This is a genomic window from Faecalibacterium sp. AM43-5AT, assembly GCF_003603345.1.
GTDB lineage: Bacteria > Bacillota > Clostridia > Oscillospirales > Ruminococcaceae > Faecalibacterium > Faecalibacterium taiwanense.
Map to the genome: position 1 here is coordinate 543,698 of NZ_QVGZ01000001.1, position 115,343 is coordinate 659,040.

98 protein-coding genes and 1 other RNA gene (2 of these 99 running past the window's edge) are annotated in these 115,343 nt (G+C 56.5%); 11 read left to right on the forward strand and 88 right to left on the reverse strand.

Annotated features, from left to right (window positions below; all coding sequences use genetic code 11):
- The 8 genes from priA to DW937_RS02985 form a co-directional block, all read right to left on the reverse strand.
- On the reverse strand, nt 1-556 hold the 5' portion of the coding sequence (gene priA / locus DW937_RS02950; protein ID WP_120120083.1) for a primosomal protein N'. Its footprint begins 1,703 nt before the window's first position; only the first 556 of its 2,259 coding nucleotides appear in the window; its start codon is at nt 554-556; its stop codon lies beyond the left edge, outside the window.
- Between the two features lie 21 nt (nt 557-577).
- The gene (gmk, locus tag DW937_RS02955) at nt 578-1,150 is read right to left on the reverse strand and encodes a guanylate kinase (RefSeq protein WP_005940248.1); all 573 of its coding nucleotides are present in this window, start codon (nt 1,148-1,150) and stop codon (nt 578-580) included.
- A complete protein-coding gene (locus tag DW937_RS02960) occupies nt 1,137-1,418 on the reverse strand; it encodes a DUF370 domain-containing protein (protein WP_005940246.1) in 282 nt (93 codons plus the stop codon). Before DW937_RS02960 ends, gmk begins: the two co-directional genes overlap by 14 nt.
- A gap of 22 nt (nt 1,419-1,440) precedes the next feature.
- Nucleotides 1,441-2,319 (reverse strand): YicC/YloC family endoribonuclease, encoded by an 879-nt coding sequence (locus tag DW937_RS02965; protein ID WP_097774851.1) that lies wholly within the window; start codon nt 2,317-2,319, stop codon nt 1,441-1,443.
- A 231-nt stretch (nt 2,320-2,550) separates the two neighbouring features.
- Complete coding sequence (locus DW937_RS02970) at nt 2,551-2,892, reverse strand: transposase family protein (RefSeq protein ID WP_118528073.1); 342 nt, start codon at nt 2,890-2,892, stop codon at nt 2,551-2,553.
- A gap of 185 nt (nt 2,893-3,077) precedes the next feature.
- A complete protein-coding gene (locus DW937_RS02975; RefSeq protein ID WP_005940236.1) occupies nt 3,078-4,481 on the reverse strand; it encodes an oxaloacetate decarboxylase subunit alpha in 1,404 nt (467 codons plus the stop codon).
- A gap of 16 nt (nt 4,482-4,497) precedes the next feature.
- Entirely contained in the window at nt 4,498-4,878 is a 381-nt protein-coding gene (locus tag DW937_RS02980) for a biotin/lipoyl-containing protein (RefSeq protein WP_005940233.1), read from the reverse strand.
- A 49-nt stretch (nt 4,879-4,927) separates the two neighbouring features.
- On the reverse strand, nt 4,928-6,247 hold the full coding sequence (locus tag DW937_RS02985) for a carboxyl transferase domain-containing protein (RefSeq protein WP_097777948.1): 1,320 nt from the start codon (nt 6,245-6,247) through the stop codon (nt 4,928-4,930).
- 366 nt (nt 6,248-6,613) lie between these two features.
- Between DW937_RS02985 and DW937_RS02990 the strand changes: the two genes are divergently transcribed.
- A complete protein-coding gene (locus DW937_RS02990; protein WP_243111408.1) occupies nt 6,614-8,569 on the forward strand; it encodes a glycerophosphodiester phosphodiesterase family protein in 1,956 nt (651 codons plus the stop codon).
- Nucleotides 8,570-8,881: 312 nt separating this feature from the next.
- Here the strand turns inward: DW937_RS02990 and DW937_RS02995 are convergent, their stop codons facing one another.
- From DW937_RS02995 to DW937_RS03065, 14 genes are all read right to left on the reverse strand, one after another.
- On the reverse strand, nt 8,882-9,697 hold the full coding sequence (locus DW937_RS02995) for a hypothetical protein (protein WP_120120084.1): 816 nt from the start codon (nt 9,695-9,697) through the stop codon (nt 8,882-8,884).
- The gene (locus DW937_RS03000) at nt 9,684-12,815 is read right to left on the reverse strand and encodes a type I restriction endonuclease subunit R (RefSeq protein ID WP_120120085.1); all 3,132 of its coding nucleotides are present in this window, start codon (nt 12,813-12,815) and stop codon (nt 9,684-9,686) included. Before DW937_RS03000 ends, DW937_RS02995 begins: the two co-directional genes overlap by 14 nt.
- Complete coding sequence (locus DW937_RS03005) at nt 12,805-13,584, reverse strand: hypothetical protein (protein ID WP_120120086.1); 780 nt, start codon at nt 13,582-13,584, stop codon at nt 12,805-12,807. The genes DW937_RS03000 and DW937_RS03005 overlap by 11 nt, the downstream gene beginning before the upstream one ends.
- 8 nt (nt 13,585-13,592) lie before the next feature.
- Complete coding sequence (locus DW937_RS03010) at nt 13,593-14,177, reverse strand: restriction endonuclease subunit S (RefSeq protein WP_207666628.1); 585 nt, start codon at nt 14,175-14,177, stop codon at nt 13,593-13,595.
- A gap of 8 nt (nt 14,178-14,185) precedes the next feature.
- Nucleotides 14,186-16,060 carry a restriction endonuclease subunit S gene (locus DW937_RS03020; protein WP_243111409.1) on the reverse strand — a complete coding sequence of 625 codons (1,875 nt, stop codon included), beginning with the start codon at nt 16,058-16,060 and terminating at the stop codon, nt 14,186-14,188.
- Nucleotides 16,053-16,919, reverse strand: coding sequence for a hypothetical protein (locus DW937_RS03025; protein ID WP_120120088.1), 867 nt, complete (start codon nt 16,917-16,919; stop codon nt 16,053-16,055). Before DW937_RS03025 ends, DW937_RS03020 begins: the two co-directional genes overlap by 8 nt.
- Nucleotides 16,920-16,921: 2 nt before the next feature.
- Nucleotides 16,922-17,959 (reverse strand): virulence RhuM family protein, encoded by a 1,038-nt coding sequence (locus tag DW937_RS03030; protein ID WP_120120089.1) that lies wholly within the window; start codon nt 17,957-17,959, stop codon nt 16,922-16,924.
- 1 nt (nt 17,960) lies between these two features.
- Entirely contained in the window at nt 17,961-19,523 is a 1,563-nt protein-coding gene (locus DW937_RS03035; protein ID WP_120120090.1) for a type I restriction-modification system subunit M, read from the reverse strand.
- Between the two features lie 252 nt (nt 19,524-19,775).
- Entirely contained in the window at nt 19,776-21,023 is a 1,248-nt protein-coding gene (locus DW937_RS03040) for a plasmid recombination protein (RefSeq protein ID WP_120120091.1), read from the reverse strand.
- A 274-nt stretch (nt 21,024-21,297) separates the two neighbouring features.
- Nucleotides 21,298-21,531 (reverse strand): complexin-2, encoded by a 234-nt coding sequence (locus tag DW937_RS03045; RefSeq protein WP_097778380.1) that lies wholly within the window; start codon nt 21,529-21,531, stop codon nt 21,298-21,300.
- Nucleotides 21,532-21,616: 85 nt separating this feature from the next.
- Complete coding sequence (locus DW937_RS03050) at nt 21,617-22,741, reverse strand: helicase RepA family protein (RefSeq protein ID WP_120120092.1); 1,125 nt, start codon at nt 22,739-22,741, stop codon at nt 21,617-21,619.
- Nucleotides 22,738-23,067 carry a hypothetical protein gene (locus tag DW937_RS03055; RefSeq protein WP_120120093.1) on the reverse strand — a complete coding sequence of 110 codons (330 nt, stop codon included), beginning with the start codon at nt 23,065-23,067 and terminating at the stop codon, nt 22,738-22,740. Before DW937_RS03055 ends, DW937_RS03050 begins: the two co-directional genes overlap by 4 nt.
- Entirely contained in the window at nt 23,064-24,140 is a 1,077-nt protein-coding gene (locus DW937_RS03060; protein WP_120120094.1) for a site-specific integrase, read from the reverse strand. Before DW937_RS03060 ends, DW937_RS03055 begins: the two co-directional genes overlap by 4 nt.
- Before the next feature lie 4 nt (nt 24,141-24,144).
- Nucleotides 24,145-24,330 (reverse strand): DNA-binding protein, encoded by a 186-nt coding sequence (locus tag DW937_RS03065; protein WP_120120095.1) that lies wholly within the window; start codon nt 24,328-24,330, stop codon nt 24,145-24,147.
- Between the two features lie 425 nt (nt 24,331-24,755).
- Here DW937_RS03065 and DW937_RS03070 point away from each other — a divergent pair, with 425 nt between their 5' ends.
- Entirely contained in the window at nt 24,756-25,259 is a 504-nt protein-coding gene (locus DW937_RS03070) for a helix-turn-helix transcriptional regulator (protein WP_120120096.1), read from the forward strand.
- A 157-nt stretch (nt 25,260-25,416) separates the two neighbouring features.
- Here the strand turns inward: DW937_RS03070 and guaA are convergent, their stop codons facing one another.
- The 21 genes from guaA to coaD form a co-directional block, all read right to left on the reverse strand.
- Complete coding sequence (gene guaA / locus DW937_RS03075; protein ID WP_120120097.1) at nt 25,417-26,967, reverse strand: glutamine-hydrolyzing GMP synthase; 1,551 nt, start codon at nt 26,965-26,967, stop codon at nt 25,417-25,419.
- 102 nt (nt 26,968-27,069) lie between these two features.
- Complete coding sequence (locus DW937_RS03080; RefSeq protein ID WP_120120098.1) at nt 27,070-27,702, reverse strand: GyrI-like domain-containing protein; 633 nt, start codon at nt 27,700-27,702, stop codon at nt 27,070-27,072.
- Between the two features lie 266 nt (nt 27,703-27,968).
- Nucleotides 27,969-29,174 carry an elongation factor Tu gene (tuf, locus tag DW937_RS03090; protein WP_097778122.1) on the reverse strand — a complete coding sequence of 402 codons (1,206 nt, stop codon included), beginning with the start codon at nt 29,172-29,174 and terminating at the stop codon, nt 27,969-27,971.
- Between the two features lie 175 nt (nt 29,175-29,349).
- On the reverse strand, nt 29,350-31,476 hold the full coding sequence (fusA, locus tag DW937_RS03095) for an elongation factor G (RefSeq protein WP_120120099.1): 2,127 nt from the start codon (nt 31,474-31,476) through the stop codon (nt 29,350-29,352).
- Between the two features lie 24 nt (nt 31,477-31,500).
- The gene (gene rpsG / locus DW937_RS03100) at nt 31,501-31,971 is read right to left on the reverse strand and encodes a 30S ribosomal protein S7 (RefSeq protein WP_005930552.1); all 471 of its coding nucleotides are present in this window, start codon (nt 31,969-31,971) and stop codon (nt 31,501-31,503) included.
- Between the two features lie 161 nt (nt 31,972-32,132).
- Nucleotides 32,133-32,561 (reverse strand): 30S ribosomal protein S12, encoded by a 429-nt coding sequence (gene rpsL, locus DW937_RS03105; protein WP_005940205.1) that lies wholly within the window; start codon nt 32,559-32,561, stop codon nt 32,133-32,135.
- A 288-nt stretch (nt 32,562-32,849) separates the two neighbouring features.
- Nucleotides 32,850-36,422: a DNA-directed RNA polymerase subunit beta' gene (rpoC, locus tag DW937_RS03110; RefSeq protein WP_120120100.1), complete on the reverse strand. Its 3,573-nt coding sequence runs from the start codon at nt 36,420-36,422 to the stop codon at nt 32,850-32,852.
- Between the two features lie 128 nt (nt 36,423-36,550).
- Nucleotides 36,551-40,393 carry a DNA-directed RNA polymerase subunit beta gene (locus tag DW937_RS03115; RefSeq protein WP_118527945.1) on the reverse strand — a complete coding sequence of 1,281 codons (3,843 nt, stop codon included), beginning with the start codon at nt 40,391-40,393 and terminating at the stop codon, nt 36,551-36,553.
- Between the two features lie 51 nt (nt 40,394-40,444).
- The gene (locus DW937_RS14695; RefSeq protein ID WP_133300959.1) at nt 40,445-40,663 is read right to left on the reverse strand and encodes a hypothetical protein; all 219 of its coding nucleotides are present in this window, start codon (nt 40,661-40,663) and stop codon (nt 40,445-40,447) included.
- A 275-nt stretch (nt 40,664-40,938) separates the two neighbouring features.
- Nucleotides 40,939-42,018 (reverse strand): RNA polymerase sigma factor RpoD, encoded by a 1,080-nt coding sequence (rpoD, locus tag DW937_RS03120; RefSeq protein WP_120079519.1) that lies wholly within the window; start codon nt 42,016-42,018, stop codon nt 40,939-40,941.
- A gap of 49 nt (nt 42,019-42,067) precedes the next feature.
- Entirely contained in the window at nt 42,068-43,843 is a 1,776-nt protein-coding gene (dnaG, locus tag DW937_RS03125; RefSeq protein ID WP_120120101.1) for a DNA primase, read from the reverse strand.
- Between the two features lie 25 nt (nt 43,844-43,868).
- The gene (locus tag DW937_RS03130) at nt 43,869-44,867 is read right to left on the reverse strand and encodes a deoxyguanosinetriphosphate triphosphohydrolase (protein ID WP_097778128.1); all 999 of its coding nucleotides are present in this window, start codon (nt 44,865-44,867) and stop codon (nt 43,869-43,871) included.
- A gap of 167 nt (nt 44,868-45,034) precedes the next feature.
- On the reverse strand, nt 45,035-45,655 hold the full coding sequence (locus DW937_RS03135; protein WP_120120102.1) for a YigZ family protein: 621 nt from the start codon (nt 45,653-45,655) through the stop codon (nt 45,035-45,037).
- A 195-nt stretch (nt 45,656-45,850) separates the two neighbouring features.
- Nucleotides 45,851-46,789: a CAP domain-containing protein gene (locus tag DW937_RS03140; protein ID WP_120019710.1), complete on the reverse strand. Its 939-nt coding sequence runs from the start codon at nt 46,787-46,789 to the stop codon at nt 45,851-45,853.
- A 623-nt stretch (nt 46,790-47,412) separates the two neighbouring features.
- Nucleotides 47,413-48,507, reverse strand: coding sequence for an acryloyl-CoA reductase electron transfer subunit beta (acrA, locus tag DW937_RS03145; RefSeq protein WP_097778131.1), 1,095 nt, complete (start codon nt 48,505-48,507; stop codon nt 47,413-47,415).
- A 21-nt stretch (nt 48,508-48,528) separates the two neighbouring features.
- Nucleotides 48,529-49,323: an acryloyl-CoA reductase electron transfer subunit gamma gene (acrB, locus tag DW937_RS03150; protein ID WP_097778132.1), complete on the reverse strand. Its 795-nt coding sequence runs from the start codon at nt 49,321-49,323 to the stop codon at nt 48,529-48,531.
- A 17-nt stretch (nt 49,324-49,340) separates the two neighbouring features.
- Nucleotides 49,341-50,516, reverse strand: coding sequence for an acyl-CoA dehydrogenase family protein (locus DW937_RS03155; RefSeq protein ID WP_005940174.1), 1,176 nt, complete (start codon nt 50,514-50,516; stop codon nt 49,341-49,343).
- Between the two features lie 104 nt (nt 50,517-50,620).
- Nucleotides 50,621-51,493 carry a 3-hydroxyacyl-CoA dehydrogenase NAD-binding domain-containing protein gene (locus DW937_RS03160; RefSeq protein ID WP_005940172.1) on the reverse strand — a complete coding sequence of 291 codons (873 nt, stop codon included), beginning with the start codon at nt 51,491-51,493 and terminating at the stop codon, nt 50,621-50,623.
- A gap of 42 nt (nt 51,494-51,535) precedes the next feature.
- The gene (locus tag DW937_RS03165; RefSeq protein WP_005940170.1) at nt 51,536-52,321 is read right to left on the reverse strand and encodes an enoyl-CoA hydratase-related protein; all 786 of its coding nucleotides are present in this window, start codon (nt 52,319-52,321) and stop codon (nt 51,536-51,538) included.
- Nucleotides 52,322-52,443: 122 nt separating this feature from the next.
- Entirely contained in the window at nt 52,444-53,661 is a 1,218-nt protein-coding gene (locus DW937_RS03170; RefSeq protein ID WP_097774827.1) for an acetyl-CoA C-acetyltransferase, read from the reverse strand.
- A gap of 79 nt (nt 53,662-53,740) precedes the next feature.
- Nucleotides 53,741-54,247 (reverse strand): pantetheine-phosphate adenylyltransferase, encoded by a 507-nt coding sequence (gene coaD / locus DW937_RS03175; RefSeq protein ID WP_118527957.1) that lies wholly within the window; start codon nt 54,245-54,247, stop codon nt 53,741-53,743.
- 513 nt (nt 54,248-54,760) lie between these two features.
- Between coaD and DW937_RS03180 the strand changes: the two genes are divergently transcribed.
- Nucleotides 54,761-56,107: a butyryl-CoA:acetate CoA-transferase gene (locus DW937_RS03180; protein WP_118527959.1), complete on the forward strand. Its 1,347-nt coding sequence runs from the start codon at nt 54,761-54,763 to the stop codon at nt 56,105-56,107.
- Between the two features lie 48 nt (nt 56,108-56,155).
- On the forward strand, nt 56,156-57,421 hold the full coding sequence (locus DW937_RS03185) for an AI-2E family transporter (protein ID WP_165852868.1): 1,266 nt from the start codon (nt 56,156-56,158) through the stop codon (nt 57,419-57,421).
- Nucleotides 57,422-57,789: 368 nt separating this feature from the next.
- Here the strand turns inward: DW937_RS03185 and glmS are convergent, their stop codons facing one another.
- From glmS to DW937_RS03315, 26 genes are all read right to left on the reverse strand, one after another.
- Entirely contained in the window at nt 57,790-59,610 is a 1,821-nt protein-coding gene (glmS, locus tag DW937_RS03190; protein ID WP_120120104.1) for a glutamine--fructose-6-phosphate transaminase (isomerizing), read from the reverse strand.
- A gap of 301 nt (nt 59,611-59,911) precedes the next feature.
- Entirely contained in the window at nt 59,912-60,469 is a 558-nt protein-coding gene (locus tag DW937_RS03195; protein WP_120120105.1) for a hypothetical protein, read from the reverse strand.
- Entirely contained in the window at nt 60,466-61,335 is an 870-nt protein-coding gene (locus DW937_RS03200) for a DUF5685 family protein (RefSeq protein ID WP_120120106.1), read from the reverse strand. Before DW937_RS03200 ends, DW937_RS03195 begins: the two co-directional genes overlap by 4 nt.
- A gap of 68 nt (nt 61,336-61,403) precedes the next feature.
- Complete coding sequence (locus tag DW937_RS14830; protein ID WP_120120107.1) at nt 61,404-61,598, reverse strand: hypothetical protein; 195 nt, start codon at nt 61,596-61,598, stop codon at nt 61,404-61,406.
- A 7-nt stretch (nt 61,599-61,605) separates the two neighbouring features.
- Nucleotides 61,606-62,811, reverse strand: a complete 1,206-nt coding sequence (locus tag DW937_RS03210) for a class I SAM-dependent RNA methyltransferase (protein WP_120019704.1) — start codon at nt 62,809-62,811, stop codon at nt 61,606-61,608.
- Nucleotides 62,812-62,916: 105 nt separating this feature from the next.
- Nucleotides 62,917-63,486: a S1 RNA-binding domain-containing protein gene (locus tag DW937_RS03215; RefSeq protein ID WP_005940140.1), complete on the reverse strand. Its 570-nt coding sequence runs from the start codon at nt 63,484-63,486 to the stop codon at nt 62,917-62,919.
- Between the two features lie 39 nt (nt 63,487-63,525).
- Nucleotides 63,526-63,831, reverse strand: coding sequence for a septum formation initiator family protein (locus tag DW937_RS03220; protein ID WP_005940137.1), 306 nt, complete (start codon nt 63,829-63,831; stop codon nt 63,526-63,528).
- 30 nt (nt 63,832-63,861) lie between these two features.
- Nucleotides 63,862-64,302, reverse strand: a complete 441-nt coding sequence (locus DW937_RS03225; RefSeq protein ID WP_097774821.1) for a hypothetical protein — start codon at nt 64,300-64,302, stop codon at nt 63,862-63,864.
- A complete protein-coding gene (locus DW937_RS03230) occupies nt 64,299-64,583 on the reverse strand; it encodes a YabP/YqfC family sporulation protein (RefSeq protein WP_120120108.1) in 285 nt (94 codons plus the stop codon). Before DW937_RS03230 ends, DW937_RS03225 begins: the two co-directional genes overlap by 4 nt.
- Nucleotides 64,584-64,631: 48 nt before the next feature.
- Nucleotides 64,632-64,889 (reverse strand): RNA-binding S4 domain-containing protein, encoded by a 258-nt coding sequence (locus DW937_RS03235; protein WP_005940129.1) that lies wholly within the window; start codon nt 64,887-64,889, stop codon nt 64,632-64,634.
- Between the two features lie 70 nt (nt 64,890-64,959).
- Nucleotides 64,960-65,229 (reverse strand): HU family DNA-binding protein, encoded by a 270-nt coding sequence (locus DW937_RS03240; protein ID WP_097778145.1) that lies wholly within the window; start codon nt 65,227-65,229, stop codon nt 64,960-64,962.
- 55 nt (nt 65,230-65,284) lie between these two features.
- Complete coding sequence (locus tag DW937_RS03245) at nt 65,285-65,995, reverse strand: MazG family protein (protein WP_243089054.1); 711 nt, start codon at nt 65,993-65,995, stop codon at nt 65,285-65,287.
- A 161-nt stretch (nt 65,996-66,156) separates the two neighbouring features.
- Nucleotides 66,157-66,591, reverse strand: a complete 435-nt coding sequence (locus tag DW937_RS03250) for a zinc ribbon domain-containing protein (protein WP_118527977.1) — start codon at nt 66,589-66,591, stop codon at nt 66,157-66,159.
- A 169-nt stretch (nt 66,592-66,760) separates the two neighbouring features.
- Entirely contained in the window at nt 66,761-67,723 is a 963-nt protein-coding gene (locus DW937_RS03255; protein WP_097778148.1) for a nucleoside kinase, read from the reverse strand.
- Complete coding sequence (hemZ, locus tag DW937_RS03260; RefSeq protein ID WP_120120109.1) at nt 67,689-69,158, reverse strand: coproporphyrinogen dehydrogenase HemZ; 1,470 nt, start codon at nt 69,156-69,158, stop codon at nt 67,689-67,691. Before hemZ ends, DW937_RS03255 begins: the two co-directional genes overlap by 35 nt.
- A 12-nt stretch (nt 69,159-69,170) precedes the next feature.
- A complete protein-coding gene (locus DW937_RS03265; RefSeq protein ID WP_097774817.1) occupies nt 69,171-69,788 on the reverse strand; it encodes an MBL fold metallo-hydrolase in 618 nt (205 codons plus the stop codon).
- 5 nt (nt 69,789-69,793) lie between these two features.
- On the reverse strand, nt 69,794-70,255 hold the full coding sequence (dtd, locus tag DW937_RS03270) for a D-aminoacyl-tRNA deacylase (RefSeq protein ID WP_005940113.1): 462 nt from the start codon (nt 70,253-70,255) through the stop codon (nt 69,794-69,796).
- A gap of 3 nt (nt 70,256-70,258) precedes the next feature.
- Nucleotides 70,259-72,598 carry a bifunctional (p)ppGpp synthetase/guanosine-3',5'-bis(diphosphate) 3'-pyrophosphohydrolase gene (locus DW937_RS03275; RefSeq protein ID WP_097778151.1) on the reverse strand — a complete coding sequence of 780 codons (2,340 nt, stop codon included), beginning with the start codon at nt 72,596-72,598 and terminating at the stop codon, nt 70,259-70,261.
- A gap of 1 nt (nt 72,599) precedes the next feature.
- Entirely contained in the window at nt 72,600-74,732 is a 2,133-nt protein-coding gene (recJ, locus tag DW937_RS03280) for a single-stranded-DNA-specific exonuclease RecJ (protein WP_120120110.1), read from the reverse strand.
- The gene (locus DW937_RS03285; RefSeq protein WP_243111411.1) at nt 74,729-76,081 is read right to left on the reverse strand and encodes a 5-bromo-4-chloroindolyl phosphate hydrolysis family protein; all 1,353 of its coding nucleotides are present in this window, start codon (nt 76,079-76,081) and stop codon (nt 74,729-74,731) included. Before DW937_RS03285 ends, recJ begins: the two co-directional genes overlap by 4 nt.
- 10 nt (nt 76,082-76,091) lie before the next feature.
- Nucleotides 76,092-77,687 (reverse strand): FAD-dependent oxidoreductase, encoded by a 1,596-nt coding sequence (locus tag DW937_RS03290; RefSeq protein ID WP_120120112.1) that lies wholly within the window; start codon nt 77,685-77,687, stop codon nt 76,092-76,094.
- Nucleotides 77,688-77,710: 23 nt separating this feature from the next.
- Nucleotides 77,711-79,015: a CdaR family protein gene (locus DW937_RS03295; RefSeq protein WP_120120113.1), complete on the reverse strand. Its 1,305-nt coding sequence runs from the start codon at nt 79,013-79,015 to the stop codon at nt 77,711-77,713.
- Nucleotides 79,012-79,911: a diadenylate cyclase CdaA gene (gene cdaA / locus DW937_RS03300; RefSeq protein ID WP_005940107.1), complete on the reverse strand. Its 900-nt coding sequence runs from the start codon at nt 79,909-79,911 to the stop codon at nt 79,012-79,014. The genes DW937_RS03295 and cdaA overlap by 4 nt, the downstream gene beginning before the upstream one ends.
- A gap of 16 nt (nt 79,912-79,927) precedes the next feature.
- Nucleotides 79,928-81,094 carry a 2-C-methyl-D-erythritol 2,4-cyclodiphosphate synthase gene (gene ispF, locus DW937_RS03305; RefSeq protein ID WP_120120191.1) on the reverse strand — a complete coding sequence of 389 codons (1,167 nt, stop codon included), beginning with the start codon at nt 81,092-81,094 and terminating at the stop codon, nt 79,928-79,930.
- A gap of 136 nt (nt 81,095-81,230) precedes the next feature.
- Nucleotides 81,231-82,913, reverse strand: coding sequence for a phospho-sugar mutase (locus DW937_RS03310; RefSeq protein WP_120120114.1), 1,683 nt, complete (start codon nt 82,911-82,913; stop codon nt 81,231-81,233).
- A 121-nt stretch (nt 82,914-83,034) separates the two neighbouring features.
- On the reverse strand, nt 83,035-83,391 hold the full coding sequence (locus DW937_RS03315; RefSeq protein WP_180806617.1) for a hypothetical protein: 357 nt from the start codon (nt 83,389-83,391) through the stop codon (nt 83,035-83,037).
- A gap of 160 nt (nt 83,392-83,551) precedes the next feature.
- Here DW937_RS03315 and DW937_RS03320 point away from each other — a divergent pair, with 160 nt between their 5' ends.
- Nucleotides 83,552-85,090 (forward strand): YifB family Mg chelatase-like AAA ATPase, encoded by a 1,539-nt coding sequence (locus DW937_RS03320; protein ID WP_120120115.1) that lies wholly within the window; start codon nt 83,552-83,554, stop codon nt 85,088-85,090.
- Between the two features lie 149 nt (nt 85,091-85,239).
- Here DW937_RS03320 and DW937_RS03325 read toward each other — a convergent pair whose 3' ends face one another.
- The 11 genes from DW937_RS03325 to DW937_RS03380 all read right to left on the reverse strand — a co-directional run bounded on the left by DW937_RS03325 (nt 85,240) and on the right by DW937_RS03380 (nt 99,402).
- The gene (locus DW937_RS03325; RefSeq protein WP_120120116.1) at nt 85,240-86,679 is read right to left on the reverse strand and encodes a TrkH family potassium uptake protein; all 1,440 of its coding nucleotides are present in this window, start codon (nt 86,677-86,679) and stop codon (nt 85,240-85,242) included.
- A 12-nt stretch (nt 86,680-86,691) separates the two neighbouring features.
- On the reverse strand, nt 86,692-88,062 hold the full coding sequence (trkA, locus tag DW937_RS03330) for a Trk system potassium transporter TrkA (RefSeq protein ID WP_118527995.1): 1,371 nt from the start codon (nt 88,060-88,062) through the stop codon (nt 86,692-86,694).
- Nucleotides 88,063-88,230: 168 nt separating this feature from the next.
- Nucleotides 88,231-89,550 (reverse strand): thymidine phosphorylase, encoded by a 1,320-nt coding sequence (locus DW937_RS03335; RefSeq protein WP_120120117.1) that lies wholly within the window; start codon nt 89,548-89,550, stop codon nt 88,231-88,233.
- A 171-nt stretch (nt 89,551-89,721) separates the two neighbouring features.
- Nucleotides 89,722-90,639 carry an ABC transporter permease gene (locus tag DW937_RS03340; RefSeq protein ID WP_120120118.1) on the reverse strand — a complete coding sequence of 306 codons (918 nt, stop codon included), beginning with the start codon at nt 90,637-90,639 and terminating at the stop codon, nt 89,722-89,724.
- A 1-nt stretch (nt 90,640) separates the two neighbouring features.
- A complete protein-coding gene (locus DW937_RS03345; RefSeq protein ID WP_120120119.1) occupies nt 90,641-91,810 on the reverse strand; it encodes an ABC transporter permease in 1,170 nt (389 codons plus the stop codon).
- A 3-nt stretch (nt 91,811-91,813) separates the two neighbouring features.
- The gene (locus DW937_RS03350) at nt 91,814-93,328 is read right to left on the reverse strand and encodes an ABC transporter ATP-binding protein (RefSeq protein ID WP_165852878.1); all 1,515 of its coding nucleotides are present in this window, start codon (nt 93,326-93,328) and stop codon (nt 91,814-91,816) included.
- A 295-nt stretch (nt 93,329-93,623) separates the two neighbouring features.
- Entirely contained in the window at nt 93,624-94,799 is a 1,176-nt protein-coding gene (locus DW937_RS03355; RefSeq protein WP_120120121.1) for a BMP family ABC transporter substrate-binding protein, read from the reverse strand.
- Nucleotides 94,800-95,083: 284 nt separating this feature from the next.
- On the reverse strand, nt 95,084-95,530 hold the full coding sequence (locus tag DW937_RS03365) for a cytidine deaminase (protein ID WP_120120123.1): 447 nt from the start codon (nt 95,528-95,530) through the stop codon (nt 95,084-95,086).
- Between the two features lie 90 nt (nt 95,531-95,620).
- Complete coding sequence (deoD, locus tag DW937_RS03370) at nt 95,621-96,340, reverse strand: purine-nucleoside phosphorylase (RefSeq protein ID WP_120120124.1); 720 nt, start codon at nt 96,338-96,340, stop codon at nt 95,621-95,623.
- Between the two features lie 78 nt (nt 96,341-96,418).
- Nucleotides 96,419-98,302 (reverse strand): M23 family metallopeptidase, encoded by a 1,884-nt coding sequence (locus DW937_RS03375; protein WP_243111412.1) that lies wholly within the window; start codon nt 98,300-98,302, stop codon nt 96,419-96,421.
- A gap of 170 nt (nt 98,303-98,472) precedes the next feature.
- The gene (locus DW937_RS03380; protein ID WP_120120125.1) at nt 98,473-99,402 is read right to left on the reverse strand and encodes an RluA family pseudouridine synthase; all 930 of its coding nucleotides are present in this window, start codon (nt 99,400-99,402) and stop codon (nt 98,473-98,475) included.
- Between the two features lie 110 nt (nt 99,403-99,512).
- Here DW937_RS03380 and rnpB point away from each other — a divergent pair.
- The 4 genes from rnpB to DW937_RS03400 all read left to right on the forward strand — a co-directional run bounded on the left by rnpB (nt 99,513) and on the right by DW937_RS03400 (nt 104,081).
- Nucleotides 99,513-99,850, forward strand: an RNA gene (rnpB, locus tag DW937_RS03385) — RNase P RNA component class A.
- Between the two features lie 216 nt (nt 99,851-100,066).
- Entirely contained in the window at nt 100,067-101,992 is a 1,926-nt protein-coding gene (locus DW937_RS03390; protein ID WP_120120126.1) for an NAD(+) synthase, read from the forward strand.
- Between the two features lie 3 nt (nt 101,993-101,995).
- Complete coding sequence (locus DW937_RS03395) at nt 101,996-102,349, forward strand: NusG domain II-containing protein (RefSeq protein ID WP_005940047.1); 354 nt, start codon at nt 101,996-101,998, stop codon at nt 102,347-102,349.
- A gap of 19 nt (nt 102,350-102,368) precedes the next feature.
- The gene (locus tag DW937_RS03400) at nt 102,369-104,081 is read left to right on the forward strand and encodes an LCP family protein (RefSeq protein ID WP_120120127.1); all 1,713 of its coding nucleotides are present in this window, start codon (nt 102,369-102,371) and stop codon (nt 104,079-104,081) included.
- A 189-nt stretch (nt 104,082-104,270) separates the two neighbouring features.
- On the opposite strand, the gene DW937_RS03405 is transcribed toward DW937_RS03400, so the two are convergent.
- On the reverse strand, nt 104,271-105,449 hold the full coding sequence (locus tag DW937_RS03405; RefSeq protein WP_120120128.1) for a phosphopentomutase: 1,179 nt from the start codon (nt 105,447-105,449) through the stop codon (nt 104,271-104,273).
- 434 nt (nt 105,450-105,883) lie between these two features.
- Here DW937_RS03405 and pyk point away from each other — a divergent pair, with 434 nt between their 5' ends.
- Both pyk and DW937_RS03415 read left to right on the forward strand, forming a co-directional pair.
- Nucleotides 105,884-107,638, forward strand: a complete 1,755-nt coding sequence (gene pyk / locus DW937_RS03410) for a pyruvate kinase (RefSeq protein WP_120120129.1) — start codon at nt 105,884-105,886, stop codon at nt 107,636-107,638.
- Nucleotides 107,639-107,654: 16 nt separating this feature from the next.
- A complete protein-coding gene (locus tag DW937_RS03415) occupies nt 107,655-108,107 on the forward strand; it encodes an S-ribosylhomocysteine lyase (protein WP_005940027.1) in 453 nt (150 codons plus the stop codon).
- Nucleotides 108,108-108,195: 88 nt separating this feature from the next.
- Here DW937_RS03415 and DW937_RS03420 read toward each other — a convergent pair whose 3' ends face one another.
- The 7 genes from DW937_RS03420 to hpt all read right to left on the reverse strand — a co-directional run.
- On the reverse strand, nt 108,196-108,963 hold the full coding sequence (locus DW937_RS03420) for a copper homeostasis protein CutC (RefSeq protein WP_120120130.1): 768 nt from the start codon (nt 108,961-108,963) through the stop codon (nt 108,196-108,198).
- Nucleotides 108,964-109,101: 138 nt separating this feature from the next.
- The gene (locus tag DW937_RS03425; protein ID WP_097778173.1) at nt 109,102-109,950 is read right to left on the reverse strand and encodes an HAD family hydrolase; all 849 of its coding nucleotides are present in this window, start codon (nt 109,948-109,950) and stop codon (nt 109,102-109,104) included.
- A 23-nt stretch (nt 109,951-109,973) separates the two neighbouring features.
- Nucleotides 109,974-110,963 carry a LacI family DNA-binding transcriptional regulator gene (locus DW937_RS03430; protein ID WP_120120131.1) on the reverse strand — a complete coding sequence of 330 codons (990 nt, stop codon included), beginning with the start codon at nt 110,961-110,963 and terminating at the stop codon, nt 109,974-109,976.
- Between the two features lie 182 nt (nt 110,964-111,145).
- A complete protein-coding gene (locus DW937_RS03435; protein WP_165852869.1) occupies nt 111,146-111,946 on the reverse strand; it encodes a hypothetical protein in 801 nt (266 codons plus the stop codon).
- 70 nt (nt 111,947-112,016) lie between these two features.
- Entirely contained in the window at nt 112,017-113,051 is a 1,035-nt protein-coding gene (locus DW937_RS03440; RefSeq protein ID WP_120120132.1) for a hypothetical protein, read from the reverse strand.
- A 29-nt stretch (nt 113,052-113,080) separates the two neighbouring features.
- Nucleotides 113,081-115,252: an ATP-dependent zinc metalloprotease FtsH gene (gene ftsH / locus DW937_RS03445; RefSeq protein WP_120120133.1), complete on the reverse strand. Its 2,172-nt coding sequence runs from the start codon at nt 115,250-115,252 to the stop codon at nt 113,081-113,083.
- Between the two features lie 33 nt (nt 115,253-115,285).
- Nucleotides 115,286-115,343 carry the end of a hypoxanthine phosphoribosyltransferase gene (gene hpt, locus DW937_RS03450; RefSeq protein ID WP_118528027.1) on the reverse strand. 491 nt of this gene lie beyond the right edge of the window, so the window shows 58 of its 549 coding nt (coding positions 492-549); its start codon lies beyond the right edge, outside the window — the gene reads right to left on this strand; its stop codon occupies nt 115,286-115,288.

Genomic DNA, 115,343 nt, shown 5'->3' on the forward strand with positions numbered 1-115,343 from the left:
CTTTGGCGCACAGGTTATCCAGCACGGCACGGCTAATGCCCTTGTCTTCCAGTTCGTTCAGGGTGCGCGGCCCGCCGCCCAGCAGCGCCACTGCCGCCAATTGCTTGGCCGTCGGCTTCGGCTTTGGCGGCAGCCCGCCCACAAGGCGGTAGGAGTTCTCGGTGTGGCGGGTGAGCTGCTTTTGCAGCACCGGCGTTACACCGTCCGCCGCCACAGCGGGCTTGTACTGCGCACCATAGGGAATGACTGCCTTGACCGCTTCATAATAGGTGCAGAAGGTGCGCTCCTTCAAAAAGTGCACCAGCCGCAGCAGTTCCGGGGTCAGGCAGGCGGATGCCGGGGCCACGTCAAAAAGATATTTCAGCTTTGCACTTTCCGGTTCGGCATCGCAGGCCAGCACCACGCCCATGCGGGCGCGGCTGCCGCGGCCAAAGGGCACCAGCACCATGCTGCCAAGTTTTACCGCATTCTGCTGATCCGGCATGACGGCATAGGTATAAAGCTTATCAAAGTGGAAGGTCGCATTGCTGACGGCAACGCCTACCGTTTTGGGCATTCGTCCAGCTCCTTCAAAATGTTATTCTGCGGCACCAATGCGCTGGCAGATGGCCTGATACAGTGCATCGGCGCAGGTATCGACCTGGTCGTTGACCAGCTTCAGGGTGAATTTATCCTGCTGGGCCAGCTCCTGCCGGGCGGTGGCAAGACGTTCCTGAATGCTGTCCTCGGTCTCGGTGCCGCGGCCCCGCAGACGGCGCTCCAGCTCCTCCACCGACGGCGGCAGCAGGAACACGGTGGTCGCGCCCGGGAACATGCGGCGGATGTTCGCTGCGCCGTGCACATCGATGACCAGAACGACCACCTTCCGGGCTGCAAGGCGCTTGTCCACTTCCTCGCGCAGGGTACCGTAGTAGTTGCCATTGTAGAAGTTGTGCTCCACCACCTGATCGTTCTCGATCAGCTGCTGGAACTGCTCCCGGGTGCGGTAATAATAATCCACGCCCTCCTGCTCACCGGGACGCGGTGCGCGGGTGGTGGCGGAAACAGTCTTTTCGATCTCCGGGTGTGCTTCGCGCAGTGCCTTCACCACGCTGTCCTTGCCGGTACCGGCCGCGCCGGAGACCACAAACAAATATTTATCGTTCGCCATGGGTCTGTTCCTCCTCTGCTGGTGTTTTGCCCTCCTGCCCTGCCGCACGGTTGGCCACCGTTTCCGGCTGAAGCGCCGAGAGCACCACGTGATCGGAGTCCATGATAAGCACTGCACGGGTGCTGCGGCCATAGGATGCATCGATCAGCATTCCGCGCTCCCGCGCTTCCTTTACAAGGCGCTTGACCGGGGCGGAGTCCGGGCTGACCACTGCCACCACACGGCCTGCACTGACCATATTGCCAAACCCGATGTTGATGAGCTTCATAAACCCCTCCGAATTTTCTGTATCACTCCAGATTCTGGATCTGTTCGCGGATCTTTTCGATCTCCGCCTTCATATCCACCACGATGCGGGTGATATCCAGATCCTGACACTTGGAGCCGATGGTATTGGTCTCGCGGTTCAGCTCCTGCGTCAAAAAGTCCAACTTGCGGCCCACCGGCTCGTCCAGCTTGAGGATATCGCGGTACTGCGCAATGTGGCTGCGCAGGCGCACCGTTTCTTCATCCACAGCGGTCTTATCACCAAAAATAGCGGCCTCGGTCAGCACGCGGGCATCGTCGATATCGCGGTCCTCCAGAATGACCTTGAGTTTCTCGTACAGGCGGTTGGTGTAGGCTTCCACGCGGCCTGCGCTCAAAGTCTCCACCCTGCCCACGCACTCCTCGAGGAAGTTCAGGCGGTTTTCCACGTCTGCCTTCATCTTGGCACCCTCGGCGGCGCGCATCTCCACAAAGCGGTCCAGCGCCTGTGCGGTAACGGCAGAAACATCTTCCCACAGCTGTTCCTCGTCCACATCCGCGTGGCGGGTGGTGAGCACATCCGGGAAGCGGGTCAGCACGCCCGCAGAGATATCGTTCTTGACACCCAGCTGTTCCGAAATATCCCGCATGGCCTGCTGGTAGCTGCGTGCCAGCTCCATGTTGACGGCCACCACCGTATCGGCAGCGTCCACATTCTGCACGGTCATGCTCAGCTCCACCTTGCCGCGGGAAATGCGTTCGTTGAGCTGCTTTTTCAGGCGGCTGTCCAGATAACTGCAGGTGCGCGGGATGCGCGAAGAATACTCAAAGTAGCGGGAATTCACGCTGCGCAGCTCCACCGTGATCTCACGGCCATTGCGCACAGCAGTCCCCCGGCCAAAGCCGGTCATGCTTAAGATCATAACGCTCTCCTGTTCTTACATTTTCAGTGTTTCAGCTTACAAGTTTCAGTATACGTATCCGCCTTTGGGTACACAAACCCATGTTACGATACATATAGTTTCATTTTACTATTCTTCGGCCCAAAATTCAAGGTGCACTGTTGCGTGCCGCCGCCAAAACCGGCCGCAATACACGGTGCAAAGCAAAAAAGCTCTGATACAAAATCTTCCGATCCTGTATCAGAGCCTGTTTCAGTTGGTTTTATATACGCAGGTCACGCTGTTCTGCAGCAGATTTGCGTTCAGCAGCGCGCGCTCCACCCAGTGGATATTGTCCGCAATGGTATCGCGGGAGACACCGTATTCTGCCGCAATGTTCTCCATGCTGCGGTACTCGCGGCGGTAGAGCAAAGTCAGCACCAGCTTATCCTGCATTGTGATCTTGGTAAAATGCGGCCTGCGCCGGTGCTCCTTGCAATAAGCCGCATTCAGTGCTTCCAGCATCTGGGCAAATTCCTTCCGAGTGATGCCGAAGGTAAATTCATAATCTTGCTCTGTAAATTCCGCAAGGCGCTGTACCGTGATGCTTCTCATGCAGATCACCTCTTCTTTTTCCGGGGATGCCCGGGTGTCGGCTGCATCCATTTTGATTCATTATAAAATGGATGGATTTTCATGTCAATGAGCCGCCGCCCATTTTTGGGGCCAGATCCGGTGCAAAACACAAAAAGGAGCCTCCCGCCGCAAAAGCGGGAAGCTCCTGAATCCGTTATGAAAGATCAGACGGGATGAGACTGATTGGTGTAGTCCACATGGTCGCCGTCCACGCCCTGCTTCTTGGCATTGCGCTTTTCAAAGAACTTGGGTGCCACCTGCGGGAACATTGCGTAGGTCAGCACATCCTCTTCCTGCGTTGCCCACTTGGCAGCTTCTGCCTTCAGCTTGTCCATCTCAGGAGCCAGAGTATCAGCAAAGCGGCAGGTAATGGGCTGCTCGTCGCCCAGGATCTTCTTGGTGAACTCGGGCTTGATGGGAGCGGGAGTCTTGCCGTAATCACCGTGGACCAGACCCTTGAACTCCTTGGTGACCATCTTGTAGCGCTCGCCCAGGATCACGTTGAACACAGCCTGCGTACCAACGATCTGGCTGGTGGGGGTGACCAGCGGCGGATAGCCTGCATCCTCGCGGACGCGGGGGATCTCTGCCAGCACTTCGTCCAGCTTATCTTCCTTGCCGGCATCCTTCAGCTGTTTGAGCATGTTGGAGAACATGCCGCCCGGCACCTGATACAGCAGGGTGTTTGCATCCACGCCCAGGCTCTTCGGGCTGATCTGGCCGTTGGCAATGTACTTCTCGCGCAGCTTTGCAAAGTATGCGCGCACAACGTTCAGCTGCTTCAGATCCAGACCGGTGTCGTAATCGGTGCCCTGCAGGGCAGCGACCAGACTCTCGGTGGGCATGTGGCTGGTGCCCAGGCTCAGGGGGCTCATGGCGGTATCGATGATGTCGGCACCCGCCTCGATGCCCTTCAGGATGGACATGGAAGCCAGACCTGCGGTGTAGTGGCTGTGGATGTCAACAGGGATGCTGACGGTCTCCTTCAGCTTCTTCACCAGATCGTAGCAGGTATAGGGGGTCAGCAGACCGGCCATATCCTTGATGCAGATGGAGTTTGCGCCCATCTCCTCCAGGGTCTTAGCGTAGGCTGCAAAGTACTCGTTGTTGTGCACGGGGCTGAGGGTGTAGCTGATGCAGCCCTGCACATGAGCGCCTTCCTTGTTGGCTGCCTTGATGGCGGTCTGCAGGTTGCGCGGATCGTTCAGTGCATCGAAAATACGGATCACGTCGATGCCGTTTGCAACAGACTTCTGCACAAAGTACTCAACGGCATCGTCTGCGTAGGGGCGGTAGCCCAGCATGTTCTGGCCGCGGAACAGCATCTGCAGCTTCTGGTGGGGCAGCTCCTTGCGCAGGATGCGCAGGCGCTCCCACGGGTCTTCGTCCAGAAAGCGGATGCAGCTGTCGAACGTAGCGCCGCCCCAGCACTCCACGGAGAAGTAGTTGATCTTATCCATTTCCGGCAGGATGGGACGCATCTCATCCATGGTCATGCGGGTGGCCAGCAGAGACTGGTGGGCATCGCGCAGGACGACCTCAGTAACCTTGATCGGCTTTTTGGCCATGATTGTCACCTCTCCCTTAGTTCATGGAAACCAGAACGTCACCGGAGTTGACGGTGTCGCCCTTGTTGACGTTGATGGAAGCCACAGTGCCATCCTGCGGAGCAACGATCTCGTTCTCCATCTTCATGGCCTCCAGGATCACCAGCACGTCGCCAGCCTTCACGGATGCACCGGCCTTGACCTTGACATCCAGAATGTTGCCGGGCATGGGAGCCTTGACGGCAACGGCACCAGCAGCGCCTGCAGCAGCCTTGGGAGCAGCAGCGGGAGCCGGAGCAGCCTTAGGAGCAGCGGGTGCGGCAGGAGCTGCAGCAGCAACCGGAGCAGCACCAGCGGCAGTCTCCTCCACGGAGACGCTGTAAGCAACGCCATTGACGGTAATATTGTAGTACTTCATGGAAGGATCCTCCAAATCAAAATCGTATCAAAAAGATTTATACAGACGATTACAGAGCCATGTTGCCGTGCTTCTTGGGCAGGCGGGCAGCACGCTTGGTGCTCAGCAGTTCCAGTGCGGCAACAACGCTTGCACGCACATTGGCTGCATCGCAGGTCAGGTCAGCAGCGCCGCAGGCAACTGCATTTGCTGCGCTGCACACCTCGGCGGTGTAAGCAGCAGCCTTTGCGTTGGTGGCTGCAATGATGTTGTCGGAAGCATCGATCTCTTCCTTGTACAGGACGCTGACCGCTGCGCTGGGTTCCAGTGCGCTGACGGTGCAGCCAGCCACGGCAATGCGCAGATCGGCAGCAGCCAGAGCGGTGTAAACAGGGCCGACGGCCTTGCCAGCCAGCACAGCCACCTTTGCGGTGGTAGCGTCGGCATAGGTAGCAGCCAGACGGGCAGCCTCACGGATGCCGCCTGCAATGTCGTCGGTCGCGCTGGGCACAAAGCCCTCGGTATCCACAATGGTGATCACCGGCACGCTGAAGGCATCGCACAGACGCACAAAGCGGGAAGCCTTGGCCACGCAGTTGTGGCACAGGGTCTTGCCGGTGGCCACAACGCCCACGGCGTTGCCGCCCACGGTGGCAAATGCAGTGTAAACAGACTTGCCAAAGCCTGCATACAGCTCCACAGCGCTGTCCTTATCGACCACGGCAGCAGCAGCCTTTGCAGGCTCTGCACCGGCAGCCAGAGCAGCAGTGGGCTGCTCGAACTCAAAGATCGCAGGGCCGGTCAGGTTGTTGGCCGGCAGCAGGCCCACGATGTGAGCAGCTTTCTCGGCAGCTTCCTCAGCAGTGGGTGCCACAATGGCGGCCACGCCAGCCTTTGCAGCGGCGGCTGCGGTGCCGGCATCGGTCACCTTGTCGCCCTTGGCAGCAGAGGTGAACGGAGCGGTGAAGAACAGCTCTGCGCCCTCAGCCATGATGCAGACATCTGCATTGGCAGCGCTCAGTGCGCTGGTGCCGCCGCAGACACCCAGAACAACAGCCACCTGCGGGATCACGCCGGAAACCTTTGCGATCTGCGCATTCAGCTTTGCGCTGGCGGTCAGCACGTCCAGACCCTCAGCCAGCTTTGCGCCAACGGAGTTATAGAAGGTGACGACCGGGCAGCCAGTCTGTGCTGCCATCTCCAGAACCTTGATGTTCTTTTCAACATCCTTTACGGTAACAGCTTCGCCGTTCTGGTAAACAGCGTAAGCCTGCTGACCTGCCGCATAGCCGCAGGCAGCGCTCACTGCACCGTCAGCAAACAGTGCAGTGTATTCCCCGTCATCAAAAAACTTGGCGAGGATTTCTCCCTTATTGATCTTTGAAGCCATGGTAAGACCTCCTGGTTGTCTGTGTGAGCTTTCAAAATTAGTTTTATTATACTGAATTTTCCATAAAAATGCAAGAGATTCTATAAAAGTCCATGCGAATCAACATCTGTCGCGCAAAGTTCTACAATTTTTTAACGATTCATCGTTTCTCAACTTTCTCGCCTTTTTGCGGGCATTTTGCGCCGCATACTCGGCTGTCAAAAATTCTCTTTCAATTTTGTGGATTCTGTCTGTCCCTGCTGCATTTTATTTTATAAGAAGTTATGTTACACTATATTTAATATGTAAATTTTTTTCGCAGAACAGCCCGCCGGGAAGCTTCGGGGCGGGTCATTTTGCAGAATATAAAAAGAAGGCCATGTCAAATTGAAAGATCTGCTCACTTCACTCCGCGCCTCCAACGAAACCTACAACTCCATGAAGCGCTCTGCCCGGGCTGTCATCCGCCGCGCCGAGATCCCCCTGCTCGCGGTCATCGTCCTGTATAAGGCTGCGACGAACCTGCTGTTCGTCCCCCTGATGCAGCAGCTCTGGTCGCTCACGCTGCGGTTCGCACCCATGCACTACCTGAGCAACAACAACGCTTCCGATATCTTTTCCTCCCCCGCGATCATCCTGTGCATCACGCTCATTGCCATCCTGACCGCGTTCTGGGCGCTGTATGAGTTTTCCGTCCTGCTGCATGGGCTGGATCTTGCCCGCAAGGGCGAAACGATCCGCCTGCCTGCCCTGCTGCGCACCTCTCTTGCAGATATCCGCCACGCATTCCTGCCGCAGAACTGGCTCGTTCTGGTCTACAGTGCCGTGCTGATCCCGTTCACCAATTTTTTTCTCTCCTATAACTATATCACGCAGCTTGCCGTGCCGGAATACATCATGGGTGTCATCCGGGCAAACAGCCGGTATTACCTGCTCTATCTGGCTGCCGGTGCCGCCCTGCTGTTCCTCTGTGTCAGCTGGGTGCTGGTGCTGCCGCTGTTCGTGCTGGAGCGCAAAAGCCTGTGGCAGTCGGTAAAGGAAAGCTTTTGCTGCATCCGCAGGCGCGTCTTCCGTGCTTTTCTTTTGCTGCTGCGCTGGAACCTCTCGGTCGTCCTGCGTTCCCTGCTGCTGACGGCAGCGGTTGCCGTGCCGCTGTACGGCATCATCATCGCGGTCGGGCTGCAGAGCACACAGGCCATGTTTGCACTGTCCCGCGCGGCGCTGGCCATTGAGATGCCTTTCTTCCAGTTCCTGATCGACTGCGCCATCACCATGGCGCAGTGCACGATCCTCGTCATGCTGCACTGCCGCCTGCGGGAGCAGCTCCCCTCTGAGCCGGAGCCGGTCCAGAGCGGAAAGCATCACCGTTCCACCGGCAGGCTGCTTCTGGGTGCATCCGTTGCGGGTGCTACTCTGCTCACCTTTGCGCTGGCATTCTGTTACCTTGCCCTACCCAGAGACGACGAGCTGCTCTCCATGCTGGGCGGCGTTGCGCCGGTAGTCACCGCGCACCGCGGCTACTCCGCTGCCGCACCGGAAAATACCCTGCCTGCTTTCCAGCTGGCCATCGATCAGGGCTGCGAGTGGGCCGAGCTGGATGTGCAGATGACCAGGGACGGCGTGGTCATGGTGACCCACGATACCAGCCTGCGCCGCTGCACCGGCCGCAACGAGAACATCTACGACCTGACCTATAACGAGGTTCGCAAGCTGGATGCCGGGCGCTGGTTCGGCCAGAAGTACACTGGTGCCAAAGTTCCCACACTGGAAGAAGTGCTGGATCTGTGCAAAGGTAAGATCCAGCTGAACATTGAGATCAAGCCCAATGCCGCCACCCCGGAGCTGGAAGCGGAAACCATCCGCATCATCCGCGAAAAAGGCTTTGCGCAGGACTGCACCATCACCTCGCAGAGTTATGAGACCCTCTGCAAGGTCAAGGAGCTGGCACCGGAGATCCGGACCGGCTATATCCTTGCACTGGGCGTGGGCAGTTATTACGATCTGCCTGCCGCAGATTTCTTCAGCGTACAGTCCACCTTTATCACCTCCGGTATGGTGCAGCAGATCCATAAGCGCAGCAAGACGATCTCCGCATGGACCGTCAACCGCGAAGAGGATGCCAGCGAACTGCTGAGCATCGGCGTGGACGACCTGATCACCGATAAGCCGGATATGATCCAGCAGCTGCTGAGCGAGGATGCCGACCTTGACAACAGCCTCGTCCTCCTGCGCGACTCCATCCGTGACCTGTTCGCTCCGTCCGATGTCGATGAACCCACTCCTGAGGAAGAGACCATCGAAGAAGCCATCGAGGACCCGGACGAATTGCTGGATGCGTCGTAATCGCGGCAAAGATCAAGTATTCTGTTAAACTACCCGTACACACATAAAAAGCCCCCTGCCAGTTCATCACCGGCAGGGGGCTTACAAGTTTACCTGATCCAGTTTTATCAAGAAAGCTTACTCGAGCTCGGTAGGTTTATTTCTTTACTAATCAAATTTGTTTAGTAAATCTATCCTTGGATGTTCACTTTTCCATGAGATTGCTGTGCTAGATGTGGCTTGCTGATTTTTTAGTATCAGGATAGTATCACGCAACCAGCGGGATCTCTGTGAATATTATAGCAGTAGATTTTAAATTGTGCAATCCCCCTTTCATAACAATGCCGCCAACTTCTGTGTTTCCGACTTTCCCCCATAGGGGGATGTCTTTATTAAGCGAAGTTTATATTTTTCCATTGTCTCCAGTCTTCTTTGAATTCTTCGCAGATCGTCAAAAACAACTTTATAGATGAGTCGATAATCTTTTGCATATAAAGGCTCTTCACTCCATCTCGGAAATTTGTCATCCATATACTTTAAATGTCCCCTTACAACCTGATATGTCCGAACTATAAAATCCTTATATGCTATATCGCACTCATCAAAATATTTATGAGTCACAATTCTCTCAATATTTTCTGTTAGTGCTTCAATTGTCTCTTCATAAGTTGATTCAGTTATCGCTCCACTTATTTTATGGTTCAGCTCATAGCTGAATTCGCAGAAAAAGCATTTTCCTTCTTCTTCATCTATAAACTTCTCCCATGCCAAAAGATATTGATTTAGCAAAAATATTTCGTATCGATGTTCTTTTGAGAAGATTGATATATATTTTTTCATTTTATGTTTTTCAGGAATATACACTTGTACGACATAAAATATGTATGCTGCTATAATGCTTACGCAGATATTATAAAAAGTTTTATCTCCTGCTGACTCAGAACAAAACAGAAGTCGAAACATTTTGTTATCAATCAGTAATGGTGCTGTTGACTCTCTTATCACAACCAGAATTGCTCCAACCAATACTATCGTAAGCTTTAATAATGTTTTTTGATAGTCATATATAAGCGGATTGCCTAATCTATCAGCTATTGAAAGTTTCCATTTATTCAACGCATTAATAATTGTATACTCAATCTTTTTCATTGAAGTTATTTCCACCAATCCCAAAGAACTTATCGAAGAAGCCTTTCAACCTATCAATCACGCCCTGTTTTTTCTGCGCACGGCCACCGCCGCCGAAGCGGGAAACAGGAGGCATCAGTTTGTCAATATCAGTGCCCACAGTTTTGATCTCACCATCCCGGAACGCATTGGCCAGATACTTGCGCGTTTCCGGCTCCTTCAGCTTTTCCTCTTGGATGATCTTTGCAAGCTCTTTCTCCCGCTGTTCGGACACATAAGTGTTCCACTCTGCCATCACGTCATCCACATCGTTGACCCCTGCAATAAAGGTTTCAATCAGCTGCTTTTTGCTACGCAGTTCCGGGCTGGCATCAATCGCCTTGCGAATCGTGATGAGCACCTCTTTGTCATCGCAATAGGTGTCATGGTACTTTTTGACCAGCATCAGAATGTAGTCAATATTAATTTCGACCTGCCGAATCAGCTCCACCTCGAACACCACATCATCCGTGATATCCTCTTTGGTTTCATCGTGCTTCTTGTTACGCCATTCATCCTGCAAATCCTGATAGCGGCCCAAATAGTCCTGCAAATCCCGTTCCGAGATCAGCTCGTTGCCTTTGAAATCATCAAAGGAAGATAACAAGTTCCGCATCCGCAGCAGCGCACCAAACAGCACGATAAAGTTCTTCTGGTTCTGCTCTCCGACGATCTGCGGCTCTGTCAGCGGGAACTTCTGCGTCAGGTCATCGATCATGTCAGTATAACCCTGATGGTATTTTCCCTGCTCATCCGTATAACCGTGGTAATAGTCCGCGTATTTGCGCAGCAGAACGATGCCGCCCGCATTTTTATCTCCAAACAGCGAAATTGCCGCATCCACTCGCTTTTGCAGGTTGCGGAAGCAGACGATATTGCCAAAGGTCTTGATGCTGTTCAGGATACGGTTTGTCCGGCTGAACGCCTGAATCAGACCGTGCATCTTCAGGTTCTTGTCCACCCACAGGGTGTTCAGGGTCGTGGCATCAAAGCCTGTCAGGAACATATTGACCACGATCAGCAGGTCAAGCTCCTTGTTCTTCATGCGGAGCGATACATCTTTGTAGTAATTCTGGAACCGTTCGCCATCGGTAGAATAGTTCGTGTGGAACATCTCGTTGTAATCCTGAATGGCGGCATCCAGAAAATCCCGGCTGCTCTGGTCAAGGTTGGAGGTATCTTCCGGGTTTTCCTCGTCCAGAATGCCATCCGTTTCCGCTTCATTGGCTCCATAGCTGTAAATGGTGGCAATGCGCAGCCGCTTGGTCGGGTCTGCCGCCATCTGCTTTTTGAACTCCTGATAATACAGCTTTGCCATCGGCACAGATGCCACGCAGAAAATCGAATTAAAACCGCTGACGCGCTGTTTTTGCTTAATTTCCTCCACCGCACCACGCTGGGCAGAGGCCACCTCTGCCACATTCGTCAGCAGATTAAACTCATACGATTTGTCTCCCCGATAGGTTTTCTGGTCAAAGTGGTCAAGGATGTACTTTGTCACCAGAGAAATACGCTTGGGTGCCATGAACGCCTTTTCCCGGTCGATATCCCAAACCTGTTTATCGTCCATGTCTGGCTCTGCATCCATCGTTTTGATGTAATCCACACGGAACGGCAGCACATTCTTGTCGTTGATGGCATCAACGATGGTGTAGGTGTGCAGTTGGTCGCCGAACGTCTGCGCCGTGGTGAAATAGCGTGGATCAGTGGAGCTTCCTGCGTTGACTGCAAAAATCGGCGTTCCTGTAAAGCCGAACAGGTGGTACTTTTTGAAATTGTGGACAATGGCCTTGTGCATATCACCGAACTGGCTGCGGTGGCACTCATCAAAGATGATCACAACGTGCTTCTGGTAGACCTCATGTCCCGGATTCTTCTTGATGAAGGTCGCCAGCTTCTGGATGGTGGTAATGATGATATGGGCTTCCGGGTTTTCCAACTGGCGTTTCAGAATCGTGGTGCTGGTGTTGGAGTTTGCCGCTCCCTTCTCGAAGCGGTCATACTCTTTCATAGTCTGGTAGTCCAAGTCCTTGCGGTCTACCACAAACAGTACCTTGTCGATGTAGGGCAGCTGCGATGCCAGCCGTGCCGTTTTGAAGGAGGTCAGCGTCTTGCCGGAGCCAGTGGTGTGCCAGATGTAGCCGCCGCCCTCGATGCTGCCATACTTTTTGTAGTTGTTGGCGATCTCGATGCGGTTCAATATCCTCTCGGTTGCCGTGATCTGATATGGGCGCATCACCATCAGCATCTTTTCTGAGGTAAAGATGCAATACCGGGTCAGTACGCTCAGAATCGTGTGCTTTGCAAAGAATGTCCGGGTAAAGTCGATCAGATCCGTCAGCACACGGTTATTCGCATCGGCCCAGTAGGAGGTAAATTCAAAGCTATTGCTGGTCTTTTCCTTCTTGATCTTGCCGTGTTTGGCGTCCTTGATGGCATTGTAGCGGGTGCTGTTGGAGTAGTACTTGGTATTTGTGCCGTTGGAGATCACAAAAATCTGCACATACTCATATAAACCGCAGCCCGCCCAGAACGAATCCCGCTGATAGCGGTTGATTTGGTTGAACGCCTCCCGGATGGCCACCCCGCGCCGCTTCAGTTCCACATGAACCAGCGGAAAGCCATTGACCAAAATCGTCACATCGTAGCGGTTATCATGCCGTGCGCCGTCTGCTTGTTTTACCTCATACTGGTTGATGACCTGCAGGCGGTTGTTGTGGATGTTCTTCTTGTCGATCAGCGTGATGTTTTTAGAACTGCCATCATCCCGGTGCAATACCTGCACATTGTCTTCCTGAATCTTCCGGGTCTTTTCGGGAATATGCTCGTTGGGGTTGGCAATTACATCACTGAAAAACTGCCGCCACTCCGTATCGGAAAACTGGTAGTGGTTCAGCTCTTCCAGTTGACTGCGGAGGTTAGCAATCAGTTCATCCTCGGTATGCAGCGGCAGATAGGTATAGCCCTGCTCGCACAACAGCCGGATAAATTCTTTCTCCAGTTCTGCCTCACTCTGGTAGCTGTCAGAGCGCACCTTGGAGGGTTCATAGGTGGCAACAACGGTATCTTCATTGGTTGCCGCAACAACATTATAATTCATCTGTTTTTTCCTCTGTCCGTTCAGCCAAATTTGCCATAAAAATCAAAGCATCCAAACTCAAGAGCATTTTAATATAATCCATTTTTGTAAAATCCCGATGACTTCTGCCATGTAATGTCCAATGTCGATTCAAGTAACTCGGTTCCGGCTTATCAAAGTCTGAATTTCCAAAAGCGGTCTCCTGAAATGCACCAATTGAAATCATCACTGCAAAAACCTTCAAATCTGTTTGGGACGGAGGTATTTTGTTGTTGATCTTATCCTCAATTTCTCTCATTCGTTTTTTGAAGCTAGTATTTTTTGGCTGGTTCACAATGTCCGACAAAATACCATCCTCCAGCGAAAACAACCCTAGACATGCAAGCTGAAAGCATCCCATTTCCGCTGCAATCACAATTTGAGGGTACAGTTTCTTGTATGCTATAACGCATTCCGCTGCGCCACAGCGCTCAACAAGATTTCTCAAGCACTTTTCTTCATTTTCCGTATAGTATTCAAGTATAACCTCATCTACATTTGTTGACTTATTCACTTTTTCAATCATATCCCCGGACAACTGTTCCGTAAATACAATCTGATTTTCACTCAACCTGTTTACCGCATTTCTCCAAAGGATAAGATTACCAAACGTCTTAAGATATTCGTTTATGGTATCCTGGTTAATGTGATACCAATTCATCAATTCCGTTATTTTTTCGACAAACAGCTTTAATGCTTTCGACATTACTTCGACCGCATTCTTCACATCAAATAACGTTTGGTTATCCATTTTTCTCCTCACTTTCTAAAGTTTAACAGTTTATCCCTGTAATACTCGTACTGCTTTCGTCTCGCTTCAATCTCTGCGGGCAGACCGCCGGTCAAATCATTGCGGATAGCATCAAAACGGTCAAGAATAGAAACAACGCGCTTCTGTTCCTCAATAGACGGTACTGCAATCACAGCCTTTGCAATATTGTCATTGTACAATCTCGGAATTGTTCCACCCTCAGATGCTTTCCACGGTTTCAGTTCATAGCAGTAGCGAAGATAGCTATTCAAAACAATACTTTCATCGTTATCAATCCAAACGATGTTAGAATCTTGGAAGTATGCAGGCTTCCCATCATAAACAACTGTTCTGCCAATCGTTCCCGCTGCAGAAATCAGCACATCGCCTTTTTTCGGAAAATTATACTTTGATTGGTATTCGTCAAATGTTTCCTGCGAAATATAGGCATCAGCTTCTTTTCCAAAGGTTCCAATTTTATAGAACGGAACGCCTCTCACCGTATTTGTCTGACTCTTCAAAATACGCTTGCACATACAGATAGAACCCACATCACCTAAAGGAATCCTTACATAGCCAAATACATACTGCAAGAGCTTAATCAGCGTTCCGTTCCGTTCCGTTCCGTTCCGTTCCGTTCCGTTCCGTTCCGTTCCGTTCCGTTCCGTTCCGTTCCGTTCCGTTCCGTTCCGTTCCGTTCCGTTCCGTTCCGTTCCGTTCCGTTCCGTTCCGTTCCGTTCCGTTCCGTTCCGTTCCGTTCCGTTCCGTTCCGTTCCGTTCCGTTCCGTTCCGTTCCGTTCCGTTCCGTTCCGTTCCGTTCCGTTCCGTTCCGTTCCGTTCCGTTCCGTTCCGTTCCGTTCCGTTCCGTTCCGTTCCGTTCCGTTCCGTTCCGTTCCGTTCCGTTCCGTTCCGTTCCGTTCCGTTCCGTTCCGTTCCGTTCCGTTCCGTTCCGTTCCGTTCCGTTCCGTTCCGTTCCGTTCCGTTCCGTTCCGTTCCGTTCCGTTCCGTTCCGTTCCGTTCCGTTCCGTTCCGTTCCGTTCCGTTCCGTTCCGTTCCGTTCCGTTCCGTTCCGTTCCGTTCCGTTCCGTTCCGTTCCGTTCCGTTCCGTTCCGTTCCGTTCCGTTCCGTTCCGTTCCGTTCCGTTCCGTTCCGTTCCGTTCCGTTCCGTTCCGTTCCGTTCCGTTCCGTTCCGTTCCGTTCCGTTCCGTTCCGTTCCGTTCAAAATTGTGTCGCCGGTTTCTGCAAATGTCAAGAGCTTATCCCGGTAATATTCGTACTGCTTCTGCCGGGCTTCGATTTCAGCAGGCAAGCCAATGTTGAGGTCGGAGCAAATCTGCTCAAAGTTGTCCAGCACATTTACAATGCGGTTTTGGACATCAAGAGGAGGAACGGGAATTTTATAGGCCAAAACTTTCTGAAAATCAAGAGAATCAACTGTCCCGCCCTGTTTCTTGGTCGTTCTGCGAATGTTCTCTCCATAGGCTTGCAACGCATGAGAAACATACCGAGAAGATATCCCTTCTTTTGTCACCAGAATTTTAATATCCTGATTTACCGTCGTTTCAAACGGAATATAAGTAACCGGGAATGTGTGCCGCAAAATCCCTGACCGTGTAACGATTGCCACACTCCCAGCCGGATATACCGTCATAGATGCTTCATCAACTGCTACATTCGTGATATGGTCAGTTGTGTCTGACAAAATCGGTTGTTTAACATCTTTTGATGACACCCATGGAATTGTACCATTATCCCAGTATTTCTTTTCTGCCATGGAAGGAGTTTTGCCGCCCGACCATTTTCCGAGATTTCTGATTTCAACCGCCGATGCCTTTATTTTCGTTTTATCCAGCAGTCTTTCTCGGTAGAAGCTATACTGCGTTTTTCTAGCTGTAAGCTCCGCTGTAAGCTCCGCTGTAAGCTTTGTGAAACTGTCCAGAATCCGAACAATTTCACGCTGAATTTCAAGAGGTGGAAGTGGAATTTCTACTTTTGCCATTTTGTCCTTAGAAACATTGTACCGCGTCACTCCACTAGCTGTTTTTCCAATTTGGAACCTTAGTTCGCTCGACCTAAAAAGGTGTTTTGAAAAGTCAGGTAACAGCACTTTGGGATTATCTAAACGGAAGAAAAAGCAAAAGCTATTCAGATATAATTTTCTATCCGGCTTTCTTGTAACAACCGATGAAAAGCCGCACTCGTCCGGCGTCTCCGATGAACCTGTAAAAACTATATCTCCATATTCCAATGTTCTTTGTTTTTCGCCGACCGCTATTTTCACTTTATCATTTGGATAAATATCTATTGCGGGGTTCGAATAAACATTCTTATATGTTATAAATACTTCATTTCCGTTCTCAAAATCTTTCTTTGATTTTCCTGTTAGTCCTCCGTAAAATTTTCCTATCTCGCCTAATGTCTTATATTCTACCCCATCCGGGCAAAGCTCCCGAATCAGCTCATCCAGCTTACTCATCCGCGTCCTCTACTTTCTTTGCAATATATGTATTATACAACACCATCACCGCATAATAGTACATATCTTCCTGTGTTTTGATCAAATCTTCATCGAAAATAAAATCTTCTTCTGATTCAGCAAATACCCGGCAACAGTCAATAACGATTCGCATCATCCAGAATGTCATTATATCTTCTGGGCATCCAGCTAAATCGCATTGCGACAAAACCATATCAATTGGTGGCTGCAGTAGCCATTTAGATTTCCCCAAATCGGCTGAGTGAATATAATCGTGCATATATCCGTATAGCGTTCCGTTATAGCTCGTATCTTTTAATAATTTGAGCGAATCACCTTGATAAAAGTGTGTTCGCTTTATGTCCTCAAATATGTACGGATTTACAGTTTCAATTTCTTTATCCGAATAACGCTCCATCGCTCGATGAAAGTATTTAGCTCCATCATACAAAACATCTCGACCAAAACAGTATGTTTTAATATCGTCTCTTAATAGTTTCAGCACCGTACTTACCTGTTCTTTAGAAACCTCTATCGGCTGAAAATTGACTTGCTTCAGAATTTCCTTTTGGACTTCCTCACTACATCTTAAAAACTTGGTCGTTATCGCTCTATGATGCTTTCTTTTGAGATTCAGGCTCTTTGCAATCACTGACAACGGCAAGTATTCTATTTCATCTTCGTTATCAATCAGAAAAACTCTTGCCGCTTCAACAACAGCTTTTTTCCGCGCCTCCACTTCCATTTGTTCACGTTCTTTTTCATGTGAACGCTCTAACCTATAAATTTTAATAGTCAATACAGTTGTTACAATCAGTGAACTTACATCTACTAGGAAGCTCCAAATCTCAAGGCTCATCTTTACTCCAAGTTTTCCTCCAAATACCTGTCAAAATCGCTCTGGTACAGTCGATCCTGCACCACACGGTACTTTTCAAACTCCGTTTCGGCGTGCATCTTTGCCAGCTGCGCCGAGATTTTTCCTGCATCTTTCAGCACTTCCAGATCATCCGCCTGCAAATAGATGTCCAGCCGCTTGGCCCAGTCCTCCATGGTCATGGGGATATGACGGCGGGCGCGATTTTCGGCAAGGTCGAGGTAAGCCGACACGATCAGTTCCATAGATTTCATTTCATCTTCGGTCAAGTAGTTTTTCGCCACGGAAACATCGCTCTTTTTGATTTTGCCGTTGGGAGCATCCTTCCATGTGTGAAGCCCCATGTGCGGCTTTTCGGCATCGGCACGTTCATAGATCAGTTCTGCCGCCGTATGGCGATGCACGGCATAGTGCATCTTGTTCTGTACCTTCGCAAAGAACTCTTTTGTGGTCAGCGCATTGCGGTCATAATCCAGCGAAGTAGCGTAAATGTCAGTGAGTTTCTGATAGAAGTTGCGCTCCGAAATGCGAATCTCCCGGATGCGCTCCAACTGCTCTTCAAAGTATTTCTTGGTCAGGACTGTGCCGCCGTTTTTCAGGCGCTCCTCATCCATTGCCCACCCCTTGATGGTGTACTGCTCCACGATCTGATTTGCCCAGACACGGAACCGCACCGCCCGCTGGTTGTTCACCTTGAAGCCGACCGCAATAATCATTTGCAGATTATAGTGGTTCACGCTGCGAGTAACCTGTCGGCCACCCTCATTTTGAACTATTCGGAATTTCCGAATAGTTGCCGCTTCGTCCTGCTCATGGTCAGCATAAATCTTTTTGATATGCTCATTGATGGTCGGAAGCCCCACATGGTAAAGGGTCGCCATCATCTTTTGCGTCAGCCAGATGTTTTCATCCTCGTAGCGCATCTCAATGCTGTCCTTGTCCTCGCCCGTAGAGGCAACAAAGGTCAGGTATTCTGCCGCAGAAGAACGTACCAATGCAGAATCTTTCTTTTCGTTTTCCATCTCAGCCCTCGATTTCTGCCACGATCTGGTCAATGGCGGCCCGCAGTTCGTTTTCTCGTGCTACGATTTGTGCAATTTCAGCGTTCAGCTTCACAATGTCGATCTTCTCACGGGTGTCCTTAGCCTCCACATAAGTAGAAACCGACAGGTTATAGTCATTTTCCTGCACCTCGGAATACTCTGCCAGATGGGAGAAGTGTGCTTCTTCTGCCCGCTGTGCAAAGGTGTCCACTATTTTGTTAATGTTCTCCGGGGTGAGTTTGTTGTTGTTCGTCACCTTGACGCACTCGGAAGAAGCATCAATGAACAGCACCTTATTATCCGTTTTTCCCTTTTTCAGCACCATGATACAGGTGGCAATACTAGTCCCAAAGAACAGGTTGCTCGGCAACTGGATGATGCAGTCAATGAAGTTGTTGTCCACCAGATACTTGCGAATTTTCTGCTCTGCGCCACCACGGTACATGATGCCGGGGAAACAGACGATTGCCGCCGTACCATTGGAAGCCAGCCATGCCAGGGAGTGCATGATAAACGCCAAGTCTGCCTTGCTCTTCGGAGCCAGCACACCAGCCGGAGCAAAGCGCGGGTCATTGATGAGCAGCGGATTCTCGTCACCGGCCCACTTGATGGAGTACGGCGGATTCGATACGATGAGTTCAAACGGTTCATCGTCCCAGTGCTGCGGGTTGGTCAGGGTATCCTCACAGGCAATGTCGAATTTGTCAAATTCAATGTCGTGCAGGAACATATTGATGCGGCACAGGTTATACGTTGTGATGTTGATTTCCTGCCCAAAGAAGCCGTTACGCACGGCATCCCGTCCCAGCACTTTTTCTGCCTTCAGCAGCAGCGAGCCAGAGCCGCAAGCCGGGTCATACACCTTGTTGATTTCCTTTTTGCCTACGGTACCCAGCCGGGTCAGCAACTCCGAAACATCCGCAGGCGTAAAAAATTCGCCGCCGGACTTGCCCGCATTGCTGGCGTACATTGTCATCAGGTATTCGTAGGCATCGCCAAAGGCATCAATGTCATGCTCTTTCACATCGCCAAGGTTCATATCTGCCACGCCGTTCAGCAGCTTCACGAGCTTTTCATTGCGCTTGGCAACGGTCGCCCCCAACTTATTGCTGTTCACATCGTAATCATCGAACAACCCTGCAAACTGCCCCTCGGAGGAGCTGCCCTTTGCGGATTCCTCAATGTGCCGGAAGACTATTTCCAGCGTTTCGTTGAGGTTTTCATCGCTGGCCGCTTTTGCCCGTACATTGCAGAACAACTCACTGGGCAGGATGAAGAACCCTTTTTCCTGTACCAGCCCTTCCCGTGCCTGCTCTGCCTCTGCATCAGGCATATCCTCATAGCGGAAGTCCGGGTTGCCTGCATCAATTTCGCCCTGATTGATATAGCTGGCAATGTTCTCCGAAATATAACGGTAGAACATCGTACCGAGAACGTAGCTCTTGAAATCCCATCCGTCCACTGCGCCGCGCAGATCATCAGCAATCGCCCAGATTGCACGGTGCAGTTCTTCGCGTTCCTGCTCTTTTTTGGTGTCTACCATTTTTATTTCCTCCATCAAATGCGGATTTCCGCATTGTTTTCTTTCATTTTAACATAGTAAATATACCACTATTGGTACATCATGGTGTCTTTTTCTAAAAAGGATACACTTCTCCTTTATACTATCCTAGTAAAGCGTACCACAGCTTTTCCGTGATTGCAAGCCGATAAATATTGCTATTGCATTTTTTGTCGAATTATCACTTATATGTACAGAACCCCGCCAGCATTCGCTGACGGGGTTCTGCTATGCTTACAGTTCTACGCTGTTCTGCCTGTTCTTCTTCTGGCTTCTATCTGCGGTCTGCTCCTGCTCCCTCATAAGCCCAATGACCTGCTGCATCTTTTCGGCACCGAAATAGTTCCATACTCGTCTGAAATCACGTTTCATCGCATAGAGCTGAGAGTTTTCAGCCTCCACCTCTTTCAGCCGCTGGCTTAGATGATGGGTAGCTTTCTTCTCGTCCTGATAGAAGTGCAGATACTTATCCCGCTCATCCTTGACCTCCCAGTACTTCCGATGGAGGGCAAAGAGTACCTTCACCAACTTCTGGATCAGCGGCATGGCCTTCTTCTCCCGATAGCTCTTGGCCGTTTCAAAGGTGCCTGCCTCCGGCACCCATTCCTCCGGCCGCTGGGAATACTGTGCCGACAGACTTTCCAGCCCATCCATGATGGGAGCCAGCTTGTTCAGCTTCTGGCTCTGCTTCTGGTAGGTCAGCTCTGCTTTCTGTACCCGCTGTTCAGCGGCTTCTACGGCTGTCTGCGCTGTTTCCAGCTGTTCCTGCATCTCGGTCAGGTCGGTCTGGCACTCCTGCTTGGCAGCTTCCAGAGCCGCTACCTCTTTACTACGCTCCTGCTTTTTGAAGTCCAGCACAGACAGGTGCTCTTCGTGGGTGCCTTTCTGTTCCCACTCGATGCCATGCCTCTCCATCACGGCAGCAAGCTGCTCTTTCTCGGCGTTGATCCACTGGTTCAGCTCGGATTCCCGTTTAGAACCGCCTGCAAAGCCCAAGGCTTTCAGCGCCTGCTTCAGGGACACCTTGGTGTCCAGTCCTTTGCCCTTCCAGCCGGACACATACGGCACGAAGTCGATGTGCAGATGGGGCGTAGCTTCGTCCATGTGGAGGAAAGCCCCGAATACCCGCAGTGTCGGGTTCCGCTCTTGGAAGCCCTGCATATACTCGTCCAGCAGTTCCTTTGCCAGTGCGCCATTCTCGGTCAGGACACCCATATCATCTTTGTTGCCGATCTGGACGATCAGCTCATGGAAAAGCTTTTCCTGCTTGCCTGTCCGCAGGTGCTCATAGTAGTCGGTGATACAGCGGTCCTTGCGCTTCTGCTTGGCATTGTAACGCTTCACTGCCTCGTCAAACAGTTCGTGGTACACCTTCTGAATCGGCTCATCACGGTACACGACATTCAGACTGCTGCGCTTCGGGTCTACGTTTTCAGCGGTGAAACTTCTCCGGTTATGGTTGAGGGAGCCGGGCCCCCGCATTGCGGAAATGGTTCTTTTCAATCGCACGTCCTTTCTCTGTGGAAGTAACTGGTGCCGGACACGGCAAAGGCTTTGTTACTTTCGTCGAAAGTAACGCAAAAGCACTTTTGACAGACGTTCCGTCCATCAAAAGATGCCTTTGCGCCCTGCCGGGGGCTTCCGTCTGCGGACGGGGTTTCGCTGTACCTCGCCGCTGCCCGGTCCAACACCACCTTCCTGCGTGATTGCATTCACAGGAGCGTGACACGCTCCTGTACTTTGCCAATAGAGGGACTCACCAGCGGAAGCTTTCTGGCACGCCTCGTCTGTCCAGATACTCCTGCCGAGCCTGCTCTCGCTGTTCCTCGGTGGGTGCTGTCTTGTACTGGGCATACAGCTCATGCCGCAGCATCGCATCCAATTTTTGCTCCAGACCCTGCTCAATGACCTCTTCGTACTCATTTTCGCCGCTCAAATGATAATGCAGCAAGGCGACGAAAAGTTCCTGCGAAATCTGCACATTTTTCATCATTATCACCATCCCGTGTCGGTTGTGTCGATTGTGACGGTATTTTACATAGTAGCAAAAATACCGTCACAACCGTCACGAATCGTCACGCCCCAGAATTTTCCAGCGTTAATTTGACCACTCTGCCCTCATGGGTGCGCTTGCTTTCGTACCGAATTCCATAATCGTTGTAGAGCCTGTCGGCACTCACATTCAGCTTCCGGGTCAGGATGTTTGCCTGTATGCTCACACCCGGCAGACGTTCCAGCAGTTCCGTGGGCGCACCGCTCCACTCCGGCTGTTCCGGGGTGAGCATCTTTGCCACCGCTTCCAGAAGCGGATCGGGCGGCAGCTTCCAAAGTTCCGTTTCGGCTCCTTGGAACTCCCACACGCAGCGTTCCCGGTTGAACTCCAATGTCAGCTCCTGATCCGGCTGGTCACGCCCCACGATGTCCAGTAGTGCGGTGTTGTCCGTGCGCCGCTTCTTCTGCATGATGAACGCGCCATCCGCTGCACCCAACAGACCGTTGGTGCCGGAGATCATATCAAAGCTGTCCTCGGCTTCCATCTTCCGGGTGTGATGAACCACCAGCAGGCAGATGCCGTACCTGTCGCTGAAACTTTTCAGTTTGGTCACAATCTCGTAGTCGCTGGCGTAGCTGTATCGGTCACCGCCGATCTCCCGCACCTTCTGCAGGGTGTCGATGATGATGAGCCGTACATCCGGGTGCTCCCGGATGAATCCTTCCAACTGCTGGTCAAGTCCCTCGCTCACGGACTTAGCTTGCGTGGCGAAGTAGAGATTGCTGGTCTCCTCTACCCCGAACATCCGGGAGAGCCGCCGCTGCAGCCGGGCGTAATCGTCCTCCAATGCCAGGTAGAGGACGGTGCCCTGATGCACCTCGTACTCCCACAGCGGAAGCCCCATCGCCACATGGTAGGCGAGCTGTCCCATGAAGAAGGACTTACCCACCTTTGGCGCACCTACGAAGAGGTAGGTGCCGCTGTACAGTAGGTCGTTCACGATGGGTCTCCGGGGTGGATACACCGTGTCATACAGTTCGGTCATTGATACCGTGTTCAGCCCGAAATTGTTTGACTTTTTCGCGGCTTGCAGATTGATTTGCTTGTCCGAATTTGTTATAATATTGGTGCTAGTTTTGTGAGACGACTGTACCGCATCTGCGCCAACAGATGCACCTGGTACGGTCGTTTTTCTATTGTCCGTCATTCGCATTCCTCCTTAAGTCCGTTCAACGTCAGAGTTACCATTTGCAGGGTCTCCAGCAAGTCCGGCGGAACTTCTTCATCCACGGCCAGCCGCTGCAATTCCTGATAGATTAGCTTCATTTGGTCTCGCAAGGCTTTGTAGACCCTTGGGTTGCCTACCACGGTGATCTCCCGGTCGGTCAAGCGGCGGATGATATACTCCTGTTTGGTCAGCCCGGAGAGCTTTACCTTGGCTTCCAGAACCTCGTCCTCTTCCGGGGACATTCGGAAGGCTACCACCTTGTTCCGCCAGCGGCCTTGCTGGTCGAGCACTCGTTCCATTTTCATCCCTCCTTTCGCTCCATGTTCAGCTTCTGCGCCATCTCCTGCTGCTTTGAGGGGAAGAGATGGGCGTACTTATAGGTGATGTCCACGCTCTCATGCCCCACCCGGTCTGCGATTGCCAGCGCCGAGAAGCCCATCTCGATCAGCAGCGATACATGGGAGTGCCGCAGGTCGTGGATTCGGATGCGCTTCACCCCGGCTTCCTTGGCTCCCCTGTCCATCTCGTGGTGCAGGTAGCTCTTGGTCACCTCAAAGATCCGCTGGTCTGGCTGGACTTTGTAGAGGGATTTCAGGTAATCCCTGATCTCGTCAGTCAGAAACTGCGGCATCTGGATGACCCGGACGCTCTTGGGCGTTTTCGGGTCAGTGATTACATCCCGGCCTTTCAGCCTTTGATAGGATTTGGTGATGGAGAGCAGCCCCTTGTCCAAGTCGAAGTCTGCCGGGGTCAGAGCCAGCAGTTCGCCCTCCCGGATGCCACACCAGTAGAGGACTTCAAAAGCGTAGTAGGATTGCGGCTTGTCCATCATCGCTTCCGCAAACTTGAGGTACTCCTCCTTCGTCCAAAAGAGCATTTCCTTGTGCTTTTCCGACCCCATGCACCCAGCTGTGGCCGCTGCGTTTGATTTCAGCCCGTAGAACCGGACTGCATGGTTTAAGATGGCACTGAGTTGTCCATGCAGCGTCTTGAGGTAGGTCGGCGAGTAGGCCTTGCCGTTCTTGTCCCGGTAGTTCAGCATCTCATTCTGCCATGCGATCACATCCCGTGGCTTGATCTCACTAATCCGTTTTTCCTTGAAATAAGGTAAGATTTTCGTTCGGATGATATGCTCCTTGGTAGACCATGTGTTTTCCCGGAGCCGCTTTTTCTTATCCGTGATATAAATCTCCACGAAGGCTTCAAAGGTCATGGTCAGGTCTGCCGCCTGCTGAAGAAGGAACTCCCGCTCCCACGCCAGAGCGTCCTTCTTGGTGGCAAACCCCCGTTTCAGCTTCTTCTGCTTCACACCTTGCCAGTTCTCGAAGTAGAAGGAAGCGTACCATGTGCCCTGTTTGCTGTCCTTGTAGGCTGGCATCCTATCACTCCTCTCCTGCCCCGTAGATTTTCTCCTGATAATACCTCCTGCTCACCCGGCCTCCTACGGTCGTGTAGCCTTTGGCCTTCAGTTCCTCGTTCCACTTGGCGATCATCTTGTACGCCAGCCCCTGGGAGATGTCCAGTTCCTTTGCCAGCTCGTCTGCCTTGATAAAAATGCTGTTTGCCATTTTTTGTCCTTTCCTTGTCGGTTTCGTTTCGGTGCCGCTTCATCCTCGCTGACTTCCGGCAGGCATATCCCCTTTGCGGTGCTGTGCCGTCCCCTTACGGAGCGCTCGCTTCCTTTCGGAAGGTCTTGGCGGTTTGGGTCAGTTTGGCGGTCATTCAATTTTACTAAGCATTTTTGCTTATCTTTTTGCGCTCTCATTATACTAAACGCATTCCGTTAAGTCAAGAGGTTTTCGGGTAAAATCTTAAACTTTTTTGTTTATTTTCTATTGCGCCTCCTATTTTTCTGTGCTATACTATACTTAACAAAAATGTTTATCGCAAGGTTAAAGCACCTTACGACAAAACCAACCTATTTGCGATATGCAGTCCAACGATGTTGTCAACGAATCAAAAGTTGGACTGCAATAAGTCAGGAGGCAATCGCATGTCAGTCGGTGACCGTATCAAGCGCGCCCGCAACTTCCGTGGTATGACCCAAAAGGAATTGGGCATTGCCATCGGGTTTGAGGAGAAGAGCGCAGACATCCGCATCGCACAATACGAAAGCAACACCCGCACTCCTAAAGAAGAGTTGCTCCGCAAGATTGCGGAGGTGCTGGACGTGAACTACCGTTCCCTCTATGAGCCGACCCTGTACGCCGCAGAGGATGTGATGTACACTCTGTTCGAGCTGGACGAGCACTATCCCGGCACCCGGCTCTATGAGGTCACAGACACCACCGACCCGGATCTCCCGGAAAAGCACATGGCAGTCAGCTTCCGCTATCGCCTGCTGGATGATTTCCTGAAGGAGTGGCAGCTCCGTAAGAAGCAGCTCCGGGAGGGCGAGATCACCAAGGAAGAGTATCTGGAATGGAAGCTCAACTGGCCACAGACCGCCGACGGCTGCGGCCGGTACGAGCCGAAGAAAAAGTGGCGTAAAGAATAAAAGACACAAAAATGCCCTCTGAAAAACTTACCGTTTCTCAGAGGGCATTTTCATGTCTCTCTTTATGAATAATCGTCTGATAGTATCAAAGCAGTATCAGAGCACCTTTTGGTTCTCAAAATATCGCATTGTATCAATACTTTTCAGGTTTTGCAGATTACTCGAGCTCAATGGTTGCCGGCGGCTTACCGGTGCAATCATAGAACACGCGGTTCACATGCTTGACCTCATTGACGATGCGGCTGGTGACAGTGCCCAGAACATCCCAAGGCATATTATAGCTCTCTGCAGTCATGAAGTCGGTGGTGGTCACAGCACGCAGGGCCACAGCGTAATCATAGGTGCGCTCGTCGCCCATGACGCCCACACTGTGCATGTTGGTCAAGGCTGCATAGTACTGGCTGATCTCCTTATCCAGACCCGCCTTTGCGATCTCCTCACGCCAGATCGCGTCGGCATCCTGCACGATTGCCACCTTCTCCGGGGTCACCTCACCGATGATGCGGATGCCAAGACCCGGGCCGGGGAACGGCTGACGGCTGACCAGATATTCGGGCAGGCCCAGCTCACGGCCAGCCTGACGCACCTCGTCTTTGAACAGGTTGCGCAGCGGCTCCACCAACTCCTTGAAGTCCACGGTGTCGGGCAGACCGCCGACGTTGTGGTGGCTCTTGATAACAGTGGACTCACCGCCCAGACCGCTCTCAACGACATCCGGGTAAATGGTACCCTGTGCCAGGAAATCCACCTTGCCGATCTTCTTTGCCTGCTCTTCAAATACGCGGATGAACTCTTCACCAATGATCTTACGCTTGCGTTCCGGCTCAGTGACGCCAGCCAGCTTTGCAAAGTAGCGGTCGCGGGCATCCACACAGATAAAGTTGATATCAAAGCCATTGGCATTGCCCGGACCAAAGACTGCACAGACCTCTTCCTTCTCGTTCTTACGCAGCAGACCGTGATCCACGAACACGCAGGTCAGCTGCTTGCCGATGGCCTTAGCCAGCATAGCTGCCAGAACGGAGGAATCCACGCCGCCAGACAAGGCGCACAGCACCTTGCCATCGCCGATGCGCTCACGCAGGGCCTTGACGTTGTTTTCCACAAAGGAGTCCATCTTCCAGTCGCCGGTGCAGCCGCAGACGTTGTACACGAAGTTGCGCAGCATCTTCTTGCCTTCCGCAGTGTGCAGCACTTCCGGATGGAACTGGACCGCGTACAGGCCCTTCTCAGCGTTCTCTGCCGCAGCTACCGGGCAGTTGACCGTGTGAGCAGTGATCTTAAAGCCGGGCGCTGCCTGCTCAATGTAGTCGTTGTGGCTCATCCAGCAAATGGTGGAGGGCTGCACATCGGTGAACATCTTGCTGTTCGTGTCCATGAACACCTCAGTCTTGCCGTACTCGCGCTCCGGTGCGCGGCAGACATGGCCGCCCAGCAGATGCATCATCAGCTGGCTGCCGTAGCAGATGCCCAGCACCGGAACGCCCCAGTTGAAGATCTCAGGGTCGATCGTGGGGGAATCTTCCAGATAAACGCTGTTGGGGCCACCGGTAAAGATGATACCCTTGGGGTTCTTTGCCTTGATAACCGACAGATCGGTTTTATAGGAATAGATTTCACAGTAGACATTGTTCTCGCGGACGCGGCGCGCGATCAGCTGATTGTACTGGCCGCCAAAGTCCAGCACGATGACAGTTTCATGCTGCATGAAGTTCTCTCCTCCCTTATCCATTTAATGTGTTTCTACAGATAGAACCAGTATAGCACATCTGCCAAATAAAAGCGACATCATTTGTGAATTTTCCTGTTTTTATTTTTCACGTATGGGATGCCGCAGAACTGTTTTCAGTGTTCCCGGTGCAGCGCGGCGAGGATCACTCAGATAAATTTCGTGGTGGAAGCGTGTCTCTGAAAAATCAAGCCTATACCCCTGCTCTACGGCAAAGGCATCCATCTGCGCCAGCGTTTTCGGTTCTTCATCATAAGGGCCGATATGCAGGCACTGAACACAAAGTCCCTCGTCATAGGTCAGAAACTCTGCCTTGGAAAAATCCTTTTTCTTTTTTGCCGTTGCTTCCTGTACGGCCCAATCAAACGCTTCCGGCGTCACGAATTCTGGCAGTCGGATCATGGATGTCCACTCAAATGTTTCTTTATGTGCATAGTCAACGCCATCCACGCCCTTCTGATGCCACAAGCCCTCCAACGGTGGAACCACATATTCAAAATAGCCGTCCATCTTGTGGCTGCCCTTATAGCTCATTTTGATGGTAAAGGCAATGCCATACAGCACTCCCATTGCCGCCTGATACTCCCCGGCCGGGTCGTTCGGGTCGCCCTTGCCGCGCACTGCCACAAAATTCATACGCGGTATCGTAATCAGATGCGGTTTTTTCGGCGGGAGATAAAATTCCCTGTACTCTTTCTTATAATCAAACGGCATTACTCTTCACCCCATCCAGAAGTTCACGTTGCTTCTTTTTGCTAAATCCCCTCAGCACCAGCCGATAGGACTTTTCCAGCATTTCCTTTTTTAGTATACCAGAACAACCTTGTTTTGTAAACAAAGAGTTGTGACATGCCGCAAAAAAATCCCCTGCCCTTACAGACAGAGGATCTAAAACAAAAAGAGACCTTCCCACTCTCCGGAATGGGAAGGTCTCTCGTAAGTTTAACCTTTAGCCTTAGGAAAGGCGCGAAGGGTCAAAATCACTCAATGATCTTGCCAACAACGCCAGAACCAACGGTACGGCCACCCTCACGGATAGCGAAACGCAGGCCCTCTTCCATAGCAACAGGGGTCAGCAGCTCAACGTGCATCATGACGTTATCGCCGGGCATGCACATCTCAGTGCCTTCGGGCAGAGTGATGATACCGGTCACGTCGGTGGTGCGGAAGTAGAACTGAGGACGATAGTTGGAGAAGAACGGGGTGTGACGGCCGCCTTCGTCCTTGGTCAGAACGTACACCTGAGACTCGAAGGTCTTGTGGGGGTGCACGGAACCGGGCTTAGCCAGAACCTGACCACGCTCGATCTGGGTACGATCAACACCACGCAGCAGAGCGCCGATGTTATCGCCAGCCTCAGCGAAGTCCAGAGACTTACGGAACATCTCCAGACCGGTGATGGTGGTGCTCAGACGATCGGGCTTGATGCCGACGATCTCCATAGCATCGCCAACCTTAGCAATACCACGCTCAACACGACCGGTTGCAACGGTACCACGGCCAGAAATGGTCATGACATCCTCGATGGGCATCAGGAAGGGCTTGTCTTCCTCACGATCGGGGTTGGGGATATAGGTGTCAACAGCGTCCATCAGCTCCTTGATGCAAGCATACTCGGGAGCATTGGGATCGGTGGAGGTAGACTCCAGAGCCTTCAGAGCGGAACCACGAATGATCGGGGTATCGTCGCCCGGGAAGTCGTACTCGCTCAGCAGCTCACGGATCTCCATCTCGACCAGATCCAGCAGCTCTTCGTCGTCGACCATATCGCACTTGTTCATGAACACGACGATATAGGGCACGCCGACCTGACGAGCCAGCAGGATGTGCTCACGGGTCTGGGGCATGGGACCATCGGTAGCAGCAACGACCAGAATAGCGCCGTCCATCTGAGCAGCACCAGTGATCATGTTCTTAACGTAGTCAGCATGGCCCGGGCAGTCAACGTGAGCATAGTGACGAGCGTCGGTCTGATACTCAACGTGAGCGGAGTTGATCGTGATACCACGAGCACGCTCCTCAGGAGCCTTATCGATGTTGGCATAATCCATGAAGTCTGCGTCGCCCTTCAGAGCCAGGTACTTGGTGATAGCGGCGGTCAGAGTGGTCTTGCCGTGGTCAACGTGACCGATGGTGCCGATGTTCACATGCGGCTTAGAACGGTCGAACTTTGCCTTTTCAGCCATTGGAATATCCTCCCTTAATTTAGGTTTTGATATTTGGTTACAACAACCCTGCAAGATGCAGACATTGCATTGCAAGGCTATTCTACTAAATTTGCCCTGTAAAATCAAGTGCTTTTACAGGAAATTTTGCCGAGGTTACACTACCCCGGCAAAATCTTTATCCATTTTTCAGGAATCAGCCCTTGGTGCGGCCAGCGATGATCTGGTCAGCAATGTTCTTGGGCACCGGCTCGTAGTGAGACGGCTCCATGACATACTGGCCACGGCCCTGAGTCTTGGAACGCAGGTCGGTAGCGTAGCCAAACATCTGAGCCAGAGGCACAAATGCATTGACGCGCTGAGTACCAGCCATAGCTTCCATGCCCTGGATCTGACCACGGCGTGCATTCAGGTCGCCGATAACATCGCCCAGATACTCATCGGGAACGATAACTGCAACCTTCATGATAGGCTCAGTGATGATGGGATCAGCCTTGCGCATAGCATCCTTGAACGCCATAGAACCAGCAATGGAGAAGGCCATTTCAGAGGAGTCGACCTCATGATAAGAACCATCCCACAGGGTAACCTTGACATCAACGACAGGATAGCCAGCCAGAACACCGGACTTCATAGCACCCTGGATACCGTTGTCGATAGCCGGGATGTATTCCTTCGGGATGGCACCGCCAACGATGGCGTTGACGAACTCGTAACCCTTGCCGGGCTCGTTGGGCTCGATCTTGATCTTAACATGACCGTACTGGCCCTTACCACCGGACTGACGTGCGTACTTGGTCTCCTGGTTGGCCTCTTTGCGGATGGTCTCACGGTAAGCAACCTGAGGTGCACCCACGTTTGCTTCAACCTTGAACTCACGCAGCAGACGGTCAACGATGATCTCCAGGTGCAGCTCGCCCATACCGGCGATGATGGTCTGACCGGTCTCTTCGTCAGTGTAGGTCTTGAAGGTCGGATCCTCTTCGGCCAGCTTTGCCAGCGCGATGCCCATCTTCTCGTTGCCGGCCTTGGTCTTGGGCTCGATGGCAACGCGGATAACAGGCTCGGGGAACTTCATGGACTCCAGAATGATGGGATGATTCTCATCACACAGAGTGTCACCGGTAGTGGTGTTCTTCAGACCGACAACAGCAGCGATATCACCTGCGTAGCAGCAGTCGATATCCTTGCGGTGGTTAGAATGCATCTGCAGGATGCGGCCCATACGCTCCTTGTTGTCCTTCACGGAGTTGTAGACAGTGGTACCTGCCTCAACCTTACCGGAGTAAACACGGAAGTATGCCAGCTTACCAACGAACGGGTCGGTAGCGATCTTGAAGGCCAGAGCTGCAAAGGGAGCGTCGTCGGAAGACGGACGGGTCTCCTCTTCCTCAGTCTCGGGATTCACGCCCTTGATGTCAGGGACATCGGTAGGAGCGGGCATATAGTCAACGATAGCATCCAGCAGCTTCTGGACACCACGGTTCTTGTAGGAAGAACCGCAGACAACGGGAACCAGCGTGTTAGCGATGGTCTCCTTGCGGATCGCAGCCTTCAGCTCGGCACGGGTGATCTCCTCGCCCTCGAGGTACTTTTCCATGAGCTCTTCGTCGTTCTCAGCAACAGCCTCGATCAGGATGTTGTGATACTCCTCAGCCTGCTCACGCATATCCTCGGGGATCTCCTCGGTGCGCATGTCGTTGCCCATGTCGTCGTAGTAGACCTCAGCGTTCATATCGACCAGGTCAACGATACCGCGGAAGGTATCTTCCTGACCGATAGGCAGCTGGATAGCCACGCCGTTGGCATGCAGACGATCGTGCAGCATCTTGATGCAGCGGAAGAAGTCAGCACCCATGGTGTCCATCTTGTTAACGTACACCATACGGGGAACCTTGTACTCGTCAGCCTGACGCCAGACGGTCTCAGACTGCGGCTCAACACCGCCCTTTGCAGCCAGAACGGTCACAGAACCGTCCAGCACGCGCAGAGAACGCTGGACCTCAACAGTGAAGTCCACGTGGCCCGGGGTGTCGATGATGTTGATGCGGTGACGGTTCTTCTTGAATGCAACCGGATCCTTCTGGGTCTCAGAGTGGCTCCAGTAGCAGGTGGTAGCAGCGGAAGTGATGGTGATACCACGCTCCTGCTCCTGAACCATCCAGTCCATGGTAGCGCCGCCATCATGAACTTCGCCGATCTTGTGGTTGATACCGGTGTAGTACAGAATACGCTCGGTAGTAGTAGTCTTACCAGCATCAATGTGGGCCATAATGCCGATATTTCTCGTCATCTGAAGAGAAACTTCTCTGGGTGTAGCCATGAAATTAACCTCCTACAGAACAGATCAATAACGGAAATGAGCGAAAGCCTTGTTGGCCTCTGCCATCTTGTGAGTATCCTCACGCTTCTTCACGGCGTTACCAGTGTTGTTGGCAGCATCCATGATTTCAGCAGCCAGACGCTGAGCCATGGTCTTCTCACCACGGCTGCGGCTGTAGGCAGTCAGCCAGCGCAGACCCAGGGTCTCGCGGCGAGCCGGGCTGACTTCCAGAGGAACCTGGTAGTTAGCACCGCCAACGCGGCGGGTCTTGCACTCGAGGCTGGGCATGATGTTCTCCATCGCCTTCTCGAAAGTCTCCAGAGGATCGTTGCCGGTCTTCTCCTGAATCATGGAGAAAGCTTCGTAAACGATCTTCTGAGCGACGCCCTTCTTGCCATCCAGCATAACGCTGTTGACCAGACGAGTGACCATCTTGGAATTGTAAATAGGATCAGCTAAGACATCGCGCTTAGCAATGTTACCTCTTCTAGGCATCTTTCTTCCCTCCTTCACAGAATGATATCATCGGTACTCGAAAGTAATAAAACTCCCGTTGTGTCACAAAGAGCTGACCTTTACATAAACTGTTGCCCTCCGCTTTGCAAGCGGACTTGTTATTTATATAATGGAAAGCCGTTTATGGCGGTTGTCCTCAATTACTTCTTTGCAGCACCGGCCTTAGGACGCTTTGCGCCGTACTTGGAGCGGGCCTGATTACGGCCTGCCACACCCTGAGTATCCAGGGTACCACGGATGATGTGGTAACGCACACCGGGCAGGTCCTTAACACGACCGCCACGGATCAGCACGACGGAGTGCTCCTGCAGGTTATGGCCGATACCGGGAATGTAAGAGGTGACCTCGATACCATTCGTGAGGCGGACACGAGCAACCTTACGCAGAGCAGAGTTGGGCTTCTTGGGGGTCATGGTACGAACAGCAGTGCAGACACCACGCTTCTGGGGGCTGTTCAGATCAGAATACTGTTTCTTCTGAGAATTGTAGCTCTTCAGCAGTGCGGGAGCGGTGCTCTTGGTAGCCAGAACCTGACGGCCCTTGCGTACAAGCTGGTTAAAAGTAGGCATTTTGTTTCTCCTTTCTTAATAATGCACATCGGACTTTTTCCGACTTTTTTGCCGCACTATCCCCATGAGGGATGCGCAACAGTTATATAATACTCGCTTTACAGGCGGATGTCAACAGTTTTTGCAAAGTTTTTTGCATTTATTCCAGATTTTTTCTTTCAGCATTTTTTCGACGCAAAACGCACGGTTTTCTCTCCTGTTTCCGCTTTTCCGGGCATATAAAAACCGCCCTGCAGGCGGATGCCCACAGAGCGGTCCATTGTTTTATTTCAGAAGAAGGAGCTTTGCTTACTGTACAGCAGCTGCCAGTTCAGCAGCGACCTCAGCATCGCGCTCAGCCTCACGGTTCTTCAGATCCTCACGGACTTCCGGCAGACCGGTACCTGCGGGGATCAGCTTACCAATGATGACGTTCTCCTTCAGGCCGGCCAGCGGGTCGACCTTGCCCTTGATGGCAGCTTCGGTCAGCACGCGGGTGGTCTCCTGGAAGGATGCAGCGGACAGGAAAGAGTCGTTTGCCAGAGCAGCCTTGGTGATGCCCAGCAGCACCTGCTGGTACTCGACCAGCTTCAGGCCCTCTTCACCAGCGTCGATGCGCTGCTGCAGATCGGCGTTGATGTTCTCCACTTCCAGACGGCTTGCCAGTGCACCGCCGATCAGGTTGGAAGAACCGGAATCCGTCACGCGCACCTTGCGGCACATCTGACGGACGATGACTTCGATATGCTTATCGTTGATCTCAACGCCCTGCAGACGGTAGACCTTCTGAACTTCGTTGATCAGGTAGTTCTGGACATCCTCCAGACCCTTGATTGCCAGAATATCCTGCGGATACAGAACACCTTCACGGGTGATGATGTCGCCCTTCTCCACACGGTCACCCGGCATCACGCGGGAATGCTGGGTGAACGGGATGGAGTAGCTCTTTACGACCTCAGCACCGTTCTCGTCCTTGCCGGTCACCTTGATAACGACATTCTTCTTGGTATCGTCCTGAGAAACGACACCAGAGATCTCGCTCATGATGGCCATGCTCTTGGGACGACGGCTCTCGAACAGCTCTTCAACACGGGGAAGACCCTGCGTGATATCTTCAGCAGATGCGATACCGCCGGTATGGAAGGTACGCATGGTCAGCTGCGTACCAGGCTCGCCGATGGACTCTGCGGCGATAACGCCGACAGACTCGCCCAGACGGACCGGCTCGCCGTTTGCCATATCGGAACCGTAGCAGCGTGCGCAGACACCGGTCTTTGCACGGCAGGTCAGCAGGCTGCGGATCTTCAGCTTGGTGATGCCAGCAGCCTCGATCTCGTTTGCATCGTACAGGTCGATCATCTTGCCTTCCGGCACGATCACCTTGCCGGTGACGGGGTTGACCACATCGCCCACAGCAAAGCGGCCGATCAAACGCTCGCGGAAGCTCTCGATCTTCTCCTTGCCCTCGTGGATCTCAGAGACCCACAGGCCGTCGGTGGTGCCGCAGTCGATCTCGCGCACGATGACATCCTGAGAGACATCGACCATGCGGCGGGTCAGGTAACCGGAGTCAGCGGTACGCAGAGCGGTATCGGCCAGACCCTTACGGGCACCACGGGCAGAAACGAAATATTCCAGAATATTCAGACCTTCACGGTAGTTGGCACGAATGGGCATCTCGATGGTGTGGCCGGCGGTGTTTGCCAGCAGGCCGCGCATGCCGGCCAGCTGCTTGATCTGGTTCATAGAACCACGAGCACCGGAGTCAGCCATCATATAGATCTCATTATCCTTGGGCAGGTTGTCTGCCAGAGCCTTGGAGACCTTATCGGTGGTAGCCTGCCAGATGGCGATGGTCTGGTTGTAACGCTCGTTGTCGGAGATCAGGCCGCGGTTGAACAGCCTGCCGACCTTTGCGATCTGCTGGTCAGCCTCAGCGATCAGTTCCTGCTTCTGCGGCGGGATCACAGCGTCGCACACAGCGACGGAGATCGCAGACAGAGTGGAGTACTTGTAGCCCTGCGCCTTGATGGCATCCAGCATCTTTGCACACTTGCGGGTGCCGTTGCGGGTCATGCAGCGGGAAATGATATCGGGCAGAGTCTTCTTGGTCACGCGGAAGCTGACCTCGTACTCCAGCCAGTGCTCGGGATCAGTACGGTCGATATAACCCAGATTCTGAGGAACAGGGTTATTGAAGATGATGCGGCCGACGGTGGCTTCCACCAGACCGGTGCGCTCCACGCCGTCAATGGTCATGGTGCGGCGCACCTTGATGGGTGCGTGCAGGGTAACGATGTGCTCTGCATAAGCCATCAGGGCTTCATTCTCATCGCGGAACACCTTGCCTGCGCCCTCGTCATTTTCACGAACGGTGGTCAGGTAGTAGCTGCCCAGGATCATATCCTGCGTAGGCACGGTAACAGGTGCGCCGTCAGAGGGCTTCAGCAGGTTGCCGGAAGCCAGCATCAGCATCTTGGCCTCACGGCAGGCATCCTCGCCCAGAGGCAGATGCACTGCCATCTGGTCACCGTCGAAGTCGGCGTTGAATGCGGTACATGCCAGCGGGTGCAGCTTGATTGCACGGCCCTCCACCAGCACCGGGTTGAACGCCTGAATGCCCAGACGGTGCAGGGTAGGTGCACGGTTCAGCAGAACGGGGTGGCCCTTGATCACGGTCTCCAGGCTGTCCCACACTTCGGGCTTAGCGCGCTCCACCATCTTGCGGGCGGACTTGATGTTGTTGGCAATACCCTTCTCCACCAGATCCTTCATGACAAAGGGCTTGAACAGCTCCAGAGCCATTTCCTTGGGCAGACCGCACTGATCCATCTTCAGCTCAGGGCCGACGACGATAACGGAACGGCCGGAGTAGTCAACACGCTTGCCCAGCAGGTTCTGACGGAAGCGGCCCTGCTTGCCCTTCAGCATATCGGAAAGGCTCTTCAGTGCGCGGTTGTTGGGGCCGGTGACCGGACGGCCGCGGCGGCCGTTGTCGATCAGGCTGTCCACTGCTTCCTGCAGCATACGCTTCTCGTTGCGCACGATGATGTCGGGAGCGCCCAGCTCCAGCAGACGGCGCAGACGGTTGTTGCGGTTGATCACGCGGCGGTACAGGTCGTTCAGGTCGGAGGTGGCAAAACGGCCGCCGTCCAGCTGGACCATGGGGCGCAGGTCAGGCGGCAGAACAGGCAGCACATCCATGACCATCCATTCAGGACGGTTGCCGGAAATGCGGAATGCCTCAACTACTTCCAGACGCTTGAGGATGCGCACGCGCTTCTGGCCGGAGGACTTTTCCACCTCGGCAGTCAGCTCTTCACTCAGCTGATCCAGATCGATCTCCTTCAGCAGATCCTGAATGGCCTCAGCGCCCATAGCAGCCTCGAACTCATCACCGTAGTGGTCGCGCATCTCACGATACTCGCTCTCGGTGAGCAGCTGCTTCTTTTCCAGACGGGTAGCGCCCGGATCCGTGACGATATAGCTTGCAAAGTACAGCACCTTCTCCAGCAGGCGGGGGCTGATGTCCAGCATCAGGCCGATGCGGCTGGGGATGCCCTTGAAGTACCAGATGTGGCTGACGGGAGCGGCCAGCTCAATGTGGCCCATGCGCTCACGGCGGACCTTGGCCTTGGTCACTTCAACGCCGCAGCGGTCGCAGATCTTGCCCTTGTAGCGGATGCGCTTATACTTACCGCAGTGGCACTCCCAGTCCTTGGTAGGTCCAAAAATGCGCTCACAGTACAAGCCGTCGCGCTCCGGCTTCAGGGTGCGGTAGTTGATGGTCTCAGGCTTTTTGACCTCGCCGTAGCTCCAGTTGCGGATCTGCTCCGGGGAGGCAAGGCCGATCTTGATGGAATCGAAAACGTTGTTTTCCATGAAACGAACCCTTTCTTAATCTCTAGTTGTCTCGATGATACAGGCGGCTTTCTTGTTCAGACCACAGGCCCCTTTCCCCTGCCGCAGCACGCGGAACAGGGGGCTTGAGGCTTGTGTTCTTTGTCTGATCAGAAATCTACTTCGTCAGAAGAAGCGGGAGCTTCGGCACCGGAGTTATTGTCCTCCAGCACAGAAGGATCATCGAAACCGGCATCGGCATCCTTAATATTATAATCGTTGAGCAGTTCGCTCTCCTGCACGACGTTCTCAGTGCCGGCAACATCGCGCATATCAAAGCCGGTCTCTTCGTCGTCGAAATTCTGACGCATGTCGATCTCGTTGCCGTCCTTGTCCTGAACAACAACGTCCAGACCCAGAGACTGCAGTTCCTTCAGCATAACGCGGAAGGACTCGGGGATGCCGGGCTGCGGAATCGGCTCACCCTTAACGATGGCCTCGTAGGTCTTCACACGGCCCTCCACGTCGTCGGACTTGACGGTCAGGATCTCCTGCAGAGTGTAAGCAGCGCCGTAAGCTTCCAGTGCCCAGACTTCCATTTCGCCAAAGCGCTGGCCGCCGAACTGGGCCTTGCCGCCCAGAGGCTGCTGAGTGACCAGAGAGTAGGGACCGGTAGAACGTGCATGGATCTTATCATCGACCAGGTGATGCAGCTTCAGGTAGTACATATAACCGACGGTAACGCGGTTATCGAACTTTTCGCCGGTGCGGCCATCGTAAACGGTGGTCTTGCCATCGCGGTCCAGCTCGATCTTGGAGAAGTCGATGATGTGTCCCTTCTCGCCCATGATCTTGGGGAGCTTCGTGGGATATGCAGGAGCATTCTCACCATGCCACATCTCGCGGGCGGTATCAAAGGTATCGCCGATGTCGTTCTCACGAGCAGAGTCGAAGACGGGAGTCATGACCTTGATGCCGCATGCCTTGGCAGCGTAGCCCAGGTTGACTTCCAGCACCTGACCGATGTTCATACGGGAAGGCACGCCCAGAGGGTTCAGCACGATGTCCAGCGGGGTGCCGTCGGGCAGGTAGGGCATGTCCTCCTGCGGCAGAATGCGGGAAACGACACCCTTGTTGCCGTGACGGCCTGCCATCTTATCGCCAACGCTGATCTTGCGCTTCTGGGCAATATAGCAGCGGACGACCTCGCGCACGCCGGGCTGCAGTTCGTCGCTGTTCTCCGGGGTGAACACCTTGACGTCCACGATGATGCCGTATGCACCATGGGGCACGCGCAGAGAAGTATCACGCACTTCGCGTGCCTTCTCGCCGAAGATGGCGCGCAGCAGGCGCTCTTCAGCGGTCAGCTCGGTCTCGCCCTTCGGGGTGACCTTACCGACCAGAATGTCGCCGCTCTTGACCTCGGCACCGATGCGGATGATGCCGCGCTCGTCCAGATCCTTCAGTGCATCCTCAGAAACGTTGGGGATATCACGGGTGATCTCTTCGGGTCCCAGCTTGGTGTCGCGGCTCTCGGTCTCGTACTCTTCAATATGAATGGAGGTGTACACGTCCTCGCGCACGATCTTCTCGTTCAGCAGAACGGCATCCTCGTAGTTGTAGCCTTCCCAGGTCATGAAGCCGATCAGAGCGTTCTTACCCAGAGAAATTTCGCCGTTGCGCATTGCAGGGCCGTCGGCCAGCACCTGACCGGCCTTGACACTCTCGCCGACCTCCACGATGGGACGCTGGTTGATGCAGGTGCCTGCGTTGGAGCGTGCGAACTTGACCAGAGGATAATCCTCCAGCTCACCCTTGTTGTTGCGCACAACAACATGGTCGGCATCCATCTTCTCAACGATACCGTCATTCTTTGCCAGAACAGCGGTGCCGGAGTCGGTAGCAGCCTTGTACTCCATACCGGTAGCAACGATGGGCTGCTGGGTGACCATCAGAGGCACTGCCTGACGCTGCATATTGGAACCCATCAGAGCACGGTTACAGTCATCGTTCTCCAGGAAGGGGATGCAGGCAGTAGCAACAGAGACCATCATTCGCGGAGAAACGTCCATGTAATCGACTTTCTCTGCATCAATTTCAAGGATCTCGTCGCGGCGGCGGGCAGACACACGGGGACGGATGAAGTGCTTGCCCTCATCCAGCGGCTCGTTGGCCTGTGCCACAACGTACTCGTCCTCGACATCAGCGGTCATATACTCCACTTCGTCGGTAACGACCTGCTCGAGCAGGCGGCCGTTCTCGTCGTAGGTCTTCTTGACCTTGCGGTACGGAGCTTCCACGAAGCCGTACTCGTTGATCTTGGCGTAGGATGCCAGATAGGAGATCAGACCGATGTTGGGGCCTTCAGGAGTCTCGATGGGGCACATACGGCCGTAGTGGCTGTAGTGAACGTCGCGGACCTCGAAACCTGCGCGGTCACGGCTCAGACCGCCGGGGCCCAGAGCAGACAGGCGGCGCTTGTGGGTCAGCTCAGCCAGCGGGTTGTTCTGATCCATGAACTGGGACAGCGGAGAAGAACCGAAGAACTCCTTGATGGCTGCCACCACCGGACGGATGTTGATGAGGGCCTGCGGGGTGATGACGCTCTGATCCTGGCTCTGCAGGGTCATGCGCTCACGGATGACGCGCTCCATGCGGGAGAAGCCGATGCGGAACTGGTTCTGCAGCAGCTCGCCCACGCTGCGGATGCGGCGGTTGCCCAGATGGTCGATATCATCGGTGGTGCCAATATTGTGGCCCAGACCGTTCAGGTAGTTGATGGAAGCCAGAATATCGGCGACCGTAACGGTGCGGCCGATCAGCTGGTCGTGGTTGCGGCGCAGCATCTCCTTCTGCTCTTCCACATCAGAGGTGGTGTCGAGGATCTTCTTGATCTCATCGAAGGAGCAGCGCTCGTTGATGCCGCACTCCTTCACGTCGAAGGAGAAGAAGCCCTGTGCATCCACACAGCCGTTGGTGATGACCTTGACCTTCCGGCTCTCTTCCTTCATGGGATCGTCGAGCTTCAGCACGACCAGATTCACACCGGCATTGTCAGCCTTCTCAGCCAGCTCGCGGGTGATCTTGGCACCAGCCTCGATCAGGATCTCGCCGGTCAGCGGAGCGACCACATTCTCAGCAGCCACCTGACCGGTGATGCGGCGGGCCAGAGACAGCTTCTTGTTCATCTTATAACGGCCGAAACGAGACAGGTCATAACGGCGCGGGTCGAAGAACAGCATGTTGATCTGGCTGGTAGCAGACTCCACCGTGGGAGGCTCGCCGGGGCGCAGCTTGCGGTAAACTTCCAGCAGGCCCTCTTCCTGATTCTTGGTGGTATCCTTTTCCAGAGTAGCGAGGATGCGCTCATCGTCGCCAAAGAAGTTCAGGATGTCCTCGTTGGTGGACAGGCCCAGTGCACGGCACAGCACGGTGACAGGCAGCTTGCGGTTCTTATCGATACGGACATAGAACACATCGGAAGCATCGGTCTCGTACTCCAGCCATGCGCCGCGGTTGGGGTTCATGGTGGCGCTGTACAGGTCGTTGCCCACCTTATCCTTGGCATCGCCGTAGAACACGCCGGGAGAACGCACCAGCTGGCTGACGATAGCACGCTCTGCACCGTTGATCACAAAGGTGCCGGCATCGGTCATCAGCGGGAAATCGCCCATGAAGATCTCCTGATCCTTCACTTCGCCGGTCTCCTTGTTCAGCAGACGGGCGGTGACGCGCAGGGGTGCTGCATAGGTCACGTCGCGCTCCTTGCACTCCTTGATGCTGTACTTCGGCTCCTTATCCAGGCGGAAGTCCACAAAGCTCAGTGCCAGATTGCCGGTGTAGTCCTCAATGGTGCCGATATCGTGGAAGACCTCTTTCAGGCCCTCGTCCAGGAACCACTGATAAGAGTTCTTCTGGACCTCGATCAGGTTCGGCATACTGATGACTTCGTCGATGTGGGAGAAGCTCATGCGCTCGGTTTTGCCGAGCTTTACGGGCTTGACTTTCATCATAAAATCAACCACTCCTTACTTTTATACTCTACGGGATGTCGTATACACGGGTCAAATTTGAGCAGACACACATAATTCGACCCGCGTCGAAGGGAACGTTTCGGCGTTTTTCACAAACTTTTCGGTTTGACCCGTCCAGCCGCCGCCTGCGCATTCCTCTTTTTGGCGCACTAGTCCATTATGTGATACTAATGCAGTATACACCCTAAAAGCCTTGCTGTCAAGCCATTTTTCAGATTTTTGCCAAAACAAATTTATTTTTTCTTTCATTTTCGCACGCCCGGTTGCGTGTTGTGTTTTGCTGTTTTAGGGCTTGATTTTTTTATTTTGCACGTTCCTGTTCATAATCCCCTTGTGCAATTTGTCTATCTTTGCTCTTGTGTTTTGGCGTATTACTTTTACAGTCGGATATGCCCGTTTTCCCTTGCGGCCCTTTTTTGTGAAAAAGCAGCTCAGAAAAGCTCGCAGGCTTTTCTGAGCTGCAAATATAAAAATAATGTTTCCTCTAATATTGCCAGAGCGCAAGCGGCGGCAATTATAATCGTTCACTCATCCAGATAATCCCGCAGGCGTTTTGCACGGCTGGGATGCCGCAGCTTGCGCAGGGCCTTGGCTTCGATCTGCCTCACCCGCTCCCGGGTCACATTGAACTCCTTACCCAGCTCTTCCAGCGTGTGTGCCCGGCCATCCTCCAGCCCGAAGCGCAGTGCGATCACCCGCTCTTCCCTCGGTGTCAGGCTTTTGAGCACGCTGAACAGTTCCCGCCGCAGCAGCTGCCGCCCGGCTTCATCCACCGGGACGCCTGCATCCTCGTCCTGAATAAAATCTTCAAGGTGGGCATCCTCTTCCTCGCCCACCGGCGTTTCCAAGCTGATGGGGTCCTGCGCCAGCTGCAGCAATTCCCGCACACGGTCCGGCTCCATGTCCAGCTGAACAGCGATCTCTTCCGCGGTAGGCTCCCGGCCATTTTTCCGCAGCAGGTCACCCGTCGTCTTTTTGACCCGGTTGATGCTCTCCACAAGGTGCACCGGGATGCGGATGGTCCTCCCCTGATCCGCAATGGCGCGGGTGATGGACTGACGGATCCACCACGTGGCATAGGTGGAAAATTTGAAGCCGCGCTCCGGCTCAAACTTTTCCGCCGCCTTCATCAGGCCGAGATTGCCTTCCTGAATGAGATCCAGAAACGGCAGGCCTCGCCCTGCATAGCGCTTTGCCACCGACACCACCAGCCGCAGGTTCGCTTCGCTGAGCTTCCGCCGGGCATCCTCGTCTCCGGCCTGCGCGGCACGGGCAAGCTCCGTTTCCTGTTCTGCCGTCAGCAGCGGCACCCGGCCGATCTCCTTCAAATAGGCCTTTACCGGGTCGTCCAGCGCCACCCCCTCTGCCGAAAGCTCATGTTCCAGCCTGCCGATCTGCGTTTCATCCAACGCAGGCAGGTCCGCTTCCTCTTCGGTCAGGTGCACGCCGCGGTCCTCCAGTGCCGTATACAGCTCGTCCAGCTGCGCCACATCGTAATCCTGTTCGTCCATGGCACGGCTGATCTGCTCCGGTGTCAGAGCATGGTGGCGTGCCCGCGCGGCCAGTGTTCTGGCCAATTCCTCCGTTTGCGACAATTTCTGCATGATTCCTGCTCCTTTCCTCTCCTGCTCCAGCCGGAGGGGAAAGCGGGGATCATTCTTCTACAGGCACATTTCCCTGCTTCTTTTCGCGCATCGACTGGAGGTAATCACTCAGTTCCTCATTGGACATATGCGCCGCCTTGCCTGCCATGGGCATCCCCCGGGCAATGCGGTCCAGATACAGCCGGATATCATCCGGCGTACAATTCACATCGCTGTATTGTGCCGCAAGATGGCTCAGTTCATTCAGCGCTTCTTCGCTTACAAAAGCGCGCAGCGTGGTCAGGCTGATCTCAATGCCCTCCTGTCGGCAGCGCAACATGGCTTCAAACAGCTCCTTCTGCTGCGGCAGCACGAACTGCTCTGCGGTCAGCTGCCCCTGCACCAGATCGATATAGTGCGGCTCCCGCAGCATGGCCGCCAACAGTCGCTGCTGTGCGCTGGCAATGCCCAGCGCCTGACTGCCGCCCGCACTGTACGGCACGTTGATCTGATTCATCTCACCGGACTTGAGCGCCTGCTGCTTTTTCTCCCAGCGGTGCTTGCTGCCCGCCCTCTTCACGGCGGTCTCCAGCTGGGTCATGATGGCTGTTTTGGAGATGTTGGTCTCCTCAGCCAGACGCCCCGCATACACTTCCTGCTCGGTAGGGTTGGAGCGCTCTGCCAGCATATTCACAGCTTCCTTCACGTATTCCAGCCGCTGGGCATCCTGTGCCAGATCATACTGGCTGCGCAGACGGCCCAGCCGGAAGTCCAGTGCATTGCCCACACCATCCAGCAGAGCCTTGAACCGCTCTGCGCCATACTTTTTGATGTACTCGTCCGGGTCCTTTGCACCGGGGATCTGCAGCACACCCACCTTTACCGGGCTGTTGCGGAACAGTTCCAGCGAGCGCAGCGTGGCCTTCTGGCCTGCTTCGTCCGAATCGTAGCTCAGGATCACCTCGTCAGCATACTCGCTGATGAGCCGCACCTGCTCCGGGGTCAGGGCCGTGCCGCAGGCGCACACTGCTGTGTCGATGCCTGCCTGTTGCATACTGATCACGTCCATGTAGCCCTCGCACAGCACGAACCGGCGCACCGCGCTGCGCTTTGCGATCTGCAGCGCAAACACCGTCTCTGATTTGTGGTACACCAGCGTTTCCGGGCTGTTGACATATTTCGGTTTGGAATCGTCCAGCACGCGCCCACCAAACGCAATGATGTTGCCGCGCAGGTCAAAGATGGGGGTCATCACCCGCTTCCAGAACAGGCAGTAGATGCGGCCGGACGCACTGCGCTTGAACAGGCCGCTGGCATCCAGCTCCTGCTGATTGTAGCCCTTATCGCGCAGGAACTGATACAGCGCCTGTCCGTCGTTGGGCGCATAGCCCAGCCCGAACCGGACGATAGTCTTGTCGTCCAGACCGCGCCGCCGCCAGTAGGCACGGGCCTGACGGGCTTCCTCCACGGTGGAGTTCAGGCAGGCGTGGAAAAACCGTGCCGCCTCCTTGTTCATGGAGAGGATGCGGCTGCGCATCCGGCCTGTTTTGTCGTCCTCCTGCGGCTCCGGCATACCGGCCCGCGCTGCCAGCAGCTTAACGGCCTCCGGGTAATCGATGCTGTTGATCTTTTTCGTAAAGGTAATGGCATCGCCGCCTGCGCCGCAGCCAAAGCAGTAAAAGCTCTGGGTGTCCGGGTAGACGTAGAATGAGGGCGTTTTTTCGCTGTGGAAGGGGCACAGGCCGCCATACAAACGTCCCTTGCGCTTGAGCTGCACATAGCTGCCCACCAGCTCCACAATGTCTGTGCGGCGGGTCAGTTCTTCAATGTATTCGTGTGGGATCATGGATCTTTCAAACGACCTTTCGGATTTATAGGACATGCCACTTCCGGGGCACAAACAATTCCTCAAACGTGCGGATGGCAAATTCATCGCTCATGCCACTGATGTAATCAGTCACTGCGCGTTCTCTGCCCTCCTGATAAGCCAGCTGGATGTAAAAGTTGGACATCCGGTCCACATGGTTCAGGTAGTAATCGTACAGTTCCCCGATCACCTTGTCCACCTTCTGCTCTTCCCGCTTGGCGGTCTTGTCCACGTACACGGTGGCGTACATGAAATCCCGCAGCGCAAGGAAGGCTTCGTTTTCCTCTGCGCCCACCTTCACATCCCCATCGCTGTTGGCAAGGATACTGTTGATCATGGTGGTGATGCGGGCAGATTTTGTCTGGCCCAGCACGGCGGTGCATTCCTTCGGCAGGGTGGCTGGGTCCAGCACACCGGCGCGCACCGCGTCCTCAATGTCGTGGTTCACATAGGCGATCTGATCCGCCATGCGCACGATGCGCCCTTCCGGCGTTGCCGCCCAGGTGCCCTTTGTGTGGGTCACGATGCCGTTGCGCACCTCCCACGTCAGGTTCAGGCCCCGGCCGTCCTTTTCCAGCTTGTCCACCACACGCAGGCTCTGCATGTAGTGCTTGAAGCCGTCCGGGCACAGCTCATTCAGCGCGCGCTCCCCGGCATGGCCAAACGGCGTGTGGCCCAGATCATGGGCAAGGCTGATTGCTTCGGTCAGATCTTCGTTCAGCCGCAGAGCGCGGGCAATGGTCCGCGCGATCTGCGAGACCTCCAGCGTATGGGTCAGTCGGGTGCGGTACAGGTCTCCCTCCGGCGAGAGGAACACCTGCGTCTTTTGTTTGAGCCGTCGGAACGCCTTGCAGTGCAGCACCCGGTCACGGTCACGCTGGAACACCGGCCGGATCGGGTCCTGCTCTTCCGGCAGCATGCGGCCGCGGCTCTGGTCGCTGAAGGTAGCCCACGGCGCGAAGGTCATATGTTCGATCTCTTCTGTGCGCTGACGTACATCCATACAAAGTCGCCCTCCCTTTTTGTCGCCATTCCCCCTCTCTGTTTCGGCACAGCCGATCCCAATTGCTGCGTCTGCGGCAATTGTAGCACACCCGCTTTGTCGAAGGGGGAAAAAGCCTGTCGGTTCGCAAAATAATGCTTGCTTTTTTATTTTTGCCACTGCCGGGTTCAGAACGGTGCATAGAACGGGTCGGATACCGTCACCTGCGCGCCGCCGCGCGTCAGCTCCCGCAGCTGTTCCAGCAGCGGGCCTTCGGTGTGTTCCGGCATCTGCCAGCACAGGGTCACGCGGTCCGTGAATTGCGGCGCTGCCTGCTTGGCACCTGCCGCATCGATCAGCAGCGATGCCCGCTCATAAAGGGAGTAATCCACCGTCACGCTCAGCTCCACCACGCTGCGCACCGTGACCACCTCGGCATTTTCCAGTGCACGGGCCGTAGCCGTGGTGTATGCACGCACCAAGCCGCCGGTGCCCAGCAGCACGCCGCCAAAGTAACGGGTCACCACCACGATCAGATCCGTCAGGCCGCTGTGCTGCAGCACCTCCAGCGCTGGTGTGCCCGCCGTCTTGGCCGGTTCACCATCATCCGAATAGCGTTCCCGGTTGCCTTCCCGCAGGCGGTAGGCATACACATTGTGGCGGGCGGTGCGGTTGGCCGCACGCACCTGTTCCAGAAATGCAACGGCAGCTTCCTCGCTGTCCGCAAATGACAGCGCCGCAATGAAGCGGCTCTTCTTTTCCTCGTATTCTCCTGTGGCCGTGCCACGGATGGTGCGGTAATCCTCCACTGTGGTTCCTCCTGCATGTTATTCAAATCAAGTATAACATAAATCGTCCGTTGTGCAACCACTGCCGCATACGTTTTTGTGTCAAGGGCAGCTCCCTGTACTGCTGCCCGCATGTCCTCTGCCAGAAAAAAGCGCAACAAAAAATCGGCCAAGCCTTGCAGCTCAGCCGATCTTTTATTAGAAGAAAGCAGATGATTACTTCGTAAAGAGCTGGATCCACTGATGGCCCCAAGTGCTGGAACTGTTGTAGTAGTAGCCAACACCCATTGCACGAGCTTCGGGATCCAGAATGTTTGCGCGATGGCCTTCGGAGTTCATCCAGGCATTCACGACTTCTTCAGGAGAAACGCTGCCCCATGCGGCATTCTCGCCAGCAGCGGCATCCGTCACGCCGTACTCGCTGAGAACAGTGTACCACTTGGTACCATTGGGACGAACGTGAGAATTGACGGTTGCGATCTCTTCGGCGCGCTGCTGAGCAGCTGCGGTGAGCTTTGCATCGCCCATGACCAGGGGCTGCAGGCCGTACTTTGCACGCTCGGCATTGACCAGATCCAGAACTTCCTGACGGTAGTTGCTGGTGTAAGAGTTTTCGGGGTAAGAGAAGATCAGCACCCAGTAGTTGTTGTAAACGCCGCCTTCGTAGTGGCCCACACTCATGGTGGTCACATCCGCATTCAGCATGCGCTCACGTGCGAAATCAATGTTCATCCACTGATCCACCGCTGCATCGGGGGTAGAAACGCCAGCTATGTAGTTTTCGCCAACGGATACATCGTCAATACCATTCTCGGCGAAGATGGTGAAATCGCGCTGACCGTTGGGACGAACGTAAGAGTAAGAAACAGCCAGCTCTTCAGCGCGCTCCTGAGCGGCATTGTTGTGGCTGCTGTCGCCCAGCTGAACGGGCTTCAGGCCAGCCTTTGCGCGCTCGTTGTTTACGCGGCGCAGGAACTCGTTCTGATAAGCTTCGTCCTGAAAGCTGATGTAGGAATTTTCTTCTTCGATGGAGACAGAAACCGAAGCCTCAGCTGCGTTTGCAGTAACGGGCTTGAGAGATGCAGCACCAAAAACTACAGCCAGAGTCATAGCTGCTGCTGCGATATTCTTCAGGGTGCGCATCTCGAGTTTCATAAGACATCCTCCGTAAGCCTTTGTATATAAAAGCTTTTTTGCATTCCTGCGAATGCGTGCCGCAACATATTCGCAACGCTTTCGTTTCAAATATGTCACTCTTGTGCAACAAGAGTATCACAAGAACATCTCATCGTCAAGGGGTTTCTGTCGATTTTTTTGAGAAAAAATGCAAAAAAATCAAAATTTCCCGTTCCAAAAGCGTTTCACAAGCGCAACAGACTCATCCAGGATCCCGTAAATTTGTTACGTCTGTGTTGCACTTCACCGTTTTCGGGATTGTTTTGTCACACTTTACGTGTTGCATTTTATTTTTCTACACTTTTTCTGCAGTGTTTTTCATGCATTTTTCTGTATGTTTATTCGATTATATGCATATTTCAAAGTATAACAGACTTTTTGTGCGCTTTTTCCGTTCCACTCCCCTCCCGCAGCCCTTTTCCGGGCTGCAGCCGGCCTTTGGCTGTACTTTCTGCAACAAAAAACAGCACAGGCAGCCTTTTCAGGGCCATCTGTGCTGTGCCGTATTTCTTATTTAAAAATTATATAAAAAGAAGAGCGGCTCCGAAGAGCCGCCCTCCCACAATTCAGGCTATGCTATAAAAAGATCTCGCGTCAGTCGATCACTGAGCAGCCTTTGCTGCCTCGATCTGCTTAATCAGTTCGGGAACTACCTTGAACAGGTCGCCCACAATGCCGTAGTCGGCAACACCGAAGATGGGTGCGCCCTCATTCTTGTTGACTGCGATGATGCACTCGGAGTCCTGCATACCAGCGGTGTGCTGGATAGCGCCGGAGATGCCCAGAGCGACATAGATCTTGGGATGCACGGTCTTGCCGGTCTGGCCAACCTGATGGTCAGCAGTCATCCAGCCTGCATCGGTGACGGCACGGGAAGCGCCCACAACGCCGCCGCCCAAAGCGGCAGCCAGCTGCTCAGCCAGCTCAATGCCCTTGTTGACATCCTTGCTGATGCCGCGGCCAACAGAGACGATCACGTCTGCGCCGATCAGATCGACCAGCTTTTCAGCTGCCTTCTCAACGCTCAGCACTTCGGTCTTAACGTCGTCAGCGGTCAGGCTGAAGGCGGGCTTCACGATCTGGCAGGCATCAGCCTTGGCCTGATCGAAGGGAGCCTTCTTCATAACGCCCGGGCGGACGGTGGACATCTGCGGACGGAAGCGGGGGCAGATGATGGTAGCCATCAGATGGCCGCCGAATGCGGGACGGGTCATCTTCAGGTTGCGATCCTCGTAATCGAACTTCTGCTTGGACAGGTCGATGGTGGAGCTTTCCTTCAGGAATTCGACATACTTTGCAGTGTCGATATCCAGATGGGTAGCATCGGCGGTCAGGCCGGTGTGCAGGCGGGCTGCGCAGCGGGGGCCGAGATCGCGGCCGATGTTGGTTGCACCGATCAGCAGGACTTCGGGCTTATACTCGTTGACCATGTCGCACACGACCTTAGCGTATGCATCGGTAGTGTAGTCCTTCAGCAGGGGGCTGTCGCAGACCATGACCTTATCAGCGCCATAGCCGCCCAGTTCCTTGGCAATGCCTTCCACGTTGTCGCCCAGCAGCAGGCCGGTGACCTCGCAGCCCAGCTCATCAGCCAGCTTGCGAGCCTCGCTCACCAGCTCGAAGTCAGTGGACATCAGTGCGCCCTGGCGCTGCTCGCAGAAGACCCAGACGCCCTTGTATTCGTTAAAATCAGCCATTGTAATCCTATGCTCCTTTCATCAGATCAGGTGCTTCTTGGCCAGGATACCAGCCAGCTGGGCAGCAACATCGTCGCCCTTCAGCATGGTGCCTGCGCCCTTCTGCGGAGGAGTGAAGGACTTAAAGACGTTCGTCGGAGAACCCTTCAGACCGATGGTATCAACCTCGATCAGCGGATCGTCCTTCAGTGCGTTGTAATCAAACACTTCCATCGGCTTGTCGTAGCAGGTGAAGATGCCGTTCACGCTCATGTAACGGGGCTGGTTCAGCTCCTTGATGCAGGTCAGCAGGCAGGGAGTCTGCACCTTGACCATCATGTAGCCGTCTTCCAGCATACGCTTCACGGTCAGGGTGTTGCCATCCTTCTGGATGTCTGCCACGTAGGTGACCTGAGGCAGATGCAGCTTTTCAGCGATCTGCGGGCCGACCTGTGCGGTATCGCCATCGATTGCCTGACGGCCGCAGAACACAACGTCCTCGGGGCCAACGCCGATCTTGTTGACAGCAGCAGCCAGGATCTGGCTGGTTGCAAAGGTATCGGAGCCGCCGAACTCACGGCCGGAGACCAGAACCGCCTTATCAGCGCCGCGGGCCAGCAGCTCACGCAGCATGCCTTCTGCCGGCGGGGGACCCATAGTAACAACAACGACCTCGCAGCCGGTCTCGTCCTTCAGCTTCAGAGCAGCCTCCAGAGCGTTCAGGTCATCGGGGTTGGTGATGGTAGCCATCGAAGCACGATCCAGAGTGCCGTCAGCCTTAACGGCGACCTTGCCGGAGGTATCAGGAACCTGCTTTACACAAACAATTGCTTTCATTGTAACTCTTGCCTCCCTTACTTCAGCAGCGCGCCGGAAATGACCATCATCTGCACTTCGCTGGTGCCCTCGTAGATCTCAGTGATCTTGGCATCACGCATCATGCGCTCGATGGGATAGTCACGGGTGTAGCCGTAACCGCCGAACAGCTGCAGGCAGCGGCGGGTCACATCGCTTGCGGTGCGGGCTGCGATCAGCTTTGCCTGAGCAGCCTCGACGCTGTAACGAACCTTCTTGCCGTCCATTGCTTCCTGCTTCTTCAGAGCAGCAGCGTAGACCAGATACTTTGCAGCCTCAACGCGTGCCTTCATCTCAGCCAGCTCGAACTGGGTGTTCTGGAATGCGGAAATGCTGCGGCCGAACTGCTTGCGCTCCTTGACGTAAGCAACGGTCTCTTCCAGAGCGCCCTCGGCGATGCCCAGAGCCTGAGAAGCAATGCCGATACGGCCACCGTCCAGAGTAGCCATAGCCAGCTGGAAGCCGCGGCCACGCACACCCAGCATACGGTCAGCAGGGATGCGGCAGTCCTCAAAGATCAGCTCGCAGGTGGAAGAACCGCGGATGCCCATCTTGTCCTCAGCCTTACCGACAGAGAAGCCCGGGTCGGTGCGCTCCACGATAAAGGCGGAGCACTGCTTGGTGGGACGGCCCTTCTTGTCGGGCACGATATCGGTGACAGCAATAACGATAAAGACGTTTGCGTAGCCGGCGTTGGTGATGAAGATCTTGGAACCGTTCAGGATCCAATCACCGGTCTCGGGGTCCTGCTTTGCAAAGGTCTGCTGACCCTGTGCATCGGTGCCGGCACCCGGCTCAGTCAGGCCGAAAGCACCCAGCCACTCACCGCTGCACAGCTTGGGCAGATACTTTGCCTTCTGCTCGGGAGTACCATTTTCATAAATAGGAGCAGCACACAGGCTGGTGTGAGCAGAGACGATGACACCGGTGGTGCCGCAGACCTTGCTCAGCTCTTCCACTGCCATGACGTAGGACAGCACATCGCCGCCTGCACCGCCGACCTCAGTCGGGAAATAAATGCCCATCATGCCGAGCTTGCCCATCTTTTCGACGGTCTCTTTGGGGAAGTACTCTTCCGCATCAACCTTCTTTGCCAGGGGCTTGACTTCGTTCTCAGCAAACTCGCGGTACATTTTCTGTACCATCTGCTGCTGCTTGGACAGAGTAAAATCCATCGCTATATCCTCCTAACGGGTCTTTTTCATTTACCGGAATTGCCCGGTGCAAACAAATTCCTCCCGGCCGCTTTTCCACGGTCGGGAGAAACGTTTATCAGAATTTACAGCTGGTCAACAGGGGTCTTGGTGCGGTCTGCGTTGTAAACGTAGAAGCCCTTGCCGCTCTTGCAGCCCAGGTTGCCGCCACGGACCATCTTACGGATCAGCGGGCAGGCACGGTACTTGCTGTCGCCGGTCTCCTTGTACAGCACATCCATGATGGCCAGGCAGATATCCAGGCCGATGAAGTCGCCCAGCTCCAGGGGACCCATGGGGTGGTTGGCACCCAGCTTCATAGCGGTGTCGATGCCGGCGATATCGGAAACGCCTTCCATCTTGATGAAAGCAGCTTCGTTGATCATGGGGATCAGGATGCGGTTGACGACGAAGCCTGCAGCCTCATTGACCTGAACCGGCTGCTTGCCGATGGCAACAGAGATCTCCTTGATCTTCTCAACGGTCTCAGCGGGAGTGTTGCAGCCTGCGATGACCTCGATCAGCTTCATGCGGTCTGCGGGGTTAAAGAAGTGCATGCCGACCAGCGGACGGCTAACGCCCTTGCCGATCTCGGTGATGGACAGAGAAGAAGTGTTGGAAGCGAAGATGCACTCGGGCTTGCAGATCTTATCCAGTTCGCCGAAGGTGGTCTGCTTGACCTTCATATCCTCAAAAGCAGCCTCAACGACCAGATCGCAGTCAGCGCACAGGTCTTCCTTCAGGCCCGGGGTGATGGCAGCAACGATAGCGTCTGCCTTTTCCTGCGTCATCTTTCCCTTAGCAACCAGCTTCTCGTAGCCCTTCTTGATCTTTGCCAGACCATTCTCGGCCCACTCCTGCTTGATGTCGCACAGAGCAACGGTATTGCCCTCAACCTGTGCAAATGCCTTTGCGATGCCCTGGCCCATGGTGCCAGCGCCGATAACACCGATCTTCATAGGTAACCTCTCCTTTAATATCAAAAATTATGTAGTAATGGATTAGTTGTTGGTGAACACTGCCTTGGGCTTCGGCTTCTCACGGCTCAGGAAGCAGGCCATGCCTTCCTTCTGGTCGTGGGTCTCGAAGCAGCTGCCGAACAGCTTTTCCTCGACCTCAACAGCCTTCTCGATGGGCAGGCTGATGCCGCCGTTGATTGCCTTCTTGCAGTTGCGTACAGCGATGGGTGCATTCTTTGCGATCTTGCCGGCCAGCTTCAGCACGTTCTCCATCAGTTCAGCCTGAGGATACACAGCGTTCACCAGACCAATGCGCAGAGCCTCGTCCGCCTTGATGTTCAGTGCAGAGTAGACCAGCTGCTTTGCCATACCCATGCCGACCAGACGTGCCAGACGCTGGGTGCCGCCGAAGCCCGGGGTGATGCCCAGACCCACTTCCGGCTGGCCGAACACAGCGTTGTCAGAGCAGATGCGGATGTCGCAGCTCATAGCCAGCTCGTTGCCGCCGCCCAGTGCAAAGCCGTTCACGGCTGCAATAACGGGGATGGGGAAGCTCTCAATCATCAGGAACACATCATTGCCCAGCTTGCCGAAGGCCTCACCCTCTGCCTTGGTCATGGTGCTCATGGAACCGATATCTGCACCTGCCACGAAGCTCTTGTCGCCTTCGCCGGTCAGAACGATGCAGCGGACATTCTCCTGATCCACAGCCTCAAAAGCTGCCTTCAGGTCTGCCAGAACTTCGGGATTCAGGGCATTCAGTGCCTTGGGGCGGTCGATGGTAATGATCTCAACTGCACCCTGCACCTCGGTTTTTACAAATGCCATTGTGAAAACCTCCTATTCAAATCTTATCAATTATCACAAACAGCCCCCGGACGGAGGAAAGGCTCTCCGGTTTCCTTCCCCGTCCGGGTCTGTCATTCAGTCAGGATTCCAAGAGGTGGAGCTTAGTCCATCTCAACGATGGTAGCGCAGCCCATGCCGCCGCCGATGCACAGGGTAGCCAGGCCCTTGTGTGCACCGCGATGCTTCATAGCATACAGCAGGGTGACCAGGATACGAGCGCCGGAAGCGCCGACCGGGTGGCCCAGAGCAATTGCGCCGCCGTTGACGTTCACCTTGCTCATATCAAAGTTCAGAGCCTGGCTGACAGCCACAGACTGAGCAGCAAATGCCTCGTTGGCCTCGATCAGATCCATGTCAGCAACGCTCATGCCGGTCTTAGCCATGACCTTCTTGGTAGCAGCGATGGGGCCCAGACCCATGACTTCCGGCTCAACGCCAGCCAAAGCACCTGCGACCCAGGTAGCCAGAGGCTTCACGCCCAGCTCCTTAGCCTTCTCCTCGCTCATGATGACCAGAGCAGCAGCGCCGTCATTGATGGCGGAAGAGTTGCCGGCGGTCACGATGCCGTCCTTGGTGAAAGCGGGCTTCAGCTTTGCCAGCACTTCAGGAGCGCTCAGACGGGGGCCTTCATCAGTATCGAACACGGTGTCGCCCTTCTTGCCCTTGATCACAACGGGAACGATCTCGTCCTTGAAAGCGCCGTCCTTGATGGCCTTGTCAGCCTTCAGCTGGCTGTTGTATGAGAACTCGTCCAGCATCTCACGGGTGATGGGGCTGTAGCCGTACTTCTTCTGATAGGTCTCGTTGGTGCAGACGTTCTCAGCGGTCATGCCCATGTGCTTGTTGAAGCCGCAGGCATCCCACAGAGCATCGTTGACCATGGTATCCACGATCTCGCTCTTGCCCATAGGAGCGCCCATGCGGTAGCCGTAACGAGCCTTCTGCAGTGCGAAGGGAGCCATGTCCATGTTCTCCATGCCGCCTGCGACCACGATATCAGCATCGCCAGCCTCGATCATCTGAGCAGCCATATTGACGCAGTTCAGACCGGAGCCGCACACCACGTTGACAGTGACAGCCGGGGTCTCGATGGGCAGGCCAGCCTTCAGAGCAGCCTGACGAGCGACGTTCTGGCCCAGACCGGCCTGAATGACGCAGCCCATGTAGACATGATCGACCTGCTCGGGAGCGACGTTTGCACGGTTCAGAGCTTCCTTGATGACGATGGAGCCAAGCTCAACTGCGGGAACGTTTGCCAGAGTGCCGCCGAATTTGCCAATAGCGGTACGGCATGCAGATGCGATAACGATCTTTTTCATGTGAATAGCCTCCTGAATTGTGTATGTGTTACTTTTCGTAAGCCATTTTTATCAAAACGCCCGTAGGCGCTTTTACAAATTAGGTCTCAGGGTCTTTTTTCTGCCGGATCAGCGCATACTTTTCGTTGACCGCTTTTTCCACACTGGGTGTGACGAACTTGCTGATGTCGCTGCCGTAGTAAGCTGCCTCTTTTACAATGGTGGATGAAAGGTAGCTCCACTTGATGCTCGTTGCCAGAAACATGGTCTCGATGCCGGGCATCAGTGCGTGATTGGTCTGCGCAAGCTGGATCTCGTTTTCAAAATCCGTCACCGCCCGCAGGCCCCGCACCATCACCGAAGCGTGCCGTTTCTTGGCGAACTCCACGGTCAGGCCGTCGAAGCTCTCCACCGAAACATTCTGGATGCCCTTGCAGCATTCCTTTAGAAGCTCCACGCGTTCCTCCACGGTGAACAGCGGATTCTTTGCGCTGTTGTTGAGCACCGCCACGATCAGATGATCGTTGATCTTTGCCGCACGCTTGATGATATCGAGATGCCCTTTTGTGACCGGATCGAACGAACCGGGATAAACTGCTGTTGCCATCGTTTGGTGTCCTCCTTGGGCGCTGTGAAAAGCGCGTTTTGGTTCTGCCATGATAGCACTTTCCAGTCTTGGGTGCAAGATTTTGTGCAAGCTGTACGTTTTATCGTTAAATTTTAAACAATCAACGTTGTGCCACATCGCGGCAACTTGCTACGCTATAAGTAAACCACATCGTCAAAATTTTATCAAGTCCTTTTGTAAAGATTTTTGGTTTTTCAGCACCAAACAATTGTCCAAAAACTCTGCGAATTTTGTCCATATTGCCAGTCGGCCAAAATTTTCTCGATAAACTATTGATTCCGCACATTGTTAATGTTATAACTAAGTTGTGCAGATCTGCTGCCCTGTCCGGCAGCTGCCTTCTGCTGGTTGTCAGGATATCGTCCGCCTGTGTCAGAGCTGTGTTCAAATTGCCAACAGGTGGTAAACATCCTGCAAAGATTTGTTCGCGCAGGAAGAGTAAATGATAAATTTACAATTCCTTTATTTTATTATAGGAGAGGATGGTTTATAATGGATTTTACGGAACTGTATGCTCAGAAGAAAATGACCGCCGCTCAGGCTGCCGCACTGGTCAAAAGCGGTGACTGGGTGGATTACGGCTGGGCTGTGAACACCCCTGTGGCGGTGGATGCCGAGATCGCAAAGCGTCTGCCTGAGCTGGAAGGTGTCAACTTCCGCGGCGGCATCCTGATGTGGGTGCCCGCGATCTTCCAGATCGACGATCCCGCTGCACACATGACATGGAACAGCTGGCATATGGGCGGCATTGAGCGCAAGGCCATTGCACAGGGCTTCTCCTTCTACTCCCCCATCCGTTATTCCGAGCTGCCCCGCTACTACCGCGAAAGCCCGGATCCGCTGGATGTGGCGGTGTTCCAGGTGACCCCCATGGACGAGCATGGCTACTTCAACTTCGGCCCCAGTGCATCTCATCTGGGTGCTGTGTGCGAAAAAGCCAAGAAGATCATCGTTGAGGTCAACAAGAACATGCCCCGCTGCCTTGGCGGCATGGAGAACTGCATCCACATTTCTCAGGTCACCGGCATCGTGGAAGGCGAGAACCCGCCCATCGGCCAGATGGCCGCTCCCGGTGCTGCTACCGAAGTGGATCTGAAGGTTGCCAACCTGATCGTTCCGCAGATCCCCAACGGTGCCTGCCTGCAGCTGGGCATCGGCGGTATGCCCAATGCCATCGGCAGCCTGATCGCACAGAGCGATTTGAAGGATCTGGGCGTGCACACCGAAATGTATGTGGATGCCTTTGTGGATATCGCCAAGGCCGGCAAGATCACCGGTGCATGCAAGCAGCTGGACAAGGGCCGTCAGGTCTACGCCTTCGGTGCCGGCACCCAGAAAATGTACGATTACCTGAACGATAATCCGGAGTGCATGTCTGCACCCGTGGACTACACCAACGATATCCGCAGCATCTCCGCACTGGATAACTTTATTTCCATCAACAACGCTGTGGACATCGACCTGTTCGGTCAGGTGAACGCCGAGACTGCAGGCCTCAAGCACATCTCCGGTGCTGGCGGTCAGCTGGACTTCGTTCTGGGCGCATACCTTTCCAAGGGCGGCAAGAGCTTTATCTGCCTGTCCTCTACCTTCTTTAATAAGAAGACCGGCCAGCTGGAGAGCCGCATCCGTCCCACTCTGGAAAACGGCAGCATCATCACCGATACTCGTGCCAACATCCACTACCTGTGCACCGAGTACGGCTGCGTGAACCTGAAGGGCCTGACCACCTGGGAAAAGGCCGAAGCTCTGATCAGCGTAGCACATCCCGACTTCCGTGAAGACCTGATCAAGGAAGCCGAAAAGATGCACATCTGGCGCAGGAGCAACAAAATCTGATAAGTGCCGCGGAGATTCCTGCTGTCCGCGGCTGAAATGGAGTCTATCATGATGGACAAAAAGCCGCACATCAAGCCCTATCTCTACGGGATGTTGGCAGGATTTGGAGCGATCTCCCTGAGCATCATCTTCTTTTTCCTGATCTACCGCTTCGATGGTTTTGGCGATGCCATCTCCACGCTGACCGGCATTCTGATGCCGTTCATCTACGGTGCCGTCATCGCCTACCTGCTCAAGCCCGTGTGCAACACCATCGAGAGCTTTCTGCGCCGGTTCATCCCGGAAAAGATGCATGGTCTGGTCAATGTGCTGTCCGTTGCGCTGACCATCCTGTTCGGCCTGCTCCTCATCTACGCTTTGTGCATGATGATCATTCCGCAGCTCATTACCAGCGTGACCACCCTGTACTACACTGCGCAGCGCAACCTCGCAAAGTTCGTGCAGTGGGCGAATCATGTGGAGTTCATTGAGAACAACCAGCAGATCATGGACATGCTCAACTCTGCTTATGCCACCATCAGCACCAATATCGATGATCTGATCAAGACCCGGCTCCTGCCCTCCATGCAGAACATCGTCAGCGGCGCCGCAGTGGGTGTGCTGAACGTAGTGACCATGGCCAAGAACCTGATCATCGGCATCATCGTGGCCGTGTATATGCTGGCCAGCCGCAAGCGCTTTGTGCAGCAGGCCAAGCTGGTGCTCTACAGCATCTTCAAGCCCCGCTGGGCAGAGCTGATCAAGGAAGAAGTGAAGTACGCCGATAAGATGTTCGGCGGCTTCATCAACGGCAAGATCATGGATTCCGCCATCATCGGCGTGCTGTGCTATATCGGCTGCCTGATCTTCAAGTTCCCCAGTGCCCTTCTGGTTTCCGTGATCATCGGCGTGACCAATGTGATCCCCTTCTTCGGCCCGTTCATCGGTGCCGTGCCCGCCACCCTGCTGATCCTCATTCAGAACCCCATCAAGGCGCTGTGGTTCGTCCTGTTCGTTCTGGTGCTGCAGCAGCTGGACGGAAACGTGATCGGCCCCAAGATTCTGGGCAACACCACCGGTCTTTCCAGTTTCTGGGTACTGTTCGCCATCCTGCTGTTCGGCGGTCTGTGGGGTTTTGTGGGCATGATCGTAGGTGTGCCGCTGTTTGCAGTCATCTATGATGTGATCAAAAAGCTGGTCATCCACGGCCTGAAGCACAACAAGGAGATCGACCTGCTGCAGACTTACCACGACAACTTCGGCGACCCGGAGGACGATGTTCCGGTAGAAACGTCTGCATCGGAAGCACCTCCTGTCGAAACAAATAATCTATAAATCACAAAGCCCCGGCATTCCATGTGGTATGTTGCCCCTAGAGTAGACAGAGAAAAAAAACAAAAACTCTGAGTACTCTGGGGGTATTTTCATGTCAAGAAAGAACAATCACTATTGACTGCTGCAACAACCGCCGTTACCAGCACCGTCTGTTCATCCAGATGCCGATGCAGGCTCATGTCGGTGCCATGAACCGAGCTGCCTGATACCGATTTTGCACAAAAAATTCGCCGTCTCCTTGTGGAAACGGCGAACAAAAACCTTATATTATTTTTTTCTACTTGACAGAATGCACTTCAGTGATTCAGCGCGGGTCCTGTTTTGTTATTTCTGTTTCGTGCAGGGCTTTCTGGCTGCGTTTTATGCCGTCACTCCACGGTCACGCTCTTGGCCAGATTACGCGGCTTATCCACGTCACAGCCGCGCAGAACAGCCATATAATAGGCAAACAGCTGTAACGGCACAATGAGCTGCAGCGGCATCAGGATATCCTCATACTCATCCAGCCGGATCACGGCATCTGCCACGCCTTCCGGCACCACAGCATCCTTTGTGGTAAACAGCAGCACCCTTGCGCCGCGGCTGCGGGTCTCCTTGGCATTGGAAATGGTCTTTTCGTACACCTGTTTCTGGGTGGCCAGTGCGATCACCGGCACGCCATCGGTGATCAGGCTGATGGTACCATGTTTCAGTTCACCGGCTGCATAGGCATCCGAGTGCACATAGCTGATCTCCTTGAGTTTCAGGCTGCCCTCCAGCGAGAGCGCATAGTCGAACCCGCGCCCAATGAAGAAGCAGCTCTGGGTGTTCACATAGCGGCTGGCAAGGTACTTGATCTGCTCACAATCTGCAAGGCGCGGCTTGATGACCTCCGGTGCGCGCAGCAGCTGGGCCGTATAGCGGCGGGTCTCTGCCTCGCTCAGCCGTCCGCGCGCATAGGCCAGCCGCAGTGCAAACAGATACAACACGCACATCTGCACCATATACGCCTTGGTAGATGCTACCGCGATCTCCGGCCCGGCGTAGGTGTACATTACATAATCTGCGGCACGTGCAATGGAGCTGCCCACCACATTCACGATGGCCAGCACCGGCACGCCGCGGCTCTTGGCCAGCTTGAGCGCTGCCAACGTGTCGCTGGTCTCGCCGGACTGGCTGATGATGATGACCAGATCGTTCTTTTCCAGAATGGGGTCCCGGTAACGGAACTCGCTGGCAATATCCACCTCGGCGGGCACACGGGCCAACGTTTCGATGGCAGATTTGCCCACCATACCGGCATGCATAGCCGTACCGCAGCCCACCAGATGCACCCGGCCAATACCGCGCAGCACTTCATCGGTCATCTCCGGGATGCGCAGCACCGGCAGTCCGTCCTCTACACGGGGGCTGACCGTGGCCATAATGGCCGCAGGCTGCTCGTTGATTTCCTTGAGCATAAAGTGGGGATAGCCGCCCTTTTCGGCAGCTTCCATATCCCAGTCCGCCGTCAGCTGCTGGCGCTCCACTGGCTCACCAAATTCGTTGTAGAAGCGGATGCCCTCTGTGGTGCAGACGGCCATATCCCCTTCTTCCAGCACGCTGTATTTCCGGGTATACTTGAGCAGTGCCGGAATATCCGAAGCCACAAAGTTTTCGCCCTCGCCCCAGCCGACGATCAGCGGGCTTTCCCTCTTGACTGCAAAAATGGTGTCCGGGTAATCCCGGAACAGCACGGCCAGCGCATAGCTGCCGCGCACCTTGGCAAGCGCCTGCTGCAGTGCACGCAGCGGGTCACCCGTATAGCAGCTGTCGATCAACTTTACCAGCACTTCGGTGTCCGTCTCACTCTGGAAGGTATAGCCTTTTGCGGCCAAGCGCTCCTTGAGCAGGCCGTAATTTTCAATGATGCCATTGTGCACAATGCTCACACGCGGGGTCGAATGCGGGTGGCTGTTCACATCGCTGGGCTCGCCATGGGTAGCCCAGCGGGTGTGGCCGATGCCGCAGAAGCTTTGTGCCAGCTGCTGCGCCGCCAGCTTTTCCCGCAGGGCGGTGAGCCGTCCTTTGCTTTTTACCACGCGGATGCCGCCGTCCAGCGCAAGCGCCACACCGGCGGAGTCGTACCCGCGATACTCCAGCTTTTCCAGACCATCCAGCAGCACGTCCTGCGCACTGCGCTTACCGACATAACCAACAATGCCGCACATACAAAACACCTCCATACCGACCGTTCCCGCGCAAAAAGGCGCAGTGATATCCAGTCAGCTTCCTAGTACAGTTTATGTTCTTGTATGGCTTTCTTTGAAGGGATCTGTTGCGGTATTGCTGCCGTTTTTTGCCCTTCTCTGCGGCTGGTCTAGCCCTCAGCCGGAGAAACATCCGCCGAATCTTTCGATGATTCCTCTCCTCGTCACCCTCGCGGCTGTCACCCGCGTGGCCCGGCGCTTTGCGTTACCTGTGTGCTGCGCTCTCCCCTTTCTGATGCCCCATTATAGCACAAAGGCTGGCTCAGCGCCAGCCCAAAGTTTTATGAAGTTTCGGCCGCCAGACCAGCCGGTACATCATGAGCATGTTATGCAATGCCCGGTCGTACAGCACAAAGGCAACATTGCCCATGACCAGCGTTGCCAGCGAGACAGCCAGCGCGGTAGTGCGCAGCTCCTGCGAAATGCTGCCTGCCGGCACCAGCAGAAATACCAGCCCGTACATGGCCAGCACTGTGCCGTTGCACAGCAGCAGCTTGCAGACAATGCGCAGAACCGCAGGGCGGATGTGCTCGAATTTCGGCTTTGCCAGCGGGTAATACCCCAGCAGGAACACAAAGATCAGCGCTACTTCCTTATCCGGTACGAACAGCAGTGCCAGCAGGCTGACTGCCGCATAGGCTGTCAGAGCCAGCTGCATCCCGCACTCCACGCAGACTGTTGCAACAAGAAAGCCCGCCACTGCAGGCGCAATGAACATGGCAATGGGGATCACAGCTCCCAGCAGCATCAGTGCGACGCACAGCGCCGCCACAATGCCGCAGTAAGCCATGGCCCAGCTTTTTTGATGGTTTTGCTTCATGGGATCTCCCAGTTTTCGTGCTCAGCACCGGCTTCCAGCGGGTCCACCGCATGGTGCAGACCAAGCAGCATGATGTTATCCAGCAGGCCGCGGTTCAATTTGATGTCCAGCATACTGTACACGCGGATCAGATCGTTGGCGGCAGCCAGTGCCTGACGGCGGGCATTCTCCACCGCCGCAGCCTGTCCCCGCAGGTCGTTGACTACGAACACGTTGTAGCGGCCGCTGCTCTTGTCCATCTCAAAGCGCTCAGCCTTATCCAGCAGGTAAAAAATGCGGCCGATGCTGCTGCCGATGTAGCGCATGCTTTTGCGCTGGCTGGGGTCGTCGGTGGCAAGGGTGGAATACAGTGCACCGTAAATGTTGCTCATGGGTTCAGCGGCAAGAGAGTAGTTCTTGGCGCTCAGGTTCATCTGCACCACGGCCTGATCCCGCTCCTGCACGAACAGCCGTTCCAGCGCCGGGTTCTCCTGCACGGCACGCTCATAGGCGCGGCGCAGCAGCAGACGGTCCACCGCACGGCGCAGGCGCTTGAGCGGCCGCAGCTCGCTGTATTTGCGGTCCTGCAGGTTGTGCCAGCCCAGCAGCACCTCCACCTGTGCGGCCAGCCGGATGCCCTGGGTCTGGCACATGAGCCTGCGCCAGGCCAGTGTGCCCGGGACCCGCTTGCGCTGGCAAGTGGCCTGCCGCCCGGCCAGACTGTCCGAAAGGATGGCAAACAGCACGCCGTTGCTCCGCAGCAGATGGCAGGAATATAATCCGTACGCCTCGTACAGCTGACGCCGCACCCCGCGCAGATAGCGCAGGTAGATATTGTAATCCCGGATGGTGAGCTCCGGCAGATATGGCCGCATCCTACCCTTCATACGCACCTTTTCCTCCTCGGAAGAACCGCAGAATAATAAGGTAAGTATAATCCATTTTCAGCCCGGGTTCAACCATCCTTTGTAAAAAGAGCATGAATTTGTCTCATCTTTGCCGCACGTGGCGCGGAACACAGCGTAAAACTTCCTGTGTTTGCGTTCATTTCCATCTCCTGCCAATTCAGATCCCGCTTTGTTTTTTTTCGGTAATTACCGGCTGCAATGTAAAAAGCCGCACTGGACAGCTCCGGTGCGGCAGGTAACATTTTTCAATTACTTCTTGTTAAAGCGGTTCGGTGCAGTGCGCTTGCCGTCAAAGCCGGACTTCGGCATCGGCTTTGCAGTGTGCTCAAGCTTGAGCGCGCTGTAGTACATATACAACTGGCAGGGGATCATGCCGTTGTACATCTTGCGGCGCTTGTTGGCACGCTTGCCGTAGTGGGTCTCAAAATCCATATCGGCAGTGATCGCATACACGCCTGCACAGGGGTGTGCTTCCATCTGCCGGCCCAGCGTGCGGGCCAGCTTTGCAGCACCTTCAATGGTGCTCATGCGCTCGCCATACGGGGGATTCGTCAGCACGATGGCCTCCTGCTTCGCGGCAAAGTCGGCCACATCAGCCACTTCAAAGTGGCAGCGCTTTTCCACACCGGCCAGCTTTGCGTTGGCGTTGGCCAGAGCCACAGCGGCAGGGTCGATATCATAGCCAAAGGCTTCAAAGCCCACATCCAGCTTGGCCTCGGCCAGTGCCTTCTGACGCTGCTCGGCCCAGATGGCTGCCGGCACAAAGCCATAGCGCTCGGCGGCAAAGCGGCGCTTCAGGCCGGGGGCAATGTTCATAGCTTTCTGAGCAGCTTCGATCAGCAGCGTGCCGCTGCCGCAGAAGGGGTCCTCCACCAGACTGTCGCGGCGCACACGGCCAAGGTCTGCAATGGTAGCGGCCAAAGTCTCGCGAATGGGTGCCTCCATGGCGTTGCGGCGGTAGCCGCGCTTGTGCAGACCGTCGCCGGTGGTGTCCAGCATGATCTCACACTGATCCTTGCGCAACATGAAGCGGATCTTGTACTCCGCGCCGGTCTCCGGCAGCACAGAGGTGTGGTGCTTTGCCATCAGGCGCTTGACCACAGCTTTTTTGATGATGCTCTGGCAGGCAGGCACACTGGACAGCTGGCTGTTCAGTGAAGAGCCGGTGACCGGAAAGGCTGCGTCTGCGGGCAGCAGCTCCTCCCACGGAATATCGTACACGCCGTCGAACAGGTCATCAAAGGTGGCGGCCCTGTAGCGGGCCAGCAACAGCATCACGCGCTCCACCGTGCGCAGATTGAGGTTTGCAGCAGCGATCATCTCTGCGCCGCCGGCAAAGCTCAGACGGCCATCGTCCACGCGGATATTCTCTGCGCCGATGCGGGTCAGCTCAAATTTTGCAGTGGATTCACACCCAAAAAAGCAGGGCGCGATCAGTTCAAATTTTGCAGGCATTGTGTTTCCTTTCTTTTATTACGGAAAAAACAGACCTGCCCGATCAAATGAGACAGGTCTGTTTCCGTTATTTTGATCAGGCTTGAAAAGCGCAGGCCTTTCCGCTCAGCGGCGGCCACCGCGGCCGCGAGGCGCATAACCACCGCCGCGGCGGTTATTGGTCTCGTGATCAAGATCGGCCATCTTCTCTTCGCTCTGGCTCTTGAAGCGGCTCATCATGTCCTCAAAACTCATGTTATCGGAACGGACGGGAGCCTTGGGCTGCCATACACGGGGTGCGCTGTCGCGGGCAGGGCCTCTGCCGCCCTCACGCGGGGGGCGGCCAGCGCCGCCGCGGCCTGCACCAAAATGACCACCCTCGCGGGGGCCGCCCGGACGGGGACCACCAGAACGCGGACCGCCTGCAGGGCCTCTGCCCTCACGCGCCGGGCGCGGAGGCGGCGGCAGCAGGCGCTTGATGGACAGTGCGATCTTGCCGTCCGGTGCAATGTTGATCACCTGCACCTTGACGATATCACCATCGTGCAGAACAGCTGCAATGTCCTGCACGAACTCGTTGGACACCTCGGAAATATGGACCATGCCTACACGGCCCTCCGGCAGTGCGACAAAAGCGCCAAACGGCTTTACACCGGTGACGCGGCCCTCGAATACGTTCCCTACCTCAATTGCCAAAACTCAATACTCCTTGTTTTCCATAGAATGGGCAGCAATTCAGCTGCCGGTCACATCCACAAAGATGCGCTCGTTGGGTGCAGCGTAATTGTAAGAATCCCGCGCGACCCACTCGGTGATCTGGTCTGCATCGCCGCTGAGAATGCGCTGCATCTCCTCGTTTTCAGTCTTTTGCTGGGCGATCTGCTCGTTCAGCGTGTCCAGCTCCGCACGTTTGGAGCTGATGGTGACCTGATTGGAAATGTATGCTGCCAGCATACTCAGCAGCAGCAGGACAAAAAACACCCGTACAAGCGTTTTAACGACCACTTTCTTCTTGCGTTTTCTGCGGTCCGGTGCTGCCATGATCTCTTCTGCCCCCGTTGCATTTGACTCTTACTTTAACACATATGAATTATACATCATGCGGCGCTGGTTTGGCAAGTTCTTTTTGCGCTTTTTTGCAGTTCTTTTTGCGCTGCGGCGTAGTTTGCGCGCCTTTCTCCGCCGGGCGCGCCGCCGCTCTGCCGGCCGGAGCACCCGGCGCTGTAAAACGCCTCCCGCTGCACGCAGCGGTGCACCCAGCACAAAGGCTGCTGCACCGGCACCGGCAAAGGCTGCCGCAGCCATGTACCAGCGCAGAACACCGGCACTGCTCTGCCCTGCTGCGTAGCTCTGCACAGCGGCCAGCACAGCACCCATCCACACCAGATCCGGCACAAAAGCTGCACGCCCTCTGGCCGGGAATACAGCCCGCAGTGCGCCGATACTGGCTCCCAGCACCGTGCAGGCAGCGATCTCCTGCCCAAGGGCTGCAGGCGGCAGTACCGGGATCATCGCAGCAGGCGGCGCAGAAAACCGCCCGCCGGTACGCTAGCCGTATATTCCAGCGTGTCGATGCGGCCGGTGAACTTCGCCTCCCCGGTCTCCAGATCCAGCGCCGCCATGTTCAGCTGCGCCCCAGTCAGGTGCAGCGTGCCCTTGCCCGTTTCCATGGCAGCGCTGTCGGCATTGCAGTGCAGTACCTTCTGCACACCGGTCACCGTCAGGTGGGCGCGGCTTTCCAAGATCAGATCGTGCGGCGCGGGCTGCGGGTCTCTGGGTGTTTTTTCCGGCATGGTTCGTCTCCCCTTTTCTGGTGCATCCTATGCACCGGACCGGGGCTTTTATGCCTGCTCGCCCTCTGCAATGATCTCGTACATCTCGCGGGCCACATCCTTGGTGCGCGGCTCCACATCCGAGAGCACCTTTACCTTGATGGGCCGGTTGCCAAAGGTCACTTCGATGATGTCGCCCGCCTTGACGGCCTGACTGGCCTTGGCGATCTTGCCGTTGATGAGGATGCGGCCTGCATCGGCCACCTCGTTTGCCACGGTGCGGCGCTTGATCAGACGCGAAACTTTCAAATATTTATCCAGACGCATGGTTCTTCCTCCTGTCACAAAAAAAGCCGCCGCACCCTCTTGCAGGCAGCGGCGGCAAAGCAGATACAGCTTACAGGGTGTCCTTCAGGGACTTGCCGGGCTTGAACACGATGCTGCGGGAAGCGGCAATGGTGATCGGCTCACGGGTGCGGGGGTTGATGCCCTGACGCTCGGCGCGCTCACGCACCTCAAAGGTGCCAAAGCCGGAAATGGTGATCTTTTCGCCCTCAGACATGGCCTTGCTCAGTGCTTCAAACACAGCATTGACAGCCTGCTCAGCACTCTTCTTGCTCATCTCAGTGTTCGCAGCAACCTGTGCGATCAGATCGGTCTTCGTCATAAAAATACCCTCCAGATTTGTTACTTGGTGTTCTTTTTTTCTCTATCGGAGCAGGTCACTCGACCTGAGTACCGCTTTGTTCTTTCTGCGCCAGCAGTTCTGCACAATAGCGCTTGGATGCAAAGGTCAGCGCTTCCTCCGCGTCCACACCTGCCAGCCGCATGGCATTGGCCGCAGCAAACAGCAGTTCTCCCGCCGCCTGTGCGTCCTGTTCCCGGTTCCAGTCGTCCAGCGCTGCCTGCAAAGCCTGCCGTGCCGTTTCCGGCACAGACTGCTCTGTCCCGCAGCGGTCGGCACGCTTCTGCAGCTTCTGGGCACGCATCAAAGCAGGCAGCGTAACCGGCACTGTGCCCAGCTCATCAGCCAGAGTGGTGCGGCCCTTTTCCTTATTTTTGAGCGCATCCCAGCCGTTTATACCCGCATTTTGTGCCGCCGAGGACGCAAAGATGTTCGGATGCCGGAACACCAGCTTCTCGCACACCTCACGGCAGACATCCTCAAACGTAAAGCGCCCGCGCTCTTCTTCGATCACCGCATGGAACGCCACCTGCATCAGCACATCGCCCAGCTCTTCCTGCATCAACTGCGGATCGTCAGCATCAATGGCCTCCAGCGCTTCGCAGGTCTCTTCCAGAAAGTTCTTCCGGATGGAAGCATGGGTCTGTACCTTATCCCACGGACAGCCGTTCTCCGGGTCCCGCAGGATACGCAGAATTTCCAGCAGCTGCTCTGCCGTATAGGGTGCCTTTGGCTGCCAGTCCAGCACAGCGTTCACCTGCCTTGTAAAAGATACTGTATATTGTATCGCATCTCATGCAGTTTTGCAAGACAAAGTGCGCAAATTTCCCGCATTTCGTCTGCATTTTCCGCTCGCAAAAACAGGACGGTGTCCTGTGGGGAGCGCCGCCCTGTTGCTGAACCGTTTTATTACAGCTGTGCACCGCACTTGTTGCAGAACAGTGCATCGTCCGAGACGGGAGCACCGCACTGCGGGCAGGCTTTGTGCTCTTCCGGCACAGCTTCGGCAGCAGGGGCTTCCGGCTGGTCGGCAGGAACTTCCTCGTGCACCACATATTCCGCCTCGGCAGCTTCCGCCGGGGTCAGGGATGCTTTCAGGCGGGCGATCTCCTGCTCGATGTGATCGATCATCTCGATATACCTATCCACCAGCGGCTGGTTCTCTTCCTTGCCCTTGGCCAGACTGTACACCAGTGCGCCCAGCTGGCGCTGTGCCTTGAGCAGCTTGCCCTGCTCATTTACGATCAAAGCCTGAGTCTTGCCCTTTTCGGCCAGATCCAGCGCAGCGTTCTTGCCTTTTTCGGCATATTCCAGACCCATTTCCTTGATCTTGTTGAAATCCATAAAAGACACCTCTCTTACTATCGGCCTGTTTATCGTGGGCCATGTGCGGATGTTATCTCCATTATAGCGCACAAGCCGCTCATTTGCAACGAACGGGCCGCATTTTTTACAGTTCGGTGCCGGTTTGGAAACAATTTTTTCGCATTCGGCCTAAATTTACACGATAAGTTCACACATCGGCATTCTGTGCCCTGCGGTCGGCTGCGCCGCCGTAGAATTCCCGCAGCATGCTGTCCTCCGGCAGCAGCTCCAGCTCCAGCGGTGCCACATGCTCAAAGCGGCGGGCTGTCTCGTCCCACAGCTCTGCATTGTGGCCTTCCAGCGTGAACTGACGGCGCACCACGCCCAGCAGCTTGGAGATCAGGCCCAGCTCGTAGGTAAAGGAGGTATCCAGCAGAAAATCTGCCGTGGTCTTGAAGCCCTTGATATACCGCGTCTCACCGTCCAGCACGCGGTCCCACATGGCAAGGGTCTTTTCCGGGCTGCGGCCGCGCGCTGCAGCGTCCCGCAGGGTGCGGCGGCACAGGCGGATATCCTGCGTGTTGATGACGCGGCGGCCATCGATGCAGTATTCCTCCCGCAGGCCTGCATAGATGCGGTAGATGTCGTCGCCCTTTACAAGGCCGGTCAGCTCCGGGTTCAGCGCATGGATGCCCTCCACGATGCATACACCGCCCTGCAGGTCGATGGGCTCCACCTCTGCCGAGCGCTTTTCGGCAGAGAAATCGTAGATGGGCAGCACGGTCTTGCCCGTCTCGCTCAGCTCCCGCAGGCACTGCTTGATGAGAGGCAGATCCAGCGTATCGGGGTTCTCGTAGTCCAGCGTGCCGTCCGGCAGGCGCGGATAGAACTCTGCGCCTTTGAAGAAATTATCCAGACTGACCACTTGCGCCGGGGTCCCGCGCTTTTGCAGAGCCTTTGCAATGCAGTGGGCGCTGGTGGTCTTGCCGCTGGCCGACGGGCCGGTGAGCATGACGATCTTTGCGCCGGAAAGCTGCACTTTCTGGGCGGCGTAATCTACCCTTTGGGCATAGCTCTGCTCACTCAGGTCGGCAAGTGCCTGCGGGCTGCGGGCTGCCACATTGTACAGATCGATCTCAACCAGACGTTTGGGTACCCAAATCGTGATCATAAAAATCAGCCACTCCTTTTTTGCGTTCCAGCACCTCCGCAAAACGCTGGATATATTCGTTCGGATACTTAAAATTGAAAATGCGCTGCATCCGTTTTCCGCCGTCGGCCACCAGCTTGGTGCTGCCGCCTGCACCGGCGGAAAGGATGGTCTGGACTTCCTCCATGATATAGATGTTGTAATATCCCTCGTGGCCCGGCTTGCACCAGCCCACGTTTTCCAGGTTCTGCAAGGTATTCTTCTGGCGGTAGAGGTAGTAGGGCCGATAACCCGCCTCGGCCAGCAGATGGCACTTTTCCAGCATGGCGGCTACATCGGCGTAGTCGTTCTCCTTCTGGTCCTCAATGACGATGCGGGAAGCGCGCTTGAGGGTGAGGGTGTGCACGGTGATGTTCTCCGGGTCCAGCGCGATGGCCTGCCGCAGGCTGCGCTCAAAACTTTCCACCGTGTCGCCGGGCAGACCGGCGATCAGGTCCATGTTGATATCATCATGACCGGCCTTGCGCGCTTCGGCATAGCAGTCCAGAATGTCCTGCGCCGAGTGCTTGCGCCCAATGCCCGCCAGCACCTCGTCCGAGAAGGTCTGCGGGTTGATGGAGATGCGGGTAGCGCCGTATTCCTTGATGACCGCCAGCTTTTCGGCATCCGTGCAGTCCGGACGGCCTGCCTCCACCGTATATTCCACGACCTTCGAGAGGTCAAAATTCGCCCGGACCGTGCCCATCAGCTGCCGCAGCTGGTCGGCAGACAGGCTGGTGGGCGTGCCGCCGCCGATGTAGATGCTGCACAGTTTCAGGCCCGCCTTGTCAGCCTGAATGCGGATCTCTTCCACCTCTCGGCACAGACAGTCCACATAAGGCTGCACCATCTTGCGGTCGCGGTCCAGATTGCAGCTGACAAAGCTGCAGTAGCTGCACCGGGACGGGCAGAACGGGATGCCGATGTACAGGCTGTAGGTCCCGGGTTCATTGCCCACTTTCAAAATCGGCTCCTGCAGGTCGGCAATGGCCTTGGCCATTTGGTATTTCTGCTGGGAGCAGTCGAACCGGTCAAGGAAAAAGTGGTCGATCTCCGCTTCCGTCCAGCCTGCGGCGCGCTTGTCGTGGATGAGCCGCACCGGGCGCACACCGGTCATTTTGCCCCATGGCGGGCGGATGCCGGTCCAATCCCGCAGCAGATCATAGGTCAGGCTGGCAAGGCTGAATTCCGGGGTCTCGCCGCCCTGTTCCACAGGCGCGGGCAGCGGTGCGTGTCGTTCAGCACTTCTGCCGTCCTGACGCACCAGTGCATGCAGGCCGTCCGGCGTTTTTTCTGCCCAGACGCAGTCCTCGGCGTTCTCCGGCGGGGTGAGGGTGAGCGGTGCCATGGGGTAAAACAAACGCACCAGATGCTCCACTTCGTAGCCGGAAGGCAGGCCGGTAATATAAATCTTCATGTTGTTCACTCTTTAAAATAAATCATTGTTGCCGCGCACAGCGCTGCGGATGAAGTAATTGTTGTCCAGTTCATCGCCAAAGGTGGAGAACTCGCCATGGCCGGGCAGCACCTGCGTGCCGCGCGGGATGGGCAGCTTTGCCAGTTTACGCAGACTCTCGGCCATCTGTGCACTGCTGCCGCCCTCCAGATCGGTACGGCCGATGCTGCCTGCAAACAGGGTGTCGCCGCAGAAGAGATACTCGCCGCACAGCAGCACCACGCCGCCGGGCGTATGGCCGGGCGTGTGCCAGACCGTGAACTGCAGCTCGTCTACCGAGACAGTCTCCCCTTCTGCGTAGCCGCAGTCCGCTGCGCTCAGCGGATACATGCGGTCGCCTGCAAGGTCGGCAGCCTCACAGTAGAGCTTTGCGTTCCACTCGGTGCGCAAGGCTTCGGCGCTGCCCACATGGTCGTAGTGGCCGTGGGTGCACAGGATGGTGGTGAGCTGCGCATTGTTTTCCTTTAAAATTTTATCGTAGGTCTGCGCATCTGCCGCCGGATCAATGACCACGGCATGGCCTGCGTCGGAAATGAGCAGGAAGGTATTGGTATACAGCGGCGCAGCGCCCGGAATATGAAAAGCCTGCATGGCGGTCACTCCTTTTTCTTCCACTCGTCGGTATCGATGATAATGGTGCAGGGTCCTTCGTTCACAAGAGCCACCTGCATGTCCGCGCCAAACTCGCCGTGCTGAACATCCTTCAGGCCCTGTTTGTTCATCTCTGCAAGGAACAGCTCGTAAGCATCCACGGAGAGCGGCGGCTTTGCGGCCTTGATAAAGCTGGGCCGGTAGCCTTTTTTCGTGTCACCGTAAAGGGTGAACTGGCTCACCACCAGAGCCGAATAGCCAAGGTCCTTTGCGCTGAGATTCAGCTTGCCCTCTGCGTCCGGGAAGATGCGCAGGCCCGCGCATTTATCGGCAAGCTTGGGCACGATGTCCAGACTGTCGGTATCCCTGACACCCAGCAGGATCATAAGGCCCGGCCCGATGGCCCGCGGCTCACCGCCGTTTACCCGCACACTGGCGGAAGAGACCGCCTGAATGACTGCACGCATGTTTTAGCTCCTTGTCACCTTGAGCACGTCCTTTACCTTGGAAAGTCTTGCGACCACACGGTTGAGGTGCTCGGTATTGTTGATGCCGATGGTCAGGCTGACCATGGCGCAGTTGTTTTCCACCTGACGGGCGTTCACCGCATAGATGGGCACCCGGATATCCGCCAGCGCAGCCAGCACATCCTGCAGCAGCTCGTTGCGGTTCAGCGCGATGATCTCAATGCCGGCCTTATAGCTGTCCTTGACGCTGTCGGCCCAGTACGCCTTGACCCAGCGGGGGGCGTTGGTGGGATCTTTCATGCTGGAAATGGCGTTCACGCAGCTCTGCTTATGGATGGAAACGCCAAAGCCGCGGGTGATAAAGCCCACGATGGGGTCGCCCGGCAGCGGGCTGCAGCACTTGGCAAACTTGATGGGGGTGTTATCGAAGCCTTCTACCACCACGCCGTCGGTAGCGTGCACACGGCTCAGGTCCACCTTGGGCAGGTCTTCCCCGGCCTTTTCCTCCGAAGTTTTCAGCTTCTGCCACTCCTCCTTGAGCTTGGGCAGGCAGTTGGCAATGGTCATGCCGCCGTAGCCGATGGCGGCATAAAGCTCCTCGGCATTGTTCTGGCGCAGGCGGCGGGAACAGCTGTTGATAAAATCGTCCAGCTGGTCGTCCGGAATGATGATCATTTCCCTGCGCAGCTCACGGGCCAGCGCATCACGTCCCTGCGTGATATTTTCCTCGCGGCGCATCTTTTTGAACCAGTTTCGGATCTTACTCTTCGCTTCGCTGGTGCGCACGATCTTGAGCCAGTCGCGGCTGGGGCCTTTGTCCGCCGGGCCAAGGATCACTTCGATGATCTCGCCGGTGGAAACGATGTGGTCGATGGGCACCATGCGGTTGTTCACCTTGCAGCCCACCATGCGGTTGCCCACCGCCGAATGGATCGCATAGGCAAAATCGATGCAGGTAGCGCCGGTGGGCAGGTTGATGACATCGCCCTTGGGGGTAAAGGCAAACACTTCCTCCGGAAGCAGGTCGCTCTTGAGGTCGTGCAGCAGATTGCCGGAATCCTCGCTGACGCGCTGGTTTTCCAACAGCTGGCTCACCCATGCCAGACGTTCGTCCAGCTTGTCGTGGCCATCCAGACCTTCTTTATACTTCCAGTGGGCCGCAACGCCGTACTCGGCCTGCTCGTCCATCTTGCGGGTGCGGATCTGCACCTCAAAGGGGATGCCCTCGTGGCCGATGACGGTGGTGTGCAGGCTCTGGTAGCCATTGGGCTTGGGAGTGGAGATATAGTCCTTGAAGCGGTTGGGCAGCGGATGGTACATATCGTGGATGAGGCCCAGAGTGCTGTAGCACTCGGCCAGCGTATCCAGAATGACACGCACCGCATAGATATCGTAGATTTCATCAAAGGACTTGTTCTGCATGATGGTCTTGCGATAGATGCCGTAAATGCTCTTGACGCGGCGCTTGATGGTAGCGCCCTCAATGCCGCTTTCGGCCAGCCGCCGCTCGATCACACCGGACACCTTTGCAAGGAACTCCTCGCCTGCACGCTCACTGAGCATCCGGCTGATTTCCTCGTAGCCCACAGGGTCAAGGTAATGCAGGCTGCGGTCTTCCAGCTCTTCCTTCACGTTCAGGATGCCCAGACGGTTGGCGATGGGGGCATACACCTCCATGGTCTCGCGGGCTTTATCGCGGCGCTTCTGTTCCGGCCATGCATCACCGGTGCGCATGTTGTGCAGCCGGTCGCACAGCTTAATGATCATCACGCGCACATCGCGGCTCATGGCCAGCAGCATTTTGCGCAGGTTTTCGGCCTGCAGTTCTTCAATGTTGGAGAACTGGATCTTGGTCAGCTTGGTCACGCCGTCCACCAGCAGGGCAACTTCCTCGCCAAAGGCAGCTTTCAGGTCGTCCAGCGTAGTGGGAGTGTCCTCCACCACATCGTGCAGCAGGGCCGCAGCAATGCTCTCGGAGTCCATACCAAGATCCAGCACCAGCCGTGCCACGGCCAGCGGGTGGCAGATATACGGCTCGCCGCTGCGGCGGCACACCCCCTTGTGGGCAGTGTTGGCAAGGTCATATGCCTTTTCGATCATCTCCATATTGTAGGAGCGGCCGCTGGCCTTGATGGCCTCACACAGCTTTTCCCAGGTAACGATCTCCGGCCGCACCTCCGAAGGCAGAGTTCCTTCCGGTGCATCGGCCAGCTGTGCTGTTGCAGAAACGGTAGCCGTTTCCTGCACCGGTACCGGCTGATGCAGGTGGGTCTTTGCGGAGTAGAGATCCTCTTCCCGCACAGGCTTCGGTGCCGGGACAGCAGTTTTCTTTCCCTCTGGCATTTTACATTCCCTCCAAACATTTCAGGACCGGGGCATCGGCAAGGTTCTTTTTGCCCTGTGCAGGCACAAGATCCAGATACTTTGCTCCGCCCTTTTCCACCGTGGCGATCAGTCCCACCTGTTCCAGAGCCGTGACCGCCACCAGCGTTTTGCCTGTATTTTCCTCGCCCAGTTTTGCGCACAGCGGCTGCAGATCTTCTGCGTGCCAGCGGCGCGCCTGCAGCTCACGGTACACTGTGACGATATCACTGCGCTCAGGCGTAATAAGCTTTTTCTGTTCCTCGGTCAGGGGTGTGCCGCGGCGCAGCGCCGCCACAAAAGCAGCCTGCTCCGCAAGCTTTGTGCCCAGCCCTGCCGGGTGCAGGTCCAGAATGCGGCCCGAAAGCTGTGCGCCCCGGGGCGAATCGTAGACCGAAAGGTTCAGCGCAGCATCCACCACATCGCCCATGGCATAGGGCAGCTGTTCCGGCGGCATGCCGAACCACACGGCATACACGCTGGCATTGCCCTGCCGCAGGCGCAGGCGGCTGTGCCTGCCCTCCGATACCGGGTATACCCCATCCAGCACGGCGTTCTGCAAAAGGAACACCGGGGTCGGGTTCTCGGCCCCATAGGGAGCCAGCTGGTCGAGCTTCTGCACACTTTCCACGGTCACACGGTCCAGATGGATGGGCAGGTCGCACTCCAGCGGGGTGGTATGCAGCACCGGGCATTCCTGTGCTGCCCAGTCGTTCAGGCGGCGGCGCAGAGCGGGCAGATTTTCTTCCCGCACCGAAAGGCCCGCAGCCATGGCATGGCCGCCGTAGCGGATGAGCAGATCTGCGCAGGCACCAATGCAGGCATGCAAATTGAAGCCCTGCACGCTGCGTCCGCTGCCCTTGCATTCGCCGTGCTCGTCGATCGTCACCACGATCACAGGCCGGCCGGTGCGTTCCACCAGCCGGGATGCCACGATGCCAATGACACCGGGGTGCCAATCGCGGCCCCACAGCATCATCACGCGGTCTTCCAGCCGCTCCGGTTCCTGTTCCAGCAGTTCCTGCGCGGCCTTGAAGATCTGCAGCTCTGTCTCCTGACGCTTTGTATTGATCTCGTTCAGTTTATGGGCCAGCTCTGCGGCGCGGTCCGGGTCCTCACACATCACCAGCTGCAAAGCCGTAACAGCGTTGTCCATGCGGCCAGCCGCATTGATGCGGGGCGCAATGGCGTAGCTGACATTTTCTGCGGTGACCGGTTTGCCCGCAAGGCCCACCTCTTCCAGCAACGCTTCCAGACCCGGACGGTCCGTGTTCTGCAGCTGGCGCAGGCCCGCCTTGACAAGGGTGCGGTTTTCGCCGGTAAGCGGCATCACGTCCGCCACAGTACCCACAGCGGCAAGGTCGCCGCAGTAGTCCAGCATTTCTTCCGGCGGGCAGCCGTCCAGTGCGGCACACAGCTTGAACGCCACGCCCGCACCGCACAGGCCCTTGAAGGGACTGGTGTCGTCCTCACGACGGGGGTCTACCACGGCAATGGCCTTGGGCAGAGTTTCCGGCGGCAGATGATGGTCGGTAATGATCAGGTCAATGCCCAGTTCAGCGGCATAATCAGCTTCTTCCACAGCAGAAATGCCGTTATCCACCGTCACGATCAGCTTGCAGCCCTTATCGTGGATGGAACGGATGGCATTGCGCGAAAGGCCGTAGCCGTCGCCCTCGCGGCTGGGCAGCATACATTTTACGGTAGCCCCCATGCCCTTGAGATGCTGGTACAGCAGGGCCGTGGCCGTCACGCCGTCCACGTCATAATCGCCGAACACCACAATGGTCTCGTCCTCGTCAATGGCCCGCCAGATGCGCTCGCAGGCCTTGTCCATATCGGTGAGCAGCGAAGGGTCGCTCAATTCTTCCTCACCGGCAAGCAGGGTCAGTGCTTCGGTAGGGTCGGTAATGCCGCGGGCCGTCAGCACGCCCGCCAACAGGGCATTTTCCTTCTGCTGGGCGGCAAGGGCGGCCGCATATTTTTGCTCGCTCCACGGCTCGTCGTTCTGTGCGTTATATTCCAGTTCTTCGGTGGCCTGCTCCGCAATCGCCTGCGTCAGCTCCCGCAGCGCGGCACGGTCCAGCGGCTTCAGATTCCATGCACGGTAGGTCATTCAAAATTTCCTCCCGTCAGGCCGTCGTTGGCCAGCATTCCCTGCAGGGCGGCGATCTCAGAAGAGACATCCATCGCTACATCCGAGAGCAGCGTATCATACAGGGTGTCGTAGGCCTGATTCAGCGTGTGAAGGATGCCCGCGATATCGCGGCGGATGGTCTCGGCGTTTTCACCCTGCTGGCCCTGCACATCGTTGTAGGTGTGCAGCAGCTTGAGGGTGGTGGGGATATAGTATTCCGCAAAGCGGCGGGCCTTGGGCAGGCTTTCCGGGTGTGCTTCCAGCCAGTCACAGATGGCAGTGGCGGTGGTCTGCATATGGTCCAGCTCTTCGCGGCCCTGCGCATCCTGCATCAGCTGTTTTTCCTGCTGCAGCACGGCGGAAAAGCGGCGCGCCGTTTCCAGATTGAGCGGAACATCGTCCGTTTTTTCTGCCGCGGGTTCCGGCCGCGGCGGTGTCTTGGGGGCTGCGGCAGCTTCCTGCGCGGCACGGTAATCCTCAGCAGTCAGGTAAAGCTTTTCCGCTTTTTCGTCCACCCATGCACTCAGCCAGCCATTGCGGATGAATCTGCGCACCCACTTGAGGGCACGGGCCTTTTTCTCGTCCACGGCTTCCAGCGGCAGGCCCTTTTTGCAGTCAAAGCCTTCTGCTGCCTCGGCCAGACGGAGCAGCGTCTTGCTGGCCTTCAGGCGGGACGCACCGGCGGTGATCATCCACACGAACACGGCGGTGACAGCCGCAAAGCACCAGCCGGTGATCCGCACCGCCCCCAGCGCAAAGCTGCCCATGGCTGCAGCATTTTCAGCCATAAAGCTGTCCTGCAGAAGAGCCTGCAGAACCGCCGCATTGGGCGTAAACAGGCCCGCCGCACCCAGACAGGAAACCGCCGTGATGCCAAAGATCACCGTAAACGTGATGCCAACTGCCAGCAATGCGCAGCCTGCGCTGTAGCGCTTTTTGGCACTGGCGCGGATCTCGTCTGCCGGGGTCGTCTCTGCCTTGCCGAACATCTGCCGGAACCAGCCGGAAACACCTGCGGCCTGCGCGTTGATATCGTCCTCATTCAAGCCCTGTTTTTTCGTATTCTGCGCATTCTGGCGGCTGCGGTAGTATTCATCCCGGCTTCTGCGGAACGCCTTTGCCGCTTCGCCAAGGCCAAAGTTTGCAGCATTCACCGCCGCACGGCCCACACCATAGGCGCGGTCGCCAATGTCCTCCCCTTTGCCCTCAAAGCCATGGGCAAAGGCATCCGACACGGTATCGCCAAAGGCGCGCAGCTGGTCTTCCAGCTCCTGCTGCACCTGGCGGCCCTCATTTTCCCTCATTGTATCGTTTTCACGATCGTTCATCGAATTCTTCTCACCCTTCTGCCGGTGCATACCGGCTGATGATGGCGCGGGCCACCCGCAGGCCATCCACGGCGGCGCTCATGATGCCGCCCGCATATCCGGCACCCTCGCCGCAGGGATACAGACCTGCCAGCTGGGTGCATTCAAAATTTTCTTCCCGCTTCAGCCGCACCGGGCTGCTGGTGCGGGTCTCAAGACCCGTAAGGATCGCTTCCGGCGCGGTATAACCCGCAATTTTGCGCTCGTAGGCGCGCAGGCCCGCCCGCAGTGTTTCGGCCAGCTCCTGCGGCAGCAGTGCGCCGAGGTCTGCCGCAGCAACGCCGCGGTCATAGGTAGGCTGCACGCGTCCAATGTTCAGCTGGCCGCGCCCTTCCAGAAAGCTCTGGATGTTCTCTGCCGGAGCGGCATACTCCCCTGCACTGCGCCCAGCGGCGTAGGCTCTGGCTTCCAGCTCCCGCTGGAACGCGATCGCCCGGCGCGGATCGTCTGCAAAGTCCTTGCCGCCCACGCTCACCACCACGGCCGCGTTGGCATTTTTGCCATTACGGGCGTGGAAGCTCATGCCGTTGGTCACTACACGGCCTTCCTCGCTGGCCGATGCCACCACCTGCCCGCCGGGGCACATGCAGAAGGTGTAAACGCACCGCTCCCCCACATGCTGGGAGAGCTGATACTCGCCCCGCGGCAGAGCCGGATGCCCGGCAGCCTCGTGATATAAGCTCTTTTCGATCTCACTCTGCAGATGCTCGGCGCGGAAGCCCACGCTGAACGGCTTGCATTCCAGCTGCAGGCCGCCGTCCATCAGCATCCCGAAGGTATCGCGGGCCGAGTGGCCCACCGCGAACACCAAAGCTTCGCAGGCAAAGGTACCATTTGTGGTAAAAATGCCGGTGAGACGACCATTTTTCTGTTCAAAGCCGGTCAGGGCCGTGTTGAAATGCACCTCACCGCCCAGAGCTTCGATCTCCTTGCGGATAGAGGTGATCACACCGCGCAGCAGGTCGGTGCCCACATGGGGCTTCTGCTTCCAGGCGATCTCCTCCGGCGCACCGTGCTGCAGGAACACCTCGGTGACAAAACCGCACAGCTCATCGCCGATGCGGGTGGTCAGCTTGCCGTCCGAGAAAGTACCGGCACCGCCCTCGCCAAATTGAATGTTCGCATTCACATCCAGTTCGCCGGTAGCAGAAAAATGTTCCACTGCCTTTACGCGCTCGTCCAGCGCCGGGCCGCGCTCCAGCACAATGGGCTGATAGCCCTGCCGGGCCAGCAGCAGCGCTGCAAACAGGCCCGCCGGGCCAAGGCCGCACACCACAGGCCGATGTGCCAGTGGCTGGATGCCATTCTGCACCGAAAAATCCACCTTCTGCTGCAGAGAAGCATCACCACAGCGGGCTGCAAAAGCCGCTTCCTCGGCAGGTTCTTTCAGGGTGACAGCCACGGTATACACCAGCTTGGGCTGGCCGTGGCGGGCATCCACCGAGAGCTTTGCCACGCCCAGATGCTGCACCTTTCCGCGCGGGATGCGGGCAGCGTGCAGGGCTTTTTCAAATGCCTGCGGCTCTCCGGCAGAGAGCGGCAGACGGATGTTGCGAACCAGAATCATGTTATTGTGTGTTCCTTTTTGTTTCAGTTGCTTTCGATGCGGCACTGCAGCACATAGCTGCCCAGTGCAAAGATCTTGCCGTTGGAGGGCACATACAGGCGGCAGGCGATGTTCTGCTCGCCGGTCGCCACCGAGAAATCCTCGGCATCGATCTCAATGACCACCTGCTCCGGGGTCAGCGTTTCGATCGCGCCCTTTGGGCCGCAGAGCGTTACATTCATCAGGCGTTCTGTCTGCACCGTCAGCTGGTAGGTAGAGGGCAGATTGACCACCTGCACGCAGGTATTGGGCAGGTTCATGGTCTTGGTTCCCAGATTGGAGCAGTCAAAGCTGACCGTTATGGTGGAAATGTTATCCAGCAGATAGATGTCTGCGGGCAGGTCGATGGGCAGCTCATAGCTCTTGTTCAGTGTAAAGGTGGAAAGGTCGATATTGCCGATGGGCAGCGTGGACAGCATATCGATCTTGGCTGCCGGACCTGCCACCTTGAGCTGCTTGCGGCTGAGTGCATATACCAGCACCGAATCATCAAAATCACGCGGTGCATTGATGAAATTCACGTCCACCGGCAGCGTTGCCATCTTGTACACCTGCAAGGTCACATCCACGCTGTTCTCTTCCAGCTCCGTGTACTCAAACTTGACTTCCTTGCCGCCGGAGGTATAGAAGCGCAGCGGCGTGTTCAGCGTGATGGACTCGGTCAGTTCGCCGCTGTAGGTCACCTCTGCTGTGCAGGTAGCAACTTTATCCAGCTCACTGCTGGGGCCGGAAAGAGTGATATTCTCCTTGGAAACATCCGTACTATAGAGGATATAGCCGTCCGCGATGGTCAGGTAGTTGGTGGTAATGGTAACGGGCAGGGTCTTTTCCTCCACCACGTCAAACACCACATCCACCGTGTTGTCATTGCCTTCCATGGTCACGGTCACACCGTTCAGCAGGCCGTTGGCACCGCGTACCAGCAGGCGCAGGGTCTTTTCGCCGCTGTCGCGTACGCTGGAAAAATCCGGGTAGACCACAAAGTCGGAAGCCGTCAGCCCGCCGATGGTGTAGCCGTCGCCGGAGATCTTCAGGTTCACGGTCTTGTCCTGTGCGCTGACGATGCTCAGGCCCCTGGAGGTGTAAGCAGCAGAATCGTAGGTATAATCCACCGGCACATTGTAGATGGTGTTGCTGGTGCCAGGCTGCACGATGATGGTGACCACCATCCATGCAACGATGGCACCCAGCACCGAAAGTGCCAGCCGGATGCGGCGGTCGTCCAGAATGTTTTTCTTATGGGCGACCGCAGGCTTTGCGCCATTTTTCTTGTTGGGTTCGTTGTTCATTGCGCATCGTCCTCCTTCTGGCTGACCCATTTCCACAGACGGTCCAGCTGACCGCGCCAGCCGCTGACCGTCGTCTTTTCGGTAGTGGTCTCCTTAGGGATCATCTCATCCACCAGACGGGTATACAGGGTCTGGCGGTCAAAATGGCGGATCAGCACGCCGTTCTTTGCCATGGAGATGATGCCGGTCTCCTCGCTGACCACGATGGCAATTGCATCGGAATTTTCGGCAATGCCAAGGCAGGCGCGGTGACGGGTGCCCATATCCTTGCCAAGATCCAGATTGTTGGAAAGCGGCAGCACACAGCCCGCGGCTTTGATGCGGCCATTCTCAATGATGGCAGCACCATCGTGCAGGGGCGTGCCCTCGTAGAAAATGGTGCCCAGCACTTCCAGATTGACCGCACTGTTCACCGGCGTGCCGGTGCGCACGATCTCCGAAAGGTTCGTATGGCGTTCCAGCACGATCAGTGCACCGGTCTTAGTCTCAGAAAAGCGCTCTGCCGCATCGCAGATGGCAATGATGGCGCTGCGCCATGCACCCTTCAGGCTGGGATCGTTGTAGCGGCCTTTGACATTGAACAGCTTGGCGGCCCACTGGTCGGTCTGGCCCATGCGCTCCAGCGCACGGCGGATCTCCGGCTGGAACAGCACCACCAGCGTCAGCAGGCCCACCTGCAGCAGTGAGTTCAGCAGCCATGTGACGGTACGCATGTTCAGCGTTTCTGCCACCAGATAGACGGCCATCACCAGCAGCGCACCCTTGAACAGCTGGCCGGCGCGGGTGCGGTTGACAATGCCCAGCAGCTGGTAAATCAGGAAGGAAATGATGATGATATCCAGCAAATCGACCAGTTTGAAGGTCTGGAAATTTGCAATGATCGCGTTCAGAGTCATTGGTACACGCTCCCGTTTACAGTGTTTCGATCAGGGCAACAGCGTGGGCGGCAATGCCCAGCCCCTCACCGGTAAAGCCCAGATGTTCCTCGGTGGTGGCCTTTACACTCACGGCATCCACCGGCAGGCCGAAGGCATCGGCCAGATTCTGGCGCATGGCCGGAATGTACGGCGCAAGCTTGGGCCGCTGACACAACAGCGTCGCGTCGATATTTTCAATGCGGAAGCCGTGCTCCTTTAAAATTTCGGCCACACGGCGGGCCAGCTTCAGGCTGTCGGCACCGGAGTAAGCCGGGTCATTGTCCGGGAAATGCTGGCCGATATCCCCCAGCGCAGCGGCACCCAGCACAGCATCCATCACCGCATGGGCCAGCACATCTGCATCCGAGTGGCCCAGCAGGCCTTTTTCAAAAGGCACTTCCACGCCGCCCAGGATCAGCTTGCGGCCTTCCACCAGACGGTGCACGTCATAACCATGTCCAATGCGCATTTTGTGTTCCTCTTTCTGATCCGGGCGGGGCAAGTCCTCGCGGGTCGTGATCTTATAATTGGCGTAATCGCCCTGCGTCAGCTGCACGGCGCGGCCGGTCAGCTCGAACAGGCTGCAGTCGTCGGTGACAAGGCGGGCTTTTTCGGCATCCAGCTCTTCCAGCGCAGCAAGGTACTCTGCGCGGTCAAAGCACTGAGGGGTCTGCACCGCATACAGGGTGCTGCGGTCGGGCGTTGTGTACACAAGGCAGGCATCCGGCACGGTCTTTCCGTTGCCGCGCGCTGCAGCCTTGATGGTATCCTTTACCGGTACGGCAGGTGCAGCTGCGCCGCACCTGGCCGCTGCTTCCAGCGCTGCTGTGATGACGGCCTGACTGACGAAGGGTCTTGCCGCGTCGTGCACTGCCACAAGCTCCCCTGCTGCCGCCAGCACGCCGTTTTTTGCGCTCTCGGCGCGGGTGGTGCCGCCCGTTACGATCTGCACAGGCTTTGTGCAGTCTGCTGCCTGCTGCTCCACAAAGGCGCGGTTCTTACCGGCCACCAGCACGATCTCCGTGACAAGCGGGTCCTGTTCAAACGCGCGGATGCTGCGGTGCAGCACGGTCTCGCCGCCCAGATCAAAGCTGAGCTTGTCAAAGCCTATGCGTGTGGAAGACCCCGCCGCCACCAGCACTGCGGATACTCTCTTTTCCAATTTCTTCACCTGCCCAATTCCTATAGTAAGCCATATTTTATTATAGCGTATAACTTCCCAAACTGCAACCAATATTCTACAGCAAAAATGCCCCTCTGCACACAGCAGAGGGGCACAAACTTGTTCTTGATGGAGTTTACTTCAGGATCGGCTCAATGGCAGCAGCCAGAGCATCCTTCTGTGCCTGTGCTTCAGCCAGATCCTTGCCCAGAGTGGTGAAGTAGGTCTTGATCTTCGGCTCCGTGCCGGAGGGACGCACCACAACGGTAGCGCCGTTTTCCAGTGTGTAGATCAGCACGTTTGCAGCGGGCAGGCCGGTCTCCTCGGGCTTCTTGTAGTCGGTCACCTTGACCACCTTGTGGCCAGCCAGCTCGGCGGGCGGGTCATCACGCAGCTTCTGCATGATGGAAGCCATCTTCTCCATGCCGGTCAGGCCGGGGAACTCGAAGCTGTCCACCTTGTTCAGGTAGCGGCCATACTGTTTATAGATCTCTTCCAGACGCTGCTTGATGGAGGAACCGATGCTGCGGTAGTAAGCGGCCATTTCGCAAATCAGCATGGAACCGATGACGGCATCCTTATCGCGTACATAGGGGCCGGCCAGATAGCCGTAGCTCTCCTCGAAGCCAAAGATGAAGCGGTCCACCTCACCGGCAGCTTCCAGATTTGCGATCTGGTCGCCGATCCACTTGAAGCCGGTCAGCACGCTGCGCATTTCCACGCCGTAGTGTGCGGCAATGGCATCGGCCAGAGGAGTGGATACGATGGACTTGACGGCCACCGGGTTTTTGGGCATGGTGCCCTTCTCGATGCGGCCTGCGCAGATGTAATCCAGCAGTAGAGCGCCCATCTCGTTGCCGGATACCAGCTCATAGCTGCCATCCGGGCACTTCATGGCAATGCCCACGCGGTCGGCATCGGGGTCGGTGGCCAGCATCAGGTCGGCACCAGTCTTGGTTGCCAGCTCCAGACCCAGCTTCAGAGCCTCGAAAATTTCGGGGTTCGGGTAGGAGCAGGTGGTAAAGTAGCCGTTGGGGTACTCCTGCTCGGGCACGATGGTGATATCGGTGATGCCCATATCGTTCAGCACATGAGTGACAGGCACCAGACCGGAACCATTCAGCGGGCTGTACACCAGCTTCAGGCCGGCAGTCCTGCACAGGCCCGGGCGCACCTGACGGGCCTCGATGGCATCATACAGTGCCTTCTTGCAGTCGTCGCCCACAAAGCGGATCAGGCCCTGCTCCACGCCCTCGGCAAAAGAGATGTACTTTGCACCGGTCAGCACATCCGTCTTCTGGATCTCATCGTACACGATGGCAGCAGCATCATCGGTCATCTGGCAGCCATCCGGGCCGTAAGCCTTGTAGCCGTTGTACTTGGCCGGGTTGTGAGAAGCCGTGACCATGATACCAGCATTGCACTGGTAGTAACGGGTAGCAAAGCTCAGTGCAGGCACAGGCATCAGAGCATCGTAAATGCGCACCTTGATACCGTTTGCCGCCAGTACGCCTGCGGCGGTCTTGGCAAAGATATCGCTCTTCAGGCGGCTGTCGTAGCTGATAGCCACAGTCTGGCTGCCGCCCTGAGTCTTGACCCAGTTTGCCAGACCCTGCGTGGCCTGACGCACAACATAGATATTCATACGGTTGGTGCCAGCGCCCAGAACGCCGCGCAGACCAGCGGTGCCAAACTTCAAAGCCACAGCAAAGCGGTCCTTGATCTCGTCATCATTTCCCTCGATCTTGGCCAGCTCCGGCTTCAGATCAGCGTCTTCCAGCTCTGCAGCCATCCAGCGCTTATATTCATCCAAATACATCTTGCACACCTTACCTTTTGTAAATTTTTCCGCAAAAAGAACAGGTTTGGTTAAACCTACTTATAATATAAACTCTCCGCGTCCATGTGTCAATTGCGTAATCTGCAACAAGATTTGCAATTCAAAACCGGCATATGGCACAAAATTCCAAGTTTTTCCCGGTAAAGTCGGGAACTGTCCCGGCCTCGCCTGCATTTTCCAGCAGTTCATAACTCTGGCCTGCATCGTCCAGAACGTCCAGCCACTGCTCCAAACCGACGCTGTTTTCACACAGGTAGCGCAGCAGCTGCATTGCCCGGGCAAAACTGTCCTGCAGCAGCACCGCGCTGCGGCGCACCCGTCCATCCTGCTCCTGCCGCAGCTCCATTACAACGCCCTGCGCAGCGGCGGCGCCGCAATATACAAGGGTGTGGGCATGCTGCAGTCCTTCCAGTTCTGAATATGTACGGATATAGCGGCAGTATTCTTTGCTCATCATGGAAAACTCTCTCCTCTCTATCGCATTGACATCTTTCCTGCCCTTTACTATAATAAATTTAGAAGTATTTTTGTGTCGAAGTATGGCATAATCATCCATTATTTTCCACTTTTGCCAATTCTTTTCCGTCATATCATCCGCTGGGATAAGGGAGAACAACATGTATTCTGTTACCAGAAGCTTTGGTCTGAACGGCCTGAGCGGCTTTGCCGTGGCAGTGGAGGCCGACATTTCCGGCGGTCTGCCCGCCTTTTCCATCGTGGGCCTGCCGGATTCCGCTGTGCGTGAAAGCGCCGACCGTGTGCGCGCCGCCATCAAAAATCTGGGCTTCAAGTTCCCAGACCGGCGCATTACCATCAATCTTGCCCCGGCGGATGTGCGCAAGACCGGCCCGGTGTACGACCTGCCGCTTCTGCTGGCAGTGCTCACTGCCAGCGGCCAGCTGGAGGATGTGCCTGCCGACGCGGCATTTCTGGGCGAACTGGCACTGGACGGCACCCTGCGGCCGGTTTCCGGCGTGCTGCCCATGGCGCTGGCTGCAGCAGAAAATGGCATCCACGCCCTGTATGTACCTGCCGAGAATGCCGCCGAAGCAGCCGAGGCCTGTGCCGACAGCATGGCCGTCTACCCCGCCCACACGGCACGCGAAGTTGTAGATGCCCTGCGCGGCATCTCCCCGCTTGCCCCGGCGGCTGTTGTTCCCTTTGACCCTGCAGACGCATGGGCACAGGTGCCGGATTTTGCGGACGTGATGGGCCAGTCGCTGGCGCGGCGGGCTATGGTCATTGCTGCCGCAGGCGGACACAATGTTTTGCTCATTGGCGCACCCGGCACCGGCAAATCCATGCTGGCAAAGCGTCTGCCCGGCATCCTGCCGCCGCTCACCCGTGAGGAAGCCGTGGAGACCACTAAAATTTATTCCATTGCAGGGCAGCTGCCGCAGGGCCGGGGCCTGATCTCTGCACGGCCTTTCCGCAGCCCGCACCACTCGGCCAGTGCCGCAGCTCTGGCTGGCGGCGGCGCACAGTTCCGGCCCGGCGAGTGCAGCCTTGCCAACTGCGGTGTGCTGTTTTTAGACGAATTGCCGGAGTTCTCCCGCGAGAGTCTGGAAGTGCTGCGCCAGCCGCTGGAGGACGGCCAGATCACCGTGAGCCGAGCGGCAGGCAGTGCCACCTATCCCAGCCGCTTCCAGCTGGTAGCCGCCATGAACCCCTGTAAGTGCGGCTACTACGGTCATCCCACCCGGCAGTGCACCTGTTCGCCCAGTGCTGTACGGCAGTACCGCAGCCGTGTGTCCGGCCCGCTGCTGGACCGCATCGACCTGTGCGTGGAGATGGACCCCATCGCCTTTGACGAGCTGCACGCCGTCGCCCCTTCCGAGAGCAGCGCCGATCTGCGCAAACAGGTGCTTACCGCCCGGGCCATTCAGGCAAAGCGCTATGCCGCCCCGGGTTTTGAGGGTGTGCTCTGCAACGCCCAGCTCACCGCCGGGCAGGTGCGGCGCGTCTGCCGCATGACCCCTGCCGCCGAGCGGCTGCTGCGCGCCTCCTACGACGCTTTGGGCCTTTCCGCCCGCGCCCATGACCGTATCCTGCGGGTGGCCCGCACGGTGGCCGATCTGGCAGGCAAACAGCTGCTGGACGAGGACTGTGTGCTGGAAGCCTTGCAGTACCGGGCACAGGAAAAAGTGGAAGTATAAAAGCCTTTCCGTCTTTGCTTCGCAGCTCTGCCTTCCCCGAAAAGGGAAGGTCTTGTGTGGTTTACCGTTACGCGCAAAAAAAGCCATCTGTATCTTTCCAAATGCTCAATACGAGCAGGAGATCACAGATGGCTTTTTATAATTGCTTTTTAGAATCTGCGCCATGTATCCGGCAGGAACAGCACCAGCATCGGGAAGATCTCCAGACGGCCGGCCAGCATATCAAAGATCATCACCAGCTTTGCGGGGTTCGTAAAGCTGCCAAAGTTCATCATGGGGCCTACCTGCGCAAGGCCCGGGCCGATGTTGTTCAAAGTAGCTGCAATGGCTGTGAAGTTCGTCACCATATCAAAGCCATCCAGACTGATGAGCAGGAAGGAGACCACGAAGATGAAGAAATATGCGCCCATAAACACATTGGTGGTGCGGATGGTCTCGTGGTTGAGCAGCTTGCCGTCCATGCGGACGGGGGCCACCACCTGTGGGTGCAGCGCCTGCTTGAGCTCCTTGCCAAGGGTCTTGCCCAGAATGAGCAAGCGGCTCACCTTGATGCCGCCGCCGGTGCTGCCTGCGCAGGCACCAATGAACATGAGAACCACCAGAATTTCTTTGGAGAGGGTGGGCCACAAGTCAAAATCGCAGCTGGAAAAGCCAGTGGTCGTAATGATGGAGCCCACCTGAAAGGCTGCCTGACGCAGCGCTTCGCCAAAGCTGTTATAAAGGCTGTAGATATTGGCCGTGATAATGCCAATTGCCACCAGAATAATGGCGAAGTAGCCGCGCACTTCCTCGCTGATGGCGCGGTTGAATTTGCGCAGCAGCAGCAGGAAGTAGGCATTGAAGTTGACGCCGAACAGGATCATGAAGATGGTCACGACCCACTGGATGTAGGGAGAAAAGCTGGTAAAGCTGTCGTTCTTGAAGCCGAAGCCGCCGGTGCCCGCCGTGCCGAAGGCCGTGAGCATGGACTCAAACAGCGGCATGCCGCCCAGCATCAGGAATACCAGCTCCAGCACGGTGAGTGCAAAGTAGATGCCGTACAGGATCTTTGCGGTAGACTGCACCTTGGGCACCAGCTTATCCACCTGCGGACCGGGGCTTTCTGCCTTCATCAGGTTGACGTGGGAGCCACCAGTCAGGGGCAGCAGCGAGAGCAGGAACACCAGAACGCCCATGCCGCCGATCCAGTGGGTGAAGCTGCGCCAGAACAGGATGCCCTTGGGCAGATCCTCTACCCCGGGCAGGATGCTGGCACCGGTGGTGGTAAAGCCGGACACCGTCTCAAACAGGGCATCCACCGGGTTCGGGATGCAGCCCGTCACCACAAACGGAACGGCGCCCACGATGGAAATGACGATCCAGCTCAGCGAGGTAGCAGCAAAGCCCTCCCGCATATAGAACATCTTGCTTTTAGGCTTGATGCCGCGTAGGGCGTAGCCGATGGCGGCGCTGACTGCCGCCGTGATCAGAAACACGCCCAGCACGAACCATTCGCCGTAGATCCAGCTGGCCGCTGCGGGCAGCAGCAGCAGTGCACCCTCGATCAGCATGACATAGCCCAGCAGACGGAAAACAATCGCATAATTCATAGTCTGCCTCCGTCAACCCTCTGCGCCCTTGTCCAGAATATCGCGCAGGTCATGCAGACCATGCTCCAGCGTGACCACGATCACGTTGTCGCCCACCTGGATCTGGTCGCCGCCGCGCGGGATCAAGATCTGATGGCCGCGGGTGATGCAGCACAGCAGCAGATTCTTTTTCAGGTGCAGCTGGCTCAGGGGGACACCGGTGGCAGCGCTTTCCTCGTGGACGGTAAATTCCAGCGCTTCCACGCGGTCGTCCAGAATGCGGTACAGCGTCTTGATGTTGCTGCCCGCTTCGTTCTGCAGTGCACGCACATACTGCACGATGTAATCGCAGGTCATGTACTTGGGGTAGACCACGCTGCCCAGATCCAGACCGGCCAGAATATCATCAAATTCCAGACGGTTGACTTTGGTGACCAGCTTGCCGTTGGAGTGCTTTTTGGCAAACAGGGTCAGCAGCACGTTTTCTTCGTCGATGTTGGTCAGGGCCACAAAAGCCTCGGTGGACTCCATGCCCTCCGAGAGCAGGAATTCGCGGTTGGAACCGTCCTCGTTCAGGATCTGTGCGCCGGGCAGCTGCTCGGCCAGCTCCATGCAGCGGGCAGGGTCGCGCTCCACGATGCGCACACGCACGTGGTTTTCCAGCAGCTCCTGGCTCAGATAGAAGGCGATGGCACCGCCGCCCACGATGAAGGCATTGCGCACCGGGCGTACCGGCAGGTGGATGCGCTGGAAGAACTCGTGGGCCTTTTCCTGTGTTGCAAGGAAGGTGACCTGATCGCCGTTCTGCAGTACAAAGTTGCCGTTCGGGATGATCACGCCGCCACTGCGCTCCACTGCACACACCAGAATGTCGCTCTTCAGACGGGTGGGAATCTCGCGGATGGCCACGCCATCCAGCCCCTGCTCTGCAGTGAGTGCAAACTTGATCAGCCGCACACGGCCATCTGCAAAGGTGTCGATCTTGCTTGCACCCGGGAAGCGCAGCAGATGGGAGATCTCCTTTGCTGCAGCCATTTCCGGATTGATGATGGCCGAAATGCCGATCTGCTTTTTGATAAAGTCCAGCTCATGACTGTAGGACGGGTTGCGCACACGGGCAATTGCATGGCAGTGGCCCGCCTTTTTGGCAAACATGCAGCACAGAAGGTTCAGCTCATCCGAACCGGTCACGGCAATGAACACATCCGCGTCTTCAATGCCGGCCTCTGCCAGCGTGGTGATCGAGGAACCGTTGCCCACGATGCCCAGCACATCGTAGCTTTCAGTCAGGTGCTCCACACGCGCTTTGTTGGTATCCACAATGGTCACATTATGGTCTTCCTCACTGAGCTGCCGCGCCAGCGCAGTACCAACCTTGCCGCCGCCCACCAGAATGATCTTCATAACAAGTCCTTTCTCTTTCCGCGTCCCTTCTGCCGGGACAGCACAAATCCATCATAGTATACCATATCTCCTGCCAAAGTTCCACTGTTTTCCACGTTATGCAACAAGAACCTGCCAAATGACGCAAAAAAGCCCCGGGAGATACCGTCCCGGAAGCTTTTATTTCATTTAATAGCGCTCCACGCCGTCCTTCGTTACAAGGGCATACACCAGCGGGGCTTCCTCCGGCTTCTCAGAGCCGTATCCAAGGCCGCTGCGGTACTCGGCGGCGGCAGCTTCAAACTTATCGGCTGCGCCGTAGAAGGTGGCAAGGCTCTCGCCCTTCTTTACGTAGTCGCCGCGCTTTTTATGCAGGGTGATGCCGGCGGCAAAATCCAGCGGGTCGCCCTTTTTCTGTCGGCCCGCACCCAGCAGCACGCTGGCAGAGCCAATTTTCTCGGCATCGTTCGCCACAATGTAACCGTCCTGCTCTGCCAGCAGCTCAAAGCTTGCCGCGGGCTGCTCAAACAGGCTGTAATCGTCCAGCACGCGGGTATCGCCGCCCTGCGCCGCAAACATCTCCTTGCACTTTGCAAAGGCAGAGCCATCGGCGATCACCGCCTCGGCCATGGCGCGGCACTCGGCAGGAGTGCCCTTATCGGCCAGCACCAGCATATTGGCGGCCAGCTGCAGGCAGACCTCGGTCAGGTCGGCGGGGCCATGGCCCTTGAGCACATCCATGCTTTCCATGACTTCCAGACTGTTGCCAATGTTATGGCCCAGCGGGGTGTCCATATCGGTGATCATGGCAGCCACCCGGCGGCCGTGATGGGTGCCAATGGATACCATCAGCTTGGCCAGCTCAATGCTCTGGTCTACCGTTTTCATAAAAGCTCCGGTGCCGGTGGTCACATCCAGCAGGATGGCATCCGAGCCGGAAGCCAGTTTCTTGGACATGATGCTGGATGCGATGAGTGGGATGCAGCTGACGGTTGCGGTCACATCGCGCAGGGCATACATTTTTTTATCTGCAATGGCAATGCCCTCGCTCTGGCCAATGACCGACAGACCGATCCTGTTCACCTGCGCAAAGAACTCCTCCTGTGAGAGGGCAGTTCTGGTGCCGGGCACGCTCTCCATCTTATCGATGGTGCCGCCGGTATGGCCAAGGCCCCGGCCGCTCATCTTGGCGATCTTCACGCCGCAGGCCGCCACGATGGGGGCAATGACCAGCGTGGTCTTGTCACCCACGCCGCCAGTGGAGTGCTTGTCCACCTTGATGCCCGGAATGGGCGAAAGATCCACCATCACACCGCTGTGAGCCATCACATCGGTCAGCTCTGCGGTCTCTTCATCGGTCATGCCGCGCAGATAGACAGCCATCATCCATGCAGCCATCTGGTAATCAGTCACTTCTCCGCTGACATAGCCATTGACGATCTGCTCCAGCTCCTCACGGCTGTGCGTACCGCCGTCACGCTTTTTTGCAATCAGATCATAAACGCGCATCGTATCACGCTCCTCGTTTTTTCAATAGTACGACATTATAAGATATAGTATAGCAAAATTTCAAACAAAAGCAAGTATCATTCTGTAAACTTTGCCCAATTTTAAACCAAAAAGGGCGCAGCCGCCCGGAAAAGCAGCTGCGCCCTTGTTTTGGGATCACGAGTCGTCGTTTTAGCGGGATCCCTTGTCGTAGGGGATGCCCTCTGCCTTGGGTGCCATGCTGTTCTTGGAGGTAAACGCCAGAATGATCATGGACGCCACGAACGGCATCATGTTGTAGATGTTGCTGGACCAGTGCAGCTGTGCCAGGAAGGTGGAGTCTGCAATGTTTGCCAGACTCTTGAACACAGCAAAGAACATGGCTGCGCCAAAGATGTTGAAGGGCTTCCACTGGCCAAAAATCATAACAGCCATGGCAAGGAAGCCTGCGCCGGCCACACCCACCTCAAAGTTCCAGGTCTGCACCGGGGGCACGATGTAGGCCATACCGCCGATCGCGCCCAGTGCACCGGAAATGACAACACCGGCATAGCGCATCTTGTAGACATTGATGCCCACAGAGTCCGCTGCCTGCGGATGCTCGCCGCAGGCACGCAGGCGCAGGCCAAAGCGGGTCTTGTACAGCACCACATAGCTGATAATCAGCAGAATGATGCCCAGCGGCACAAAAATGCTCAGTTCCAGCCCGCCGATGCTGAACAGGAAAGGCTTGTTGGAGTAGTTCAGCTTTGCACTGCCGCTCTCGCTGAAATACTTTGCAATGACCACCGCAATAGCAGTAGCCAGCAGGTTCAGGGCCGTGCCGCCAATGGTCTGATCTGCCTTCAGGTTGATGGAGGCAAAGGCCAGCAGCAGACTGTACACCATACCGGCCAGTGCCGCCACCAGAACAGAGATCAGCACCACGAGGAAGACCGGCATACTGGAGGGCAGCATGGTCAGGGTGAGAACACCCGCCACACCGCCAATGACCATGATGCCTTCCAGTGCAATGTTGATGATGCCGGAGTGCTCACTGAACATACCGCCCAGTGCCACCATCATCAGAACGATGCCATACAGCAGCGTATATTTGATCAGAAGCAGCATATCACTTGCCCTCCTTTTCGGTTGCAGATCCTGCAGGAGCAGCAGGCTCTGCGTTCACATTGGTCTTGTCGGCATTCCTGAACAGCAGTGCGTGGATCTTGCCGCGGAACAGCATGGAGAATGCGCACAGGTAGATGATGATGCCGCTGATCAGGTCCGAGATCTCAGTGGGGTAATACTTGGTGGAAAGGAAGGAGCCGCCCACCGAGATATGGGAAATGAAGATCGCCGAGAAAATGGTGCCAATGGGGTTGGAGCTTGCCAGCAGTGCAACGGAAATGCCGTTGAAGCCCATTGCCGGCAGGCTGGTGGAGTTCAGCGGGTTCCACTGGGACACATTGGACAGATAGTACAGGCCCGCACCAAAACCGGCCAGCGCACCGGCAATGGCCATGGAGAGGATGATGTTCTTCTTCTCGTTGATGCCGGCGTAGCGGGCAGCGCTCTTGTTCAGGCCGACTGCCTTGAGCTCGTAGCCGAAGGTGGTCTTGTTCAGCACCACCCAGATCAGAACTGCCACCGCTGCCGCCAGGAAGATGGCGATGGTGGTGCTGTTGGTCTGGAACAGCTTGTTCAGGCCGAAATCTGGGATGATGGACTGAGCGTAATCGGCGTTCTTGCTGATGTTGATGGTACGGGTATTGCGCACATCGTACATGGGGCCAGTGCCGTTCTGGTAAATGAGCTCATTGACCAGATACAGGCCGATCCAGTTGAACATGATGGAGGTAATGACTTCGTTGATGTTGAAGTAGGCCTTGAAGAAGCCGGGGATCGCACCCCAGATGCCGCCCAGAATGGTGGCTGCGATCAGACAGACGAACCACGGCAGCTTGAGCATGATGGCGCAGTACAGAGCGCCGTAAGCGCCCAGCGTATACTGACCCGCCGCACCGATGTTGAACAGGCCGGTCTTGAAGGCAAACGCCACAGACAGACCGGTCATAATGAGGGGAGCCGCATTTGCCAGCTCCTTGCCGACACCGTAGGGCGCGTCATGGAAGCCGCCCTTCAGGATGCGCACAAAGCCGTCGCCCCATGCGTGGGCCGGGTTGATGGCCAGCAGCACCAGAAAACCGACCACAAGGCCGATCAGGATGCACAGCAGAGCAGCCAGCACACTGGTGATGGAGCTGTTCAGACTGCTGTGGGAAAGTTTTTTCTTGTTCATGTGTTATTTGCTCTCCTTTCCCTGCTTGCGTGCGCCTGCCATATACAGGCCCAGCTCCTGCACGGTGGTGGTCTTGGGGTCAAATTCGCCCACGACCTCGCCCTCGTACATCACAAGGATTCGGTCGGACAGGTTCATCACCTCGTCCAGCTCCAGACTGACCAGCAGCACAGCCGTACCCTTATCGCGCTCGGCCACGATCTGACGGTGGATGTATTCAATTGCACCAACGTCCAGACCGCGAGTGGGCTGGACTGCCACCAAGAGCTTCGGGTCCTTATCGATCTCACGGGCAATGATGGCTTTCTGCTGGTTGCCGCCGGACATACTGCGCACGGTGGTCACACTGCCCTGACCGCTGCGCACATCGTACTGGGCAATGAGCTTATCGGAATATTCGCGCACCTTATCGCTGCGGATAAAGCCGCCCTTCTGGAATTCGGGCTGCCAGTAGCGCTGCAGCACCATGTTGTTTTCCAGACTGTAGTCCAGCACAAGGCCGTGCTTGTGGCGGTCCTCCGGGATATGGCTCATGCCGTCCTTGGAGCGCTGACGGATGGACTCGTTGGTGATGTCCTTGCCGTCCAGCGTGATCTTGCCGCTGCTGATCTTTTCCAGACCGGTCAGGCCGTAGACGAACTCGGTTTGACCGTTGCCCTCGATACCGGCAAGACAGACGATCTCGCCCGCGTGCACCTGAAAAGAGACATTCCGGACTGCATCCTTCTTGTGCTGGGCATTGTGCATGGTGACGTTTTCCACATCCAGCACCACCCTGCCGGGGTCTGCGGGCTTTTTGTCCACCTGCAGCTGCACATCGCGGCCCACCATCATGCGGGAAAGCTCTTCCTTGGTGGTATCCTTGATGTCCACGGTACCCATGCATTTGCCCTTGCGCAGAACTGTGCAGCGGTCTGCCACAGCCATGATCTCGTTGAGCTTGTGGGTAATGAACAGGATGGACTTGCCTTCCTTCTTGAACCCGCGCATGATCTCCATCAGTTCGTCGATCTCCTGCGGGGTCAGCACTGCGGTAGGCTCGTCGAAGATCAGGATCTCGTTGTCGCGGTACAGCATCTTCAGGATCTCAACGCGCTGCTGCATACCAACAGAGATATCGCTGATCAGTGCATCCGGGTCCACGCGCAGGCCGTACTTTTCGCTCAGGGCCATCACCTTTTTGCGTGCCTCGGCCTTCTGCAAAAAGCCCATCTTGTTGGGTTCCACGCCCAGAATGATGTTGTCCAGCACGCTGAAGCATTCCACCAGCTTGAAGTGCTGGTGCACCATGCCGATGCCCAGTGCGTTTGCATCATTGGGGTTGCGGATAGCAACCTCCTTGCCGTTTTTGCGGATCTGACCAGCTTCCGGCTGGTACAGGCCAAACAGCACGCTCATCAGTGTACTTTTGCCGGCGCCGTTCTCGCCCAGCAGGGCATGTACCTCGCCTTTGCGCAGCTGCAGGGTGATATCGTCGTTTGCTTTGATCCCAGGAAACTCCTTGGTAATGTGGAGCATTTCGATCACAAAATCCTCTGCCAATCTGCTCACTCTCCTTTCGTGTCGTTTCGACACCGATACTTCTTTAAGTTCCATTATACCTGATTTGCGGCAATTTGCACATGTCTTTTTTGCTTTTTGGCAGAAAGCACATACAATAGTATTACTTTTGTACTCTTTTCACGAAGAGTACGCTGCATTTTTCCCGCATTACGCCAATAGAAGACAGAAAAAAGCGGGACACCCCGTTACAGGATGCCCCGCTTTGAAAAGAACCATCGATCGTCCGCAGGCAGGCCTGCCGGACAACAGCTTACTGGATGTAGTTGACAGTGGTGAACTCGCTGACGGTGGGCTTGGTAGCGTCGTCGGAGCTGTTATCAACAGTGATCTCGCCGCTCTTGATCTTGCCCTTGACTTCCTCGTACTCGTCGGTGGTGAAGGACTCGAAGTTCCAGCTGTCTGCATCGGTGGGCAGGCCGACATAATCGCCGTCCTCCAGACCGAAGTTGCCGTTGGAAGCTGCGATGTCGCCCCAGCTGCCGGCCTCGATATCAGCCAGAGCAGTGTTGACAGCCTCGGACAGGCCCTTCATAGCAGAGGTGATGAACGGGTTATAAGCGTAGGTGCCATCTGCAACGCCGTTTGCACCGATGTAGTTCTGGTCAACATCAACGCCGATGACGTAGCCGTTGTTCTTCAGAGCAGCCTCAACAGCGGAGGTGTAGATGCCGCCGCCGCAGGCAAAGACGACCTGAGTGCCGTTGGAGTACCAGCCCTCCATACGGGAGGTGATGTTTGCATCACCGTAGAACTGGCCGCCGTAGAAGTAGTTGATCTCGATGTTCTGGCCCAGCTCAGCAGCAGCGGCATCAGCGCCCTGCACGAAGCCGTAGCCGTAACGGATAACAGCGGGAACAGCCATGCCGCCCAGGAAGCCCAGCTTGGTCTTGCCGTCCTTTGCGATGGCGTAGCCTGCCAGATAGCCTGCCTGCTCCTCTTTGAAGGTGATGCAGTAGCAGTTGGCAGGGATGGCATCGGTGCCGATATCGCCCTGCGTCACATCGATGGCGATGAACTTGACATCGGGATACTGGTCAGCAGCCCATGCCAGAGAAGCACCGTACAGGTAGCCGACGCAGACGATCACATCAGCGCCGTCGTTGACAGCCTGACGGATCATGGTCTCGCGGTCCTCATCGGAAGCGTCAGCCTCGGGGATGTAGTACTGGCAGTCATCGCCCATGTAGCCGGAAACAGCAGTCCAGCATGCCTGGTTGAAGCTCTCATCATCGATCGTGCCGGTATCGCAGGTCAGAGCGACCTTGACGATCTTCTCACCGCCCTCAGCAGCAGAGGAGGCAGTAGAAGCAGTAGCGGAAGAAGCGGTGCTGGCAGAAGAAGCGGAAGAACCGCCGCAGGCGGTCAGAGCAGCGGCAGCGGCAGCGGCACCAGCCACAGCCAGGAAATTACGACGAGAAATCATCATAATCAAACTCTCCTTTTATTTTTAATAAAATTGCGTCAAACAAATAAAATGCGCAGAACTGCACATTTACTGGCTCAAGTATAACGGCAAGCCGTGTCAGATGCAAGCGAATTCCGATTACAAAATCTTTACAATAATTTTGTAAGTTTTTATCAAAAGTAGTATTTATGCACAAATTTGCCGTAGTTCCGGCCATTTTCCGTGCACTTCCTGTGTTTTTCCGCACAATGCACGTATTGCCGTTACTTTATTGTCCTGCAGTGTGTCTCTGCGCTTTTATCCCGTCACTTCACGGCGCAGTTGCCTGCCACATTGGAGGGGCCAAAGCCGAAGGGCAGCAGTTCGTCCATGCTGCGCTCGATAAAATCTTCCGGTGTCTTTGCCATGATAACGTTCAGTTCCGGCCCGCCGAATTCAAACAGAGCCTGGCGGCACACCCCGCAGGGAGAAGTGATCTGCTCGTTCACCTCGCCGCGGCGGCTGCCCACCACAGCAATGTCGGTGAACTCGGTCACGCCCTCGGCCACCGCCTTGAACAGAGCCGTGCGCTCTGCACAGCTGGTGGGGGTAAAGGCAGCGTTCTCCACGTTGCAGCCGGTAAAAATGCGGCCATCCTTGGCGCGCAGGGCAGCGCCCACCATAAAATCGCTGTAGGGCACATAGGCTTTTTCCCGTGCAGCCAGTGCCATGCGGATGAGCTCCTTCTTTTCTTCCAGGGTCAGGTTTGTCATATTCGTCACTCCTTTTTTGGTTTTCAGAGGTCGAAAACAGCGCGGCAAGCCCTTTTGCAGGCAAACCGCGCTGAAATGCGTTTTTAACGCTTAGTATTCTGCACCCAGTGCTACCTTCATCATGTCGGTAAAGCTCTTCTGGCGCTGTTCTGCCGTGGTGATCTCCGGCGAAACAAAGCTGTCGGAAATGGTCAGCAGGCAGGCAGCGTTCTTGCCCAGCACCTGTGCATTGGCAAACAGGGCAAAGCTCTCCATCTCCACGCACAGGCAGCCGCGCTCGTCGCGCAGCTTTTCCCAGTAGGTAGGCTTTGCATCGGAGGGCTGACGGTAGAACACATCCGAAGAGTGGATGTTTCCCTCGATGAGGGGGATACCCTGCTTTGCGGCAGAAGCGCGCAGCTTGTCGTTCAGACTCTGGCTGGGCAGGGTAATATTGCCGTCAAAGCCGCTCTGCACGCGGGCGTAGTTGCTTTCACTCACAGCACCGGCGGCCAGCACCACGTCAAACAGCTTGGCCTTGTCGGTATAGCTGCCGGCAGAGCCGATGCGGATGATGTTCTCTACATCGTAGAACTTGAACAGCTCATAGGAATAAATGCCAATGGACGGCATGCCCATGCCGCTGCCCATCACGCTGATGGGACGGCCCTCGTAGGTGCCGGTAAAGCCCAGCATCCCGCGCACGCCGGTCACCTGACGGACATCCTTGAGGAAGGTGTCCGCAATGAATTTTGCACGCAGAGGATCGCCCGGCATCAGGACGGTCTTTGCAAAATCGCCTTTTTCAGCACTGATGTGAGGGGTAGACATAAGATCATCTCTCCTTTTCTGTTACATAATACAGCAGATGGGCTTTCTCCGGAGAAAAAGCCCTCTGCAAACTTACCTTTACCTATACTTTCTGCGGTTGAACACATTCTGCGGCGCGATGTAGCTGCCGTTGCGGCGGATCTCAAAGTGGCAGTGGTTGCCGCTGGAGCGTCCGGTGCTGCCCACATAGCCGATCAGCTGGCCCTGCTTGACGGTCTGGCCGGAGTGCACCGCCAGTGACAGGCAGTGCGCATACACCGTGGTGTAGCCGCTGCCGTGGCTGATGATGATGGAGTAGCCATAACCCGTACCGGCACCGGCCTTGTTGTAGCCGGCCTTGGTCACGGTGCCGCCCGCCGATGCGTAGATGGGCGTACCGGCAGCCGCACAGATATCCACACCCTTGTGGCTGCCGCCGTACCAGCGCGAGCAGTTCCGGTAGCCGGGCACCGGCCAGATGAACTGACCGCTGCCGGTGATGTAGCTGGTGCTGCTGGTCACCTTTTTGGTGCCCTTCACGATCTTTTCCGTGACAGGCTCCTGCACCACTTCCGTGCTCAGGATCTTCTGGGAAAGCTGGATGCCGTCGGTGTTATAAACACGCTGCGCCGTGATCTGACGCAGGCCGTTCACACCGTTCTGCACCGTTTTCTTGGTGCCCACCGTGTACTCGTTGGAGGTGGTGGTCTCGGTGGTATAGGGGATCTCCTCCTGCCAGGTCTCCACCTTGGTGATGCGCACTTCCAGCGTAGCTTCCTGCTTGGTCACGATCAGCTCATCACCGGCCTGAATGTTGGATTTTTCATTCAGCTGTGCGCCTTTGAAGCTGGGGTTCAGCTCGCACAGTTCCCGGAAGGTCAGGTCGTTTTTCTGGGCGATGCTCCACAGCGTGTCGCCTGCGCCCACTGTGTAGATCTTTTCCTGCTGCTGCACACCGGAAAGTTCCTTTTCCACATCCGCTTCGTCCTGAAAGCTGTCGTTGAAGTAGATGCCGTTTTCCAGTGTGACTTCCTTGTTGAAGCCCACGGTCACGTTGGAGTTCTCAGGGTCCTCATAGGGTTCCAGCAGGCTGCTCAGGTAGCTCTGCAGGCTGGCACCATCGCTGCACACTGCGGTCAGCTCACCATCCAGATACAGGGCCGTGCCCTCGCTGATCTCGTCGCTGGCGCTCTTCAGGATCGCGTCCGCCATCTCGTTTTCATCCATGGTCTTGTGGGCCACGGTAACGGTGTAGGTAGGCTCCACGGTCCACTTTGCATGGTCGGTGTCTGCGTAGTTGATACGCTCCTGCACCGCCTCGCGGGCCGAGTTGAACACATCCTCATTGGCCACATAGCCGACGGTCTGACCGTTCACCTGCACCTCCAGCGCATAAGGCTGGCGGACGGTATGGTTGAACACGGTCACCATAACGGCCAGTGCGCACACCGGCAGCACATACATGGCCATGCGCGGCAGTGTTTTCAGGTTGCGGCGCACGCCGCTGGCCAGATAATGTACGCTGGCTTTGCAGGCTGCGGCAAAGCCTTTTTCTTTCCGCACCCGTTGGGCGTGCACCAGCAGCGAACCGCAGCCCCGGAAGAACAGCCAGATCGGGCCGAACAGGTCCTGGAACATCTGCGCTGCCCCCGGGAACGCCATTGCCGCAGCATTTGCCAGCAGTGTCGTAAATGCCTGCCACAGCCACAGCCAGCCGCTGCGCAGGCCGCGCCCAACGCGGACGAATACATACTCTGTAGAATAGCCCAGTGCATACAGCGTCTCCCCGATGACTGGCGCGGCAGAATTCTGGGCAAGCTTTCTGCCAAAATCATTCATATGATTCTGGGTTTTACGGCGCAGCCGGTGCCGGTGCAAAAGCCCCATGCATTGCAGCTGTGCCCAAAGGGAGCGCAGCCTCTGGCCGCGTTTCGGTTTTACCGGTGAAGCGGGCTGCTGCTCCTTTGTCTTGTCTTCGATCAAAAGGTTTTTCTCCTTCCTTGCCGCCAATGCACACACGGTGCCGGGATAAGACGGCGGCGGTCTTGGGCGCACATGCCCTTTCCAGCAGGCTCATGCACGCAATATTCTTATTTTATTATACACCCTGCCGTCTTTGAAACAAGCATTGTCACAAAATTTGGGCGGTTCTTTCACTTACTTTTCACCAAAAGCGGTTTCATATCCTGCGGCAGCGGGCTTTCCACCGCAACAGTCTTCCAGTTATTTCCATTCGCCAGACATTCCACCCGGATTCCGTCCTCCACCGGGGTGTACACCGGCACCCGGAAGCTCTGCCTTGCGCAGTGCAGCGCCTGCCGTCCAATGCGCTCCCGGCTCCCGCCGTAAAGGTCATCCCCAGCCAGCGGGTGGCCGATGGACGCAAAATGCACCCGGATCTGATGGGTGCGGCCCGTTACCGGCACACAGGCTGCAAGGCTCAGGCTGTTTTCTGCTTTTAATATGGTATACTCGGTACGGCTGGGCTTGCCGTCCGGGGTCACGCAGCGGCCAATGATGCTCTCAGCCCGACGGCCAATGGGCGCATCGATCACGCCCGGACCCAGCGGCAGCTCTCCCTCCACAACGGCATAGTAGAGCTTTTCCACATTCCGGGCCAGCAGCGGCGCAGCATAGGCGTGCTTTGCAGCCAGAACAAGGCCGCTGGTGTCCTTATCGATACGGTTCACCGGGCGGAACACCGGGCTGATGCCCTGCTGCGCGGCCCATGCCGCATACCCGTTGGCAAGGGTATCGTAGGGGTAGTTCAGGGTGGGATGCACGGCCAAATGGGGCGGCTTTTCCAGCACCACCGCAAATGCATCCTCATAGACCACGTTTACCGGGATCTCCGGCTGCGGGGCCACGCCTTCCCCTTCCGGCGGCAGCTCAAAGCTGACCGTCTGCCCCGGGTACACCCTTCGGTTGGCAAGAACAGGCTCTCCATCCGCAAAAAAGCCGCTGCCCCGGAACTTGACTGCACGGGCAAGGTCGGTGGAGACGGCACACTGGCGCAGAAAATTGCGCAGAAGCACTCCGTTTTGGGTCTGCAGCGTATCAGGCACCGTAAAAAACAGCCACATATGCACCCCCACCTCCTGCGCAAAAAACATAAAAATGTATAAGATATTATATCAAAAAAGGCTTCTACTTGCAAATCCTTCTTTTTTATGGTATCATGAGGAGCGGAAAACGAGTGGAACATACGGCGGCGGGGCGGCTTTGACCGCTCTGAGGAAAGTCCGGGCCTCACAGAGCACGGTAACTGCTAACGGCAGCCGAGGGTGACCTCAGGGAAAGTGCAACAGAAAACAAACCGCCGCAGCAATGCGGTAAGGATGAAACGGCGAGGTAAGAGCTCACCAGCGCATGGGTGACCATGCGGCTTTGTAAACCCTACCGGAAGCAACGCCTATATGGGACGTACAGCGCTGCTCGCGTGTCCCGAAGGCGGCACGAGCCTGTCAGCAATGGCAGGTCTAGACAGATCGTCGTTTAATACAGAACCCGGCTTACGGTCTATCTCGTTTTCCATTTTTCAGTCTTTGATTCCCGCACATTTTTGTGTGGGATTTTTTATTTTTTGTCTTGCCCGCTTTCTCCGTCGGGCAGTGCGAGATGGAGAGAGCGCGGCTGTTTTGTTTTTGTCATTGTTCTTTTACTTCCCGTTTGGGTCTGTTTGTGGTATACTATGTGCACTGCAGGAAATTGCAGTCAACTAAGAAAGACAGGATGTGAAATCCTCCGATGAAAGATGGTTTTTTGAAAGCAGCCGCCCTTTCTCCCGCACTGCGGGTGGCCGACTGCGCCTATAATGTCCGGCAGATCACGGATGCTTTGCACAAAGCTGCAGCCCGCGGCGTAAAGCTGGCCGTGTTCCCCGAGTTCTGCCTGACCGGCTATACCTGCGGCGACCTGTTTCTGCAGCGCACGCTGCAGACCGGTGCACTGGATGCCCTGAGCACCCTGCTTGATGAAACAAAAGCACTGGACGTTGTCACGCTGGTGGGCCTTCCGCTGCTGGTGCACGGCAAGCTGTACAACTGCGCCGCCGTGCTGTGCCATGGCCGCATTCTGGGCCTTGTACCCAAGACCTATCTGCCCAACTACGGCGAGTTCTACGAAAAGCGTCAGTTCACCCCGGGCAGCACCGAGGTGGAGCTGGTGGAGGTGTGTGGTCAGCAGGTGCCCTTTGGCACTTCCCTGCTGTTCCGCTGCCGCCAGATGCCCAGCTTTGTGCTGGGTGTGGAGATCTGCGAGGATCTGTGGAGCGCCCTGCCGCCCTCCACCTTCCACGCGCTGGCCGGTGCGACCGTGATCGCAAATCTTTCCGCCAGCGATGAGACCGTCGGCAAGGCCGAGTACCGCCGGGCGCTGGTGTCCAACCAGTCTGCCCGCCTGCTGTGCGGCTACCTGTATGCTTCCGCCGGGCACGGTGAGAGCACGCAGGACATGGTGTTCGCCGGCCACGACCTGATCGCCGAGAACGGCACTATTCTGGCGGAGAACGCTCCCTTTGACGGCGGCTGTGCCGAGACCGAGATCGACTGCCAGCGCATGGAAGCCGAGCGTGCCCGCAACACCAGTTTTGAGCTGAGCGGCGAGGGCTACCAGACCGTGGAGTTCGATCTGGAACCGGCAGAGACCACGCTGACCCGCTGGATCGACCCCGCACCCTTTGTGCCCGGCGACCCCAAGCGCCGCGCCGAGCGCTGTGAGCTGATTCTGAAAATGCAGGCCGACGGCCTTGCAAAGCGGCTGGAACACGCCCACGCAAAGACCGCCGTTATCGGCATTTCCGGCGGCTTGGACAGCTGTCTTGCGCTTCTGGTGGCCGTGCGTGCCATGAAGCAGCTGGGCCGCCCCGCCCGGGATGTGCTGGCTGTGACCATGCCCTGCTTTGGCACCACGAAGCGCACCCGCAGCAATGCAGAGATCCTGTGCGATGAGCTGCAGGTCTCCTTTAAAGAGATCGATATCGCCAACACCGTGCACAGCCATTTTGCGGACATCGGTCAGGACGAGAGCGTGCTGGATGTCACCTTTGAAAACGGACAGGCCCGCGTGCGCACGTTGGAGCTGATGGACACCGCCAACCGCACCGGCGGTCTCGTGGTGGGCACCGGCGACCTTTCGGAGCTGGCGCTGGGCTGGGCCACCTACAACGGCGACCACATGAGCATGTACGGTGTGAACGCCGGTGTGCCCAAAACGCTGGTGCGCCACCTTGTGCGCTACGAAGCCGACATTGCCGCCGCCGATGCTCTGCGCACGGTGCTGCTGGATATTCTGGATACGCCCGTCTCCCCGGAGCTGCTGCCTGCCAAGGACGGCGAGATCGCGCAGAAGACCGAGGACCTTGTGGGACCCTACGAGCTGCACGATTTCTACCTGTATCAGGTGCTGCGCTTCGGCTTTGGCCCGGCCAAGATCTTCCGGCTGGCAAAGACTGCATTCGCAGGCCGGCCGGAGTACCCGGACAGCGTGCTGTACAAGTGGCTGCGCAACTTCTACTGGCGGTTCTTTGCCCAACAGTTCAAGCGCAGCTGCCTGCCCGACGGCCCCAAGGTGGGCAGCGTGACCCTTTCGCCCCGCGGCGACTGGCGGATGCCCAGCGATGCCTGTGCCGCACTGTGGCTGGCCGAGCTGGAACAATTACAGATCAAGGATTAACGCATGAAAAACAAAAAGCTGCTTACCAATCTTCTCTTTGCCGTGGTCATTCTGGCCATTGCCGCTGTGCTGCTGGTGGTGCGCCGCGTGCACGCTTCCGGCTCCGGGCTGCGGGCCGAGCTGATCTACGGCGACAACAACACCACCATGAACCTGCCGCTGGACGTGGATGAGACCTATGATGTGGACACCGGTTACTATACCGTCCACATCCAGATCAAGGACGGTGCAGCCCGGTTCGTGGATTCGCCCTGCCCGGATCACATCTGTGAAGGCTTTGGCTGGCTTTCCAACGAAGATCAGACCGCCACCTGCCTTCCGGCCCGTGCAGTGCTGACCATTGTACCTGTTTCCTGACAAAAAGGAGTGGTTTTGAATGATGGATGAAAACGATCGTTCCCACGAAGATCACCGTTCTCTGCGGCACATCAGCCGCAAGGAAGGCTCTGAGGACACTGCGCCCATCGAGGTAGACAGCTCGGCGTTTTTTTCCGAGCTTCCGCCGGAACAGCCCAGCACACCGCCTCCGGCCCAGCCTCCCCAGAAGCCGCCGCGCAGCGGCCACAACACACCCGTACCGCCCAAGGCCCAGCCGCCCGTGGATGGAGCCGTGGCAGTACCTTCCAAGTGGGGGAAAATTTTGCTGATCTTACAAGGTATTTTAAGCATTCTGGCACTGGTGCAGCTGTGGCGCACCCAGATGCTGCCGGTGCTGTATCTGGTCATTCTGGCCGCGCTGCTGGCGCTTTTGTGGCTGCTGGTAAAGCGCTGTCAGGAATACAATGTTCCCGGCAAGGTAGCCCGGGTATTCTCGGTGTTCCTGTGCGCTGCCATGGCGCTGGGCTGCTTCTGGGCCCAGCAGGGCCTTTCTGCCTTGGGCAGCATGACCTCTGGCCTGCTCACCGGTGCCGAGGCCAACAAGATCACCAAGGAGCCGTTTGTGATCTACCTCAGCGGCGTGGACACCCGCGGCGAGCTGACCGAAAATGCCCGCAGCGACGTGAATATCCTTGCTGCCGTGAACCCTGTCACCAAGAGGGTAGCCCTGATCAACACCCCGCGCGACTACTACGTAGACCTTGCCGGCACTGACAGCAAGGATAAGCTGACTCACGCCGGTCTGTACGGCGTGGAAACCAGCATGGCCACACTGGGCAATCTGTACGGCGTCAATGTTGACCATTACATCCGCATCAACTTTGCGGGCTTCATCAGCATCATCGATGCGCTGGGCGGCGTGGATGTCTACTCCGATCAGGCGTTCACTTCTGTGGGCAGCCCCGGCTACTATGACCCCACCACCTTTGTGGAGGGCTGGAACCATCTGGACGGCAAGGCCGCTCTGGCCTTTGCCCGTGAGCGTCACGCCTTTGCATCCGGCGATATCCAGCGCGGCATCAACCAGATGAAGGTGATCGATGCCATGCTGAACAAGATCAAGTCCCCTGCCCTGCTGATGGGCTTTTCCAAGATCATGGATGCCGCCTCTGACTGCTTTGTGACCAGCTTTTCACAGGATCAGATCAGTGCGCTGGTACGGATGCAGCTGAGCGACTTTGCCGAGTGGGATATTGAAAGCTATACCGTCACCGGCACAAGCTCCAGCAGCACCAAGTGCTACTCTGCCAAGGGACAGAAGCTCTACGTCATGAAACCGGACGATGCTTCTGTGAGCAAGGCCAGAGAAATGATCGCGTCTGTGCTGGGCGGTGAGGGCACCGTTGCCGACACCACCCAGAAGCCGGAAAAGACCGAGGTGTTCACCCCCACCACCGACCCGAACGCCGCCGTTTCGGAGGTGCCTGCGGAGAGCGTTCCCGAGGAAGTGCCCGCCGACAGCCTGCCGGAAGAGACCGTCCCGGCTGACCAGCCTGCAGATGCAGAGCAGCCTGCCGACACCCAGCCGCAGGAGCCGGCGGTCCCCGCCGAGGGCGAGACCGGCAGCGGTGATACGGCCGGAGAAGCACCGTCCATCTCCCTGCCCACGCAGGAAGAGGTGGAACAGGCTGCATCGTCCATCTACAATGCGGCTTCCTCCATCTGGGGTGCCATTCAGGATGCCGCTTCGCAGCAGAACGAAGCAGCGTGACGATTTAAAATGTCCTCTGCGCAAGCCCCGGACTCTATCGTGGAAATATTATTTTATTTGCAAAACAGGAAACAACTGCGGTCGTTTCCTGTTTTGCTTTTTCACCAGAAAGTCCGTACCGATAAACTGCATAAAAATGCCGCCTGCATCTTGAACCAATGCAGGCGGCTTTCTCATTCTATAAAATCATTATGCCTTGATCTCGTTCCAGACGCTCTTGCCGTCCAGAGAGGAAGCATCCACATCAAGATACTCGCAGATGGTCTGGGCGATGGTGCCAAAGCACAGACGGGTGCCAAGGTCAACACCGGGCTTCACGCCCTTGCCGCAGATCAGATACGGCACATACTCGCGGGTGTGGTCGGTGGTCTTGGTATAGGACGGGTCGCAGCCGTGGTCAGCCGTCACCATCAGGAGATCGCCCTCCCGCATTCCGGGGATGAAATCTGCCACGAACTTGTCAAACTCGGTGGCTGCGGCAGCATAGCCTGCTACATCGCGGCGGTGGCCGTAGAGCATATCGAAGTCCACCAGATTTACAAAGGCAAGGCCCTCAAAGTCGCGGGTCTGGAGCGCCTTGGTGAAGGCGATGCCGTTGGTATTGCCCGTGGTCTTGATCTTCTCGGTCACGCCCTCACCGTCAAAGATATCGAAGATCTTACCCACAGCGATCACATCCCTGCCAGCGTCCTTCAGCAGATCCAGCATGGTAGCGCGGGGCGGCTTCAGGCTCAGGTCGTGGCGGTTGGTGGTGCGGTAGAAGGTATCCGCAGTGTGGCCCAGGAAGGGGCGTGCGATCACGCGGCCCACGCCGTACTCGCCCTTGAGCATCTCGCGGGCGATCTCGCAGTAGCGGTACAGCTCATGCACCGGCACCAGCTCTTCGTTGGCGGCCACCTGAAATACACTGTCGGCACTGGTGTAGACGATAAGGGCGTTTTCTTTCATGGCCTGCTCGCCGTAATCCTTCAGCACCTGCGTGCCGGAGTAAGGCTTGTTGCACAGCACCTTGTGGCCGGTCTTTTCCTCAAACTCGTGGATCAGCTCATCCGGGAAGCCGTTCGGGAAGGTGGGCAGCGGCTTGGGGCTTACCACACCGGCGATCTCCCAGTGACCAATGGTGGTATCCTTGCCCATGCTCTGCTCCTGCAGGCGGGCAAAGGAGCCGATGGGCGCTGCGGTCTTTTCGCCTGCGGCCACGCCATCAATGTTGAACATGCCCATCTTTTGCAGGTTGGGGCAGTTGAAGTTGGGGTGTTTTGCAATGGCACCCAGGGTGTTGGTGCCCTCATCGCCAAACGCTGCGGCATCCGGCTCTGCACCAATGCCAAAGCTGTCGAGGACGATCAGAAAAACACGCTTTTCCATATCGTTTTTTCTCCATTTCTTCCGGGGGCCTGCCCCGGATAAGTGATACTACCTTTACTTATCATTATAAGCAAATCCTGTGCCGGATGCAAGCGTTTTTGCTGTGCTGCAAATATCCGTCATTTTCACCAAAATGTTCGTCATTTTGTTCACGAATTAACCGGGCGTTTTTTCATTTTTGAGCGTAAATACGTCATTCCGTGGTAAAGATTTCTTGACCGCCTAAAAAATTCAGCCACAGCGCAAAGTTTTCCTTGCTCTATTGTATCCCAGCAGATATAATAATAGGTGGAGAAGTTTTGAACAGCAGAACTTTTCTGCTTTTGTACCACAGCATGGGATTTTTCCCGTTGGCCGCGTGCAGCTGCCTGCATGACAGCGGACAGCCTGCCGCAAAATAGAGAATGTGAAGTAGTTGGAGGTAGTAAAAGTATATGAGAAAAACCAAGATCATCTGCACTCTGGGCCCGTCCACCGATCAGGAAGGCGTTCTGCGCGAGCTGGTCGCCAACGGCATGAATGTTGCCCGTTTTAATTTTTCCCACGGCTCTCACGAAGAGCATCTGGGCCGCTTTGAAAAGCTGAAGGCCATTCGTGAAGAGCTGGGCAAGCCGGTCGCCGCCCTGCTGGACACCAAAGGCCCCGAGATCCGCCTGAAGGACTTCAAGAACGGCACTGAAATGCTGGAAGCCGGCCAGACCTTCACCCTGACCACCCGCGAGGTGGAAGGCACCAAGGAGATCTGCTCCATCACCTATAAGGACCTGCCGCAGGACGTGCAGCCCGGCGGCACCATCATGCTGGACGACGGCCTGATCAAGCTGCAGATCGTCACCGTGAACGACACCGACATCGTGTGCAAGGTGCTGAACAACGGCAAGATCAAGAACAAGAAGGGTGTCAATGTGCCCGGCGTGCATCTGTCCATGCCGTATATGAGCCAGCGCGACCGCGACGATATCATCTTTGGCGCACAGCAGGGCTTTGACTTCATCGCTGCTTCCTTCGTGCGCACCGCACAGGATGTGTACGATATCCGCAACCTGCTCAACGAGTATGATTCCGATATCCGCATCATCGCCAAGATCGAGAACCGTGAGGGCGTGAACAACATCGACAGCATTCTGGCTGCAGCCGATGCTGTCATGGTGGCCCGCGGCGATCTGGGCGTTGAGATTGACTTTACCGAGCTGCCCGGCATTCAGAAGAATATCATCGAGCGCTCCTTCTCCTTTGGCAAGCCCATCGTCACCGCTACCCAGATGCTGGACAGCATGATCGTGAACCCCCGTCCCACCCGCGCCGAGATCTCTGACGTGGCAAATGCCATCTACGACGGCACCTCTGCCATCATGCTTTCCGGCGAGACTGCTGCCGGTGCTTACCCCGTGGAGGCCCTCAAGACCATGTCTGCCATTGCTGAGCGCACCGAGCAGGAGAATCACGCCCGCTTTGTTCCCCTCACCGAGAACACCGGCAAGATCAGCGTGAGCGATGCAACTGCACACGCTGCCTGCCTGACCGCCAAGGACGTGAACGCTGCCGCCATCGTCACCGTGTCCGAGTCCGGCAACACCGCCCGTCTGCTGAGCAAGTACCGCCCGGAGCAGCCCATCATCGCCTGCGTGATGAAGGAGCAGGTGCAGCGTCAGCTGGCCCTGAGCTGGGGCATCACCCCGCTGATGATGCCTCTGGCACACAGCACCGATGAGCTGATCGAGATGTCCACCTCTCTGGCCAAGGAGAACGGCTACCTGCACAACGGTGAGCTGGCCGTTGTGACCGCAGGCGTGCCTGTGGGCGTGTCCGGCACCACTAACATGATCAAGATCCACATGGTAGGCAACTGTCTGGCTACCGGTGTGGGCGTTGGCCGCGAGAATGCCGACGTGACCAGCGCCACCGGCAAGGCCTGCGTCTGCCGCACGCTGGAAGAGGTGCGTGCAAAGTTCAAGCCCGGCATGGTTCTGGTGGTGCCCTCCACCAGCAACGAAATGCTGAGTTACGTGCGTGATGCCGCCGCTCTGGTGGTGGAAGAGCCGGGCCTGAACAGCCACGCTGCCATTGCCGGCAAGGCCCTGCTCAAGCCTACCGTTGTGGGTGCCGCCGGTGCTACCAGCCACATCCGCGACGGTCTGATGATCGCTGTGGACTGCGCTCACGGCAGCGTGCAGCGCCTGCAGGCATAAGCCAAAGGAGAAGATCATGGAACGCATTGCAAGCTTCTGTGTTGACCATACCAAACTGGACCGCGGCATGTATCTGAGCCGTCAGGACGGCGATGTTCTCACATGGGACATCCGCATGAAAAGGCCCAATCACGGCGATTACCTGTCCACCGGTGCCGCCCACACGCTGGAGCATCTGTTTGCCACCTATGCACGCAACAGCGCCTTTCAGGACAGCGTGATCTACGTTGGCCCCATGGGCTGCCGCACCGGCTTCTATCTGCTTACCCGCGGCCTGACTCCCGCCGAGGCACTGGAGCTGACGGTGGAATCCTTCCGCTTCATGGCTGGCTTTGAGGGCGCTGTGCCCGGTGCCAGCGAAGTGGAGTGCGGCAACTACCGCGATATGGATCTGCCCGCTGCCAAAGCCGAAGCCGCTGCCATGCTGCCGGTGCTGGAAGCACTGACCGGCGACGAGCTGCATTACTAAGCTATCTTCACCCTTCAAATTCATCATCATAAAAAAGCGCTCTCCCACCGGGTTTCCGTTGGGAGAGCGCTTTCGTTTTATTCGGTTTTTAAAGGCTATCCAGTGCCTGCCGTGCAGCACGGATGTTTTCTTCACCCGTCTGCCATACCTCAAACTCTGAAAAGCCCGGCAGCCCCATGGGCACACCCTCACGGCGGAAGGTCATGCGGCTTTGCAGCACCTGCTTGCCGGAAAGGTGGAACGCATGTGCCCCGGTCTGTGCGGCCAGTGCCGGGATGTTTTGTGCCGTGACACCGGCACCTACCAGAATTTCCACGCTGTCCCCTGCCCGCTCCACCAGTCGGCCGAGAAGCTCCGCTCCCTCTGGGGCACTCGCCGCCTGCCCGCTGGTGAGGATGGTACAAAGGCCCATGCTCCGGACCGTTTCCAGTGCCGCAAAGGGGTCGGCGCTGACATCAAAGGCACGGTGCAGGGTACACGCCACCGGACGGCCTGCCTTTTCCGCTGCCCTGCGCGCCGCCGCATAAATGGGCCGCATGACCTCCGCATTCAGCTGCCCTTCCGGGGTCAGCACACCGGTCACGATACCATCCGCCCCGGCCTCCACCAGCTCTGCGGCCAGCTGTTCCATCTGGGCAAGCTCGTAGCTGTCGTAACAGAAATCTCCGAACCGGGGCCGCAGCAGAGCGCGCACCGGCAGGCCGGTCTCCGCCTTGACCTGACGCACCAGCGCAAGGCTGGGCGTTGTACCGCCCACGATCAGGTCGGCACACAGTTCCAGCCTGCTGGCACCGCCGCGCTTTGCTGCCAGTGCACTGGCAGTGCTGTCCACACATACTTCCAGAACAGAACGCATTTCAATTCCTCCCTTTTTGCCGGGCTTTGAACCCGGCATTCTGGTTTATTCTATCACGTTTTTCCGTTTTATAAAACCCTGTGGCAGCAAAAAAGCTGCGGCCCGGGTCTTATCCCTGCCGCAGCCTTTGTTGTTTTTTCAGATCAGACCCAGCGCCTTGAACTCCTTTGCAATGCCGTCCTCGTATACCGAGGGAGCAATGCGGTCGCACCGCTTTTTCAGGTTTTCGGAGCCATTGGCCATGCACACACTGATGCCGACAACATCGGTCATCTGCAGGTCGTTATCGCTGTCACCAAAGCCGATGGTATCCGCCAGCGTGCAGCCCAGATGATCACAGATGGCCTTGATTCCGGTACCCTTATCAAATTTGCGGTTGATGAGCTCACCATTCACAAAGCCATCGGTCAGGCGGTCCAGCTTGCTTTCGCAGAACACGAACTGGTCGGCATAGAGCTGCTTTGCCTCGGCAAGGTCGCTCTCGTGGTCGGCAATGAACACGATCTTATACAGCGGTTCCCCTTTGTAATCGGAAAGCGGCAGGATGGCCATACCCTCTTCCATGGCTTTGCGCCAGCGCTCTGCTTCGCTGTTCAGCGGTGCACCGTTCTTTTTGTGGATAAAGCTCCATCTCTCAGCCATCTTGCTTCCGCCAAAGGTGGCATCCCGGGCTTCCAGCGTGCACTCCACGCCATTGCGTTCCAGCGCCGCGCGCACGCCTTCAGCCTGCTGCGGCTCCATGGGGATATCCACCAGAGTCTTGCCATCGCACAGCACATAGCCGCCGGCGCTGCACACTGCGCCCGCAAAGCAGTCGTGCCGCAGCAGCGGTTCGGTCATGCGGTGGTTGCGGCCGGTGCACAAAAACAGCTTGTGTCCGTTTGCTCTGGCGCGATCCAGTGCAGCCAGAGTGCTTTCCGGGATGAGCATATCACCCGGCGGCAGCAGCGTGCCGTCAATATCCAGAAAAATCAGCTTACGACCCATACTTTATCCTTTATCCTTTATCATCAAAGGGAGCCTCGCTCCACGATCTGATAGCCCAGCGTCACCTGACGCACAGGCCCGCTGCTCCCATTCTCTTCCAGCATCTGCAGCAGGATCCGGGCAGCCTCCTGCCCTACCTGCTTCTGGTAAAAGCGCACTGTGGCCAGCCCCGGTTCCATCATGCTGCCAGCCCAGCTGTCGCCAACGCCTGCAAGACCCACATCCTGCCCCACATGCCGTCCTGCTTCCCGCAGGGCACGCATGGCACCAAAGGCCACCGTGTCAGTCACGCAGACCACACCGTCCAGATCCGGGCAGCGCACCAGCAGTTCCTGCATACAGCGCTGGCCCTCCTCCATGGTAAAGGCTTTGCAGCAGATGCGGGGCATCTGTTCGCCGTTCAGTCCGGCAGCGTTCAGCGCATCCTGCACGCCCTCACGGCGCTGCACGCCGGTGGCATCGTCCCGCTCTGTACCGCCAATATAAACGATCCTTCTGCGGCCATGGTCCAGCATCCGCTGGGCAAGTTCCCGGGCTGCAGTGCGGTCGTCGTTGTACACGCAGGCCACATCCTGAAAACGCTGGCCTGTTACCACCACCGGCACACGGCAGTTTTTCAGCGCCTGCGCCAGCTGAGGAGTATAATAGCTGCCCAGCAGGATGATGCCCGCCACGTGGTTGCGCTGCATAGCAGTCAGATAGCCCAATTCCCGCTGGGCATCCAGCTCGGTGTTTCCCAGCAGCATCAGATAGCTCTTTGCATCCAGCTCACTGGCAATGCCTGCCGTGATCTGCCCCACCGACTGGGAACCGATGCTGGGAGCGATCACCCCCACCTGATTCACTTTTCCGGTGCGCAGAGTCTGGGCGGCGGTATCCGGGCGGTAGCCGGTCTTTTCCACTACCTCGTGGATGACAGCCCTCTTCTGTTCGCTCAGGGGGCCTCCGTTCAGGTAGCGGCTGACCGCCGCACTGGATACACCCGCCATTTTTGCAATATCACTGATGGTCATTTGCAGTACTTCTCTCTTTTGGGATGCATTGTTATGTGTAAACGTTTTCATGCTTATTATAAACCGCTTTCACCCATCCCGCAAGATGCGCTTTTCCCGGTTTATTCCGAACGCATTTTTGTTTTTCTGGCAACTGTGTACAAAAGACGGCTTTTTTCTGAGAAGCAGGGCATTACAGGCGGTCAGGCTGCGCCCATGCTCCATGCACGCACGGCAAGCCCCAACAGCAGGACCACCAGCAGAACGATGAACACGGTTTTATTGCCAGTTCTTCTCTGTTTCTTTTTGCGGCCTGCCGTGCTGCGGCTTTTGGCCGAGCTGCTGCGCGCTGTGGTGCTTCTGCTGCCGGAGGAACGGCTGCCGGCCGTTTTGCGGCTCTGGGTGCTGCGGTTCTGGCCCTGCTTTGTGCTCTGGCGGGCTGGCTCGTGCGCAGCCGTTTTTTCTTCCGGCGCACGGCTGGATACGATCGGCTCCTTTGCGCCGCAGCGCGCCAGATAATTTTCTGCATCGCGGTAATAGCGGGCAAGTTCATTCTCGCGGAAAGCCGTGCCCACATAGCCGTCTTCCAAGCTCTCCACCGCCTCATTGAACAGGATCGCCGCCTGAGCGGCATCGGTGTGATCGGTGGCGTGGGCGGCTTCGTTGCGGGCGGTGCGCACAGCATTGCAGGCGCGGCGGGCCGCACCCGGATTGCTGGTATTGCCCAGCAGGTCCAGCGGTTTGGCGGCATCCTTTTCCGGGTCCAGCAGAACCCGCATACAAATGGTGGTATCCAGCTGCTGCCAGCTGTTTTTGCCGGAAAGATCCGGCATACGGTCGTAGTAGTCCGGGCTTTCCTGCTGGCGCTGTGCAACGTGATCCAGCAGTGCACCCAAGCTGTGCGCACCGGGTTTGTGCTCCCAGTGCCAGCGCAGCAGGCGGCGGCTGATCTCATCGCAGGCAGTCTTGATCTCAAAGGCAGCCTGTAAGGCTTCTTCCGGCATAATGGTTCTCCCTTCTTCTGGCATACAAAAAAGCGGAGAAGGCATACCGCCCTCTCCGCTGCTGTTTGTGTTACAGCACGAACTGGTAATACACGAAGCCGCACAGTGCCACTGCTGCACAGACAATGGCAGTGATGGGCGGCACCCAGCGGATCAGCGCTTCGGCCACGCTGTCGCGCTCGTCCTCGTATTCTTCCTCGTCGTCATAGGCAGGCTCCGGCTGCTGAGATATCGGCTGTGCACGGCGGGCTGCAGCAGGCATCACACGGGTGCCTTCGTCCGCAGCTGCATGAGATGCCCTGTCCGGGAACTGTGCCCGCATTCCGGCATCCAGCACACGGGTCTGCTCTGCAGCAGGTTCTTCCGGCTGTGGTTCTGCTTCACGGCACGGTGCACCCATGATCCGGGTCGGCTCCTCCTGCACGGGCGCTGCGCCCATAATGCGGGTAGGCTCTTCGGCCTGCGGGGCAAGAGGCGTTTCCAGTTCCGGCTCGGTCTGGGCAGGCTGTTCCGGCTGCAGCAGGGTGTTCAGCGCGTTCTGCAGCAGGATGCGGTCGCAGCCGCACTCCGAGCAGTACACGGTATCCTCCTCCTTCGGGTGGAAGGCACCGCAGGCGCAGTACCAGCCATTTTCAAACACCTGCGGCTGATACTTCAGCTCCGGGCGGTTCATGCGGGTCTCCAGCGCCTTTTCCAGCTCAGCAGACAGGCGCTTGGGGGCAGGCAGGCGCACGCGCTTGATGCCGTCCAGATGCACCACCCGCTTGCCGTTGTACACGTTGCACAGCGAAACATCCACGCTGGTGATGGCCTTTGCGGTAACGAACACCGCATCGTCCATGCCAAACAGTTCGCCGGGCTTTACTTCCAAGTCACGGTACTCGAACCGGTCCTCGCACAGGATCACGCCGTCCACGCCCTTGCACTTGAAGTGGATCTCCAGCGCGGTCAGGGTCACCTTGGAAATATTCTTGAAGGTCAGGCAGACCGCGTGCTCCCCGCTGACATCACCCTTGAGCAGCTCCACGCAGACGAACTGCACCGGGCTGCCGGGGGTGTAATAGTTTGCGCGGGTCCGTGCGACCGGGTTAAAATTTTCCTCCACGACACTCGCTCCTTTCCATTTGGATCAAATCAGTTCTGCGGGTCCTGTGCATCCGGCGTTTCCGGTGCAGCGGTCTCCGGCAGCGGCTGGGCCGTTTCGGCCTGTTCGGCAGGCTCAGCGGTCTCTGCAGGTTCAGCAGTTTCGGCCTGCTGAGCGGTCTCCGCAGGGGCAGCCTGCACGGTCTGAGCAGGCTGTTCCGGCTTCAGCTCATCGCCTTCACGCGGGGGCAGTGTGCCGCCCGCCATAATGGTGTTGAACTCCTGCTCGTTGAGCTTCTCGCGTTCCATCAGGGCCTGTGCCAGCGCGTGCAGCTGATCGATGTGCTCGGTCAGGGTGCGGCGGCAGGTCTCGTAGGCTTCATCGATGATATCCCGCATCTCGCCGTCGATCTCGGCAGCGGTGGTCTCGCTGTAGCCCTTGCCTTGACCCAGATCGCGGCCCAGGAAGGTTTCCTCCTGCGAGGTACCGTACACCACAGGGCCAAGCCGCTCCGAGAAGCCGTACTTGGTGATCATCTGGCGGGCAATGTTGGTGGCCTGCTGCAGATCATTGGAAGCACCGGTGGAGATATCCTCCAGGATCAGCTGTTCGGCCACGCGGCCGCCCAGACTGGAAACGATATCCTCGAACATTTCGCCCTTTGTCACGTAGCTGCGGTCTTTCTCGGGCAGGTACATGGTGTAGCCGCCAGCCTGACCACGCGGGATAATGGTGATTTCGTGCACACGGGGATGATGCTTGCAGTAGAAGCCCGCCACAGCGTGGCCTGCCTCGTGGTAAGCAGTCAGCTTCTTTTCCTCCGGGGTCACAACGCGGCTCTTCTTCTCCGGGCCAGCCATCACCTTCATGGAAGCTTCCTCGATATCCTCCATGGTAATGGCCTTGCGGTTGCGGCGTGCAGCCAGCAGGGCCGCTTCGTTGACAAGGTTCTCAAGGTCTGCGCCCGCAAAGCCTGCGGTGCGCTGTGCAATGACCCTGAGAGAGACATCCGGGGCCAGCGGCTTCTTTTTGGTGTGGACCTTGAGGATCTCCTCACGGCCCTTGACATCCGGCAGGCCCACATAGACCTGACGGTCAAAGCGGCCCGGCCGCAGCAGGGCCTTATCCAGAATGTCGGCACGGTTGGTGGCCGCCATGACGATGATGCCGTCGTTGGCCTCAAAGCCGTCCATTTCCACCAGCAGCTGGTTCAGGGTCTGCTCGCGTTCATCGTGGCCGCCGCCCAGACCGGCACCGCGCTGACGGCCCACAGCATCGATCTCATCAATGAAGATGATGCAGGGCATAGACTTCTTTGCCTTATCGAACAGGTCACGCACGCGGGATGCACCCACGCCGACGTACATTTCCACAAAGTCAGAGCCGGAAATGGAATAGAAGGGCACACCGGCCTCGCCTGCGCAGGCGCGGGCCAGCAGGGTCTTGCCAGTGCCCGGAGGGCCTACCAGCAGTACGCCGTGGGGAATGCGTGCGCCCAGAGTGTTGAACTTTTCCGGGCTTTTCAGGAACTCCACGACCTCTTTCAGCTCTTCCTTTTCCTCGTCCTCACCGGCAACATCGGCAAAGGTGGCTGTCTTTTGGTTCTCGTGCTCGTCCTTCACCTTGGCTTTGCCAACGTTCATGATCCCGCCGCCGCCAGCGCCGCCGCGCATCATGGAGAACAGCAGGAAGCCGGTGCAGCCCAGCATTGCCAGATAGAACAGGATCTCCATCCATGGGATGCTTTCCTTGACAGGGGTATAATCGTACACCATGGGAGCATCCGGGTTTGCGGCATCGTAGGCGGCAATGTAGTCGCCTACATACTTGACGAACATGGATGCATATGGCAGCTTGTAGCGCACAGTCACAGTGCCGTCGCTGTTCTTCTGCGCAGCAGTATCCTCATCCGAGGAGGACAGCATACCGCTCAGCAGTCCGCCGGTGGCCTGCGTGGTGCTCTGGGACGTGGTATCGGGCAGGGGCAGGTTGTTCTTGCCGCCTTCCTTGAGGTTCATGGTGATGACACCGGTGTTCAGGTCCAGCGAGAACTGCGTGACCTGCAGGCTTTCAAAGTAATGCACCACCGTGGAATACTCCATGGAAGAGCTGCTGGCAGAGCCGGTGCCGCCCAGCACCGACCAGACCATCAGCACCGCCGCCAGCGCCAGAGCAAGGATCAGCGGATTGAAACGGGGTCTTTTGGATTGCAAAAAAATCAACTCCAGTTCTTGGATGAATTATAGTGTGAGAAATCACTTCTCGTAGACTTCAGGCTTGAGCACACCCACATAAGGCAGGTTGCGGTATTTT

Bases quoted from the DNA above. Each gene is read 5' to 3' on its own strand.
- gmk (WP_005940248.1), bottom strand. From the start codon at position 1,150: ATGGCGAACGATAAATATTTGTTTGTGGTCTCCGGCGCGGCCGGTACC.
- DW937_RS02960 (WP_005940246.1), bottom strand. From the start codon at position 1,418: ATGAAGCTCATCAACATCGGGTTTGGCAATATGGTCAGTGCAGGCCGT.
- DW937_RS02965 (WP_097774851.1), bottom strand. From the start codon at position 2,319: ATGATCTTAAGCATGACCGGCTTTGGCCGGGGGACTGCTGTGCGCAAT.
- DW937_RS02970 (WP_118528073.1), bottom strand. From the start codon at position 2,892: ATGAGAAGCATCACGGTACAGCGCCTTGCGGAATTTACAGAGCAAGAT.
- DW937_RS02975 (WP_005940236.1), bottom strand. From the start codon at position 4,481: ATGGCCAAAAAGCCGATCAAGGTTACTGAGGTCGTCCTGCGCGATGCC.
- DW937_RS02980 (WP_005940233.1), bottom strand. From the start codon at position 4,878: ATGAAGTACTACAATATTACCGTCAATGGCGTTGCTTACAGCGTCTCC.
- DW937_RS02985 (WP_097777948.1), bottom strand. From the start codon at position 6,247: ATGGCTTCAAAGATCAATAAGGGAGAAATCCTCGCCAAGTTTTTTGAT.
- DW937_RS02995 (WP_120120084.1), bottom strand. From the start codon at position 9,697: ATGAAAAAGATTGAGTATACAATTATTAATGCGTTGAATAAATGGAAA.
- DW937_RS03000 (WP_120120085.1), bottom strand. From the start codon at position 12,815: ATGAATTATAATGTTGTTGCGGCAACCAATGAAGATACCGTTGTTGCC.
- DW937_RS03005 (WP_120120086.1), bottom strand. From the start codon at position 13,584: ATGGATAACCAAACGTTATTTGATGTGAAGAATGCGGTCGAAGTAATG.
- DW937_RS03020 (WP_243111409.1), bottom strand. From the start codon at position 16,060: ATGAGTAAGCTGGATGAGCTGATTCGGGAGCTTTGCCCGGATGGGGTA.
- DW937_RS03025 (WP_120120088.1), bottom strand. From the start codon at position 16,919: ATGAGCCTTGAGATTTGGAGCTTCCTAGTAGATGTAAGTTCACTGATT.
- DW937_RS03030 (WP_120120089.1), bottom strand. From the start codon at position 17,959: ATGGAAAACGAAAAGAAAGATTCTGCATTGGTACGTTCTTCTGCGGCA.
- DW937_RS03035 (WP_120120090.1), bottom strand. From the start codon at position 19,523: ATGGTAGACACCAAAAAAGAGCAGGAACGCGAAGAACTGCACCGTGCA.
- DW937_RS03040 (WP_120120091.1), bottom strand. From the start codon at position 21,023: ATGCGGGGGCCCGGCTCCCTCAACCATAACCGGAGAAGTTTCACCGCT.
- DW937_RS03045 (WP_097778380.1), bottom strand. From the start codon at position 21,531: ATGAAAAATGTGCAGATTTCGCAGGAACTTTTCGTCGCCTTGCTGCAT.
- DW937_RS03050 (WP_120120092.1), bottom strand. From the start codon at position 22,741: ATGACGGACAATAGAAAAACGACCGTACCAGGTGCATCTGTTGGCGCA.
- DW937_RS03055 (WP_120120093.1), bottom strand. From the start codon at position 23,067: ATGAAAATGGAACGAGTGCTCGACCAGCAAGGCCGCTGGCGGAACAAG.
- DW937_RS03060 (WP_120120094.1), bottom strand. From the start codon at position 24,140: ATGCCAGCCTACAAGGACAGCAAACAGGGCACATGGTACGCTTCCTTC.
- DW937_RS03065 (WP_120120095.1), bottom strand. From the start codon at position 24,330: ATGGCAAACAGCATTTTTATCAAGGCAGACGAGCTGGCAAAGGAACTG.
- DW937_RS03070 (WP_120120096.1), top strand. From the start codon at position 24,756: ATGTCAGTCGGTGACCGTATCAAGCGCGCCCGCAACTTCCGTGGTATG.
- guaA (WP_120120097.1), bottom strand. From the start codon at position 26,967: ATGCAGCATGAAACTGTCATCGTGCTGGACTTTGGCGGCCAGTACAAT.
- DW937_RS03080 (WP_120120098.1), bottom strand. From the start codon at position 27,702: ATGCCGTTTGATTATAAGAAAGAGTACAGGGAATTTTATCTCCCGCCG.
- tuf (WP_097778122.1), bottom strand. From the start codon at position 29,174: ATGGCTGAAAAGGCAAAGTTCGACCGTTCTAAGCCGCATGTGAACATC.
- fusA (WP_120120099.1), bottom strand. From the start codon at position 31,476: ATGGCTACACCCAGAGAAGTTTCTCTTCAGATGACGAGAAATATCGGC.
- rpsG (WP_005930552.1), bottom strand. From the start codon at position 31,971: ATGCCTAGAAGAGGTAACATTGCTAAGCGCGATGTCTTAGCTGATCCT.
- rpsL (WP_005940205.1), bottom strand. From the start codon at position 32,561: ATGCCTACTTTTAACCAGCTTGTACGCAAGGGCCGTCAGGTTCTGGCT.
- rpoC (WP_120120100.1), bottom strand. From the start codon at position 36,422: ATGGAAAACAACGTTTTCGATTCCATCAAGATCGGCCTTGCCTCCCCG.
- DW937_RS03115 (WP_118527945.1), bottom strand. From the start codon at position 40,393: ATGATGAAAGTCAAGCCCGTAAAGCTCGGCAAAACCGAGCGCATGAGC.
- DW937_RS14695 (WP_133300959.1), bottom strand. From the start codon at position 40,663: ATGAAAGAAAAAATAAATTTGTTTTGGCAAAAATCTGAAAAATGGCTT.
- rpoD (WP_120079519.1), bottom strand. From the start codon at position 42,018: ATGCAGAAATTGTCGCAAACGGAGGAATTGGCCAGAACACTGGCCGCG.
- dnaG (WP_120120101.1), bottom strand. From the start codon at position 43,843: ATGATCCCACACGAATACATTGAAGAACTGACCCGCCGCACAGACATT.
- DW937_RS03130 (WP_097778128.1), bottom strand. From the start codon at position 44,867: ATGGATGTACGTCAGCGCACAGAAGAGATCGAACATATGACCTTCGCG.
- DW937_RS03140 (WP_120019710.1), bottom strand. From the start codon at position 46,789: ATGAAACTCGAGATGCGCACCCTGAAGAATATCGCAGCAGCAGCTATG.
- acrA (WP_097778131.1), bottom strand. From the start codon at position 48,507: ATGGCTGATTTTAACGAATACAAGGGCGTCTGGGTCTTCTGCGAGCAG.
- acrB (WP_097778132.1), bottom strand. From the start codon at position 49,323: ATGAAAGCAATTGTTTGTGTAAAGCAGGTTCCTGATACCTCCGGCAAG.
- DW937_RS03155 (WP_005940174.1), bottom strand. From the start codon at position 50,516: ATGGATTTTACTCTGTCCAAGCAGCAGCAGATGGTACAGAAAATGTAC.
- DW937_RS03160 (WP_005940172.1), bottom strand. From the start codon at position 51,493: ATGAAGATCGGTGTTATCGGCGCTGGCACCATGGGCCAGGGCATCGCA.
- DW937_RS03165 (WP_005940170.1), bottom strand. From the start codon at position 52,321: ATGGCATTTGTAAAAACCGAGGTGCAGGGTGCAGTTGAGATCATTACC.
- DW937_RS03170 (WP_097774827.1), bottom strand. From the start codon at position 53,661: ATGAAAAAGATCGTTATCGCATCTGCATGCCGTACCGCTATTGGCAAA.
- coaD (WP_118527957.1), bottom strand. From the start codon at position 54,247: ATGGCAACAGCAGTTTATCCCGGTTCGTTCGATCCGGTCACAAAAGGG.
- DW937_RS03180 (WP_118527959.1), top strand. From the start codon at position 54,761: ATGGATTTTACGGAACTGTATGCTCAGAAGAAAATGACCGCCGCTCAG.
- DW937_RS03185 (WP_165852868.1), top strand. From the start codon at position 56,156: ATGATGGACAAAAAGCCGCACATCAAGCCCTATCTCTACGGGATGTTG.
- glmS (WP_120120104.1), bottom strand. From the start codon at position 59,610: ATGTGCGGCATTGTTGGTTATGTCGGTAAGCGCAGTGCGCAGGACGTG.
- DW937_RS03195 (WP_120120105.1), bottom strand. From the start codon at position 60,469: ATGAAGCAAAACCATCAAAAAAGCTGGGCCATGGCTTACTGCGGCATT.
- DW937_RS03200 (WP_120120106.1), bottom strand. From the start codon at position 61,335: ATGAAGGGTAGGATGCGGCCATATCTGCCGGAGCTCACCATCCGGGAT.
- DW937_RS14830 (WP_120120107.1), bottom strand. From the start codon at position 61,598: ATGTTACCTGCCGCACCGGAGCTGTCCAGTGCGGCTTTTTACATTGCA.
- DW937_RS03210 (WP_120019704.1), bottom strand. From the start codon at position 62,811: ATGCCTGCAAAATTTGAACTGATCGCGCCCTGCTTTTTTGGGTGTGAA.
- DW937_RS03220 (WP_005940137.1), bottom strand. From the start codon at position 63,831: ATGGCAGCACCGGACCGCAGAAAACGCAAGAAGAAAGTGGTCGTTAAA.
- DW937_RS03225 (WP_097774821.1), bottom strand. From the start codon at position 64,302: ATGATCCCGGTACTGCCGCCTGCAGCCCTTGGGCAGGAGATCGCTGCC.
- DW937_RS03230 (WP_120120108.1), bottom strand. From the start codon at position 64,583: ATGCCGGAAAAAACACCCAGAGACCCGCAGCCCGCGCCGCACGATCTG.
- DW937_RS03235 (WP_005940129.1), bottom strand. From the start codon at position 64,889: ATGCGTCTGGATAAATATTTGAAAGTTTCGCGTCTGATCAAGCGCCGC.
- DW937_RS03240 (WP_097778145.1), bottom strand. From the start codon at position 65,229: ATGACGAAGACCGATCTGATCGCACAGGTTGCTGCGAACACTGAGATG.
- DW937_RS03250 (WP_118527977.1), bottom strand. From the start codon at position 66,591: ATGGATTTCAACAAGATCAAGGAAATGGGTCTGGAATATGCCGAAAAA.
- DW937_RS03255 (WP_097778148.1), bottom strand. From the start codon at position 67,723: ATGATCACGATTTGGGTACCCAAACGTCTGGTTGAGATCGATCTGTAC.
- hemZ (WP_120120109.1), bottom strand. From the start codon at position 69,158: ATGAAGATTTATATTACCGGCCTGCCTTCCGGCTACGAAGTGGAGCAT.
- DW937_RS03265 (WP_097774817.1), bottom strand. From the start codon at position 69,788: ATGCAGGCTTTTCATATTCCGGGCGCTGCGCCGCTGTATACCAATACC.
- dtd (WP_005940113.1), bottom strand. From the start codon at position 70,255: ATGCGTGCAGTCATTCAGGCGGTCTCTTCCGCCAGTGTGCGGGTAAAC.
- DW937_RS03275 (WP_097778151.1), bottom strand. From the start codon at position 72,598: ATGCCAGAGGGAAAGAAAACTGCTGTCCCGGCACCGAAGCCTGTGCGG.
- recJ (WP_120120110.1), bottom strand. From the start codon at position 74,732: ATGACCTACCGTGCATGGAATCTGAAGCCGCTGGACCGTGCCGCGCTG.
- DW937_RS03285 (WP_243111411.1), bottom strand. From the start codon at position 76,081: ATGAACGATCGTGAAAACGATACAATGAGGGAAAATGAGGGCCGCCAG.
- DW937_RS03290 (WP_120120112.1), bottom strand. From the start codon at position 77,687: ATGATTCTGGTTCGCAACATCCGTCTGCCGCTCTCTGCCGGAGAGCCG.
- DW937_RS03295 (WP_120120113.1), bottom strand. From the start codon at position 79,015: ATGAACAACGAACCCAACAAGAAAAATGGCGCAAAGCCTGCGGTCGCC.
- cdaA (WP_005940107.1), bottom strand. From the start codon at position 79,911: ATGACTCTGAACGCGATCATTGCAAATTTCCAGACCTTCAAACTGGTC.
- DW937_RS03310 (WP_120120114.1), bottom strand. From the start codon at position 82,913: ATGTATTTGGATGAATATAAGCGCTGGATGGCTGCAGAGCTGGAAGAC.
- DW937_RS03315 (WP_180806617.1), bottom strand. From the start codon at position 83,391: ATGATGAGCAAAGAATACTGCCGCTATATCCGTACATATTCAGAACTG.
- DW937_RS03320 (WP_120120115.1), top strand. From the start codon at position 83,552: ATGTATTCTGTTACCAGAAGCTTTGGTCTGAACGGCCTGAGCGGCTTT.
- DW937_RS03325 (WP_120120116.1), bottom strand. From the start codon at position 86,679: ATGAATTATGCGATTGTTTTCCGTCTGCTGGGCTATGTCATGCTGATC.
- trkA (WP_118527995.1), bottom strand. From the start codon at position 88,062: ATGAAGATCATTCTGGTGGGCGGCGGCAAGGTTGGTACTGCGCTGGCG.
- DW937_RS03335 (WP_120120117.1), bottom strand. From the start codon at position 89,550: ATGCGCGTTTATGATCTGATTGCAAAAAAGCGTGACGGCGGTACGCAC.
- DW937_RS03340 (WP_120120118.1), bottom strand. From the start codon at position 90,639: ATGCTGCTTCTGATCAAATATACGCTGCTGTATGGCATCGTTCTGATG.
- DW937_RS03345 (WP_120120119.1), bottom strand. From the start codon at position 91,810: ATGAACAAGAAAAAACTTTCCCACAGCAGTCTGAACAGCTCCATCACC.
- DW937_RS03350 (WP_165852878.1), bottom strand. From the start codon at position 93,328: ATGCTCCACATTACCAAGGAGTTTCCTGGGATCAAAGCAAACGACGAT.
- DW937_RS03355 (WP_120120121.1), bottom strand. From the start codon at position 94,799: ATGATGATTTCTCGTCGTAATTTCCTGGCTGTGGCTGGTGCCGCTGCC.
- DW937_RS03365 (WP_120120123.1), bottom strand. From the start codon at position 95,530: ATGACAAACCTGACCCTGGAAGAAAAGAAGGAGCTCATCCGCATGGCA.
- deoD (WP_120120124.1), bottom strand. From the start codon at position 96,340: ATGTCTACCCCTCACATCAGTGCTGAAAAAGGCGATTTTGCAAAGACC.
- DW937_RS03380 (WP_120120125.1), bottom strand. From the start codon at position 99,402: ATGTGGCTGTTTTTTACGGTGCCTGATACGCTGCAGACCCAAAACGGA.
- DW937_RS03390 (WP_120120126.1), top strand. From the start codon at position 100,067: ATGAAAGATGGTTTTTTGAAAGCAGCCGCCCTTTCTCCCGCACTGCGG.
- DW937_RS03395 (WP_005940047.1), top strand. From the start codon at position 101,996: ATGAAAAACAAAAAGCTGCTTACCAATCTTCTCTTTGCCGTGGTCATT.
- DW937_RS03400 (WP_120120127.1), top strand. From the start codon at position 102,369: ATGATGGATGAAAACGATCGTTCCCACGAAGATCACCGTTCTCTGCGG.
- DW937_RS03405 (WP_120120128.1), bottom strand. From the start codon at position 105,449: ATGGAAAAGCGTGTTTTTCTGATCGTCCTCGACAGCTTTGGCATTGGT.
- pyk (WP_120120129.1), top strand. From the start codon at position 105,884: ATGAGAAAAACCAAGATCATCTGCACTCTGGGCCCGTCCACCGATCAG.
- DW937_RS03415 (WP_005940027.1), top strand. From the start codon at position 107,655: ATGGAACGCATTGCAAGCTTCTGTGTTGACCATACCAAACTGGACCGC.
- DW937_RS03420 (WP_120120130.1), bottom strand. From the start codon at position 108,963: ATGCGTTCTGTTCTGGAAGTATGTGTGGACAGCACTGCCAGTGCACTG.
- DW937_RS03425 (WP_097778173.1), bottom strand. From the start codon at position 109,950: ATGGGTCGTAAGCTGATTTTTCTGGATATTGACGGCACGCTGCTGCCG.
- DW937_RS03430 (WP_120120131.1), bottom strand. From the start codon at position 110,963: ATGACCATCAGTGATATTGCAAAAATGGCGGGTGTATCCAGTGCGGCG.
- DW937_RS03435 (WP_165852869.1), bottom strand. From the start codon at position 111,946: ATGCCGGAAGAAGCCTTACAGGCTGCCTTTGAGATCAAGACTGCCTGC.